The sequence below is a fragment of the Roseateles sp. AC306 genome, from assembly GCF_979253795.1.
This window is the reverse complement of the sequence record NZ_CEEDEB010000003.1, coordinates 282893-398235: the sequence shown is the minus strand read 5'-3', so window position 1 is coordinate 398235 and position 115343 is coordinate 282893. Positions and strand designations below refer to the sequence as shown.

General features: G+C 64.3%; 89 protein-coding genes and 2 pseudogenes (2 of these 91 running past the window's edge). 56 read left to right on the top strand and 35 right to left on the bottom strand.

Annotation, left to right across the window (positions count from 1 at the left end; all coding sequences use genetic code 11):
* Positions 1–1090: the 3' portion of a hypothetical protein gene (locus AC0IZJ_RS09865; protein WP_471849327.1), read on the top strand. The gene continues 176 nt to the left of window position 1, outside the view; only the last 1090 of its 1266 coding nucleotides appear in the window; the start codon falls outside the window, past its left edge; it ends in the stop codon at positions 1088–1090.
* A 333-nt stretch (positions 1091–1423) separates the two neighbouring features.
* Positions 1424–1942: a hypothetical protein gene (locus AC0IZJ_RS09860; RefSeq protein WP_471849091.1), complete on the top strand. Its 519-nt coding sequence runs from the start codon at positions 1424–1426 to the stop codon at positions 1940–1942.
* A gap of 130 nt (positions 1943–2072) precedes the next feature.
* Here the strand turns inward: AC0IZJ_RS09860 and AC0IZJ_RS09855 are convergent.
* Positions 2073–2207: pseudogene (locus AC0IZJ_RS09855) on the bottom strand (helix-turn-helix domain-containing protein); the annotation flags it as partial.
* Between the two features lie 1177 nt (positions 2208–3384).
* Here AC0IZJ_RS09855 and AC0IZJ_RS09850 point away from each other — a divergent pair.
* From AC0IZJ_RS09850 to AC0IZJ_RS09825, 6 genes are all read left to right on the top strand, one after another.
* Positions 3385–4236, top strand: a complete 852-nt coding sequence (locus tag AC0IZJ_RS09850) for a TnsA endonuclease N-terminal domain-containing protein (RefSeq protein ID WP_471849089.1) — start codon at positions 3385–3387, stop codon at positions 4234–4236.
* 85 nt (positions 4237–4321) lie between these two features.
* Complete coding sequence (locus AC0IZJ_RS09845) at positions 4322–6634, top strand: hypothetical protein (protein WP_471849087.1); 2313 nt, start codon at positions 4322–4324, stop codon at positions 6632–6634.
* A 10-nt stretch (positions 6635–6644) separates the two neighbouring features.
* Positions 6645–8267 (top strand): AAA family ATPase, encoded by a 1623-nt coding sequence (locus AC0IZJ_RS09840; protein ID WP_471849085.1) that lies wholly within the window; start codon positions 6645–6647, stop codon positions 8265–8267.
* On the top strand, positions 8264–9229 hold the full coding sequence (locus tag AC0IZJ_RS09835) for a TniQ family protein (protein ID WP_471849083.1): 966 nt from the start codon (positions 8264–8266) through the stop codon (positions 9227–9229). Before AC0IZJ_RS09840 ends, AC0IZJ_RS09835 begins: the two co-directional genes overlap by 4 nt.
* A complete protein-coding gene (locus AC0IZJ_RS09830) occupies positions 9226–10119 on the top strand; it encodes a hypothetical protein (protein ID WP_471849081.1) in 894 nt (297 codons plus the stop codon). Before AC0IZJ_RS09835 ends, AC0IZJ_RS09830 begins: the two co-directional genes overlap by 4 nt.
* 183 nt (positions 10120–10302) lie before the next feature.
* Positions 10303–10623, top strand: coding sequence for a helix-turn-helix domain-containing protein (locus AC0IZJ_RS09825; RefSeq protein ID WP_471849079.1), 321 nt, complete (start codon positions 10303–10305; stop codon positions 10621–10623).
* Positions 10624–10639: 16 nt separating this feature from the next.
* On the opposite strand, the gene AC0IZJ_RS09820 is transcribed toward AC0IZJ_RS09825, so the two are convergent.
* Complete coding sequence (locus tag AC0IZJ_RS09820) at positions 10640–11824, bottom strand: hypothetical protein (RefSeq protein ID WP_471849077.1); 1185 nt, start codon at positions 11822–11824, stop codon at positions 10640–10642.
* A 50-nt stretch (positions 11825–11874) separates the two neighbouring features.
* Between AC0IZJ_RS09820 and AC0IZJ_RS09815 the strand changes: the two genes are divergently transcribed.
* Together AC0IZJ_RS09815 and AC0IZJ_RS09810 are read left to right on the top strand one after the other, a co-directional pair.
* Positions 11875–12852 (top strand): tyrosine-type recombinase/integrase, encoded by a 978-nt coding sequence (locus tag AC0IZJ_RS09815; RefSeq protein WP_471849074.1) that lies wholly within the window; start codon positions 11875–11877, stop codon positions 12850–12852.
* A gap of 748 nt (positions 12853–13600) precedes the next feature.
* Positions 13601–14914 carry a DUF5623 domain-containing protein gene (locus AC0IZJ_RS09810; protein ID WP_471849072.1) on the top strand — a complete coding sequence of 438 codons (1314 nt, stop codon included), beginning with the start codon at positions 13601–13603 and terminating at the stop codon, positions 14912–14914.
* An 859-nt stretch (positions 14915–15773) separates the two neighbouring features.
* Here AC0IZJ_RS09810 and AC0IZJ_RS09805 read toward each other — a convergent pair.
* Positions 15774–17315 carry a hypothetical protein gene (locus AC0IZJ_RS09805; RefSeq protein WP_471849070.1) on the bottom strand — a complete coding sequence of 514 codons (1542 nt, stop codon included), beginning with the start codon at positions 17313–17315 and terminating at the stop codon, positions 15774–15776.
* A 205-nt stretch (positions 17316–17520) separates the two neighbouring features.
* Here AC0IZJ_RS09805 and AC0IZJ_RS09800 point away from each other — a divergent pair, with 205 nt between their 5' ends.
* Positions 17521–18708, top strand: a complete 1188-nt coding sequence (locus AC0IZJ_RS09800) for a hypothetical protein (RefSeq protein WP_471849068.1) — start codon at positions 17521–17523, stop codon at positions 18706–18708.
* A 481-nt stretch (positions 18709–19189) separates the two neighbouring features.
* Here the strand turns inward: AC0IZJ_RS09800 and AC0IZJ_RS09795 are convergent, their stop codons facing one another.
* Positions 19190–19480, bottom strand: a complete 291-nt coding sequence (locus tag AC0IZJ_RS09795; protein ID WP_471849066.1) for a helix-turn-helix domain-containing protein — start codon at positions 19478–19480, stop codon at positions 19190–19192.
* Positions 19481–19591: 111 nt separating this feature from the next.
* On the opposite strand from AC0IZJ_RS09795, the gene AC0IZJ_RS09790 reads away from it, so the two are divergent.
* The 8 genes from AC0IZJ_RS09790 (at position 19592) to AC0IZJ_RS09755 (ending at position 25576) form a co-directional block, all read left to right on the top strand.
* Entirely contained in the window at positions 19592–20245 is a 654-nt protein-coding gene (locus AC0IZJ_RS09790) for a hypothetical protein (protein ID WP_471849064.1), read from the top strand.
* 266 nt (positions 20246–20511) lie between these two features.
* Positions 20512–20697: a DUF3606 domain-containing protein gene (locus AC0IZJ_RS09785; RefSeq protein ID WP_471849062.1), complete on the top strand. Its 186-nt coding sequence runs from the start codon at positions 20512–20514 to the stop codon at positions 20695–20697.
* 4 nt (positions 20698–20701) lie between these two features.
* A complete protein-coding gene (gene ligD, locus AC0IZJ_RS09780; protein WP_471849060.1) occupies positions 20702–23347 on the top strand; it encodes a DNA ligase D in 2646 nt (881 codons plus the stop codon).
* An 11-nt stretch (positions 23348–23358) separates the two neighbouring features.
* A complete protein-coding gene (locus tag AC0IZJ_RS09775) occupies positions 23359–23583 on the top strand; it encodes a hypothetical protein (RefSeq protein WP_471849058.1) in 225 nt (74 codons plus the stop codon).
* A gap of 171 nt (positions 23584–23754) precedes the next feature.
* Positions 23755–24000 carry a hypothetical protein gene (locus AC0IZJ_RS09770; protein ID WP_471849057.1) on the top strand — a complete coding sequence of 82 codons (246 nt, stop codon included), beginning with the start codon at positions 23755–23757 and terminating at the stop codon, positions 23998–24000.
* A 263-nt stretch (positions 24001–24263) separates the two neighbouring features.
* Complete coding sequence (locus tag AC0IZJ_RS09765; RefSeq protein ID WP_471849055.1) at positions 24264–24641, top strand: DUF3703 domain-containing protein; 378 nt, start codon at positions 24264–24266, stop codon at positions 24639–24641.
* 23 nt (positions 24642–24664) lie between these two features.
* Positions 24665–25378: a thiol:disulfide interchange protein DsbA/DsbL gene (locus AC0IZJ_RS09760; RefSeq protein ID WP_471849053.1), complete on the top strand. Its 714-nt coding sequence runs from the start codon at positions 24665–24667 to the stop codon at positions 25376–25378.
* 6 nt (positions 25379–25384) lie between these two features.
* A complete protein-coding gene (locus AC0IZJ_RS09755) occupies positions 25385–25576 on the top strand; it encodes a hypothetical protein (protein ID WP_471849051.1) in 192 nt (63 codons plus the stop codon).
* A gap of 14 nt (positions 25577–25590) precedes the next feature.
* Here the strand turns inward: AC0IZJ_RS09755 and cadR are convergent, their stop codons facing one another.
* Complete coding sequence (cadR, locus tag AC0IZJ_RS09750; protein WP_471849049.1) at positions 25591–26040, bottom strand: Cd(II)/Pb(II)-responsive transcriptional regulator; 450 nt, start codon at positions 26038–26040, stop codon at positions 25591–25593.
* 84 nt (positions 26041–26124) lie between these two features.
* Between cadR and AC0IZJ_RS09745 the strand changes: the two genes are divergently transcribed.
* Complete coding sequence (locus AC0IZJ_RS09745) at positions 26125–28053, top strand: cytochrome c/FTR1 family iron permease (protein ID WP_471849047.1); 1929 nt, start codon at positions 26125–26127, stop codon at positions 28051–28053.
* 25 nt (positions 28054–28078) lie between these two features.
* Here AC0IZJ_RS09745 and AC0IZJ_RS09740 read toward each other — a convergent pair whose 3' ends face one another.
* The 5 genes from AC0IZJ_RS09740 to AC0IZJ_RS09720 form a co-directional block, all read right to left on the bottom strand.
* On the bottom strand, positions 28079–28660 hold the full coding sequence (locus AC0IZJ_RS09740; protein ID WP_471849045.1) for an MAPEG family protein: 582 nt from the start codon (positions 28658–28660) through the stop codon (positions 28079–28081).
* On the bottom strand, positions 28620–29288 hold the full coding sequence (locus tag AC0IZJ_RS09735) for a helix-turn-helix transcriptional regulator (protein WP_471849043.1): 669 nt from the start codon (positions 29286–29288) through the stop codon (positions 28620–28622). The genes AC0IZJ_RS09740 and AC0IZJ_RS09735 overlap by 41 nt, the downstream gene beginning before the upstream one ends.
* Positions 29289–29418: 130 nt before the next feature.
* Complete coding sequence (gene lspA, locus AC0IZJ_RS09730; protein ID WP_471849041.1) at positions 29419–29913, bottom strand: signal peptidase II; 495 nt, start codon at positions 29911–29913, stop codon at positions 29419–29421.
* Positions 29903–32959, bottom strand: a complete 3057-nt coding sequence (locus AC0IZJ_RS09725; protein WP_471849039.1) for a heavy metal translocating P-type ATPase — start codon at positions 32957–32959, stop codon at positions 29903–29905. Before AC0IZJ_RS09725 ends, lspA begins: the two co-directional genes overlap by 11 nt.
* Before the next feature lie 8 nt (positions 32960–32967).
* A complete protein-coding gene (locus AC0IZJ_RS09720) occupies positions 32968–33588 on the bottom strand; it encodes a cation efflux transmembrane domain-containing protein (protein WP_471849037.1) in 621 nt (206 codons plus the stop codon).
* Positions 33589–33725: 137 nt separating this feature from the next.
* Between AC0IZJ_RS09720 and AC0IZJ_RS09715 the strand changes: the two genes are divergently transcribed.
* The 3 genes from AC0IZJ_RS09715 to AC0IZJ_RS09705 all read left to right on the top strand — a co-directional run bounded on the left by AC0IZJ_RS09715 (position 33726) and on the right by AC0IZJ_RS09705 (position 35256).
* Positions 33726–34631 (top strand): sterol desaturase family protein, encoded by a 906-nt coding sequence (locus AC0IZJ_RS09715; RefSeq protein WP_471849035.1) that lies wholly within the window; start codon positions 33726–33728, stop codon positions 34629–34631.
* A gap of 169 nt (positions 34632–34800) precedes the next feature.
* Positions 34801–35082 carry a hypothetical protein gene (locus AC0IZJ_RS09710; protein ID WP_471849033.1) on the top strand — a complete coding sequence of 94 codons (282 nt, stop codon included), beginning with the start codon at positions 34801–34803 and terminating at the stop codon, positions 35080–35082.
* A gap of 45 nt (positions 35083–35127) precedes the next feature.
* Positions 35128–35256 carry a hypothetical protein gene (locus tag AC0IZJ_RS09705; RefSeq protein WP_471849031.1) on the top strand — a complete coding sequence of 43 codons (129 nt, stop codon included), beginning with the start codon at positions 35128–35130 and terminating at the stop codon, positions 35254–35256.
* A gap of 129 nt (positions 35257–35385) precedes the next feature.
* On the opposite strand, the gene AC0IZJ_RS09700 is transcribed toward AC0IZJ_RS09705, so the two are convergent.
* Positions 35386–36279 (bottom strand): hypothetical protein, encoded by an 894-nt coding sequence (locus tag AC0IZJ_RS09700; RefSeq protein WP_471849029.1) that lies wholly within the window; start codon positions 36277–36279, stop codon positions 35386–35388.
* Positions 36280–36379: 100 nt separating this feature from the next.
* On the opposite strand from AC0IZJ_RS09700, the gene AC0IZJ_RS09695 reads away from it, so the two are divergent.
* The 3 genes and pseudogenes from AC0IZJ_RS09695 (at position 36380) to istB (ending at position 39159) form a co-directional block, all read left to right on the top strand.
* Positions 36380–36679 carry a hypothetical protein gene (locus AC0IZJ_RS09695; RefSeq protein ID WP_471849027.1) on the top strand — a complete coding sequence of 100 codons (300 nt, stop codon included), beginning with the start codon at positions 36380–36382 and terminating at the stop codon, positions 36677–36679.
* A 193-nt stretch (positions 36680–36872) separates the two neighbouring features.
* Positions 36873–38411: an IS21 family transposase gene (istA, locus tag AC0IZJ_RS09690; protein WP_471849026.1), complete on the top strand. Its 1539-nt coding sequence runs from the start codon at positions 36873–36875 to the stop codon at positions 38409–38411.
* Positions 38408–39159 (top strand): annotated as a pseudogene (gene istB, locus AC0IZJ_RS09685) (IS21-like element helper ATPase IstB). The gene istA and the pseudogene istB overlap by 4 nt, the downstream one beginning before the upstream one ends.
* A gap of 329 nt (positions 39160–39488) precedes the next feature.
* Here istB and AC0IZJ_RS09680 read toward each other — a convergent pair.
* Positions 39489–39839, bottom strand: coding sequence for a hypothetical protein (locus tag AC0IZJ_RS09680; RefSeq protein WP_471849024.1), 351 nt, complete (start codon positions 39837–39839; stop codon positions 39489–39491).
* Positions 39840–40067: 228 nt separating this feature from the next.
* Between AC0IZJ_RS09680 and AC0IZJ_RS09675 the strand changes: the two genes are divergently transcribed.
* The 6 genes from AC0IZJ_RS09675 (at position 40068) to AC0IZJ_RS09650 (ending at position 46216) form a co-directional block, all read left to right on the top strand.
* Entirely contained in the window at positions 40068–40514 is a 447-nt protein-coding gene (locus AC0IZJ_RS09675) for a LexA family protein (protein ID WP_471849022.1), read from the top strand.
* A 4-nt stretch (positions 40515–40518) separates the two neighbouring features.
* Positions 40519–41826: a Y-family DNA polymerase gene (locus AC0IZJ_RS09670; protein ID WP_471849020.1), complete on the top strand. Its 1308-nt coding sequence runs from the start codon at positions 40519–40521 to the stop codon at positions 41824–41826.
* 56 nt (positions 41827–41882) lie between these two features.
* On the top strand, positions 41883–42362 hold the full coding sequence (locus AC0IZJ_RS09665) for a DUF2726 domain-containing protein (protein ID WP_471849018.1): 480 nt from the start codon (positions 41883–41885) through the stop codon (positions 42360–42362).
* Positions 42359–42652: a hypothetical protein gene (locus tag AC0IZJ_RS09660; RefSeq protein ID WP_471849016.1), complete on the top strand. Its 294-nt coding sequence runs from the start codon at positions 42359–42361 to the stop codon at positions 42650–42652. The genes AC0IZJ_RS09665 and AC0IZJ_RS09660 overlap by 4 nt, the downstream gene beginning before the upstream one ends.
* A 2-nt stretch (positions 42653–42654) precedes the next feature.
* Positions 42655–43632, top strand: a complete 978-nt coding sequence (locus AC0IZJ_RS09655) for a DUF72 domain-containing protein (protein WP_471849014.1) — start codon at positions 42655–42657, stop codon at positions 43630–43632.
* A 214-nt stretch (positions 43633–43846) separates the two neighbouring features.
* Entirely contained in the window at positions 43847–46216 is a 2370-nt protein-coding gene (locus AC0IZJ_RS09650; protein ID WP_471849012.1) for a sensor domain-containing diguanylate cyclase, read from the top strand.
* Between the two features lie 55 nt (positions 46217–46271).
* Here the strand turns inward: AC0IZJ_RS09650 and AC0IZJ_RS09645 are convergent, their stop codons facing one another.
* The 4 genes from AC0IZJ_RS09645 to AC0IZJ_RS09630 form a co-directional block, all read right to left on the bottom strand.
* Positions 46272–47108: a Bug family tripartite tricarboxylate transporter substrate binding protein gene (locus AC0IZJ_RS09645; RefSeq protein WP_471849010.1), complete on the bottom strand. Its 837-nt coding sequence runs from the start codon at positions 47106–47108 to the stop codon at positions 46272–46274.
* 277 nt (positions 47109–47385) lie between these two features.
* Complete coding sequence (locus AC0IZJ_RS09640) at positions 47386–48690, bottom strand: response regulator (protein ID WP_471849008.1); 1305 nt, start codon at positions 48688–48690, stop codon at positions 47386–47388.
* A 537-nt stretch (positions 48691–49227) separates the two neighbouring features.
* Positions 49228–49611 carry a hypothetical protein gene (locus AC0IZJ_RS09635; RefSeq protein WP_471849006.1) on the bottom strand — a complete coding sequence of 128 codons (384 nt, stop codon included), beginning with the start codon at positions 49609–49611 and terminating at the stop codon, positions 49228–49230.
* A 275-nt stretch (positions 49612–49886) separates the two neighbouring features.
* Complete coding sequence (locus AC0IZJ_RS09630; protein WP_471849317.1) at positions 49887–50222, bottom strand: chemotaxis protein CheB; 336 nt, start codon at positions 50220–50222, stop codon at positions 49887–49889.
* Between the two features lie 305 nt (positions 50223–50527).
* On the opposite strand from AC0IZJ_RS09630, the gene AC0IZJ_RS09625 reads away from it, so the two are divergent.
* The gene (locus AC0IZJ_RS09625; RefSeq protein ID WP_471849004.1) at positions 50528–51058 is read left to right on the top strand and encodes a hemerythrin domain-containing protein; all 531 of its coding nucleotides are present in this window, start codon (positions 50528–50530) and stop codon (positions 51056–51058) included.
* Between the two features lie 34 nt (positions 51059–51092).
* Here the strand turns inward: AC0IZJ_RS09625 and AC0IZJ_RS09620 are convergent, their stop codons facing one another.
* Positions 51093–53189 (bottom strand): ATP-binding protein, encoded by a 2097-nt coding sequence (locus tag AC0IZJ_RS09620; RefSeq protein WP_471849002.1) that lies wholly within the window; start codon positions 53187–53189, stop codon positions 51093–51095.
* Between the two features lie 193 nt (positions 53190–53382).
* Between AC0IZJ_RS09620 and AC0IZJ_RS09615 the strand changes: the two genes are divergently transcribed.
* On the top strand, positions 53383–53760 hold the full coding sequence (locus tag AC0IZJ_RS09615) for a response regulator (protein ID WP_471849000.1): 378 nt from the start codon (positions 53383–53385) through the stop codon (positions 53758–53760).
* A gap of 120 nt (positions 53761–53880) precedes the next feature.
* Positions 53881–55707: a sensor histidine kinase gene (locus AC0IZJ_RS09610; RefSeq protein ID WP_471848998.1), complete on the top strand. Its 1827-nt coding sequence runs from the start codon at positions 53881–53883 to the stop codon at positions 55705–55707.
* A gap of 103 nt (positions 55708–55810) precedes the next feature.
* On the opposite strand, the gene AC0IZJ_RS09605 is transcribed toward AC0IZJ_RS09610, so the two are convergent.
* A complete protein-coding gene (locus tag AC0IZJ_RS09605) occupies positions 55811–59038 on the bottom strand; it encodes a PAS domain S-box protein (protein ID WP_471848996.1) in 3228 nt (1075 codons plus the stop codon).
* Between the two features lie 168 nt (positions 59039–59206).
* On the opposite strand from AC0IZJ_RS09605, the gene AC0IZJ_RS09600 reads away from it, so the two are divergent.
* A complete protein-coding gene (locus AC0IZJ_RS09600) occupies positions 59207–59542 on the top strand; it encodes a PilZ domain-containing protein (RefSeq protein ID WP_471848994.1) in 336 nt (111 codons plus the stop codon).
* 44 nt (positions 59543–59586) lie between these two features.
* On the opposite strand, the gene AC0IZJ_RS09595 is transcribed toward AC0IZJ_RS09600, so the two are convergent.
* Positions 59587–61611, bottom strand: coding sequence for a PAS domain-containing hybrid sensor histidine kinase/response regulator (locus AC0IZJ_RS09595; protein WP_471848992.1), 2025 nt, complete (start codon positions 61609–61611; stop codon positions 59587–59589).
* A gap of 615 nt (positions 61612–62226) precedes the next feature.
* Between AC0IZJ_RS09595 and AC0IZJ_RS09590 the strand changes: the two genes are divergently transcribed.
* The 5 genes from AC0IZJ_RS09590 to AC0IZJ_RS09570 all read left to right on the top strand — a co-directional run bounded on the left by AC0IZJ_RS09590 (position 62227) and on the right by AC0IZJ_RS09570 (position 67879).
* Positions 62227–62847: a TOL_0243 family YfiR-like periplasmic protein gene (locus AC0IZJ_RS09590; protein ID WP_471848990.1), complete on the top strand. Its 621-nt coding sequence runs from the start codon at positions 62227–62229 to the stop codon at positions 62845–62847.
* Positions 62844–64706, top strand: coding sequence for a sensor histidine kinase, YfiR-like protein-associated (locus AC0IZJ_RS09585; protein WP_471848988.1), 1863 nt, complete (start codon positions 62844–62846; stop codon positions 64704–64706). Before AC0IZJ_RS09590 ends, AC0IZJ_RS09585 begins: the two co-directional genes overlap by 4 nt.
* The gene (locus AC0IZJ_RS09580) at positions 64703–66640 is read left to right on the top strand and encodes a TOL_0244 family TonB-dependent receptor (protein WP_471848986.1); all 1938 of its coding nucleotides are present in this window, start codon (positions 64703–64705) and stop codon (positions 66638–66640) included. The genes AC0IZJ_RS09585 and AC0IZJ_RS09580 overlap by 4 nt, the downstream gene beginning before the upstream one ends.
* Before the next feature lie 151 nt (positions 66641–66791).
* Complete coding sequence (locus tag AC0IZJ_RS09575) at positions 66792–67205, top strand: antitoxin Xre-like helix-turn-helix domain-containing protein (RefSeq protein ID WP_471848984.1); 414 nt, start codon at positions 66792–66794, stop codon at positions 67203–67205.
* Positions 67202–67879: an RES family NAD+ phosphorylase gene (locus AC0IZJ_RS09570; protein ID WP_471848982.1), complete on the top strand. Its 678-nt coding sequence runs from the start codon at positions 67202–67204 to the stop codon at positions 67877–67879. Before AC0IZJ_RS09575 ends, AC0IZJ_RS09570 begins: the two co-directional genes overlap by 4 nt.
* A 115-nt stretch (positions 67880–67994) precedes the next feature.
* Here AC0IZJ_RS09570 and AC0IZJ_RS09565 read toward each other — a convergent pair whose 3' ends face one another.
* The 6 genes from AC0IZJ_RS09565 to AC0IZJ_RS09540 all read right to left on the bottom strand — a co-directional run bounded on the left by AC0IZJ_RS09565 (position 67995) and on the right by AC0IZJ_RS09540 (position 74839).
* Positions 67995–68888 (bottom strand): nucleotidyltransferase domain-containing protein, encoded by an 894-nt coding sequence (locus tag AC0IZJ_RS09565; protein ID WP_471848980.1) that lies wholly within the window; start codon positions 68886–68888, stop codon positions 67995–67997.
* Between the two features lie 13 nt (positions 68889–68901).
* Entirely contained in the window at positions 68902–69846 is a 945-nt protein-coding gene (locus tag AC0IZJ_RS09560) for a patatin-like phospholipase family protein (protein WP_471848978.1), read from the bottom strand.
* Between the two features lie 28 nt (positions 69847–69874).
* The gene (locus tag AC0IZJ_RS09555; RefSeq protein WP_471848976.1) at positions 69875–71014 is read right to left on the bottom strand and encodes a nucleotidyltransferase-like protein; all 1140 of its coding nucleotides are present in this window, start codon (positions 71012–71014) and stop codon (positions 69875–69877) included.
* A 233-nt stretch (positions 71015–71247) separates the two neighbouring features.
* Positions 71248–72009 (bottom strand): hypothetical protein, encoded by a 762-nt coding sequence (locus tag AC0IZJ_RS09550; protein WP_471848974.1) that lies wholly within the window; start codon positions 72007–72009, stop codon positions 71248–71250.
* 5 nt (positions 72010–72014) lie between these two features.
* A complete protein-coding gene (locus tag AC0IZJ_RS09545; protein WP_471848973.1) occupies positions 72015–74381 on the bottom strand; it encodes an HsdM family class I SAM-dependent methyltransferase in 2367 nt (788 codons plus the stop codon).
* Positions 74378–74839 (bottom strand): hypothetical protein, encoded by a 462-nt coding sequence (locus AC0IZJ_RS09540; protein ID WP_471848971.1) that lies wholly within the window; start codon positions 74837–74839, stop codon positions 74378–74380. The genes AC0IZJ_RS09545 and AC0IZJ_RS09540 overlap by 4 nt, the downstream gene beginning before the upstream one ends.
* Positions 74840–75717: 878 nt before the next feature.
* On the opposite strand from AC0IZJ_RS09540, the gene fusA reads away from it, so the two are divergent.
* The gene (gene fusA, locus AC0IZJ_RS09535; protein ID WP_471848969.1) at positions 75718–77739 is read left to right on the top strand and encodes an elongation factor G; all 2022 of its coding nucleotides are present in this window, start codon (positions 75718–75720) and stop codon (positions 77737–77739) included.
* Positions 77740–77780: 41 nt separating this feature from the next.
* Here the strand turns inward: fusA and AC0IZJ_RS09530 are convergent, their stop codons facing one another.
* From AC0IZJ_RS09530 to AC0IZJ_RS09485, 10 genes are all read right to left on the bottom strand, one after another.
* A complete protein-coding gene (locus AC0IZJ_RS09530; RefSeq protein WP_471848967.1) occupies positions 77781–78254 on the bottom strand; it encodes a hypothetical protein in 474 nt (157 codons plus the stop codon).
* A 19-nt stretch (positions 78255–78273) separates the two neighbouring features.
* The gene (locus AC0IZJ_RS09525) at positions 78274–78681 is read right to left on the bottom strand and encodes a hypothetical protein (protein WP_471848965.1); all 408 of its coding nucleotides are present in this window, start codon (positions 78679–78681) and stop codon (positions 78274–78276) included.
* 342 nt (positions 78682–79023) lie between these two features.
* Positions 79024–79725: a polysaccharide deacetylase family protein gene (locus AC0IZJ_RS09520; RefSeq protein WP_471848963.1), complete on the bottom strand. Its 702-nt coding sequence runs from the start codon at positions 79723–79725 to the stop codon at positions 79024–79026.
* 11 nt (positions 79726–79736) lie between these two features.
* Positions 79737–81056 (bottom strand): MFS transporter, encoded by a 1320-nt coding sequence (locus tag AC0IZJ_RS09515; protein ID WP_471848962.1) that lies wholly within the window; start codon positions 81054–81056, stop codon positions 79737–79739.
* Positions 81053–82594 carry a hypothetical protein gene (locus tag AC0IZJ_RS09510; RefSeq protein WP_471848960.1) on the bottom strand — a complete coding sequence of 514 codons (1542 nt, stop codon included), beginning with the start codon at positions 82592–82594 and terminating at the stop codon, positions 81053–81055. The genes AC0IZJ_RS09515 and AC0IZJ_RS09510 overlap by 4 nt, the downstream gene beginning before the upstream one ends.
* 16 nt (positions 82595–82610) lie before the next feature.
* Positions 82611–84326, bottom strand: coding sequence for a glycoside hydrolase family 9 protein (locus AC0IZJ_RS09505; protein ID WP_471848958.1), 1716 nt, complete (start codon positions 84324–84326; stop codon positions 82611–82613).
* Positions 84323–86350 carry a glycoside hydrolase family 2 protein gene (locus AC0IZJ_RS09500; protein WP_471848956.1) on the bottom strand — a complete coding sequence of 676 codons (2028 nt, stop codon included), beginning with the start codon at positions 86348–86350 and terminating at the stop codon, positions 84323–84325. The genes AC0IZJ_RS09505 and AC0IZJ_RS09500 overlap by 4 nt, the downstream gene beginning before the upstream one ends.
* Positions 86347–89157 carry a beta-galactosidase GalA gene (galA, locus tag AC0IZJ_RS09495; RefSeq protein ID WP_471848954.1) on the bottom strand — a complete coding sequence of 937 codons (2811 nt, stop codon included), beginning with the start codon at positions 89155–89157 and terminating at the stop codon, positions 86347–86349. The genes AC0IZJ_RS09500 and galA overlap by 4 nt, the downstream gene beginning before the upstream one ends.
* 70 nt (positions 89158–89227) lie before the next feature.
* Entirely contained in the window at positions 89228–91498 is a 2271-nt protein-coding gene (gene yicI, locus AC0IZJ_RS09490; RefSeq protein WP_471848952.1) for an alpha-xylosidase, read from the bottom strand.
* 80 nt (positions 91499–91578) lie between these two features.
* The gene (locus AC0IZJ_RS09485) at positions 91579–93120 is read right to left on the bottom strand and encodes a tryptophan halogenase family protein (RefSeq protein ID WP_471848950.1); all 1542 of its coding nucleotides are present in this window, start codon (positions 93118–93120) and stop codon (positions 91579–91581) included.
* 166 nt (positions 93121–93286) lie between these two features.
* Between AC0IZJ_RS09485 and AC0IZJ_RS09480 the strand changes: the two genes are divergently transcribed.
* The 14 genes from AC0IZJ_RS09480 to AC0IZJ_RS09415 form a co-directional block, all read left to right on the top strand.
* Positions 93287–94513: an ROK family protein gene (locus AC0IZJ_RS09480; RefSeq protein ID WP_471848948.1), complete on the top strand. Its 1227-nt coding sequence runs from the start codon at positions 93287–93289 to the stop codon at positions 94511–94513.
* Positions 94514–94665: 152 nt separating this feature from the next.
* Positions 94666–96120: a xylulokinase gene (gene xylB, locus AC0IZJ_RS09475; RefSeq protein ID WP_471849315.1), complete on the top strand. Its 1455-nt coding sequence runs from the start codon at positions 94666–94668 to the stop codon at positions 96118–96120.
* 18 nt (positions 96121–96138) lie between these two features.
* Positions 96139–97452 carry a xylose isomerase gene (gene xylA, locus AC0IZJ_RS09470; RefSeq protein ID WP_471848946.1) on the top strand — a complete coding sequence of 438 codons (1314 nt, stop codon included), beginning with the start codon at positions 96139–96141 and terminating at the stop codon, positions 97450–97452.
* Positions 97453–97583: 131 nt separating this feature from the next.
* Positions 97584–100595: a TonB-dependent receptor gene (locus tag AC0IZJ_RS09465; RefSeq protein WP_471848943.1), complete on the top strand. Its 3012-nt coding sequence runs from the start codon at positions 97584–97586 to the stop codon at positions 100593–100595.
* 66 nt (positions 100596–100661) lie between these two features.
* A complete protein-coding gene (locus AC0IZJ_RS09460; protein ID WP_471848941.1) occupies positions 100662–102302 on the top strand; it encodes a DUF5597 domain-containing protein in 1641 nt (546 codons plus the stop codon).
* Between the two features lie 46 nt (positions 102303–102348).
* The gene (locus AC0IZJ_RS09455; protein ID WP_471848939.1) at positions 102349–104529 is read left to right on the top strand and encodes a hypothetical protein; all 2181 of its coding nucleotides are present in this window, start codon (positions 102349–102351) and stop codon (positions 104527–104529) included.
* A complete protein-coding gene (locus AC0IZJ_RS09450; RefSeq protein ID WP_471848937.1) occupies positions 104526–106811 on the top strand; it encodes a glycoside hydrolase family 95 protein in 2286 nt (761 codons plus the stop codon). Before AC0IZJ_RS09455 ends, AC0IZJ_RS09450 begins: the two co-directional genes overlap by 4 nt.
* Positions 106812–106813: 2 nt before the next feature.
* Positions 106814–107050: a hypothetical protein gene (locus AC0IZJ_RS09445; protein WP_471848935.1), complete on the top strand. Its 237-nt coding sequence runs from the start codon at positions 106814–106816 to the stop codon at positions 107048–107050.
* On the top strand, positions 107047–108405 hold the full coding sequence (locus tag AC0IZJ_RS09440) for a GH1 family beta-glucosidase (protein ID WP_471848933.1): 1359 nt from the start codon (positions 107047–107049) through the stop codon (positions 108403–108405). The genes AC0IZJ_RS09445 and AC0IZJ_RS09440 overlap by 4 nt, the downstream gene beginning before the upstream one ends.
* 87 nt (positions 108406–108492) lie before the next feature.
* A complete protein-coding gene (locus tag AC0IZJ_RS09435; RefSeq protein ID WP_471848931.1) occupies positions 108493–109968 on the top strand; it encodes a GH1 family beta-glucosidase in 1476 nt (491 codons plus the stop codon).
* A complete protein-coding gene (locus tag AC0IZJ_RS09430) occupies positions 109965–111404 on the top strand; it encodes an MFS transporter (protein ID WP_471845409.1) in 1440 nt (479 codons plus the stop codon). Before AC0IZJ_RS09435 ends, AC0IZJ_RS09430 begins: the two co-directional genes overlap by 4 nt.
* A 2-nt stretch (positions 111405–111406) precedes the next feature.
* Positions 111407–112987, top strand: a complete 1581-nt coding sequence (locus tag AC0IZJ_RS09425) for a family 43 glycosylhydrolase (protein WP_471848929.1) — start codon at positions 111407–111409, stop codon at positions 112985–112987.
* On the top strand, positions 112984–114558 hold the full coding sequence (locus AC0IZJ_RS09420) for a GH39 family glycosyl hydrolase (protein WP_471848928.1): 1575 nt from the start codon (positions 112984–112986) through the stop codon (positions 114556–114558). Before AC0IZJ_RS09425 ends, AC0IZJ_RS09420 begins: the two co-directional genes overlap by 4 nt.
* Positions 114555–115343, top strand: partial view of a glycoside hydrolase family 5 protein gene (locus AC0IZJ_RS09415; protein ID WP_471848926.1) — the 5' portion only. Its footprint extends 384 nt past the window's final position; only the first 789 of its 1173 coding nucleotides appear in the window; it begins with the start codon at positions 114555–114557; its stop codon lies off the right edge, out of view. The genes AC0IZJ_RS09420 and AC0IZJ_RS09415 overlap by 4 nt, the downstream gene beginning before the upstream one ends.

The following is a 115343-nucleotide window of genomic DNA, read 5'->3' as shown; positions in this document are numbered from 1 at the left end:
ACGGCGCCCCGATGCCCTCGGCTTCATAGCCGACGCCGCCCATGGCGTCGAGATGCGCGTGACTCATGCCGCCGATGCTGAAAAACAGGCTGCTCTCGCGCAGCTCCAGCTGCCCAGCATTGAAGTCAACCTAGCGCCTTTGGTCGGCCGCGTCTTCACCTTTGAGGCCTTGGAAGAAGCAGTTCTCGCATCCACGGAAAACAAGAAGTGGCTGTACCACCCACGGGAAGCGGAATGGAAGGCCCGTCTGCTTCAGGGCTTCGAGGCGTGGCGGCGATCCCGACTCCAGGAACTCTCATGCCGGGAGAGTTGGGAGCCGCTGCCCGGTCCACGATTCAACCCTGCTAATGACATCAGGGCGGCGAACGCCCGGTACCGCGCGCTTTCCGCTGACGAGAAGTGGCGGCGCCTGCAGAACCAGCTCGGCATCCAACGTCAGGACCTTCCGAGGCATGTACGCGTGTCGCTACGGCAAGGTACTGGCGTCGTCCTTGCCGACAACGACCTTTGGCAAACCGCAATCTTTGCTCAGTTCATCGTCAGCGCGCCAGGAGATGAGAAGTACGGGCAGCGCATGCCCCCTGAATGGAAGCTCGCTGCTTGGTTGGCGGAGCGCTTTGGCGCCAACGGCGGCGAAGAGTCTGCGCGGCCCGTCACGCGTGCCTACCTCAGCTACCTCAAGACCTGCGGCTTTCTCCGTTGGGACGCCGGAAACCTGTACGTCGCTCATGACCGCCTTTCCGCACTGCCGAAGGCACCACCGCCGAGCCCGGCTTCAAGCGCCCAAGCTTCATTGAAGGAACCCAGCGCCCACGCTATTCGCTGGCTCAACATCTGGCCAGATGAAGAGCGCCTCCGCAAATGGGCGGCCCAAGCCTGCGACGACGGCTACGGCTTCGACGCTGATTGGTTCGTTGGATGGCTCGTGCGGCGACGGGCACCGCCGACCTTCGAGCAGGTGTGCGAAGCATTCGAGCAGGCCGAAGGGCATCCGGGCGAACTCCACGCAGTGCTGCGCGGCATGGGGATAGTGGCGGAAACTAACCGGCATTTTTCCTTCGGAGAGCCAGCTCCCTGGTCGTTCCGCTGAGATTGATGCCTCAGTGGGCCGTTGTTTAAGAATCAAGCTACCGCAACTCATTACTCGGCACCGGAACCTTGTGGAGGCCTGCCCCGCGACGCTTCTTTCTTCGGCACGCACGGGAGGTTGGCTCAACTTCAGCTGGCTCGTGGTGATGCTCAGCTAGCGTGGGCGAGCGCAGACTCGGACGCACCGGGTTGACGACAGCATGCCGCCGGCACGTGGCCTTCGCGTCGTAGACCTTGTTGATGTTGACCTTCGACGTCTGGGTACGTCTCGATCTCCCCTTCGCGGAACTCGTGTCGAATACCGGCCGTGCCCATGGCGGCATAGAAGGGGCATATGAACGACCTGGATCTGCGTCTTAAAAATGCGACCGGCAGCATCGGCCAGGAATACATCCTCTTGCCGATTCAGGGTCAGCCGGCGGCTTACCGTGAGCGCGTCTACTGCTACGAGCTCTATCACCAACTGCGACGGGACTGGCCGGCAAACACACCGTTCAAGCTGAATGGTGAGGTGGATAAGGCCGGTCACCAACTTCTGCGTCTATCGAGCGCCGACCGGTGTAAGCCAGACTTTCTCATCCACACGCCTGGAAGCATGGATGGCAACTTCGCCGTCATTGAAGTCAAACCCTGCACAGCCAGCAACAAGGCAATCCGCAAGGACCTTTCGACGCTTGCGCTGTTCGTGAACGAAGTCAACTACGAGCGAGCTATTTACCTGATATACGGAGCTCAGGCGGATTTGATGGCTGCGCGCGCACTGAGCCAATTCGTCAACGTGCCTGGCTCCGATGCCATACAGATATGGGTTCATAGACACGCATTTGGCCCAGCTGAACGCTGGGAGGGCTAGGCTCGACGGCACGCCGCAATGTGCGATGGCGACATAGACAAACTCCAGCCTGCACCTTCCACCGAGTCGCGCAGGTTGCCCGGAACCGGCTTGGGCCGTCCAGTGCCTTGAAGTTGGACAGGCTGAGTCAGGACAGGGCGCGGCTGATGGTGGCAACGCTGCGGCCAACCTCGGCTGCGATACGGCGCATGGGCATGCGCCTGCGGCGTAGTTGCTCCATGCGCCGGCTCAGCTCGGCATCTAAGCTGTCGCGGGTCTTGAGGGGAGCGAGCTGCCGTCGCGCAGCGCATCTTGCCCCAACTCTTCTAGCTGTGCAGCACCGATTCAGTTGATTCGGCTCGCATCGTCTCAGGCATCGCGCAACGCATCGCGATCACGCGGCGGCCACCCCAAGCTCGACAAAACTAACACTTATTCGTACACTTGGAATGAACCCTTTAGGGTTAGTAAAGTAGCGAAGGACATCACCGGTCAGTAGACGCAAATCCTTTTGGCCAGTCATTGCACCGGGCGGAGGTCGTAGGACCATGCCGTCTGGATTTATTTGCGCCGAAACGGCGCTTCAGCCGTTTGCGCTCCGTAAATCACTGTGCCTAGAATTCCTCAAGCCGACAAACAGGCGTCTATAGGCCACCGGCGCTCAGATACCCCATCGGTGCGGACATTGATATTTGAGATGACTAAAAACCTCGTCCACGTCGCCCTGCCGGTATGAGCGTCATCGCCTCGAGCTTGGTCGACTAACGGTTTACGCCAACCGCCCGGCCTTTCCAACTTTTATTGATTTCGGCAAGTCACATTCGTGACCGGCTGGTTCGAACACGCCTCGCAAAAGCGTCAAGCCTCTCGGGCTTGTGCTAACCGATCGAAAGGGTACTGAAAGCCAGAACGAGTCGCGCGCTCGCGTCTCCCGCAACACACCAAACCGCTCATCAAACCCAGGTCCCGCAGCTTGAAAAGCAAAGGGGCGGGAACCCCGTCAGGAACCCGCCCCCTGTGACTGGAACCAGCCACCACACTCGAACCGTGCGTGGCTCCTAGTCTAGGGGCAACCTACCTTCAACGCAACGAAGGTCGGGTGGATCGACTCGTACGTAAGTCGGGAAGCAGCCTCACATCTGCGGATCTGGATCACCTTCCTCCTGAAGAGATCCACATGAATACCCCTGCCAACAAATCTACGGCGCCGTGGCCCCGCGGCGACGCTCCGTCCCCGTCCCACAACACCAGCCTGACTTCGAAAACCGCCGAGCCGATACGGCGTTTTACGTCGCCCCCGGTTGCGTTCCGCCAAACGGGCCTCGTGCGCCCGGCACAGGGACAAAGCAATTCGTATGAGCGCCTTATCCCCGCCATCGGGCGACCCGACCTCAAAGGCCCTGACCAAGTCGAGAGCCGGCCAAGCGGCAATTACCTCCCCGCCGGTACCAAGGAGGATTGACGTGCACCGCTACGAGGAAACCGAGGAGCGTAGGGAGAAGAAGATCAAGGAAGGTCGCGGGTCCGGTACGGGCGCCGACTGGCTGGCCTGGATCAAGTTTGGCGAAATCGCCAGCAAGGGCAACAAGAGCCGGCAGATCGAGGGGCGTCATCGCCGGCCTGTGCTGACCCTTTCCGACGTCGAGACCAGCGTGCTGGATGTCCTCGACTGTGACCCACGGGTCAAGGAGATCTACGACCAGTACCCGCTCAACCGAGAAGACACCCTTGCCATCGCCGAAGAGATCGGCGTTGACCACCCCCGCTGCACCGGCACGGGAACGATGCTCACCATGACTTCGGACTTTGTCGTGGACTACGAAGGTCCGACGGGTATGCAGAGGATCCCCATCCAATGCAAGCACACCAGCGACCTCCGCGACTTCAACATGGCAGAGCACATGGAGATCGAGCGGCGCTATTGGGCGCGGCAAGGCTCTCGCTTGCGCATCGTCACGGAGTCGGATCAATGCATCCCTCGGGCCGTCAGGCAGAACTGCGAGGACTTGATGCAGTTCCGATTCCTGCAGCTTCAGGCCAGCGAAGGCGCCGCCAAACTCAGTTTTAACGAGCGCGTCGAGCTGATCACCGCGCGAGTCGTCCAAGCCACAAGTCGATGCACGCTCAATGACATGGCCCACGAGCTTGCAACCTTCACGAGCTCGCCGGTTGAGAAGTTCACCTCGGTCATCTTCAACCTGCTCTACCGCCGGATCCTGCAGATCGACGTTCGAAAGACGGGGCTGCTCTCACAGGACGTCTTGGAAGTCCAGTCGCTCACCTTAGCGTCCGCTGCGGCAGGGAGTGCCACGTGACCGGCGTCATGCTCCGCGACTGGCGCAGCTGGAAGGGCGTTGCGCAAGCATGGGCCGCATCGCTCCATCTGGAAGGGCGTCAGGCATGAACGGCGGGGATGCAGACGTATTCCAGGAGCGCGACATCCTCATATCCAGCGACGAGACCGCCCGTTGGCGGGTGGTTCTCAAAGCGCCGGAGGACTGCTGCCTTTACCCAATGAACGACCGGCTGGCTTTCCCCGAATGGCGAAACACCCATGACATTCAGGCAGAAGTCGACGCTGGCGAATTGCTCATCCAGGAACCGGAAGCGGTGAAGCTCTCCCCTGCCGAAAAAGCCCGGGCAGAAGAGCGCTTCAAGAAGTTCGCGCCCATCTTTGCCGATCCAGAGAGGCCCGAGCTGCGGGACGCAGTCCTGACGACGGAAGGACGGGTCAAAGCCTTCAACATCCTCAAGGCCACGACATATCTGACGCTCACCTCAAAGGTCTTCATGAGCGCCATCCGGAAATGGTTGTCAGGCGGGCAGACGGATGACTGCCTGGATGACAACTACGGCAACTGCGGTCGTGTCGGCGTCGACACCAAGAACCTCGAGGAGGTTCCCCTCGCCGATGCGAAGCGTCACCTCGTCAAGAAGGCCTTGGAAATCGAGCGGTCTCGGCGTACCACGCGCAAGCACCTGCATGACCACACTGTCGACGGCATGCCGCGCAAGCGCCTGGCGCCTACCTCACCGCCGGGCGTCATCGTCGATCGTCTGGTCCTTCGTGTCTTCCATGAGTACTACAAATGGAGGCGGAAGGAATGCGGTCGCTCGGTGAAAGATGCCTACGACCGCATGTGCGAGGAAGTCCTTGTGGTTGACAACGCCGATGGCTCCAAACGGCCGATCGACGCACGTACGCATCCCAAATATAGAGTTTTCGAGGACTGGTACTACACGCTCGTTCCCTATTCAGAACGCCGCAAGGCCAAGGTCGGGAATACCAACTACGCCAAGAACGAGCGTGAAGAAACCGGGAACGAACGCTCGAAGGCTCGTCGCGTCGGAGTCAGGTCGTCGGGCGACGCCACGATATGGAACATCGCGATCGTCACGCGCTTTCATGGCCGTCGCATCATCGGCCCGCCCGTGGTGTTCCGGATCCGCTGCAAGCGCAGCGGCATGCTATTGGGCATTGCGGTGTCGTTGGTCAGCGCGTCGTGGACGGTCGCAGCCGCCGCCATTGCGAACTGCCTCGAGGACAAGGTGGCCTTCTGTGCGAAGTACGGCATCACGATCAAACCCGAGGATTGGCCGGTTAAGGGGCTGCCTGCGGAGATCGAGTTCGACCGTGGGGAGACCAACAACAGAAACCCCGAACCGTTCGCAGCCAAAACGGGCGTACGGCTGAGGAATCTGCAAGGCAGCAGGCCGGACATGAAGCCCGGCGTCGAGTCGGACTTCAACACGCTTCAGATCCGGCTGAACGGCAAGACGCCGGCGGCATCGGTCAAGGACTGGGAACACAAGGAACACGCGGCATGGAAGTTCGATGCCGAACTCGACGTCGACGAGTTCATGAAGATCTTGCTGATTCATGAGCTCGACAGGATGAAGAAGCGTCGCGACAACGTGGTCCTGCCGCCCAAAATGGTGGCGATGGGCATGACATCGTCACCCCTCAATTACTGGCGGTATTCCGTGCGGGAGGAGAGCGGCGGCCTGACGCGATGGTCACTCGATGAGGTGCAGTTCCTGCTCATGCGGCGCAGCCGCGGCGCCATCACCGAACACGGCGTCGAGTTCAAGGATTGCATCTACATCAATGATCAGCTAAGCGCCGACGAGGCTTTGGCCAAGACGAAACGGCATGGCCGCAAGCAAGTCACCGTCGCATATGACGAACGGCTGGTTGACAAGGTGTTCATCACCCACATTGGCGAAATCGAGCTACCTAACCCCTACGAGTGCCAGCTGAGCGACAAGCTGGAGCACCAACTCGACTACTTCGGCCGCTGCTTCGCGGAGGTCTACGAACTTCGCGATAAGCAGGCGAGGAACAACGAGGACGCCCGACAGGAAGAGTCTGACTCAACCCGCCGAACTATCACGGAGCACGATGAAACCGTCGCTGAAGCCACTGCTGATACGAACGGCGCGCCTGATCGGGGATCCAAGGCTCAGCAAAAGCGTGACTTGCCAGCACAGCGGCGTGCCGAAGCTCATCGCACGGAGGCCGAAGCCGCCTTCCGTCCGAACCTTGGTGGCGCCAGTACACCGGACGCCGTCAGCACGACACCGGGCACTGTGTTGGCGGACCAGAAAAAAACTGAGAGTTCCGTTGCGCCCCCCAAGCCAGCCCTGACCAGCCCTCGCCGCCTTGTCAACAGCTACCTCGACCGGGTCAAGTCCCTGTCCGAGCAGAACTAGCAAACCCATCATGAAAATCATCAACATCGATCAATACTACCCAGCGCACAACATCGACTACCAGGGCATTCCCCTGATCGAGGCCTGGCCACCTTTGTACGAGAGTCAGATCCATAGCGCGATGACCTCCATCCCTCGGTGCACGGCGGAAGAGCGCCAGCATCCGCCTGAACTGCGGTTGCAGTACATCGGTCGATTGTTCGACCTCTTCTTTCCGACCCCCGACCAGCTCATGCTCGGGGTGCATCTGTGGAACTCGATCTGCAGGACGTACGTGTTACACGCACGGCGCCGTACGGACTCCGCCGCGGTCTTCAACGCCATGTGCGACTCGTTCTCCAAAGACGAGGCACTACGGAGGGATTTCACCGAACTGTCCGACATGCCCAATCTCATCACGGTGGTGGGCACGCCTGGGTGCGGCAAAACGCAAGTCGGCCGCCGCATGCTGCGGCGGCTGTGCAGCGATTCGCTGCTGCGGCATCCGCATCACGACTTCCTTTACCAGCGCCTGTTCTTGTGGACCGAGGCCGGCACCACCAAAACGGACAAAGCGCTTGCCGAGGTGGTCTACGAGGAGTTGTATGCCACGCTGCTGGCCACTGGCGCAGAACGCAGCAGGGTGCGCGGCTCGGCGAGGCGCCTGGGTCACGAATGTGCAGTGATGGCGCGCATGCTCAACCTGGGCGTACTGGTCATCGACGAGATTCAGCACTGGCTGCGCAAGAAGACCGGCGTTGAGCAGGACGCCGTCGAGTTCCTCACCACGATGGTCAATGAGATCGGCTGCACAGTCATGCTCATCGGCACTTGGGAGGCGCTGCCCATCCTGAAGTCAAAGCTGCGTGGCGCACGACGTGCCACATCCATCGGCACCACCCACATCAAGAAGATCCCGCGCGGCGAAATCTGGGACGCCTTCATGACGGTGCTCTTCAAGCTGCAGTTCACGACCCATGTCGTGCCATGCGATGACGACCTCACCAGCACCTTCTGGCAGTGCACGCAGGGAGTACCGGACTTCGCTGTGCGCCTGATGGCATTTGCACAGTGCGAGGCCATCGCGACGGAATCCGAGACCATTGATGTCACTCTCGTGAAGGCCTGTGCCGCCAAGCACCTGGACTACATCCAGCCGGCCATTCGTCAGATGCGAGACGGCCACCGGGAGGACAGCCCCACGATCTGGGATGCCGAGCCGGACGACATCGATCTCTACACCACGCGCATCCTGGCCGAATACCAGCTGGCTGCGAAATTCCAGGCGGCGAAGCGAGCCGCTCGGTCGGCGGCCTCTGACGCCGCCGCTGAAGGTGCCAGCAAGGCCATGCAGGGACTCGGCATGGCTTCGCAAGAGCAGGCCGAGAACTTCGCGAACCATGCCGCCAAGCAGGATCCCGAGGCCACCGCTGCAGAGATCGTCGCCAAGGCGATCAAGGCGGCCAAGCAGCCGCGGCTGCGGCCGACCTCGAACCTCAAGCGCAAGGCGGCGATCGCAGGCCAGTTCGCTGCGCTGCCTGTGCTGGACATCCGCCGCTTGGTCTACGAGGCCAACGAGGCCAAGCGCTCGGTTGAGTCGGACATGAAGAAGCTCGGGCACCTCCTCGACATCGACAACTGGGTGGTGCAGTGAAAGTCGCAGATCTCGACCGACTGCCAGCGCCCTACCCGGGCGAACTCTGGTACAGCATCGTCGCAAGAGACCTCACCCGGGCCGGCCACTCCCAGCGCGACCTGCGTCCTCGCATGGCGCTCGGGGGGCTGTCGGCTCGCATCAACATCGCGTATCCGAACCGCGTCCACCGGCTGCTGGCACACCTGCGCGGCCGCACTGAGCTTGATGAGGTCGGCTTCGCGCGGCAGCACACCCTGTTGCCGTACATGCTTGCGTTCGATCCAGCATCTCGCCTCGGCGACCTGCTGCAGACAAGCGCTGCTGAAGACCGCCCTTTGAGCAAATCCCTTGGCGGGCTGCGGTGCGCGTCAACGCCGGCTCAGCTCCGCTACTGCCGCACCTGCAGGCATGAAGACGCTCGAACGTTTGGTGAGCCGTACTGGCACACGGCGCATCAGCTTCCCATGGTTGCGAACTGCTATCTGCACGACGACCGTCTCTTTGACAGCCTTGTTCCATACGAGCCGCAGCGCCACGACTTCTGGACCGCAAATGATCTGCTGTGCAACGGGAACCGTTTGACGCTGCCCGTCCCAGGTGTGCAGCTGTCTCACTGCATAGCGCGCGAGATGGGGAAGTTCAACCTGCACACGACGCGAGCGGCGACCAGCCTTCATCTCGACATCGAACAGTACGCCACCGTTCTGAAGCGGGTTGGCTTCCAAGGGAGGCGAGGCCAAGTTGCCACCGGCCATCTCGCCGGGGAGATGGCCGCTTTCACCGCTAGATACGGCGTCGCTCCTCAGCTGCTCGGTGTCCGTCACTGGTGGCGCGGTTTGTACACCCAGCTTTCTCTTCGAGTCCGACCGCTTCACCACGTGACGATGCGACTGTTCTTGCGCGAGCGGCTGTGGCGAGCAGCGCCCACAGACACACACGCCAGATCTTGGGACGAACGGCTGATGGGAACCATTTTATGAAGCGCCCCCACGCGCCGTATGCGCAGCATGTCAACGTGGACGCCCCGCCCAGCGTCAAGAAACGCTTCGATCACCGGCCAGGCCCCGACGAGCCGCGCATCATGTGGCGCCGCTCGCTGACCGATCGCGATGGTTTGCTCGCGCTTGACACAGTGACTGCTCAGCAAGGAACCACCACTACCGCGTTGGACTACTTCGACGTCAAGGCGCCTCCGCAAGGGTGGCGGGCCGGGCCACTCGCTTTCGAGCCTCTCCATTCGACATTTGGTTCATGGACGCGCCGGCTTGTGCGCGACGCATCAGTGAGACTCGACACGCTTCGCCCGTTTGAAGCTGATGACGTCCGTCTGAGGGGCCTGGGCCTGTCCGAGGACGTTGGGGCGAACGGGTGGGTCATGGCGCCCTTTGAGGGAAAGTGTCTGCTGATACCGTCCCTCACGCTGCTCATTGCGCTGGCCATTCCCAACCCGTTGGTGTGGCGCCGACTCAAACATCCTCTGTCCCTGGACTTGGGGTGTCTGCGCGCTCCAGAGGACGAAGAGATACTGGAGATTCAAAGGGTAGTCATGGCCGGGCGGGATCCGTACTTCGAACCCACCAGCCTTTGCATCCTCGCATTCTGGATGGAGCAACGCAGACTTCCATGCCTGTACCGCGCACTCGAGGGATTCGGGCGAACAGGTTGGACGCTGACCCTGCCGCGCAGGGAAGAGACGGTGAATCTCATTTTCGACGGATACGAAAAGGACGATCTCATCGTCGTTCAACGCATCCGCATCTCACACGCTGCGCCATTCCTGCCAAGGACCTGGCGCAAGGTCGTGTACGTGGCCAACAATGGACTAACAGGCCCCGACGTCGGTCAGAGTGACTTCGATAGATGGAAGTAGATGCCTTCCGACACAGTCGCTCGACCAAGCCTGAGGGCCATAGGCCGACGTCGCTGAGCCCACCTTGCGAGGCGGCCCCGACGGGAAGCGGTGCACCCGCCAAGTGGTGAGCTACAGGATGCCGACCTACGAGAATGCATTGCACACCTCTTAGGAAGTAGCCCCAGGCCGCATAATTGACAGATGCGATCTGACAGATCCGCGCCAGATGGCTTTGAGACCAGCGACTTTGCGAGAGCATTCCGCGCACTGCGAACGGCTCGCGGACTCCCACAAGACGTCTTTGACGCCGTTTCCGGCCGAACCTACATCAGCAAGTTGGAGCGGCGGGAGCGAACACCGACTGTCACTAAGGTCGACGAGCTGGCCAGCGTTCTGGGCGTGCATCCGTTGACGCTCCTGACGCTCTGCTACTGCGAAACAGGATCATCGGCGGAGATCGACCATCTTCTCCACCAGGTCAGAGCAGAGCTCGCCGCATCAGGTCTTGACTTGCTGCCGTAGCCGAACCCTCTGAAGCTCAGGTCGGAACCGGCATCGACATCAGCGTCGCGGCGGTGAGGCGGCCAGCGCCGAGAACTTCGGCGGCAGTACGTCTCCATGCCTTGCCCTCTTCGCCGTACATCCAGTCGAAGACGTCATTGCGCCACCTGGCCTGCACGTTCACGCGGTACACCGCGTCGGTGATGGGACAGCAGCCCCTCGCAACGTGCACGACGCGCTCGATGCAGCGCGCGCCAATGCAGGGTACGAGCGTGTGGCCTTCCTGCGCCATCTCAACGCCGTCCAACCATTGCTCATCGAAGACCACCGCACCATCGGCGACTGGAAAGTCACTGGTGTGGAAGTGAGATACACCCATCGCAACGAACTGATTCTTGGTGCGACTCCCGGGCACAACACAGGCACCCAGGTCAGCAAGCGTCGCGAACCCGGCTCGGCGAGTCAAAGCTTGCGTCATGTCGTGGAACTCGTAGTACGCCAAGTCCATTCGACGGATCGCATTGCTTGCGCCGAGAGCGCGCCACGAAGACAGCGCAAGGTCTTCGCCTTCCAGCCGCCCCAGTGTCACCCGAGCTCCCTGCGTCCGGCCGAACCGCGCCACCAGCAGGAAGGAGTGAACTTTGCCCTTTTGGCTGAAGGCGTCGGGCAGTTCGTAGCACTCGATCTCGGATGCAGATTCCACCAGCATCTTGCGAAATGCTGCCAAGGTTGGATCCTGGACGATGGGCGCAGCCACGACGAAGGCCATCTCCGCCGGTCGCTCAAGACGCGCAAGTGCTTCAAGAAGTATGTACAGGTCCAATCTCGCCCGCGACTTGATCGGCACCACCTCAGGATAGAGCGCCCTCAACCTCGATTGCGCGTCTGGAGGCATGACGCCAAGCCCTGACGGAGGGTTGCCGATAGCAACCCTGAACCGGCGCTCGCCCAAGGCGCCATGCACCGCATCGGGCTGCAGCACCTCGGCGATGTGCAACTCGCCTGCAACCGCCGCTGATGGCAGACCGCTCGAAGCTAGCTTGGAACCAAGTTCTAAGCCAATGTAGCGGTCTATTCCATGACTGGCGAGGCCCGCTTCGAAGAGCCGGCCGGTTCCGACGCCGATGTCGAGCCAGTCCCCTCCTGTCAGTCGAATTCTTTCGAAGATTCGAGCTGCAAGCCCAGTTGCCATCGGCTTTTCGTCCAGCTGCAAGGTGGTCATCCAACGCTCCGTTCTGTGTTGACCAAAATTATGTACATAATTCTGTTTTTATGGCTGCGCGCGGGTCACCCTTAATCCTTACCGATGCCGAGGTCGCTTGGCTGAAGTCGCTGACGCTGTCCGACGCGACCTCTGCTGCCTACCGCGGCGAGGTGGGTCGGCTGATCGCCTTCTGCGCGTCGTCTGGTGTCCTGGAAGTCCACCGCCTGAAGGCGAAGCACTGGACCGCCTACCTGTCCTGCCTGACAACAGACAGGACGGCGATCTCTCCGCTGGCCAAACCGTTGAAGCCAGCAAGCGCAGTTCAAGCCGTGCGCATCACACGGTCCTTCCTGCTCTACTGCGCTCGGCGCGACTGGCTCTCGTGGGATCCGGCCGATGTGGAGCCTCCGCACTTCGAACGGCCGTCCACAACGGAAACCTTGGCGATCGAACAGTTGTCAGACGGCCTGAAGAGCATCCTGCGCAGCGCCAGCATTCCCGACGACGCGCGCCAGGCGCGCAGACACCTCGCACTGGGCATCAGCTTCTGGGGCGCGTTGACCCCACGAGAGATCGCCGGCTTGCGCGTCGACGATCTGAGCCTTCCCTCTTCAAACGGGGCGTGCGAGTTGCGCTGCACAGGGCGACCGTCACCCGTAGTCCTTCCGCGGGAAATCGCAGTCTTGTGGCAGCGCTATCGACAGCTGCGCGAAGAGGATGCCAGGAAGCGCCTTCCACCCAACTCCCCGTTGATCGCGAACCTCAAGAACGGCAAATCCCTTCAGCCATGGTCAGTGTGGGCCCTGTTGCGCCGTGCTGAGGCCGACGACAGCGTCAGCGATGCGCCGAATCCGAGGCTGATGCGCAAAGCCTATCTTGCCGGAGCGACTCGTGACGCCGATCGAGCTATCAACGTTGTCCGCGCTCAATGCGGCAAGATCGTCACCAGCGAGGCCGCAACCGAGCCGGTCGCTCATCGAAGCATCATGCGCAAACTACAGAAGTCCGTCCGCGCCAAACTGCAAACTGAAGCGGCGGACGCCTAGGACGGCGCGGCGCAGCGAAAGCCAACAGGTCGCCTTGATTTCACTTTGCCGGCGGCTTGTTACCTCGGCGACCGCCCGAAGGGTTGCCACCAGCTATCTCAGCGGCAGTTCACTCCCTTGGTCAAAGCCGCCGATGACGCGGACGAAGACGGTGGCGAAGCAAGCCGACAGCGCATCTGCCAGCCTTCTAGAACCGGGCCGACCCATGCTACTCGCGCCATCTGCAGGCGCCATAGCAAGGTGGCCAGCTTGTTTGAGCGCAAGCCGCTGTGCGGCGGCTGCTCGAAGGACGCGCCTGAAACCCGCGTCGGCCCTGGCTGTTGCGCGCCCACCCCGGTGGCCGACCGGCCTACCGTTGCGGCAACGCTTGCGCACGACGCCCGCATTCAGCCCGGACATCCCCTGCATCCCTACGCCAGCCGCTGGGAGACGTTGATCGCATCACGCCGGTCCAGTACCGATTCATCGTAAGGGCGGCCTGCATCGCGAAGCGCGCGTGCAACGCGCGATGTGTCGCAGCCGTCCTGGCGGTGCAGTGGCGAGTAGGCCCTCTCGGCGTCCTGACAACCCTGGCCGCGCCACGCGAATGATGACAAAATGGCTGCCAAGGCTTCGGGCAGAAGCCGGGCACCCGTCATTGCAAAGCTGTAGACAGCACTGCCGATTACTCCTTTCTCCTTCCTGCATGCAAGCCTTGGTTCGAGAAGCGGTGGACGGGTGACGTTTCGACATGAGCCGGGAGACTTTCATGCCGATTGAATCTGTACGTCCGACCACGCTGGTCGGCATCAAGACCCTTGCGAACGACCTCAAGTCTGCGCAGGGCATCCAGCACCGAGCAGCGCTCCACCTTGCAGCTCAGGCGGCCGGCTTCCAGAACTACCAGCACGCTCTGAACGTCCTGGGCAAGGTTCCCACCCCGAGAATCGCGCGCGGCGCCCCCAGCATCTTTCTCACGTGTTACTGGAAGGACCAGAAGACCGGTGAGATCTACCGCGAAACCATGGCGCTCACCTTGTCCCGCACTTTGGATGAGCTCGCCACGCCACAGCAGCTGAAGATCCCCCGTGCGTTGGTCAACTTCCGCTCAGCTGCGCCTGACCACTTGGAGCGCGAGCACCTGACTCACTCCCAGTCCTCGGCACGCCGGGACGTTTGCGCTGCCGCCAGGACTCTCCAGTTCATGGATGCGACCAGGCTGCGGCCCTCCAAGAGCAACAACCGTATCTACCCGCGGGGCAGCGCCCGCAACGCGATCCCCGGCCAAAGCCATCACAGCGTGTGGTTCGACGCCACCAGCAAGCGCCACCTCCTGGTCGATGAGCCCTATCTTGCAAGCATCGAAGGGCTGGCGGAGGCGCGCGCGGCCTGGGCCATGGAGCATGGCTTCGAGGTCGTGCAAACGGCATGGCCAGGTATGTACGCGCCAGATGTCGGTTCACGCATGTACCTTGTCTCTCAACTCGACAAGGGTGTCCCGCCTCGATCGGTTGACGCGGGGCTAACTCGGTTGCCCGCGCCGCCGATCGTGGAGGCGACATGGACAGGTGACTCGGCGCCCTTCGCGCCGTATTTCGTCAGCCCGGGCGCCGCGACGAGGCCGACGCGAAATCCTGAGCCCAAGACGCGAACGTCCCTTGGTCCACGGCAGACAGAGGGGTACGTGATGACCTTCGTCGGGCCGCAAAGGCGGCCGAAGGCACGCATGCCGCTCGAGGCCCACGAGCGGGCAGGTCACCTGCTTAAATCTGTCGTGGCCGCCACCTACTACCGCAAGGGCGTCTACAACCGAGTCGATTCGATACGCAGTGAACTTGAAGAGTGGGTGGGGAGGGAGTACAGCCGCAGCGAGCTGCCCGGGGACAAGTTCTTCGATCTGTACTACCACGAGGCCAGCCGAACCTTCGAGCGCAGGATGGCCGAGGCGGATCGGATCCGACATGAACGTGACCTGGACGAGGTGCGTTCAACGCTGGTGCGGCACTATCCGGACTGCGCGCCTCTGCGAACGATGCTGAAGAAGCTCGAAGCCGCCCAGGCTTCCTTGCGAACGTGGAGTTGATCACCATCGCTGGATTTCCAGCGTGGCGCTGCCATGCTTCGTAGGCTGTCGCAACGTATGCGTCCGGCAAAGTCATCTTGAACTGATTGACGTCCGAAGCTTTTGCCTTGGCTGCTTCCTCGAAAAGGGCCTTCAACGGCGGGCCGATCTCGTGCTGCTGCTGGGTGTTCTGCGCCAAGGCTGATTTGTCGAAGGCCTTGGCGATCGAGGCCGCAGCCGGCGCCTTGTGCTGCACTGACAGCAGAAGGCGGACGCTGCTGATGACTGGCCAAAAAGTTAGGCGATTATCATAACTTTCTCTAAACCGGCTGACCCAGGGCCCGTCCGCGGGCCCTACGCGCCAGAGCTGATTCCCAGGGAGGGCCTGATCTGATGCCGCTGTCCTTGGCGCTGGCCCCGCGAGCCCGACCAGCTCTTCCCGCCCAATTATCGAGAATTACCAGCAATTACCAGTGCCGGCCAGGTCCTCCGGGGCAGACCTTCCTATGGGAAGCGCTGAGGCGATAGCGCCACCTCCGGATGACCATCTGTTAAGTGCGGGCGCAAAGGGACGGACCCGGACACCGTAGCGAGTTCAACGTCAACCTGCCGCTGGCGGAAGCCGACGCGGCGCGGGTCGAGCAGCAGGCACGAACGCCGCGACCCGCCGTGTCGCTGCCTGTCCTAGTGGTGGATGACAACGTCGATGAAGCCGAATAGCCGAATAGATCGTCTAGTTGGTGCGCATCATGGGCGTCGAGGTAAGCGTCGCACACGACGGCGCGCAGGCTCTTCAGCTCGCCGCGAACGGCAAATCGCCCGATCAGTCTTTCTCGACATCGGGTTCGTACTTGCGTGGCAGCCACGGCCCCTTCTTGCGTCAAGCCGCGCCGCTGGGGCGGGGTGTGTCGCATTGGAAGATAAAGACCACGATTGACGTTGGCAGCTCAGCACCTGGAAGCTGCCGCTCCACCACCTTGACGCAAGCCGACAAGTTTGTATTCGACGGGGACTCTGTCGGCACATCAAGCACCATGACACAACCCAGACCAGTGCCCGCCGCGTATGCAGCGGCTTGGCCAGTGGGCTTGTAGGTCTCATCGACGACTGTGTCGACCAGCGCCGGCCGCTGGTTCTTGCGAACTTTGAGTTCGACAGGCAGATCGCCGAACAGGATGTCGACGTTGCCCCCGAAGCGCTCCGGCTTCTTGTAGACCACGTCGCCGAACTGCTCCCGAAGGCGCTCGTAGAGGATGGGCAGGAAGAAGTCATCCTCCATCTTTTGGTAACCGCTGGCCTCGTGCTGTTCAAGCCACTGCCGGGCAGGCACCTTCAAAAAGCTCGGCTCTTCCAGGCAGTAAGAAACGCGTCGCACCGCCCAACTCGCGAAAAGGGCGAACTCCTTCTCCAACTTCGGCTTGCCCAGAAAGCTGAGGTTGGCCTGGAGCTTTCGGACCACGTCCTCGTACAGCTTGAGCTGCACCTCCGTCATTTGCGCGCGCGTCTGGGGTGGCAGCGCGCAATAGGCGGCGCCAAATATGTTGCTGACCGCTGGACGTCGTACAGAAAACTGGATGTCGACCTGGTCGACGTGATCTACCGGACTGATGATCTTGACTTGCTCAATGTCGAGCTCGCCCTGGACGGCCAGCAGGAATGGCAAGACCGCCTTTTCGCCTGCATCACCCGAAAGCGGCGTCGGCATGACGCCCTGGCCGCCGACGCCTTCGAAGCGCTGGATGACCCGCCTGAAATTGAACTCGCTAAGCAGAAAGCTCAAGCGCGTCTCCCCGGTCAATCCGCTGCGGTAGTCGAGGCGCTTGCGCAGATAACCCAACTGTTTGTCGATGGCGACCCAGGGCGCCGACAAATCGGTGACGCCCACCATCCTGCCGTAGAGCACTTCCGATAGCCGCAAGAAGTTCAGGACGTTGACCTTGAAGGCGTCAACGAACTTCTGACGACTCACCCACACGTTGAATATCGGCACACCCAGGCTGTCTTGCCCCGCCTGTGCGAACGATTCGATGGCCGGCGCCAGATCCGCACCGTCGCCATCGCGCAAGAATCCCAGCACGGTCTGCATCCTCAAGCCGAAAAAGCTTCCCAGATCGACCGAGTGCTTTGCTTGTGATTGCTGCAAGGCGTCCTCGAAGAGACTGCCAAACAACACCGAGAGTCCGGCCGCCATGTCGCGCTCGACCGGGTTCTGGCGGTGGACTTGTACTTCAGGCGTGGAGACAGCAGCTTTTATTGAGCCGGATACGAACATGTCCGCCAAACCGAACTCCAACACGACAGGGTCCGGGCCGCTGGTGTCAGCCAGTTTGGTCAAGAGCAGGCCGCTGAAAAACACCTCGCTCAGCTCCAAGAAGGGGAGCTTGAGCAGTTCAGCTGAGTTTTCGGCGCGCGCGATGGTCATCGAGGGGCTTCGAGGCTTGTCGAGCCCGTCATCCTAGTCCGCCCGCAGGCTGCCTTGCGAGTAGAAACGCCAGCGGACCGCCCAGCGAATGCATGGCGCGCCGACAGCCGCCAGGGATGAGAAGGTGATCTTTCACCATACGCAATTTCAAATGTTGCCAGGCACGCAGCTACCCTCGGCCCCCGTTCGACGAGCAGGTCATTCCATGACGAAGTTCTCCGCTAAGCGTTTTCTACTGGGCTGCATCGGCGCGGTGCCCAAGGCGGACTACACAACAAAACAGCAAGCGCTGGACACTGCGCAGCAAGCTCTGACGTCGGAATCCAATCAGTCAGCCAGCCTGGGGAACCAAGTCCAGCAGCTAAAGGCCATGCTGAGCGCCGCCCACTCAACCACCAACCAGGCCAACGCACAAATCAAGCTGCTGGACTGGACGCATCCCTATCGCGTTGAGTTCCTCGGACTGAGGAACTCGTTCAAGGAACTTGTTCGGAACACGATCAGAGTTTGGATGCTGTTCGGCAACGGGGTTCAGCTGGGCGTGCCGAGTCAGTTCAACGGCGGCATCAACCCCGCCGGCTTGTACTGGGCTCTGACCCACGCCTCGACCACTGCGAGTGAGGCCGTCAAGAGTCTCAAGAACGAGGATGCCATGACGGCCGACTTCGTGGCCGCACTGAAAAATCAGTTGGGCATTGCGGCCGACCTGATGGGTTCGCAGCTCGACGTCTATGCAAACTCGATCCAGGCAAACCTGAAGCCGGCGCTGAAAGAGATCTCTGTTGGCGCCGACCTGCTGCTCGTGGTCTCAGGGGAGGGACTGGTGCCGAACAAGGGAGTTCGGCTGCTTTGGGTGCAGTTCAAGCAGACCATGGATACCAACAGGCCGCTGGTTCTCGATGCATACCGCAAGCCCAACGCCGCGCAAACGACTCAGCTCGATGCGTTGCGCAAGACGCACGCACCTGACAGCGGCTCCTTCGGCATCTACGCCCTGGCTTCAATCGGGCACGAGTTCTTCGCATCGATATCCGTTGACGCGCTGAGCCACGTCGTACCGAAGACCGCCTCGACCTGCCAGATCGATCTTTCGCAGCAGGGGGTCCGCTTCCAGGAACTGGCCCTGGCTGTGACCAGCCAGCCTGGATACGGTGAGTTCTCGACCAGCGACGCGGTCATCAAGTATGTTGACGCGCTTGCCTCTCAAGCGGCGATCGTGCCGCTCGCGGTGTTGAGCGTCTCTTCCGGTCAAGAGCTTGTCTCCGCCAAGGATCTGGCTCGACAGATCAAGGCGGGGTGGGACCGCCGCTTGCGCGGCTACATCGCGACACTGACGCGGGACCAAAAGCAGCAACTGCAAATCGAAAACGACGGTCCTTCTCTGGGAATGTGACAGCAGCGGCACGATACGCTACGACGTGAGACGCGCAGATGGGGTTGCAGGTAACTACGTGCGCTGCCGCAGTCGGGCGGGGCCAGATCCACCCGCCAGTCGGCGCTGACCGGCGACTGGGCGGCAGGTGGTTGTGATTACGGTCGAACGGTTCAGCTTTCGAGCGAAGCGCCAGTTGTGGGAGGGGCGCGCAGCGGGCGCTCCACCCATACATGCAGTGCCTTGAATGCAGCGGGCGCGGGAGCGGCACGGCTGTAGTGGGTCGTATGCCAGCCCATGGCATCGAACGTGACCGACGCCGAGCATCGCCTCGCCGCGTCGCTTGTCGCCTTGGAAAAGTAGCCGTTGAGCAACGTCGGAGCGTCGTTGAACCCTGGCACGCAGTACCCCAGCATCATGCCGAAGGTGACCTGGGACCCGTATAAGCCAGTGACGAACCGGTTCAGGCCGTTGAGGCGGTACAGAGGGACCAGGGCGCTCTTCAGCGGACCCGACCACGAGACGGACGAGGTTGCTTATCCGCTCGCCCAGCCTTCTCGGGCAACTGGCCCGCAGGCTCAAACAACGCCCCAGGTGTCACTGCTAGGCTGGCAGCCAACGCATGAATCATGGTCAACGTCGGGTTGGCCAGGCCGGTCTCGATGCGGCTCATGTAGGTCCTGAACAAGCCGCAGCGCTCGGCCAGATCTTCTTGCGTCATGCCGGCGAGCAGGCGCATCTCCCTAATACGGGAGCCAAAAGCTTTCTGGGGGGAGTCCGCACGTGATGGCACGGACGGACTTTCCGGAAAGTACACTCATTCATACACACACTAATTCGCACATTTCAGCAGATGCTGACGGAGCCAGGTCTGCTCGTTCAGGTCAACACTCAAGGAGGATTCATGACCGCTTCTCGTTTTGCTTCAACGTCCAACGCTCCATGCGGCGGCCCGCGGGTCCGATACGGCGCGCTTGGGCTCGCGGTTCTCGGTCTCGTCGGGTGTGCGAACACCACGCCGACGCGTGAAACCAGCCAAGCCTACGTGATCTACGACGTGAAGGTCATCGATGTCCCGGCGTCCCGCATAACGGAGGCGGTGAAGGTTGGCCTGCAGAAGAACATGAGCGCCGTGCAGGTGAACAACGGCATCCCGCCTTCCCCGCTCCCGGCGAAGCCGCCCCGCTTCCAGTTGGCTTCACCCCTGAAGGGAACTGGCTTGGCCGCGCTTGCGGCGGCTTCGGGTCAGTCGCTGCAGGTTCCGACCTGCGAAGGTGCGATCATGACGGCCAACGGACGCGACACCTCGCTGTCGCAGTACGGTGAAGGGACAACGTTTTTCGCTTGCGTGATGCCCTACCAAGGCGGCTACTCGGTCAACATCTATTCAACGTTCACCAAGGCCTCGGGTGGTTTCAGCGCGGCATCCCTAGGAGCAGCGCTCGCGCGCACGGTGACGGGCGACTCCAGCCAATTCATCCCGCGTACGATCAACGACGTCGTCAGTGGCCTGAAGGCGACCGGCGCCACGGTCACACAAGTCGAGGCGTACCCTTGAGCAGCTGCTGTTGATGCGAACGCGTTCTCGCAAACCTACGTCCCGCCAAGCAAGATGTTAATAGTCCGGTTTCAGCCCTGCTCGAAGTTCTAGACGGCGCTGACATAGCGGCGACGGTGTTGTCACGGTCCGCAGCCAGGGGCACGTCTTCGGCCGAGCCTTGTTTGATGCGTCGGCGAACAGGTAAATACTGTCGCGTCGTTGTCCGACAGCCAGTCCGAGACCCCCGTCTTACCGTGCAGATCTCTTCGCTGAAGGAGCACTTCATGGCAGACGACAAATCTCAGGCAGGCGGCCAGGATCGAAAGCGCATCAACCTCAATGAAGACTACGAGGTCCGCGATTGGTCGAAGAAGTTCGGCGTAACTGCGGAGCAGCTGCGCCAAGCCGTGGCGCAGGTCGGCAGCCAAGCCGATGATGTGGAGCGCCATCTGAAGGGCAGCAAGGGCTGAAGCCATGGGCACGGCCCAACGCGCGCCGTCGCGAACGGCAAAAGCTGCGGCACCTGCGAAATCGGCAGGTAAGACGGCAGCCAGCGCTGGCCGGGAACGCGCCAAACAGGCGCCAGCCGATGTGCCTCTGGCGCGCTACAACGCCAAGCGGGACTTCAGCGGCACGGCAGAGCCCGAAGGACGTGTGGCGCGCAAGGCGAAGGACGCCGCCCTGCGCTTCGTCATCCAGAAGCACTGGGCGTCCCGGCTCCACTACGACTTCCGCCTCGAACTTGACGGGGTCATGGTCAGTTGGGCAGTCCCCAAGGGTCCGAGCTACGACCCGGCCAGCAAGCAGATGGCCATCCACGTCGAAGACCACCCGATCAGCTACAACACCTTCGAGGGCGAGATTCCCAAGGGCCACTACGGCGCGGGCACGGTGATCGTCTGGGACCGGGGCACCTGGACACCGGTGGGCGACCCGCGTGAAGGGTTGGCCAAGGGCAAGCTGGTGTTCGAGATGCATGGCGAGAAGCTCGCAGGCCTGTGGGAGCTGGTGCGTATTTCCAAGCCAGGCGAGAAAAAGCAGGATCAGTGGATCCTCTTCAAAAAGCGGGGGGACGCCTGGGCGCGCCCCATCGCTGATTACGACGTCATCACCGCGCTGCCCGACAGCGTCGTCGAGAAGCCGCTGGGCCTGATCGAGGAACGTGAGCCGCGCGTGACGGCCGGGGCGCCTTCAGCCCCAACATCCGGCCCCGACTTGAGCAAGGCGGTGAAAGCGCGCTTCCCGGACAAGCTCGACCCGCAGCTGGCCACGCTCACTGCGGCCGCACCGGCAGGCGGCTCATGGGTCATCGAAAACAAGTTCGATGGCTACCGCGCCATGATCAAGATCGTCGAAAGCAAGGCCCGCATCCTCACGCGCGCCGGCAACGACTGGACATCCAAGCTCGCATCCCTTGCCGAAGCCATCGAGTCCATCGGCATCGAGCAGGCCTGGCTCGATGGAGAGATGGTGGTCCTCAACGACGCAGGCGTGCCGGACTTCAACCGTCTTCAGAACGCCTTCGACAACACACGCACCAAAGACATCGTTCTCTACCTCTTCGACGTGCCATTCCTTGGCGACACCGACCTGCGCGCCGTCCCCCTCCGCAGCCGGCGCCTTGTCCTGAAGGAACTGTTCAAGGAACCCGCCACGGATCGCGTCCGCTTCAGCGAGGAGCTGCCATCCTCACCGATGGCGGTGCTCAGCGCGGCCTGCCAACTCGGGCTCGAGGGCGTGATGCTGAAGGCTGCCGAGTCGCCCTATGTGTCCAGTCGCAGCGACACCTGGCTGAAGCTCAAGTGCCAGCGACGCCAAGAATTCGTAGTCGTCGGCTTCACAGACCGTACCAACTCAGCCCGTGAAGTGGGCGCGCTGCTGCTGGGCTACTACGACGACGACGGCAAACTCAGGTATGCGGGGTCCGTTGGGACCGGCTGGTCGTCGACGCAAGGACGGGAACTCCACGATCAGGTGGTCAAGCTCGAGTCCAAGACCCCGTCTGTAGAGCCTGAGGAGACCAAGCCGGGCAGGTGGTCCAAGCGCGCCAAAGGCACTGAGCGGTGGGTCCGCCCAGAAATGGTGGTCGAAGTGGCGTTTGGCGAGTGGACACCCGACGGCAGCGTGCGCCATGCGACGTTCCGCGGTGTGCGCACCGACAAGGATCCGCGGTTGATCCGTCGTGAGCAGGCTGCGGCGCCGCCGGCAGTCCAGCCGGCAAGCAAGCCAGCCAGCCAGCCGCGCACTGCCGTCAAGATCACGAACCCCGACCGCGTCATCGATCCGTCGACTGGCCTGCGCAAGATGGACTTGATTCACTTCTACGAGGGAATCGCCGACCGGATCCTGCCGCATCTGAAGCACCGGCCGGTTTCGCTGGTGAGAGCGCCTCAGGGCATCGCGGGGCAGCTCTTTTTCCAGAAGCATTCCGATGCCAAGATTCCCGGCATCACGGACCTGGACCCCGCGCTGTGGCCAGGGCATGAAGCTCTCATGTCGGTCGACACCGTCGACGGCCTGATCAACGCGGCGCAGCTCAACGTCGTCGAGTTCCACACCTGGAATTCCACCTCCAGGCGGATCGATCAGCCCGACCGCGTCGTCTTCGACCTGGACCCAGGTGAAGGTGTGAGCTGGGCTCACGTGCAGGAGGCGGCTGTGCTGACCCGGACCATGCTGGAGCAACTCGGCCTCGCCGCCTGGCTCAAGACGAGCGGCGGCAAGGGGTTGCATGTCGTCGTGCCGCTGGCGCCGAAGCTCGACTATGAAGCGGTCAAGGATTTCTCCCGCGCAGTGGTGGCCCACATGGCCAAGACGATCCCACAGCGTTTCGTTGCCAAAAGCGGCGGCGGCAACCGCATCGGCAAGATCTTCATCGACTACCTGCGCAACGGTCACGGACAGACGACGGCCGCAGCGTTCTCCGCGAGAGCGCGTCCTGGGCTGGGTGTCTCCGTACCGATCAGTTGGGAGCAGCTTGGGTCGCTGAAGAGCGGCGCCCAGTGGACGATCACGACGGCCCGCGAATACCTTTCCTTCGAGAAGGAGGACCCGTGGCGCGAGTACTGGAAGAGCCGGCAGACGCTAACTGCGGCGAGGAAGCTACTGAAACCGACCTGACAGGCGACGAGATGGATCAACAGCACCCCTATCGCGGCAAGATGATCCTGGCGCAGGCGCGACCAGAAGGTCCCGATTTGTACCGGCCGGCGTACGCGGTCGCAGAGACAGCCGACGCGCAGCCCGAGCACAGTGAACTGGTCGACCAGTTGTGCGAAACAGCGACGATGGCCTTTGCGCGAGCTCGAGAGGCCGGCGAGGCCTGGGTGGATGCGCATGCAGACCCAGCCGCCTGAGGCCGGTCCATCGGCGGGTGTTCAATACGCCATGGCCGATGAAACAACCGCCCGAGAGGCTTGGCTCTGGCAGACCGAGGAGCGAGCGCGACGTCCCTTCGCGCTGCTGCACCTGAGTTCTCACGGCTTGCTGCTTCAAGTCGACGTCCGGCGCGCGTTCCTGGCTGGCGCGTGGCTTCAGTGATCGTCATGGCTCAAGCGGTCATCGAGGCCACGCTGCGCGACCTGCATTTCAAGGAATACGGTGCCAAGGCCAAGGAGCTGTTCTTCGGGCAGGAAGACCTCGAGCGGCTGAGGACGCTGCGCAATCACCTCTTGCATCCCAATGAGCCGGGCACGCCATCGGTGCGTATTCCAGCAGTGTTGAGCAGTGTGTTCGACACACTGAGCAGCGTGTCCACTGGTCATGACCAGTGAGCGATTGCTGTGGCGCTGAACCCGTAGGCCCGAACGTTCGGTTTGACCAGTATTTGCAGGTCGGTAGCGCATGGCCTTGTCGACGCCCCGCCGGGCGCGCAGCGCCCGGGCCCTTTCGATGCAGGCCTAACGCACGGTGCCAGGCGATCGTGAACGGCCCGAGGGGCGCCCCCTTCACCGTGAAACTGCTTGACTCTGGAGCGGCTACAGGGATTTCAATCCAGTCATGAACTGGCGACCGTCGCCGCCTGAAAGGATCTCCTGTGACCCACTTCTCTCAGCGCATTGCGCCACACGTTGATCGCGAAATCGCCGCGGCCCGGCGGCTTGATGCTGCAGGCGAGGCCGGCGCCAGCTTCGCCCATCTTGAGCGCGCCCATGTGCTCGGGCAGGCGTCGACGTTCCACCACGTCAGGGTGCATGTGCTGATGCTTGTCTGGGCGATGAAGCACCGCGTCTGGAAAGAGGCTCGAGGACAGGTGCTCCGCATCGTCGGTGCAGCAACGAAGACGGTCTTCGGTTGGGTTCCGACCGGCAACACGGGTGGCGCCAACATCAGTCCGTTCAAGCCGCTGCCAATCGCGCCTGATCTGGCTCGCACCATTGAGGCTTCAGGTGGCTCAAGCCGTCGCTCGGTCTGATTCGGCAGCCGTGCCGGACAAGCATGCAGCTTTTCCTTGACTCTGTAGTCGCTTCATGGTCGACGATCGGCCAGTTGGAACTCTCGAAGTTGAATATGGACCGCCGCAAATTCTCCAAGGTTGCGATTGCCACCTCGCTCGCCTCACCGTTCGTTGCCCACGCGCAAGAGCGACCCGTTGCGGGGAAACACTATTCAAGCGTTTCTCCGCGCCAGCCGACGCGAGACCCCAAGCAGATCGAGGTAGTGGAGTTCTTCGCCTACAGCTGCGAACACTGCTTCATGTTCGAACCGGCGCTGGAGGCGTGGCACAAGCGCCTGCCCGCTGGCGTCGTGCTCCGCCGCGTTCCCATCGCCTTCCGAGAATCGTTTGCGACGCACCAGAAGCTGTTCTTTGCCATCGAGCAGCTCGGCCTCGTCGACCAGCTTCACGGCAAGGTCTTCACAGCGATCCACATGGGCAAGCAACGGCTCGACAAGCCCGAAGGCATTGCCGAGTTCGCGAAGAAGAACGGGGTCGAGCCTTCACGCTTGGTGGACGCCGCCAACTCGTTCGCCGTTGCGGCGAAAGCCAAGCAGGCCAACGCGCTTGCCACGGGGTATGGCGTGCAGGGCACGCCGTCGCTGGGTGTCGATGGACGATGGCTCACCTCTGGCTCCATGACCGGCTCGAACGAGCAGGCATTGGCCGTGGCGGAATTCCTGATTGGCGAGGCAAGGCGCGCAGTCAAGACCTGAGTGCCCATGCGCTGGCTCGAGCGGCTGCCCGAGGCCAACCCGGTTCTATGGAAGTACATCCTCGTCACTTCGGCTGCGTTCATGGTTGCTGCCGTGGTTCTGCTCGCGTACTACTTCCACCAAGACAGCGTTAAGCGGCGCCGTCGGCGGGAGGAACGGCGTGAACAGCGACGCCGCAGCCGGCATCGCAAGCGGTAGCGATCCCCGCCAACTCAACGGCCATGAACTGACTTCAAATGCCCCCGCCGGTTCAGCGCGGAAGACTTCTTGGCCTCTTCTGCGAGGCCGGAGAGCACGCCGCATTGCTCGGCGGGACGATCAGAACCGCAGCGCTGCCTCAAGGCCTTGAGCTGCTGTTCGAGCGACTTCAGCTCCTTGATGCGTTTGGAGACGTGCTCGATGTGCTCCTCAAGCAGCGCGTTGACGTCATTGCAAGCCTCCTCGGGCTCGTCCTTGAACCGCAGAAGCACGCGGATCTCGTCGAGCGACATGTCGAGGCTGCGGCAGTGACGAATGAACTGCAGGCGGTCGAGATGTGCTGGCTCGTACAGCCTGAAATTGCCGCCCGACCGCGCGGCCGCCCGCAGTAGACCTTCCCGCTCGTAGAAGCGGATGGTCTCGATAGCGGTATCCGTGGCCGCGGCAAGCTCGCCGATCTTCATGAAAAGTCGTGTGAAGTCGATGGGAGACTTGACTCTAAATCTACTTCAGGCATTCAAATTGCGGCTGAACAAGAATCATTTTCAATGAAGCACCTTCGTCCTGTACTTTTTCGCCTCGTCACCTTCGGACTCTTTTTGCTGACCGTGGTGTCCAGCCACGCTGACGCGCCTGAGCCCGCCGTACGCCAGTTGTGGCAGCTGATCGACTACGTGGGGGTCGACTACAGCGGCGCCGTCAGTAATGGCACCGTGGTCAGCGCGGCCGAGTACGCCGAGATGGATGAATTCGCCACCCGCGCGCTGGAGCAAGCCAGGCAGTTGCCCGACGCCGCCGGCAAAGCCGAACTGCTCACAGCAGCGCAGCGGTTGCGCGAGGCGGTGACCCGCAAGGAGGAGCCCAAGTTGGTCGCAGAGCTGGCTCGGCGCGCAGCCGGCCTCCTGCTGGCGGCCTATCCGGTGCCCGTGGCGCCCAGAAAGTTGCCGGAGATAAGGCTGGGCCAAACGCTGTACCAGGCGCAGTGCGCAAGCTGCCATGGAGCCTCAGGCAACGGTGACGGGCCCCTTGCGCCGAGCCTTGACCCCAAGCCAATCGCCTTTACCGATCGCGAGCGGGCCGCCACACGAAGCCTGATGGCGCTGTATCAGGTGGTCAGCCAAGGCGTGCCCGGGACCTCGATGCCGGCGTTCACCGCGTTGTCTGACGATGATCGTTGGGCGCTGGCGTGGTACGTCGGGACGATGGCGAACGGTGACGCTGCCCGCCAGCGCGGTGCGGCGCTTTGGCAGAGAGATGCGCGCGCCAAGACCGCGATGGCGAATCTCGCGGAGCTCACGACCCAGACCGAGGAAAGCCTGACGGCTTCTATGGGCGCCAACGATGCGCGGGACCTGATGGCCTACCTGCGAAGTGACAGCGCTGCGCTGGCAACTGCGAACGGCGGCGTGGCCCTGGCTCGCGCGAAGCTTCAGGAAAGCCTTGCAGCTGCCCGCGCCGGCAACACGCCTGAGGCAACCCGGCTCGGCTTGTCGGCCTATCTCGACGGGTTCGAACCCTTGGAGCCCAAGCTGTCAGCGCGCAACAAAGCATTGATGACGCAGATCGAGTCGGGCATGTTGGCCTACCGTGCGGCACTCGGCAACGGCCGGCTGGCCGATGCAGAAACCGCCGCAACGCGACTTGACGGTCTCTTCAGCCAAGCGGAAAAGGAGCTGGAAGCCGGCGCATCGGACGCTTCGACGACGTTCGCCGGCGCGCTGACGATCTTGCTTCGCGAGGGGGTCGAGGCGCTACTGATCGTCGTCGGCATGATTGCGTTCCTGCGCAAGGCCGGCCGAACGGACGTGCTCCCCCATGTGCATGCGGGATGGGTATCGGCGCTGGGGGCTGGCGGCCTGACCTGGGCCATCGCCACCTACGTCGTCGGCATCTCCGGCGCCAGCCGCGAAGTCACGGAAGGCTTGTCATCGCTTTTCGCTGCGGTGGTGCTGTTGGCGGTCGGTCTGTGGATGCATCAGAAGAGCAGCGCAGGGCGCTGGCAGGCCTACCTTAAGGAGAAGATGTCGTCGGCGATGTCGCGCAGCTCGGCCTGGGCGTTGTTTGGCCTGTCGTTCATCGCGGTGTACCGCGAGGTGTTCGAGACGGTGCTGTTCTTCTCGGCACTCGCAGTAGACGGCCACGAGGGCGCTTTGCTGGGCGGCCTGGCGTGCGGGGTCGCTGCGCTGGCAGTGATCGCCTGGCTGCTGCTGCGCACCAGCGCTCGCATGCCCATCGGCAAGTTCTTCGCGGTCAGCTCCATCGCCGTGGCTGTCATCGCCGTGATCCTGGCCGGCAAGGGCATGAGTGGCTTGCAGGAGGCGGGCTGGGTGTCAGCCAACCCCATCCCCTGGCCCCACGTTCAGGTGTTGGGGATCTACCCCACTGCCGAGACCGCAATCGCTCAGGTGGTCGTGTTGCTCATCGCCCTCGCCGGGTTCAGCATCAACGCGGTGCAAGCCCGACGGTCTGCTGCTTGAACTGGGACGCATGCGGCGCGCCCCTTCAGCTCAGCAAGTCACGCCCGATCAGGTAGATCGCCCAAGCGAAGGCGGCCACTGTCGGGAGGGCGGTCGTCGCCATGCCGAAGCTCCGTGCACCCGCGCCCTTCGGATATCCCTGCAAGAAGGCAATGCGGCCAATGCCAAACAGCAACACCGCCGCCGGAATAAAAAACAGTGAGGCACCGGACACCAGGGTGGCAAGCGCCAGGTGTGCTCCTACGGCAAGGACGACCTGCTCCAGGGTGTTCTGGAGAAACGCCACCTTGATGGCGAGCGCAGGACTGGGAGCTGAGAAGGCCGAACCCCGATTGTCGTCAGGTGAACGGTACCGTCCCGACGACACCATGCGGACGGCGACCAGCAGCCAGACCAACACCAAAAGGTCGGCTTGGACTGCGAAGGCGATGCGTTCGGCCAGCGCCTCGGGCGGCTGGAAGAACCGTGGCAGCAACCAGCAGGACGCTGTGACCACCGCCGCGCACAGCAAGGCAGACCATGCGGCACTCCGCAGGATGCGTCGCTGCTCGGCGACCAGGTCGACCTCACCCGACAGCGTCACCCTGTTGCGAACGGTCTTTGACATCGAGGGCTCCTGACCAGTAGCTTATCGGTGGGCGGGCGGTGTCAGTGCACACGATGTGGGCGCTGCGCAGCGGTGCCGGGGGTACCCCGAACGTGGCGACGAACGTGCGACTGAGGTGGGCGCTGTCCGCGAAGCCGGCGAGATGCGCTGCCTCGGTGAGCGTGGCGCCGGTTGCAAGGGTGCGCACGGCACGCTGCAGGCGCAGCCACCGGACGAACGCCCGGAACGAAAGACCTGACGCCTCACGAAACCAATGCATGAAGTGCGAGCGCGAGAGCCCAGCGGCGGCAGCCGCGTCCTCGACACGTACCGGGGCCTCCAGCGCCTGCTCAAGCCACTCAAATACCGCCGGCCAGCGCCCGGACTGCCTTGGGAGGGGTCGTTCGTCTGGCGCTCCTGATGGAGGCTTCTCAAGCCAGTCCGTCAATTCGCCTTCCAGGGCGGTCGCCTGGGTGGCGGTCAAGGCTCGCACATGAGGCTTCGAACACAACGACGCGTCGCCGGTCAGCAGGCTTGTGTCGACGAACAGCATGCGAACGGGCTGAGCGGCCAGGATGCGGTGCGGCACGCCGGCGGGCAGAACATGGCCAGGCGCATCCAGCGTGCCCCAGGCACCTTCGACTTTCACGGTCCCCGTCGGGCACCACGCCAACTGGGAAGCCTGGTGCCGATGGGGGCGCCCAGGCAAGACGGGCCCCACGTAGACACCCCATCCCCGGCCGATGCTCAACAGCGGGCGGTCGACAAGCGCCCCAGCATCAGGCATCCGTCTGTCGAGCTGGCTTCCTGCGGAAAAGCTCGAGCGCCACTAGGAGAACCGCGCCTGCCGTGATGCCGATGTCCGCGATGTTGAAAGCCGGCCAGTGATGCGGACCCCAATGCAGGTCGATCCAATCGACGACGGCGCCCCGGCCGATACGGTCGAACATGTTGGCCAACGCGCCTCCCAGGATCAAGCCAAAGCTGATCCGCTCAGCGTTCGAGGTTGACGCACGGCGGAGCATCACGATGAGAAACGCCGAGGCTGCCAGCGCAATCGCGATAAAGAAGTAGCGTTGCCAGCCGCCCTCGTTGTGCAAGAAGCTGAAGGCGGCGCCACGGTTCAGCACATGCACGATGTTCAGCACGGGCGCCAGTTGATGTGTCGCCCCGAAGTCCACCGTCGCGACGATGGCCGCCTTGGTCGCCAGATCCGCGCCGAGAACCGTGGCAGCAAGCACAAAGCCCCGCCGAGCGCCGCGGTCAGTCTGCATGGCTTCGACCTTCTGGCTTGGAACCGCCAAGGAGCCGCAGCCCATTGAACACGACCACCAGGCTTGCGCCCATGTCGGCAAGGATGGCCAACCAGAGGCTCGCGTGGCCGGTGAAGGCAAGCACCATGAAAATGACCTTGGTCCCGATCGCGAAGGCGATGTTGGCCTTGAGCACGCCGCCCACGCGGCGCGACAAGGCGATGAACTCCGGCAGCTTGCGCAAGTCGTCCTGCATCAGCGCCACGTCGGCCGTCTCGATGGCGGTGTCGGTGCCGGCCGCGCCCATCGCAAAGCCGATGTTCGACTTCGCCAGGGCCGGTGCGTCGTTGACACCGTCTCCCACCATGCCGACGGGACCTTGGGCTGCAAGCTTCTCGATCGCTTCGAGTTTGTCCTGAGGAAGCAGGTCGCCGCGCGCGTCGGTGATGCCCACCAGCGCAGCCACGGCCGCGGCGGTCTTGGCGTTGTCACCCGTCAACATCACCGGCTCCACGCCAAGTCGTTTGAGCGAGGCGATCGCCTCCTTGCTGCTGTCCCGCACGGTGTCCGCCACTGCCAGCACGGCGAGTGCGACCTGGTCAGTCGACAGCACTACGGCAGTTTTTGCCTGCGCTTCCAGCTGTTCAAGTTGAGCCTTGACTGCCTCTGAAGCGACGCCCAACTCCGTGGCCAGGCGCTGGTTGCCGATGTAGTAAGTCTGACCAGCAATATCGCCTTTGACGCCGCGGCCTGCCAACGCCTCGAAGTTCTGGACATCGGCGTGCGGCTGATCTCCATAGGCTCGCACGATGGCCGTGGCCACGGGGTGCTCAGACAAGGCGTCGATGCTGGCGGCAATGTGGAGCGCCTGCGCGGGCGACAGGTCGCCGATGGGCAAGTTGTCCGTCAACGCGGGGCGGCCATGCGTCAGCGTGCCGGTCTTGTCCAGCGCCACCGCGCGCAGCAGGCGCCCCTGCTCAAGGTACAGGCCACCCTTGACCAGGATGCCTCTGCGAGCCGCTGCAGCGAGGCCGCTCACGACCGTGACCGGCGTTGAGATCACCAAGGCGCACGGGCATGCGATGACCAGCATGACCAGCGCCTTGTAGGCCCAGTCGAACCAGACGCCGCCAAAGAACAAGGGCGGAATCACGGCGATGCCCACAGCCAGCGCAAACACCACCGGCGTGTAGATGCTCGCGAACTGGTCCACGAAACGCTGGGTGGGCGCGCGTTGGCCCTGCGCCTCCTGCACGGACCGCGCAATGCGATCCAGCGTGGTGTTGCCCTTGCGTGAGCGCACTTCGAACTCGAGCGTGCCACGTTCGTTGATCGTGCCTGCGAAGACGGTGTCGCCGACCTGCTTGGCCACCGGCATGCTCTCGCCCGTGATCGGAGCCTGGTTGACGGCGGACGATCCGGATTGGACGACGCCGTCCAGCGCGATGCGCTCGCCCGGGCGCACCCGCACCAGGGCGCCCAACTCGACGGTCTCGGCCTTCACCTCTTCCCAGCGGCCATCCGGCTGCTTGACCAGGGCCGTTTCTGGCGCCAGTTCCATCAAGCTGCGGATCGCATTGCGAGCGCGATCAAGGCTGAGCGCTTCAATCATCTCGGCGATGGCGAACAACCAGATCACGACGGCGGCTTCCGGCCACTGTCCGATGAGCGCTGCGCCGATCACGGCGATCGTCATCAGCAAGTTCATGTTCAGGGACAGCGTCCGCAGCGCGATCCACCCTTTCTTAAGGGTGTCGACGCCCCCCAGTGCTATGGCCGCCAAGGAGGCGCCGATCACGGGCAAGGAGGACTCACCGAGGCCGGCGAATGCCATGGCCTCAGCGCCAAGCGCAAGGACGCCGGCGGCCCCCATCTTCAGCCACTGTCTCTTCGAGATGCCAGAACCGAACTCGCGGGTGACCGATGGCGCCGGCTGGCTGCTGTCCTGCAGGACGGGCGACATGCCCAACCGTCCGATGGCTGCCGTGACTGGCGCCAGGTCGCCCAGCGTATGGGCGACGGTCAGCTTGCGGCTCAGGAGGTCGAACTGCAGGGCAGTCACGCCTGGCAGCCCTTCCAAGGCCTTGCGAAGCAGTGCCTCCTCGGTGGGGCAGTCCATCTTTTCGATTAGGTAGATGGCCTGGCCCTTGGGACTCGCGCCCGCCTCGCGCTCGACGGTGGCTTTCATGCCGATGTCGCGCAGTGCGTCCAGCACCGGCGCGGGGTCGCCCAGGCGGTGCTGAACGGCCAGCCGGCGGTTGATGAGGTCGAAGTCGAGTTGGTCGACGCCCTCCACGCGGCCCAAGCGCTTGCGGATCAACGCTTCCTCGGTGGGGCAGTCCATGTTCGTGATGACGAACTGGGTCGTGTTCCCGGTGGCGGCCGGAGATGGCGTCGTTGTCGATGTGCCACATGGGCGACAAGCTGATATCGCGTTGTCAGGAGGCGGCACTTCGGCGACCGGCTTTGCGGCAGGCGCATCCACCGCCTCGGCCGGGCGGGCATCCATGCCGATCTCGCGAAGGCGCGTGAGGATCGGCTCAGACGAAGGCAGGGTGTGAGCCACCTCAAGCCGCCGTGCTGGCAGGTCGAAGGACAACCCTTTCACGCCGTCGAGCCCTTCGAGCCCGGCCCGGATTGCCTTTTCCTCGTTGCGGCAATCCATGTTCGCAACGGTGAACGCCGCCGTTGATGTGGCGACACGAACGGCGCCGCAACTGGATGCGCATGAAGTACCGCAAGACGATGAGGTATCCGCGTCGGGACTGACCTCCAAAGTCGCTTTCATGCCGATGCCTGTCAAGGCGTCGAGCAGCGGCTGAACCGTGGCGAGGGTGTGCACGACAGTGAGGCGACGCTGCGGCAGATCGAACGCCAAGGACTCGACGCCGGGGATCTCGGCGAGCCGTGCACGGATCGCAGCCTCCTCGTTGCGGCAATCCATGTTCGGAATCTTGAAGGAGGTGGCGCTGCCGGCCGAGCTGGCGCCAGGGGGGTGTTCTTGAGCGGTCATGTTGCGTCCGTTGATCTGCCGTGATTGCACACCCTGTAGCGAGTAGAGAGTCAAGGCTTGTGTTAGTCGTCGTGATCCGCAGCTCCTGAGGCTTCCGACAGGATCTCCCTACCGCCGTTGGCGGCGATGCCGCAGACAACCAGTCCGAGCACCAGGTCGGGCACGTTCGAGCCCCACCACATGACCATGGCGCCGGACAGGACGATGGCGAGATTCACGATCGAATCGTTGCTGGTGAAGATGGCCGACGCCTTGAAGTTCACATCCTCGCCCCGGTGCCGTTTGAGGAGGCGCAGGCACACGAGGTTGAGCGCTGCGTTGATGGCGGCCATGACCATCATGGCCGGGCCGAGCGGTGGTTCGCCACCAAAGAACCGGCGCAACACCTCGACGAGCAGGAGCACCGCCAAGCCGATCAACAGCCAGCCCGACAGCCGGGCCGCACGAACCTTGATCGTTGCCGAGCGACCAACGGCGTACAGGCTGACGCCATAGACGCTGGCATCGGCAAGGTTGTCGAGCGCCGCGGCGATGACAGCCGTGGAGGACGCCACCAAGCCGACCGCGACGCCAGCGATGCACTGGCCAAGATTGATGAGCAGCACCTTCCACAAGATGCTGCGGTCCGTCGCCTTGTTCGCATCCAGACCTGATCCTTCGTCGTCGGCTTGTTTCTCGGTCATCGCAGTCCTTTCCGTGCTGCAGGCGATTTCACAACCTGTAGTCGGTGGAGTGTCAAGCGCAACGCAACAGCCCGTTTGTTCAAGCCGGACGCAGACCGCGTGACGAGACTGCTCGCAACCGATAGCCGGAGATGAAAATGAAGCGACTCGTCAGGTTTGGCGCCTATCCCCTGACCATGGCACTGGTGATTGCGGGTCTCGCGTGGGCCGGCCGGCAGAACTACACGTTGGCGTGGCTGGCTGTGTTCGCGGCGTCGGGCATGGCCGCCGTCGCAATCTTCGAGCGGCTGTTGCCGTTCGAACTGCATTGGCAGAGCGCGGACCGTGACTTTCCGGCCGACGTTGCCCATGCGATCGTCAACTTGCTGGTCATGCATGGAGCGATCCTGGGCTTCGCCGTGATGCGCGGCCAGCTCGGGTGGAGCAGGCTGTGGTGGCCGTCGGACTGGCCGTTCCTGGGACAGGTGTTTCTGGCGAGCCTGCCACTCGATCTGTCCCTCTACGCCGTCCACCGCCTGAGCCACCGATACGGCTTCCTGTGGCGCATGCACAGCATCCATCATTCGTCGCGCCGCCTGTACTGGCTCAACGGTGAACGTCGGCACCCGCTGCATGCCGCGCTCATGGCTGGTCCAGGGCTGCTCGTTCTTGGAATCTTGGGTGCGCCGGCTGCGGTCGTCGGCGGGTGGTTTGTCATCCTTGCCGTCCACTTGGCGTTCCAGCACGCGAATCTTGACTATCGCGTCGGAGCGCTGCGCTACCTTTTCGCGGTGGCGGAGGTTCATCGCTGGCATCACCGCGAGCGCTTCGAGGATGCGCAGGTCAATTTCGGCGAGTTCTGGCTGGTCTGGGATCACCTGTTTGGCTCCTTTCACCGACCCTCGCCACCGCTTGGTCCGGTTGGCATCGAGGGCGATCCTGTGCCGGCGAGCTATACCGCCCAGTTGGCGTTCCCGTTCAGGAAAACTGGACCAAAGCCGTCGGATTCATGGAACCAAGCATCTGGAGCGGGGGCTATTCATCCGCTCCCGCCGAGGGCATGACGAGGGGCTGCGCCAGCATGCGGCGCAGCCATGGCTGATCCGTGCTGCACCCTTGCCGGCCCGTCGAAGGTTGCGCAGAACGTGCACCCATGCCGAAAACACTCGGCCACCCAAAATCAGTCATAACCCCTGACCCCCAGCGAAGTCAGCCCGGGAATATCATCGAAAAATGCGCAAGCTGTTTGCCGTCTTTCTGGTGCTCTTCGGTTGCCTGACCTTCGTTGGGCAAGCGGTCGCGAGCACGTCGGCCGGCTACAGCGATTGCTGCCTTCAGGGCTGCAAGGGTATGGTGCATTGCGCCAGCGCCGCCTGCCAAGCGTGCGCGGCGCCACAGCCCGCACCCGCACCGCGGGCGATGGTCGCGCATCAGCCGGACGCGCCGCATTGGCCGTTGGCCAACACGTCCTTCGACGCTGGCCCGCGTCGCCAGCCGTGGAACCCTCCCGATTAGGTTGACGTCTGCATCGCACGTACATCAACCATCGAAAGGACATCCATGAAATCCAAGTTCATCAAGATCGCCGCTGCGGTCGCTCTGATCGGCGGCTCTGCCGCAGCCTTCGCCGCTCAAGCTTGCTGCGACGACATCGCCTGCTGCATCCAGCAGTTGCTGTGCTGCCTGTAAGGTCTCATTGAAGTGAGTCTGGGCCGGCTTCATCGCCGGCCTTTTTGATTCGCGAGCATCAGTGCCTGCAAAGACCCCAAGGCTCGCCTGTACGGCGAGAGCGGGCTCGTGACATGTCATCAGCCCATGTCACCTGAACTTCGAGCGGGTCTTGATACGGTCGATCAGCCGCATGGGTTGCGACGGCGCCAGTGCAGGGCCTGGGGGAGCTGGTGGCTCCACGTCTGAGTCTGAGCGTTCGATCATCCGCTTCAACAACGCCTCCACCTCCCGAACCCGCCCGATCTCCACATGCCCGTGCTTGGCGCGCAACTCGTTCGTGAAGAACACCATCTCCTGACGACGGTCAGGCCGCAGGTACACCCAGCGCTTGAGCGTCGTGTCGATGAGCATGAACAGCTCGTCAGCCAGTGGCGCGACGATGGGCAGTTCCGCCACCGCCGGCTGCATGCAGACATAGGCCTGCCAAGCCAGGTCGCGCAACTCAGGCGAGGCGATCAACTGGGCCTTCGTCATGAGCAGCGTGGTCGCCTGCAGCCCATCAAAGCCGGCCACCTCCACGAGCCGGTTCGCACATGCTGCGTCGAAAGCGCGCGAGCGCAGGTGGCCCGTCGAAGACCGCACCGGTTCGAACAGGAGTGAAGCAACTTCCGGGGCGAGGCTTGCCATGGCTTCATCCACCCACCGGGCATCCACCTCATCCTGGCGCAGCAGTGCCTTCATCGGCGCGTCGAAATAGGCGGCTGTGCCCGGATACCTCGCCTCCGCCAAGTCCACCGAACACGGCTGGTCGGGCTGACGCTGCGGCACGCGCTCTCCCGACTCGTAGAGATGCCACTTGCGAGACCGCTTCACGCCATCGGAGCCTTGACCCATCGGGCGCGCTTCGAGTTCCTGCTCAATGGCATGCGGCGACAACCCGGAATGAACCTTGACCGCAGAGACCCAAAGGCGGGTGAACAAGGCATCGACGGGATGCCGCTTCGGCCGCCCAGGGCGCGGCGGGAGGATGAACTGAGGCATGGGCCGAGCGTACAGAAATCCGTAATAACTGTCGGGTGGGCAAAAGCGTGACAGGCGGGAACACTGCGGTGCTGGCGGCATGTGTCGCCAACATCACCCGATGGACGCCGCCGACATTCCAGACCTCGAAACACTGAAGAAGCAACTCCGCCAGGACCTGGAGCGCATCCACGGGCCGCTCCTGGGCGGCCCGAAGCTGGTCGCCGCGCTGGGGCACAGCAGCGCTGCGTCGTTGCGCCAGGCGCGCCGGCGCGGTCGCGTGGCGGTACCGCTCTTCACACTGCCGAAGCGGCGCGGGTTCTTCGCGCTGACGCTCGACGTGGCGAACTGGCTGGCTGAGGCGCGGCTCACGGCCAAGGTCACGCACCCACCTTCACCCACCGCAGGAGAGTCCAGCTAGATCGACACCTGACACCACCATCCCGCCCAGAAACGCAAAAGCCCAGGGCGGCAACCCCGGGCTTCAGCGTCGGCTCAAGAGCCAATCGAACTTCAAAACGTCGATGGCAGTATGAGCTGCATGCCCCTCAGGCGTCAAGCCTGAGCGGGCGGCTGGGTGAACTCATCTGTTCATCAACAGCAAAGGAAAACCCATGAGGGTTCCCGTCCACCTGCAGCGCGAAGCTGCACGTCTTCACTTCTACGACTCCTCTCAGTCCAGCCGCGCCATCGCGCGCATCAGCGGTCTCTCGGCCAATACCGTCAACGACCTGCGCGCCAAGCTGCGCGGATGCGGGAAGGCTTGGCCCGAACTCCAGGTTCTCGACGACGACACCTGGTGCGCCACGCTCGGCACGCAGGACCGCAGCAGGGTCCCCGTCAAGCCAGTGCCCGACTGGTCATGGGTTCACGAGCAGATGCAACTGCCTGACGCCACGATGGAGCGCATCTGGCGCGAGTGGCGAGAGAGCTGCCCCGATGGCGTCGCGTACTCACAGTTCACGGCGCTGTATCGCGACTGGGCCAAACGCCAGCATGTCGTGATGCGACGCTCCCACCGCCCCGGCGACAAGCTGTTCGTGGACTTCGCCGGCCGCACCGTTGAAATCCGCGATCCCGAAGGCGGGCCGTCCACCTTCGCGCAAATCTTCGTGGCGGTCCTCGGCTACTCGAACTACACCTACATCGAGGCGCTGGCCAGCCAGACCACGCCGGACTGGGTGTTGTGCCATGTGCATGCCTTCCAGGCGCTGGGCGGCGTACCTCAGTGGGTGGTCAGCGACAACTTGAAGGCGGCCGTCTGGCGGCGAGAGCGCGAGCGCATCGTGCTGAACCCGGCCTACACCGACTGCCTCCGTCACTACGACACAGCGCCGCTGCCTACGGGCTCCCGCAAGCCGAAGCACAAGGCCAAGGCTGAAGTAGGGGTGCAGATCGCGCAACGCTGGGTGCTCTTCGCGCTGCGCGAGCGCGTGTTCTTCAGCCTGGCCGAGTTGAACGTGGAGCTGGTGCGGTTGACGGCGCAGCTCAATGACCATCCCTTCAAGCGCCTGCCCGGCTGCCGGCGCGAGCGCTTCGAGGCACAGGACCGGCCGGCGCTCAAGCCGCTGCCGGCCGTGCACTTCGAGCTGAGGGACTGGCGGTACGGCGTGCGCGTGCAAGATGACCACCACGTCGAACACGGCAGGCGCTACTACTCGGTACCGCATCACCTCGCCCGCGAGCGGGTGGACCTGTGCGTTGCGGGCCAAGCTCTGGAGGTCTTCCACAAGGGGCGGCGCGTCGCGATGCATCCGCTGCTGGCTACCGCCGGCGAAGCGGCCACGCTGCCCGAGCACCGGCCGCTGGCCCACAGGCGGGTCTTGGAGGGCGAGCCCAAGCTGTTGCTGGCCTGGGCGACAGAGGTCGGCGCCAGCGCGGCGCGGATGATCGAGCACCACCTGCAGCAGCGCCACGACGCGGCCAACGGCCTGAAAGCGGCACAGCGCCTGCGCGATCTGGCGCGGCACTACGGGGACGAACGCTTCGAGCAGGTCTGCGCCTATGCGCTGCCGCTGAACATCACGACGTTGCGCGGGGTCACGTCGATCCTGAAGGAAGAGGCGGACTTGCGTGCGAGTCGGCCGCCACCCAGGCCGCCTGCCGTGATTGGTGAGGTTCGCGGTGCCGACTACTTCAAGGAGCCGGCATGAGCAGCACACAACAGACGCTGGCGCGGATGCGCGAGCTGCGCCTGGGCGCAATGGCAGAGGCCTACGAGCATCAGCTCCAGCAGCCTCGGCTCCACGAGATGAGCTTCGAAGATCGCCTGGCGTTGCTGGTGGAGCATGAGGCATCGCAACGGCACGACCGCAAGCTCAAGCGGTTGTTCCGCGCAGCGGCGCTACCTGAGCCGGCGGCGCTGGAGGACCTCGATCCAAGGACCCAGCGCGGCATGGACCGAGCGCAGATCGCCAGCCTCGGGAGCTGTGACTGGATTCGCCGGCAGCAGAACCTCATCATCCAGGGCGCCACCGGTGTCGGAAAACGTGGCTGGCCTGTGCGCTCGCCGGTCAGGCGTGTCGGCTGGACATCCCGGTCATGTTCTTCCGAGCCAGCGATCTATGCAGCACCATCAGGGACCGGGCGCATGAGGGCGCGCTGCCCAAGCTGAAGATCGCCCTGGCCAAGCCGAGTCTGCTGGTGCTGGATGACCTGGGGCTGGGTGAAATTGACACGCTGGCGGGGCAGTTCCTTCTCGAACTGGTGGACCGGCGCCAGCGCACAGGGTCACTGCTCATCACGAGCCAGTACCCGACAGAGAAGTGGCACGCCTTCTTCCCGGACCCGACTGTGGCCGACGCGGTGCTCGACCGCATCGTGCACAAGGCGCACCGCATCACGCTCAAGGGCGAATCGATGCGCAAGGTGATGGCCAAGAAGTCGTTCCAGGCTGTCTAGAAGCGCCAGCACGCTGCGCAGGACTTCCAGCGGACTGCGCAGCCCGTCGGAACTGGTGCTCATGTTGCCGGAATTGCTGATGAAGTCGGGCCTGACGCTCAGGACGCAAAGGCGCCGCTGACTGCCAGCGCCGGACCCGGTGCTCAAGACACGTCGTGCAAGGTGCTCAGCAAAGACTGGACCGGGTGCTCAGGCAGCGCCGGAATATGCAATCGGAAATCTGGGTGCTTCCGGACGGCGACTACGAGGGCTGCCACGCAGAACTGGAAACCCACGCCCGCTGGGCATACGAGCTCATGCTAGAGGCGGTGTACTCAGGCCGCGAGGGTTCAGCGGACTAGCCGGAAGTCGCCGTGTCCCATCTCTTGCCAGAGGATCCGGGCCTGACGCCCCAGCAGTATGGAGAACGCGTTGAACGGCTCCTCTCCCATCTCGCTTTGGAGTTCGAACAGGCGGCTCTGCGAGATGTCGTCGTCATAGATCAGCCAAGCCCAGCTGCCCTGCTCATCGACTTGTTCGAACTCGAAGAAAAAGCACAGCCCGCTCCGGTGCCATGCCCTCGCGGCCGCACCGCCGTCGTTTTTGATCTCCCAGTCACCGCGCCACTCGGCCGGCCACGTGGTTGCGTCGAACCCAACGGCGGTCTCCGTGGTCGATGTGGATGAGTTGCGATCGGTCACGTCAGCGTACCTCTGCGCCTGAAGGCCGGCGAGCCCGCCCTGTTCTTTGCCGGGTCTTGAGGATGGTCCGGGTACCGCTGGGGCGGCAGCAGGCCTGCTTCGCGCCGAGCACGACGGGGTTGATGGCCCATTCCTCATGCGACGGGGTCGTGCTGCTTTGCATGTTTCAACCTTCGCTTGCGGGGACGCGCCGATAAAGGCGACACCTATACTGTACAAAACAACAGTATGCAGCGCATCAGCCTTTCCTCCGACATCTGCTTGGTACGCGTTCAAGCGGTGCCCCTGCACGTCCGCGACCTTGGCGTCGCGGTTCACGCCGGCTTTCCAAGCCCGGCCGAAGACATCGGCGCCAAGCGCATCGACCTCACCGCGGAGCTGGTCAAGCACCCCCAGGCCACATTCCTCCTCCGCGCGCGCGGCGACTCTATGCGCGACGCCGGCATCTTCGATGGAGACGTGCTAGTGGTCGACAAGGCGGTGACCGCAAAGAACGGCCATGTGGTCATCGCCGTCATTGATGGCGAGTTCGTTTGCAAGCACCTTCAGCTTCGCGCCGGCCGCGTCAAGCTCAAATCTGCCAACCCGAGCTACCCCGACATCGTGCCCAAGGAGGGCCAGGTGGTGGAGGTCTGGGGCGTCGTGACGGCAGCGATCAAGACCATGCCCGTGTGACGCCATGCTGGCGCTTCTGGACATCAACAACGCCTACGTTTCGATGGAGCGGGTCTTCCGCCCATGCTTGAACGGCCTGCCAGTTGTCGTGCTGTCGAACAACGACGGGTGCGCGGTGGCCAGAAGCGATGAAGCACGAGCGCTCGGCATCAAGATGGGCCAGCCGTTCTTCCAGTTCCGGCATCTGCAAGAGGATGCTGGCCTCGTGGCGCTCTCCGCCAACTTCGGCCTGTACGGAGATATGAGCGACCGTTTTATGAGTCTTGCGGCTGGACTCGGCCCCGAGCAAGAGGTCTACAGCATCGACGAGACCTTCATCTCGCTCGACGGCGTGCGCGGTGACTTGGTGGCGCGCGCTCGGACGATGCGCGCCAGGGTACTGCAGTGGCTGAGCCTGCCCTGTAGCGTAGGCATTGGCCCGACCAAGACCCTGGCCAAGTTCGCCAACCACGTTGCTAAGTCGGCTGAGCGTAAACCAGGGAGCTACCCGGCCGAGCATGCGCAGGTGTGCCACGTTGGCCGCTTGTCCGCGGCGGCGCTCGACCAGTTGCTCGTTGCAACGCCCGTCGGAGACATTTGGGGCGTAGGGCCACGCATTGGCGGGCAGTTGCGGGCAGCCGGCATCACGAACGCCAGCCAATTGGCCAAGCTGGATGCGAGCACTGTGCGCTTGAACTGGTCGGTCGTGCTGGAGCGAACGGTGCGAGAGCTTCAAGGCACGCCCTGCCTGGAATTCCAGGATGAGCCGGAGCCGCGACAGCAGATCGCGTCGACGCGTTCGTTCGGACAGCCCGTGCAGGAGCTGGGACAGCTAGTCCAAGCGGTGACCGAGTTCTGCACCCGTGCGTCGGAGAAGTTGCGCTGGCAGCAAAGCCATGCCAGCAAGGTCATGGTCTTCGTTCGGACCAGCCCCTTCCGTAAGAAGGATGCGCAGTACTCCCGCTCCGTCGTGATGCCGCTGCGCCGCCCGTGCGCCGACACCGCCGCGATCGTTCACGCAGCGATCGATGGGCTGCGGGGTATCTACAAGCCGGGCATCAATTACGCCAAGGCGGGGGTGATGCTGATGGGCCTTCAACCTGCAGAAGCCGGGCAGACCGAGCTCGACCTCGAGGACGATGAACCCGCCGGTGACCGTAACCGGCTCATGGAGGCTGTAGACGTCGTCAACGACCGCTTTGGCAAGGGCACGATTCGCGTGGGATCGGCCAAACCCCGCCGGGCCCCTCAAGGCTCGTGGGAAACGAAGCTGGAGCGGCGCACGCCGGCATACACCACCGACTGGACGGCGATGCCAGTCGTCAAGTGCTGAAGCGCTTCAAAATCAGACGCCGCCGGCGTGAGGACCGGTGAGCTCAAGGGGAGACGATGAGCAAAGAGATGCTGTTTGTGCTGGTTTTGGCCGTCGTGGTGTCAATCGCGGCTGCTGTACTCAAGGGCGCGGGTCGCCGCAAAGCGTCGGGAGAAGTGCGGCCGAAGAAGTTGCTCACCGATCGGGAACAGCCCATGTTCCACCGGCTACAGCAGGCTTTTCCAAACGACATCGTCTTGAGCCAGGTCGCCTTTTCCGCTCTGATCACCGCCAAGGACATGCCGACCCGCGCCACCTTCAATCGGAAGGTCGCCGACTTCGTCCTGGCCACCAAAGCGTTCGAGGTGCTTGCTGTGATCGAGCTCGACGACGCAAGCCACAAGGGCCGCGAGGTCCATGACAGCAAGCGCGACACGCTCCTGGAGCGCGCGGGCTATCGCGTGCTGCGCTTCAAACACGTCCCTGACGTCGACGCTGTCCAGCGCGCTGTGCGCCCGCCAATTGCCCTGGAACCCAATCTCACGCCACAACGATGAACCAACCGATCGTTCGGCGAGCGCTTGAGCTCGCCAAGAGACACCCGGACTGGACAGGCCAGCAGGTGCTGGACGTGGCCATGGATGGGCATGTGGAGACGCATCCAGATTTCGAGGTGCCGCCCAACATCGATGGTTACGTCGACTGGCTAAACCCCCCGTCTCCCTTTGCGCATGTGCTGAAGAGCGCCTTCGGCCCGCAGCTGACCGTCGATGAGTTCGACGCGCGGTCCGCACAGTGGCATGAGGTGATCGACGGCTTCGCGGCGCGATACCGCCTCTGGAGGTAGTCATGGACGACCTGTTCGGCGACACCGACCCCAACGCCATCGCCGCGCCTGGGCCGGTCGGCCCTCGCAAGAACGTGGTTGTCGGCATGGCGTCGTGGGCCGATCCGTCGCTGGTCAAGAAGAAGACGTTCTATCCGCGCGGCCACTCCACGTCGGAAAAAATGCTGCGCTTCTATGCCAGCCAGTTCCCGATGGTGGAGGTCGACAGCAGCTTCTTCGCTCTGCCGACGCCAAGCAATTCAGCGCTTTGGGCCGAACGGACACCGCCTGACTTCAAGTTCAACATCAAAGCGTTCCGGTTGCTCACCGGGCACCAGACGCCGCCGAAGGTTTTCCCACCCGACATCCAGCAGGCTCTGCCGCCGCTGACCGGCAGGAGGAAGAACTGGTACTACGCGGACGTGCCGCGCGAAATCGTCGATGAGATCTGGCTGCGCTACAAGGCGGCCATCGAGCCGCTCAGGGCTGCGGGCAAGCTGCGGGCGGTGCACTTCCAGTTCGCGCCGTGGGTCACCGGCGCCCCGGAATGGAAGGCCCATGTCGAGGAATGCGTCGCGCGGATGGGCGACCACCGACTGGCGGTCGAGTTTCGCAACAAGTCCTGGTTCGGTGACGGCAAGGCCGAGACGACACTGGCCTGGGAACAAGCGTTGGGCGTGACGCACGTCATCGTCGACGAGCCGCAGGGCGTGGGCAACTACGCCCACGGCGTGTGGGCGGTGACGACCCCGGATCTGGCTCTGGTCCGTCTACATGGCAACAATGCCCAGACTTGGGATGCCAAGGGCTTGGCGGCCGCATCCGAGCGCTTCAACTACGAATACAACGACCAAGAGTTGCAGGAGATCGCCCGCCGGACTGCCGCGGTCGCGGAATTGGCGCTTGACGTGCAGGTGGTCGTGAACGTCAATTTTGAGGACCAGGGCATCCGTGCGGGGCGTCGCCTGGCGCAGTTGTTGGCTCGGACTCAGATCGCATAGGTCCTGTCGCCGCCGCCGATCGCTACGCAACTTGGCCATCCTTCGCGAAGCTTGCAAGTCGGCGGCCTATTCAGCGTAGCCCTCGTCGGGTGAGTGCTCGCGGGCCGCTACGATCCCGGCAGCCAGGGGAGAAAGAGGGTCAGAAGGCCCCACCAGCCAAAGCCGGACCACCGGATGGAAGACCGTCTTGCCGTTCAGAAGAAAAGCCAGATCGTTGAGCCTACGCCTGCGGCTCAGCATGGGGGTCATCGCCATCGTGCTGGCGACGACGCTCGGCCTCGCCACCTCCGCGCTGTTCTTCGTCAAGCGGCACATGCAAGATTCGATTGCGCAGGAGCAGTTCGCGCGGATATCTGCGCTTGCTGACGCGGTTGATCAAAAGTTCATCAGTCGCCGCAGTTTGCTGCGCAACTTCAGCGCCAGCTTGCAGTACCAGCGCTTTTTGGAAAGCGCTCCCCTTCAAGCGTTCCTCGCGGCCCACGAGAAGTCCCTTCGGGAAAACTTCGACAACGTAGCCATCTTGAACCTGAAGGGCGACTTGGTGGCCAACCTCAACGGCGCTGATCGCATCGGGAAGATCAACGTCGCTGATCGGCCCTACTTCGCCGATACCGTGACTCAGCGGTCGGGTGTCATTTCCCAGCCCTACCTCAATCGGCTAAGCGGCCAAGCCCAGATCGCAATCACTCAGCCGGTTCTCGATGAGCAAGGCGCGGTGCGGTGGGTCATCTCTGGCTCCATCAATCTGAAGGAAGAGAATTTCCTCGGTGAGCTGTCGCGGATCAAGTTCGGCAAGACTGGCTACATGTTCATCACGAACACAGAAGGGATCGTCATCGATTCCCCGAGAAAGAACCGCATCCTCAAGCACACGGATGCAGAGGGTGGGCGCAATGAGGCAACGGCACGCGCCATTGCTGGGTTCGAAGGAACCACCGAGGGCGTCAACCGGGTGGGCGTCCATGGCCTGTATGCGTTCAAGCAGACCAAGCAGACCAACTGGGTACTCGGGGCGATCTACCCCAAGAATGAGGCGTTCCTGGAGATCGACCGGATCGAACGGCTTGCCATCGGTGGGGCCATCGTGCTGACGATGCTGGCCGGCGCGCTCACGCTGACCGTGCTGAACTGGCAGCTCTCACCCTTGACGCGGCTGCACGATCACATGCAGCGAGCGCGCGGCCTCACAACATACACACCGTACGAGGCGAACCCGTCCCAACCTGAAATTCGCAACATGGCGCGAACGTTTGACTCGCTGATGCTGGAGCGAGAGAGTGTGCAGGCGGAGTTGCAGGCGCGCGCGGCACGGGTCAGCGCCTTTCTGGCTCATGCGCCTGACGCCTTTGTCAGCATTGACGAAAGCGGCAACATCAAGGAGTGGAACCGCCAGGCCGAGGCCACCTTCGGATGGACGAAGGCGGAGGTCCTTGGCAAGCGCTTGAGCCAGGTCTTGATTCCTGCAGGGATGAGGGCGGCCCACGAGGCAGGGTTCGCTCAGTTCATCCATACCGGAACAGGGCCCGTGGTGGATCGACGGATCGAGGTGCCGTCTTTGCATAAGGATGGTCATGAGATCCCCGTCGAGCTTTCTGTGGCCTCGATCCGGCATGGGGACGTCTACATTGCCAACGCCTTCTTGCGGGACATCACTGATCGAAAGCGAGCGCAAGCCGAACTCGCGGCCAGCGAAAAACGCGCGCGGGACATCGCGGACCACGTACCGGCATCGATCGCCTACTTCGACGCCGACTTGCGCATGCATTTCGTCAACGAGCCCGCGCGCCGGTTGTTTCAGCTTGATGTCGAAAAAGACTACGACATGCGCTCCGCCATCGGAGAAGCAACTTTCCTGCAGCACGCACCGTACCTAGACCGCGTGCTCGCGGGCGAGGAAGTGAGCTTCGAGTTTCCCTCGCTCAAGATTGAAGGCAGCCACCGCCAGGCGAACCTTGTGCCCGACCTGGGTGAGCACGGGGAGGTCAAGGGCTTCTACGTCATGACCTTCGACGTCACCGAACTCAAACGTGCCGAGAAGACACTGTTGGAGCTTGCTCGTACCGACACGTTGACCCAGTTGCCGAACCGGCGGCGGTTCCGCGAGAGGCTCGACGAAGCGCTGGCGCGCAGCCAACGCAGCGGCCGGGCGATGGCGCTGATGTACCTTGACATTGACTACTTCAAGCAGATCAACGACACCTACGGCCATGGTGTCGGCGATGAAGTGCTGATTGGTTTTGCCAGGCGCTTGCAGGCAGCGGTTCGGACGACGGACACCGTCGCACGACTGTCTGGAGACGAATTCGTCATCATCCTGGAAGGGCTTCACGAACCCGAGGAAGGTAGCCTTGTAGCCGCCAAGATCGTGGCTGCCATGCAGGAGCCCTTGGCGCTGCAGGAGCAAGAATTGAAGGTGACTTCAAGCATCGGCATCGCGGTGATCGAGGCCATCGCGCCTGACCACGAAAGCGCCTTTATGCGCCTGAACGAGCTGACCGCCACGGAGCTCATCGCCCGCGCTGATCAGGCACTCTATGAGGCCAAAGGAGCGGGACGCAATAGATTCGCTGTCTTTGACGCATAGGTGGCAGAGTTGCCCGTCGGCGAAATCGGCCAATTTCCAGTTTCAGTCGCCAACTTCACAGCGCGCCTGGCAAAACATTCAGCTCCTTGAGGAGCGGTTCCCACCGCCTTGCCTCACTGCGAACGAACCGAGAAAACTCTGCTGCCGTCATATCAAGCGGCTGGAACCCAAAGTCGGCGAACCGCTTGACGACTTGAGGCTGCTTCATGGCTTGGGAAATCTCGTCAGTCAACAATCGGATTGCAGCGGGCGGAGTCCCCGATCTGACAACCATCCCGAACCAGACGGTCAGCGCCACACTTGCGACACCGGCCTCCGCTGTGGTGGGTACGTCAGGCAGCTGCGGAACGCGACGCGGTCCTGCTGTTGCGAGAGCCCGCAGCTTGCCACTGGAAAGATATGGAAGACCAGGTCCCAACCCGTCGAACAGAAGATCGACTTCATCTCCCAGCAGCGCAGTTATGGCGGGCGCTGAGCCTTTGTATGGGATGTGGTTGAAGTTTCCGCCGGTAGCCACCCGCAGCATTTCGGCCAACAGATGGCCAATAGTGCCATTGCCCTGGGACGCAAAGTTCAGCGTCTTTTTCCGCGAGGCCTCCACCAGCTTTGAAACCGTGAAATAGGGGCTGTGCTGCGAGGTCCACATGACCATGGGCATTTGCAGCAAAGGCGCGACTGGCTCCAAATCTATGAGCGGATCATGGTTGAAGTCTTTGTACAGATACTTGTTTACACCTAAGGTCGAGGTATCACCAAGAAGCAAGGAATACCCATCTCCTTTTGACCTTAGTACCGCTCCCGCTGCGAGCTGACCTCCAGCACCTGGCTTGTTTTCCACTACAACCGGATGTCCGAGGCGTTCCGACAGAATTGCACCGACTGTTCGGGCCATGAGGTCTGCAGGCCCTCCGGCTGGATACGCGACGTAGATAGTGATCGGCTTGTCGGCCAAGGATTGCGAAATCGACTGCCGCGAGATCAATAGGCCCGATACCAGTGCTAAGACTTTCCTTCGATCCGTCATTTCGTTGCCAATAGTGATTCTTCCTGGAAAGTGATTGATTTTTGTTCAATGTCGGCGTAAATCCAGGAATGCGCGCCAATTGTTCAGCATTAATTCACGTATGCTTGTTTGTTGACGAGTTTAAGCGTGCCGCCAACAAGCTGAATCAGCCAAAATCTTCCAACGGGCTTATTGGACGCATTGGCAACACGCGATGTAATTCGTCCGACAGGAGCTTCTGGTCGACCGGCTTTAAAAGAAACCCGTCCATGCCGGCCTCGATACACGCTTGTCGATAGTCCGGGATGCTTGTTGAGGCGACTATTGGGAAGGGCGCCATAGATCCGATCTGCTGCAAGCCACGAATGCGACGAGTGGCCTCCAGACCGTCGACCACGGGCATCTCGACATCCATGAGGACAACGTCGGGCGCGCGATCCAGGCATGCGTGAATCGCCGCCTCCCCGTCGCGTGCCTCGCCCACTTCATAGCCCAGCACCTCCAACTGCGCGCGTGCCAGCATCTGGTTCACCTCGCTGTCATCGACTACCAGCACCCGCTTGGCGTCATGGGCGTACAAGGGCATCGGCGATGTCTCGCGTGCCACGTCGCTCGAGAGCCGACGATCGACGCGAATGGTGAAGCGTTCCAATTCAGCCGGGCTTAGCGGCAGGACGCGCACGTCGACCTGACTGCGTTCGCGGGCCGTGAGGGAGTACGAACCAGCGAGCACCGCCAGCACGGTACTCAGGCCGGGGTGGGTTGTGGCGACCCTTTCCATCGCCGACAGCTCCGAGCCGCTGACTTCCGTGACGATGAGCAACATGGGTGCTTCATCGCGCGGCATCTTGGCGCCGAGCAACAGCGACTGCACTTCCTCCAGCGAGCCAAAGCTTTTAGTTCGCCAGCCCAGACGCCGCAAGCGACGATCGACGGAATCGAGCCGGCCGTGGCTGGGGCTCACCAGCCAGGCCACGGCGCCATCAGCTTTGGCATGCCGCCCGACGTGATCGGGCATTTGCACCGCTTGGACGTGCGTTTCGACGGAAAGCACCAAGCCGTTCGCACCTGCATCGACGAATTGGACTCGACCACCCGTGGCCGGGCAGACGCCGTACGCCTCCGAAGGGCGATCCAAACCATGGCCTGAATCCGGCGTGGCCCGCATCTGCAACCGGTCAAGCACCTTGTGCAGGTCCGCCGCAATGTCGCCGCTACCTGCTGCATGGATGGCCACACGGCTCATCCCGTCCACTGGGGCATGAGCCTCCGCTGTGAACATGAGAAACCCTCCGTCGAGGCAGTCCGTCATACCAAGAAGGATTCGGTGGATCGCCGCTTTCAGACTGGCGTCCGACACCAGTAGCTCTATGTTGGGCCCCGTGTAGTCAAAGTAGGAAGTGAGGCCCTTCCTCCATGCCACGGGGAGCACCAGCCTGGCGCCTTGGGTGAAGAGCTCAGAAAACTCCATCGATGGCTGCCTCTGGCGATCAGACTACCCGAAGTTCCTGCCAGATTTGCTTGCGGTTCTAGGGGAAGCGTCGTGCGCTTTGCAGCGGCGTTGCGACTTCTGCGCCGATGTTTCTTCCTGCTCAAGCGTTGCAAGGTCAGCCCTGGGATAGCCGGACGCATACAAACGCAGCCTTACCCGGCTGCTGGAGTGGCTGGCAGGAGAGCCAAGGGTCCGCAAAGTAGAGACAGTCGTCATCGCCGTCGTACCCGAATATCGCCTGGTCTTGGTTGGCGACACTGAAGGGAGGCATCACGCGCTGACGCGCAGGACGCAAGGCATGGATCTGGCTGCCCTCCGGGTGGGGCAGCGCGTCTACTGCGCGGTGGCAGCGCGACTGGCCATCGTCCTGTTAGCGACCGCCTTCTTTTAGCCGGACAGCGAAAGCAACGACAAGCGGTGGAAGGTCTCGAGTCGCCTTCTGTGCTTCGCCGTGCGCGTCGCGGTTGCACAAGCCGGCGGGAGGCCGCGACGCATTACGAGTTTTGCCCAGTTTTGTTACCCATGGATTGGGCCCTCCGCCCAGTGCTGGGCGGCCATCACAACCGCCGCGCCGTCCTGCAACAGCACCTCCCGCGGGCGCTTGCCAGCTAGGAAGCTGCTTGTAGATTCGAACCATGCCGCTATCTGAAAAGGAGACCTGCCCTGCATCACTTTGAGCACCTCACGAAGGCTGGGCACTGGTTCTAGGGCGGAATTAAACGCATAGCGAGGGAAGATCTGAAGCCCATCCCGCTCCAACGCGAAAAGTTGCCCGTGCGCTAGCCAGCGGGCCAGCATGGCGTCGCCATCCAAAGGATTCGTCTGCAGTTCAGAGTACAGATCCGTCGGTGCAAGCCATGCGGTACCGCTCATCACCCGCCGTTCCGTGTCAGCGAGCATGCGCGACTTGATCTCCTGGGCCTCCTCATAGGCAATAGCAGCGTTTGATGTCGACTCCGCAACCATAGTGGGTGATACCTCCATCCTTGCCAAGCTGCTTGCTGACGCGGTAAGTATCGATGCAGCGAGCGTGCGGTCTGTAGTCGTCCAGCCACCCTGGAAATTGGTACCACTCAGCAGCCCGGACGCAAGGCGTACCGCCTCGCCGTCATCACTATGTTGGGGCCACGCAGGCCGTGACATCCGACGGTGGCTCGGAGCACCATAGTGCCGGGTCAAGATGCCTTCGCCGGACGGTTACTCTGCGGCGGCGTATGCGCGCCTCGATCCGTAACCCAGCCGACGAGTCGGACTTTGCTAACCAACACGCGTCCGGCGGGAGCTCCTTGCGACGCGTGTCGCGAAGTAACTTCTCTTTCAAGGAAGAAATCACTAGCTTTCGCTGAGCCGCTGAAGCCTCCGCAAGCGCTGCTAGATGAGACGAACGGCTCGGCCTTAATCTTGTGAGCGCCGGTGTGCAAGACCACGCAAACTGGAGCCTTGAAGTCGCTTGGCAGGCCGCTGCAGATTTGCCGAAGGGCAGCAACCCCACCCAGAGATGCGCCGATCACGATGAGCCGTGTGTCGAGGTTGGAAGCCGAGGTCGTGGATATCTCTGTTGTGCCCAAGCGCTGGTCCCCTCGCCATCAGTTGGGCCGTAGCCTGTGGGCTGCGACCGTTCAGGGCGTGTCGTTGAAAACAGAACGGGCGAGCAACGTTCCCGCAACCTCGCAGATTGGCTCGGGGAAGCGCCAACGGCCCGCAGCCCCCGCTGTTTGGGCGGCGTCCTACGTCTGTGGTCCCCTGTGCACGGCATCCTTTGGGCTCCTCGCGCGGCCTCGCCTGCGTGCATTTGCCACTAGCCATAGGAACAACCATGCCGACCTCAGCCAAGGCCACCAAAAGCTCGACACGGAAACCTGCCGCCCGAAGGACCGCCGCCCGCAACCCTGACGCAATTGATCTGCTGACGGCAGACCACAAGGAGGTCAAGAAGTTGTTCAAGGCGTACGACAAGCTCGCAGAAGCCGATGGTGACGCTGCGGATAAGCAAGAACTTGCAGCGCAGATCTGCGCAATGCTGACAGCGCACGCTACCGCCGAAGAGGAGATCTTCTACCCGGCCGCCCGTGAGGTGCTCGGCGAGGATGAGGACCTCATCGACGAAGCCGACGTTGAGCATGCCAGTGCGAAGGATCTCATCGCGCAGATTGAAGCTGGTACGCCGGACGATCCGCTATATGACGCCAAAGTCAAGGTACTGGGCGAGTACATCGATCACCACGTCAAGGAGGAAGAAGGGGAGATGTTCCCCAAGGTGCGCAAATCTGATCTGGATCTCGACGCACTGGGTGAAGAGATCGCGGCACGCAAGGCCGAACTGCTGGGCGAAGCCCAAGCAGCCTGAGGCTAACGCGTCGTTTGCCACGAACGACGCGGATCTATGCCGGCAGGACGGCCCAGACGGAATCGTTACTGTCGGGTTGATGAGGCAAGCACAGGGTGAACGTCGTGCCGACATTCACCGTGCTTTGAACGGACAGCTGTCCGCTCATCAGTTCGGCAAGCCGGCTGGAGATCGCGAGTCCGAGACCCGTGCCAGGGACGCCGGTGTTTTCCGCACCGAGCCGTTGAAAGGGTTGGAAGAGAAGTGGTAGCTTTTCCTCTGGGATGCCCTTGCCGGTGTCCTCCACGGATAGACGCACCACGCCATCTTCGACGCCTGCCTCCACGGTCACCGTGCCGCCGCGTTGGTTGTATTTGATGGCGTTCGACAGGAGGTTGATGACGATCTCCTTGCACCGGGTAGCGTCGCCCCATGCATGGAGGCCCCCGTCTTGTTCCATCCGAACGTCGAGGCGGACGTCCATCTCCCGAGCCGACTCGCCGACCAGCTCGATGCAGGTCCGAACCAAGGGGCCAAGCTCAATCTTCTTGATGTGAAGCTCGACGACGCCGGCTTCGACCTTTGCGAGGTTCAGCGTTTCGTTGACCAGGGCTAGGAGCCACTCGCCAGCGCGAACGATCTGCCCGATGCGTTCGCCGGACCTGGGATCGCTCGCGGAGTTCTCGATTTGCATCAGTTGCGCGAAGCCGAGAACGGCATTCAAGGGCGTCCGGAACTCATGGCTCATGTGGGCAAGGAACTGGCTCTTGGCCTTGTTGGCCTGCTCAGCGGCGGCGCGCGCGAGGCGGTGCTGTTCGACCTGACGCGATGCGGTCACGTCGACCAGGGTGATCACGAACGCCGCCTGATCGACACCCGCCTCCAACAGCGGCCTGCATTCTGCAAGCACATAGATCTCGCTGCCATCCAGATGCACGAAACGAAACTCTGCCTGACGCGGTTCCTCATCGGCGATTCCTACGGCCCACCCTGCGACGACCCCCTCTCGGTCGTCGGGGTGCAAGGTGCGCTGCCAGCCATGGCCTAAGCAGTCGGCCATGTCCAGGCCGACGATGTCGCTCCCGCGTTCGTTGATGTATTTGAGCAGCCCAGATGCATCTGCGGTCGCGATGCCGACCGCCGAGGACTCCGCCAGGGCACGCAGCCGCTGCTCGCTAGCCCGGTTATTGAGTTCGGCCTGCTTGATCGCAGTGATGTCGGTAGCGGTGCCCACGATGCTGTGCACAGTGCCGTCGGGGCGTCTTTGCAGAACAGCGTCACAGCCCTGAAACCATCGCCAGGTGCCGTCCGAGTGCTGCATCCGGTAAATCAGCTCTGCAGTCTCATCCCCCTGAAAGCCAACCACCCGTGACATGTGCTCGACGAAGCGCTTCTGGTCCTCCGGATGCATGAAACGGCTGATGGGGTCTGCATCCGACGTGACATCGCCGACGTCGTGGCCGAGCGCACGCGCGACGGCGCGGTTCGTGAAGACGCAGCGTCGCTCGACGAGGTCGTACACGTAGACGACGCTTGGCATGATTTGGGTGACTTGGTCGCTGAAGCGCTTGGCCTCGCGAAGGTCCTCGATGACCTGCTCATAGGCTTGCCGGAGTCGTCCTTCGCTTTCCTCTCGCTCGCGGACTTCCAGGCACAGCCGATGCGCTGACCGGCGCAGCTCCAGCTGGACGGTGACTTGCTTGGCCAGCACCGTCAATGCCCGCCGGTCCAGATCCGACAGCTTGCGCGGAACCGTATCAATGACATTCAGGGTACCAAGCGCCTGGCCATCCGCTGTGATGAGGGGCGCGCCGGCGTAGAAGCGAATATGCGGCTCTCCCGTCACCATGGGGTTGTCCTTGAAGCGCTGATCGCTCAACGCGTCGGTGATCTCAAACACCCCGGGCTGCATGATCGCGTGGGCGCAGAACGAGATGGCTCTGGGCGTCTGTTCAAGGTCCAGCCCGTGACGGGACTTGAACCACTGACGCGTCTCGTCGATGAGTGACACCAGCGAGACCGGCATGCGAAGGAGCGCCGCAGCCAAGCTGGTGATGTCATCGAACGTCGCTTCTGACGGCGTGTCCAAGATCTGGCACTGGTGCAGCGCTTCGAGGCGCTCGACCTCTTTCGTCGGGACCGGTGCTTCCATGGCGCCACCTTGGAGGGATGCGCGGCAGGCGCAGAATCAAATGACTATACGGCGCCCCCGGTGACGCGCGCGGACGTTAGGCCCGGCGTTTGCCGCGTGGGCCGAGCTATCCTTCAACCGGACGGGCGGGTAGCTTGCCGTGTGAGACGTCGCAAGCGCATCGGCGACGTTCGCAGCCTGACGATCGAGAGCCATGATTGCCAAGAAGTTTTTCGAAACCCTGTTTTCTACGCATCCAGACGACCCGCTGGCGGCCTTCCATGTGCTCATCGTCGACGCCGACAGGGAGTCCTCGATAACGCTCTCCCAGCGCTTTCAGGGAGGAAGCCGAACTGTGGCTTGCGCTTCCACGGCTACTGAGGCGTTGGTTTCTGCAGCCGAGCATCAGCCCGCTCTTGTCCTCATCGACGTCAACGCAACCGGCTTTGATGGTTTTGACTTGGCATCGGCGCTCAGGGGGAAACTCGCCGAGGCCGCCGTCCTGGTCGCTGTATCCGGATCGGCTGAACCGGCAACGCTCGGGCCCTTTGATCTTCAGATGTGCAGGCCGACTGCTTCGGGGCGCTGGTAGAACGTGTTCGCCTTGTCTTAGGTACGGCGGGCGACGAGTAGCGGTCTACGGCGGGGCACGCCATGTGGACGGCCCAGGACGGGTCGCTGCCAATGGGGGCATGATTCGGCATGACGCGCGATGCTGCGCACCTACAAGAGGGACAGGGTGGACTTGATTTTTAAGGCGCTGAGCGCGATCGAACACCCAGCCTTTGCTTGCGACAGTACTGGCCGTGTTGTCGGCTTGAACGCGGCGTTCGTCAAGTTGCTGCCCAGCCAAGGCGAGGAACGCGGCGGAGCTTGGCTTCAGCGCCTTGGCGACAACGCCAGAAGCCGCTGGCTTGCAGGACTTGCCCGGGGCGCACCGTTCAGCGACCTCATCCACTTGGCCCAGGCAGAGGGAGGATGGCAATACCAAGCCGTACCCATGACGACTGGCTCGGATGGCGTCCATTGGCTTGTAGCTATCGCGCCGGAAGCTCCGAGCGACCCACTTGCTTCTGGACTGGTTGAGCTCAGCCTCCATGCGGCGGTGCGCGCCGGCCGCATGGCGCTTTGGGAATGGGACCCGCAAAGCGGGGTCGCACAGTGGAGCCCGCAAATCTACGACCTGCTCCGGCTGCCAAGAGGTTCTGGCCAGGAAGCGGGCGAGCGCTTTTTGCAGATGGTGCACCCCGAGGACGCGCCCAAGCTGGAGGCGTTGGTAGAACGAGCCGGCGCAACCGGAGGGATCGATCCGTTTGTCTTTCGGGTTTGTGCCGGTGATGGCACCGTGCGGTGGGTCATGTCATGCGCCCAGGCCGCGCAGGTACCGGGCCAGCCGATCGCTCGGCTGGTGGGCGTCAACATCGATGTGACGGATACCGTCGAAGCCGAGCAGCGGCTGGACAGTGCGCGTACAGCACGGGAGCGTCAAGAGCGCATCGTCGGCGCGGTCATGGAGCATGCCCCGGTTGGAATCGCCGTTGCGCTCAATGGCGAGGATCAACTGGCACATGTCAGTCGGTTTGGCATGGAGATGCTCAAGCATGCCCCGGCCGATGAGCACACCTGGGACGCGTGGCAGGTCTATCACGCGGACGGTGAGACACCCGCGCGCAAGGAGGAAATGGCTCTCTGGCGAGCGACGCGAGGCGAAGTGATTCGCAACGAGGAATGGTTGATCAGGGCCTACGACGGCAGCCTTCTTCCCGTCAGTTGCAATGCTGGGCCGATACGGTCCGTCGATGACAACATCATTGGAGCGACGGTGGTCTGGTACGACGTGACGCCGTTCAAGGAGGCGCAGAAACAGCGGGAGTTATTCCTCGGGGCGGTATCGCACGAACTGCGGACTCCCTTGAGCGCCATCCTTGGGTGGACCGAGGTTCTGCGAGCTTCGCGGGAGCCGGCGATGCTGGACCGAGGGATTGCTGCCATCAAGCGCAACGTGGAGACACAGGCCCGACTGGTTGACGACCTGCTCGATTTCACTCGCATGACGGCCGGAAAGCTGGAACTACAGCAAGCCGATGACGACTTGGCGCGCATCGTGGCCGCTGCGATCGACACCGTGGCTCCCATTGCATTGGGTAGCCAAGTCACCCTTTCATGCAACGCTCCCTCTGTGTCGCTGCCTATCCTTGCCGACGAACTGCGGCTGCAGCAAGCCATCTGGAACCTGCTGACCAATGCCGTCAAGTTCTCTGGTCCCGGCGGACTTGTGGAGGTCCATCTCGACCTCGTAGACGAGTTTGCGCGGCTGAGCGTCACCGACCATGGGATTGGGATCGCAGCGCAGCACCTGGATCGCGTGTTCGATCACTTCTGGCAATCGGGCGCCAGCAAGTCTGGGCGCACCGGTGGTCTTGGGCTTGGCCTGGCCATCGCAAAACACATCGTGCATGCGCATGGAGGTCGCCTGGACGCCAGCAGCCCAGGGGAAGGACTTGGCGCGACTTTCACACTGACGTTGCCCCTTCGATAGCGCCGCACCTTTGTCCGGCTGACTCCGACCGTGTACCGATGTTCTCACTTGGGCGTTGGGCCGCCGCGGGCGAAACCTCTACATACGCATCGGCTGCGCCCCTTCAACTACTGAAGCCGCGCGCGCCTGCACTGATTGCTTGGTGCCTATCGCGTTGCAACTTTGCCACCAAGCCGGTCAATATCTCTGCTTCCACAGGCTTGACGAGGTGGTGATCAAAACCTGCATCCGCGCTTTGTTGCAAGTCCTTTTCCTGGCTCCATCCGGTCAATGCGATGAGAACCGTGTCCTCGCTCCAGGCCTCGGATCGAATCCGGCGGGCAGTGTCATAGCCGTTCATCGTCGGCATACCGATGTCGCACAGCACGACGGACGGCCTGAACACTCTGGCCACTTCGACACCGGCCGCTCCATCGTAAGCAGTACGGACTTCATGCCCCCCGATTTCCAGAATCAGGCTGAGCGAGTCCGCAGCATCAGCGTTGTCATCGATAACGAGGATGCGGCGAGGTCCAGAGGGCTCCGCCCGTTCTGATGACGCACGTGGTGCCGCGTCGGCTGACGTTGGAGCAGCGATGGGTAGGTGCACCCTGAACTCACTTCCCTTGCCTTCTCCGTCGCTGCGCGCCTCGATAGCACCGCCGTGCAGTTCGACCAGCGCTTTGGAAAGCGACAACCCGATGCCAAGTCCCCCGGTCGACTTCTCGAGCGTGCGATCCACTTGGCTGAACATGCCGAACACCGCATCAAGCATGTTCTCCGGGATGCCGATGCCGTCATCAGCGACGGTCACCTGCACCGCGCCTTCGTGGTCGGGCACAACTGAAACCCGGATGTGGCCTCTCGCCGGCGTGTACTTGGCCGAATTGGTCAGCAGGTTCGACACCACCTGTGCCAGCCGGATCGGATCGCCATCCACGTGGATCGGAACTTCCGGCACAGCGACCGAAAGTTCGTGACCCTCTTGCTCGATCAGGGGCAGGCTGGTTTCCAACGCGGCCGAAATGATCGCGCGCAGTTCCACGCGCTCACGCCGGAGTTGTAGCTTGCCTGTGGTCACCCGGCTCACGTCGAGCAGATCGTCAACCAATCGGGTCATCTGTGTGAGCTGGCGCTCCATCATCGAGCGGGCTTGCGCGACAGTGCCTTCTGCTCCCGCGAGCTGGATGATCTGAAGGCCATTGCGGATCGGCGCCAACGGGTTTCGCAGCTCGTGAGCCAAAGTCGCCAGGAACTCATCTTTGTGCTGGTCCTGCTGGCGAAGCTGTCCAACAAGCCGCTCCCGCTCTTCCTCGACGTGCTTACGGTCCGTGATGTCGGCGACCGTTCCGTCAAGGCTGACGAGCCTGCGCATTCCTTCGAGCGTGTAGTTCGCGCGCCCCTTGGCGAAGACCCAGCGAACTGACCCGTCTGGGTGGATGACGCGGTGTTCCTCGGCATAGAGATCGGAACCCTCGGGTCGAGCCGCCGCGGCCACCGCGGTTGCGATGTGCTCTCGGTCGGCAGGATGAATCGCCGCGAGCACCTGGTCGTAGTCCATCGCCTCGGTGGAGCCGGTGAAGATGCGGCGAAACCGGTCGTCCGTCGTCAAAGTGTTCGTCACAAGGTCAAGGTGCCAGGAACCCAACTCTGCGGATTCAAGAGCCAGACGCCGGCGCTCCTCGCTTAGCCTCAGGCTCGCTTCAGCCCGCTTCTGCTCGCTCACGTCCAGCGTCACCCCATCAAAGCGGGTTGGGGTGCCATCCGGCGCGTAGAACGTTCTACCAATGGCCCGCACCCACCTCGTTGCCCCGGACGTCGGATCCACTGTGCGGTAGTCGACGTCATAGTTGGTCTTGCCCGAGATGCTTTGGTCAATGGCCAAGCGGGTGGGCTCACGATCGGCCGGGTGAATGCGTTCGTAGAACGTCTGAATCGTGACGAGAGCGTCCGGCGGGAGGTAGAAGTGAGCCCTGACGAGATCGTCCCACTGGAGCACATCAAAAGGAAGATCGCAGTACCAGAATCCGACACCACTGGCACGGCGCACGAAAGCTGCTCGCTCCTCGCTCTGACGCAAGGCGGCTTCGCTCCGAGCCCGTTCGACTGCCGCCCACGTCCGCTCGGCCGTCTCCTCGATGACGGCGATTTCGTGCTCGGTCCATTCGCGCCGGTCACGAACGTGCACGGTCAGGCCAGCCACGAAGCGCCCTCCCTTGACAAGGGGTACGTCGACGTGGCCACGCACCTCGATTGACGCAAATGCCGCTTGCTCGTCATTTGGCCTCCCTGGTTCGGTCGTGGCGTCGGCTTCGACAACCGTCTGGCCCGCAAGCAGCGAAGCCAGCAGGGTCGGGCCGAACGAACTGACCGGGTACCTGCCGGCAAGCGGCCGAACGCCAGCGACGTGATCTCGCTCGATGACGTAGTCGTCCCCGCGGATCTCGAAATACACCACTCGATTCGCACCGAGCTTCTCGCCGAGCAAGCGGCTTGCCTCGGCCTGTATGGTCACCGGGTCATGCAATGGGCGGATCGCGTCCGCCAGCGTGACCAAAAAACGCTGCCTTGCCTCGTTCGCCTTGAGCTGCTCCTCTGTAGCCAGACGATCGCTGATGTCGCGAAAAACCAGCACGCTGCCGGTGATCTCGCCATCCGTGCGGCGGATCGGGGCAGCGCTGTCGTCAACCGGCCGTTCTGTGCCGTCTTTCGCGATCAGCAAGGTATGGTTTGCAAGGCCAGCGACATGGCCTTGCTTCATGGCTCGAAGTGCGGGGTTATCGGTCGGCAACCGGGAAGATTCGTTGACGATGTTGAAGACACGCGTCAGCGGCCGCCCCTCCGCCTCAACGTTTGTCCATCCAGTCAGCGATTCCGCGACGGCGTTGAGGTAAGTGACGCGACCGGTCACGTCGGTCGTGATGACCGCGTCCCCGATGCTGGCCAGGGTCGTACGCAGTTGCTCCCGTCGCTCGGCGGCTGCAACGAGAAACTCCGCCGTCTCGCTGCGCGCTCGCCTCATCGCATGCCCCATGGCCACCACCACGAACGCCGCGATGCTGTAGAACCCGACTCGGACTATCACGCTGCCTTCGCCCGGGTCAAAAATGAGCATTGAGAACAGGGCTCCTGCAACGAGCGTGAGTACGGACGACGACGTTCGCCCGAACCAAGCGACAGCTGCCACGGCCAAAAAGTAGGTGACGAACGGGTAGTTTTGCCCCAGCACCACCCCGAGAGCAAACGAAATAGCCGTAGCCATCGCTACCACCATGACGGCAGCAGCATGGTCACGCCACGCCGCGCGGATATTGCTTACCGGTTTAGATGTGTCAGCGGGCATGCGGGTCATAGCACCAAGCTTGCAGAGCGGCGGGTTGGCATCCGGTGCAGGTCAAGCGTCTTCGGCTCCAGGCACATCCCGGATGCGTTCGCCGTAAATCCTACTTTGTCGCAACCCTCGAGCAAGAAACCTCGCAACCGCCCACCCCCCGTGTCGCGGCTCGGTAGGATCAGAGCGATGAGCAGGTTAGATCAGGATCGGCGGACCGCGCCACGGCGGGTTCTTCGCACACGTGCAAAGCTGCTGTTGAAGGGTGGGCTGCACCTGGATGTTCGCACTCTGGATCTCAGTTCGGCAGGCATGGGCATCTTGAGCGATGGGCCGCTGGCGCCAGGGTCGACTTTCATGCTGCGTTGCCTCGTGCCAACTGGCGGCGAACGGAAGGAATTGGTAGTTTCCGCACGCGTCATCCACAGTGTTTTCAGCGCTGCTGAGGGCGGCTTTATTGTCGGCCTCGCCTTTGTCGCTCCATCGTCGGAGGTCGCCGAACTCGTTGCCCGCGTGCTTCGTTGAGAAGCAGCCACCGGCGTGTTGACATCCAGAGTTGCGGCCATGAGCTAGCGGCCCACCAAATCCGAGACCATCAGCATCAGTTCAGCGATGTCGAAGGGCTTGGCAATGTGGCTCTGAAAGCCAGCCAGAAGGGCTCTCTTTCGGTCCTCCGCACGCGCGAAAGCCGTCAGCGCCACCGCTGGAATTCTTGTGCCGGGCGTTTCCTTCGCCCGAAGCGTTCGCATCAAGTGGTAGCCGTCCATGCCAGGCATCCCCACATCACTGATGATCACCGCCGGACGCCGCGTCTCTAGCGCCTCAAGCAGCTCAGCTCCAGAACCGAAGGTAGTCACTACGGCACCTTGCTCTTCGAAGACTCGGTGCAGCAACTCGCGAGCGTCCGGCTCATCGTCGACGACGAAGAGATGCACGTCGCTCAACCTCGGCAAGGATAGAAGTTCTCCTGGACTGGTCTCAACGGTTGGGTGTTCCCGCTCCCGCTCGTCTTCCACCTGGATGAGTGATAGTGGGAATTCGACGAAAAACGTCGTACCCAGCCCTTCGCCTGGGCTATGTACTCGTATAGACCCTCCATGAAGCTCTACCAGTTGCTTGGAGATGGCCAAACCCAGCCCTAAGCCGCCGAACTGGCGTGTGGTCGACGCGTCCCGCTGGGCGAACCGTTCGAACACCTGGGGGATGAAGCTCGCGGGAATGCCGATGCCGGTGTCCGTCACGCTGAGCTCGACATGCGAATTCACGCGCTGCAACAGCACTTCGACACGCCCGCCTTTGGGTGTGAACTTCACCGCGTTGCTCAGCAGATTCCAGATCACCTGCTGGAGACGAGCCGCATCGCCGTTGACCAGGATGCGGCTGGAGTCAATCACGTTGACCAGGCGGATGCCCTTTGCGTCGGCGCCAGGGACCGCTGAATCGACGGCGGCCATCACCACGTCTTGCAGCGCCACCTGCTGCAGATTGAGTCTGACCTTGCCCGTGACGATTCTGCTGATGTCGAGAAGGTCGTCGATGAGCTGGACTTGTGCCTTGGCATTGCGATCAATGACCTCGTAGGCCCTTTGACGACGCTCGGGTGTCAGGTCGGGGGTTCGCAGCAGGATCTGCGTCCAGCCCAGGATGGCGCTGAGCGGGGTACGCATCTCGTGAGAAAGAGTGGCGAGAAATTCGTCCTTCACACGAGTCATTCGCTGGGCGGCCATTCGAGCGCTGCGCTCTGCATCGAGCAGGGCTTCGCGCTCCGCCGTCGCAGCCTCGATCGCCTCGAAGCGCTTGCTTTGCGTCAGATCGCGCGTGAGCTTCGCAAAGCCGACCAGGCGGCCATCGTCATCGCGCAGTGCCGTGATGGTCACGTTGGCCCAGATCCGGGTGCCGTCCTTGCGTACGCGCCAGCCTGTGTCGACGAAGCTGCCCTTCTCAGTCGCTTCGCGCAGCTCGTGCTCGGGCCAGCCACTTTCCACCACCTCCCTGGGGTAGAAGACGGAAAAGTGCTTGCCAATGATGTCTTCGGCCGCGTAGCCCTTGATCCGCTCGGCGCCGACATTCCAGGTCTCGACGTGGCCATTGACATCGAGCATGAAGATGGCGTACTCGGACACCCCTTCTACGAGCAGCCGGAAGCGTTCCTCGCTGCGGCGCAGAGCTTCTTCATGATTGCGTCGCTGTGTCAGGTCCCGGGTGACCTTCGAGAAGCCCACCAGCGCACCGGTTTGTGGTTCCCGCATGGCGGTGATAACCACGTTGGCCCAGAAAAAGCTGCCGTCCTTGCGAACACGCCAGCCCTCATCTTCAAAAGAACCAACCCGGCTGGCCATTTGCAACTCGAACTGCGGAAGGCCGCGCTGAAGGGCTTCTTGCGGGTAGAAGACCGAGAAGTGCTGACCCAAGATCTCTTCTCGGGTGTAACCCTTAAACCGCTCGGCGCCAGCATTCCACGTCAGTACATGCCCCGTCGGGTCAAGCATGAAGATTGCATAGTCGCGGACGCCCTCGACGAGTAGCTTGAAACGTTCCTCACTTTGGCGGAGGTGCTCCCTGCCTTCCGAGACGCGGTGATCTTGTGTCGTCATCAAGTTAGCGCAAGCGCGTCAGTTCAAGGGCAAGCGAACATGGTCCGAAGCGGAATCGACACGCTACGCCCCGAGCGCTCGTTTTGATGTCAGACAAGTCCCTATCGCGCTCGAACCAGCGAAATTGCGCTGGCAACGGCCTCGGCCCCAGCAGTACCCTCCTGCCAACATGACGATCGACCAGTCACCAATCGAAGCAGTCGACTTCTGAAAGGTCAGTGAGGTGGGACTTGGCCGCGCTGGGGCGCCCATGACTCTGATCGCGAAGCACCAACTGGCTTAGAAGCAGCCTTGTCCGGTGTTCCCGCTGAGCGAGGCTTGACAGTCGTCCGGAGGTCCGGTCTTGGCCGGGCAGCTGGCTCTCGGCAGCTCCAGGAGCGACGGAACGGTCCGAGGTATCTACGTTGGTCATACCCAGGTGGGAGCAGGAGCGAAGAAGGCATCGACGGAGCAAACGGCGTGCCCTACATTGGTGCCAGGAAGAAGAGCCGCCCTTGCGCTGCAGCAGAAGGAGGCGGCACGGGTACGTGCCTTACTCGCCTGTGGCTAGAGCACGCCTCTCGCAGAAGCGTTGCATATATGAGGTAACGTGCCGGCCCTGGCACAGGGGCAGCGATGAGTGAATTTTTCGCCCGCCTCTGCGGTCGTCCAAGGTCGGGCGCTTGGGCGACGCTGATGTGGGCCGGTTCCGCAAAACGGGGCGCTGCTTGTCTGGCAGCGGCCCTGCTGCTGCTTGGCGAACTCGCCAATGCGCAGGCGGTCGTTGCATCGGATGCTCAGGTAAAAGCGGCCTACCTTCAAAAATTGCCTGGATTTGTCGAGTGGCCGGCAGAAGCCTTTCCCACACCGGACTCACCGATCCTGATCGGCGTCGCCGAGGCGGACGCCGTCTACGAGGAACTGAGCCGACAAGCCGCTGGTCGGCGTGTTCTGGGGCACGTGATCGAGATCCATCGTCTTGCAAACGGTTCGCCGCTACCGAAGCTGCACGTGCTCTACGTCGGAAGCGGGACGGTAAGGGACGTTCAACGCACGCTGGCGCAGGCTGCCGCACAACCTGTGCTGACCATCACCAATTCTGCGAACGGCCTCGCAGGGGGCGCAGTGTTGAACTTGGCCGAACTGGATGGCCGCATCCGTGTTGAAGCTTCATTGCCTTCTGCGGCCAGGAACGGTCTGAAGCTCAGTTCCCGCCTGCTGAGCGTCGCCAGCAAGGTTGTAGAGGCCTTGCCATGACGGTCCGGTCACTTCGTTCCCAGCTCATGAGAGCCGCCATGCTGACCACGGCGACGGCGCTTCTGCTCAGCGCCGGTGGAATGCTTGGCTACGAGTACTTCAGCTTTCGAGCTGAACGTGAAAAGGATCTGCGCGCGCAGGCCGAGCTGCTGGCACGTGCCGTAGCGCCGGCGCTCATGTTCAGCGACGCGAAAAGCGCAGAGCTGCAGTTAGGTTCTCTTCGCCAGAAGCCGGGATTGCTTCGAGCGACTGTGCACGACATCAACGGTGCGCGGTTCGCCATTTATGAAGCACAGGGGTCAGCTGCAGGTCGGGCAGCAGTTGCATTGCCCTGGGATGTTCCAGCCGTTCGGCATGAAGGCTCGTTGCTGGAAATCGTGTACGCGATCGACCATGACGGAGAACGCGTCGGCACCCTGGATCTGGTCGCAGAACACGACATCGGTTCACGACTCGTCAACTACGCGGCGATCCTTGGATTGGTGGTGCTCGCCAGCCTCGCATTGGCTCGGTTCGTTTTCGGCCGTCTGCAGCGCGCGGTGACGGAACCGCTGCTTGCCGTCACGAAGGTCGCCAAGCAGGTCATGGATGAGCGTGATTGGCGGCTGCGTGCGGACAGCAGTCCAACGAGCGAGGAAATCGAGGTCCTGGTCAAGTCGTTCAACGGGATGCTGGCCGAGGTGGAAGCCGCACAGGACCAGTTGCTCGCCGCTGATCGCAAGAAGGATGTATTCCTTGCCACGCTGGCGCACGAACTGCGGAACCCGCTGGCACCGATGGTCAACGCGGTCCAACTGCTGCAACGGGACAACCTTCCACCTGCGGTGCGAGGGAAAAGCCATGAAATTCTTGCTCGACAACTCCGCCACATCGTTCGGATGATCGACGATCTGCTCGACGTGTCGCGGATCACGACCGGCAAACTTGCCCTTCAGAACGAGCAGGTCGACCTCATCCCAATCATCCGGTCGGCCGTGGAACTCATCGAGCCCGTGGCGCGCGGCCGTGAGCAGGAGATCCGAAGCGATCTTCCCGACGCGCCAGCAATGGTGACAGGCGACAGCACGCGGCTGCAGCAGGTGTTCTCGAACCTGCTGACGAATGCTTCTCGCTACACGCCAGAGGGTGGGCGCATTGAGGTGTCCCTGCACACCCAAGATGGGGAGGTTCTCGTCTCGGTGCGCGACAACGGTATCGGGATCGACCCTGCGATGCACGAAGCCGTGTTTGAGATGTTCACGCAGGTAGACAAGCGGTTGGAACGTGGTAACACCGGCCTGGGGATCGGGCTCACGCTGGCTCGCCAACTCGTGCTGCTTCACGGCGGAGCGCTCACGCTGTCGAGCGGGGGTGCTGGTAAAGGCTCCTGCTTCACGGTGAAGTTGCCAAGAATTGCAAGGGTTCAGGTCGAGACACCTGCTGCGCCGCCGCCCATCGAGCCGACTGCGACCACTTCATCGCGCTTGTCAATGCTGATTGCCGACGACAACGTCGACTTTGCCGAAAGCATCCAGACCATGTTGCAGCTCGCAGGTTACGCGGCCGACATCGTCCATGACGGCGAGGCCGCGTTGCAGGCGTGCTTGGCGCAGCGCCGGGACGTTGCAATTCTGGACATTGGTATGCCAGCGCTCAATGGATACGACGTGGCGAGAAGACTGAACGATGGGCAGATGCGTCCGCATCTTCTCGTCGCCATCAGCGGCTGGGGACGAGCTGAGGACAAGAGCAAAGCAGTGGAGGCTGGTTTCGATTACCACTTCACCAAGCCGCTTGACCTCGAGGAGTTGTTCCCGATTCTTGAAAGCCTAAAAACCAAATCGGCGACAAGCGTCTCACCCGACGCCACACTTCAATGAGCTTGAGAAGAAAAATGGCTGGCCGGCAAAGCTGCCAGCGGCCTAAGGAGCTACTCGGTCTGTGGGCAGCGTGCTGCGTCTTCAGCGCGCACGCCGCCGCCGACGGTGGCGGCGAGCTGGTGGCGTCCTACAAGGGACGGGACTTGGTAGACCTCAGCCTCGAGGAACTGGCGAACGTGCAAGTGACGTCGGTGACCGGGCGTCCGGTATCGGCGCACGAGGCCGCGGCTTCCTTGTTTGTGATCACTGCGGATGACATCCGTAGATCAACCGCTCGCAGTTTCCCCGAAGCCCTCAGGCTTGCCCCGAACCTTCAGGTGGCGCGCCTGAGTGCCAACCAGTGGGCAATCAGCGCCCGCGGTTTCAACAACACCATCGGCAACAAGCTGCTGGTGCTGGTCGACGGTCGAACGATCTACTCACCGCTCTTTTCTGGCGTCTTCTGGGACAGCCAGGAATTGCTGCTTCAGGATATCGAGCGGATTGAAGTCATCAGTGGGCCCGGTGCAACGCTGTGGGGCGCCAACGCGGTGACCGGTGTGATCAACGTCATCACCCGGTCGTCGTTCGACACCAGCGGAACACTGCTGCTTGCCGAGGCGGGCGAAGGTGGCCATCAGGTTGCTGCACGGCAAGGCGGGAAGCTGGGTGACAACGGCGCCTGGCGGGCATACGCGATGCAGATCTCCCGAGACCGCACGGAGCTCGATGACGGCGTACCTCGCAGCGACCACATGGTCAAGAAGCAGCTCGGGGGGCGAATGGACTGGAAGACGGTCAATCACACGGCCACCCTGCAGGCGGATCTGTACGACGGACGGGGAGACGCGGGAAGCAACCTGGGTCCAGACGTTTCAGGCGGCAATGTCCTCGGCCGGTGGCAGCAGTTCAGCGACGACGGTTCAAATTGGCAGCTGCAAGCCTATCTGGATGTGGCCCGCAGGAATGACGACGTCATCTTCCGCGACCGCACGCGCACACTAGACGTGCAGTTCAACCACGTGCCGGTGGTGAGCCCGCATCACAAACTCATCTGGGGGCTCGGCTACCGGACAGCCGAGAGCCGTACGAGACCGACGGCGGTGGTTCGTTTCACCCCCGAAGAAAAGTCCCTGCGCTGGAGCAACGTGTTCGTCCAGAACGAGTGGGCGGCCACGCCGCAGTTGAGTTTGACTGCCGGAGTCAAGGCAGAGCGCAACGTCTATACAGGCACCGAATGGCTTCCCACGCTAAGGGCCAGTTACCGTTTGCACGAAAGCAGCATGCTTTGGGCGTCGGCCTCCCGTGCCGTACGGGCGCCGGCCAGGCTGGATCGCGAGTTTTTCTTCCCCGCCAACCCCCCGTACATCATCACGGGCGGCCCCGATTTCCAATCAGAGGTGGCCACGGTGACGGAGCTCGGATACAGAGGCCAGCAGCTCCCTGGCGTGAGCTACTCGGCGACGCTGTTTCACAGCAAGTACGAGCGCCTCCGGGCTGGACGCCAGGCGCCCACGTCCGTTGAGAACAGGGCTCGTGGCAGTGTGTCCGGTTTGGAGACGTGGACAAGCATCGACTTGCATCCGCGATGGCGCATGAGCGTTGGTTGGGTCCATCTGGCCAAATCGCTCACTGCAGATCAAGAATCCCCTCCATCTTCGGTTCCCAACCTTGGCAATGATCCAAAGAACCAATTAACGCTGCGATCGACTGCCACGTTGTTCGACAACGTTGAACTTGATCTCGCCGTGCGGCATGCGTCTGCATTGCCAGAGCCGGTCGTGCCGGCATACACCGTGGCCGATGTCCGGCTGGGCTGGCACGCCTCGCAATCGCTCGAGGTAAGCCTGGCCGTCAACAACATCGGTGACCGCAAGTACTCGGAGTTCTCGCCTGCTGAAGCAAGTCGATTTGGGCGGTCGGCGCAGTTGAGGCTCGTGTGGCAGATCCAGTAGGCACCGTCCGACCCGTCCTCATTCCGCCTCCCTTCGAGAGCGGCGCGCACGATCCTGACCCGCATCCTTCGAGGAGCATTCCTGAGAATACTTTCGTTGCGCGGAGATTCTATAGAATGCATAATGGTGCACGGGAAACCGGAGCAGCCCTATGCCAGCAGTACAGACGAAAACTCTCCACAAGGACCTGGGCACCGTAGACGCGGCCCGCGCTGTCCTGCGGGCGTTCTTCAACATCGCAAAGGCCTGGGGCCTGTCTCCGAGCGAACAGGAAGTCCTCTTGGGCGTCAGCCAGCCTACTTGCTATCGGTGGCGCAACGACCAAGTGGCCTCGGCGTTGTCGCCAGACACGCTGGAGCGGCTGGGATACATCCTGAACATCTACGCCGCTCTGCAGATTCTGCTGCCGATTCAGGAGCGAGCCGACGGTTGGGTGCGTGAGCTCAACACAGCGCCATTGTTCGGAGGCGCGCCAGCGCTCAAGCGCATGCTGGGCGGCCAGGTTGGCGACTTGAAAGTGGTTGCCGACTACCTCGATGCCATGCGAGGCGGCGAGTTCTCATGACGTCGACAACGATTCAGCTGCCATGGAACCCGACCTACCGCCTCATCCCCAGTCGATTCCCGCCTGTCTCGATTTTTGAAAAGGTCGCGTCCGTCCAGGACTTCGACACCCTGTATGCGGTCCAGGCTTTGGTGAACCCACGCATCCGCCAGGAACTTGGGCAGATCGACCTGGTGCCGAAGGATGACCGCGTTTTCGGCAACGGGAGCTCGCCCGTCATGGCGGCGTTCTGCCACCTGAACCCGGAAGGTTCGCGTTTCAGTGACGGCACCTGGGGCGTCTACTATGGAGCGCAGACGTTGGAGACGGCGGTGGCCGAGGTGAGCTACCACCGCTCAAAATTCCTCTCAGCGACTTCGCAGCTGCCCATCGATGTCGACCTGCGTTGCTACGTCGCCAACGTGCAAACACCTCTGGTCGACGTGCGTCAGTTGGACGCCATCCACGATCCGAACAGCTATGCCGCCTCCAGAGAACTGGCGAAGGTGCAACGAGCCAACGGTGCGACTGGCTTGCTGTATCGCTCCGTCCGCGATCCGGATCGCGAATGCGTTGCGGTGTTCCGTCCGCCGGCCATCAAGGTACCCGTGACCCAGGGGCCACACGTGACTCTGTGTTGGGACGGTCAGCGGATCAGGGCGTGGTACCGCAAGTCCGACGTGCACTCCCTGTAGCAAGCTGAGTTAACGCCTGACGGATCACTTCGAATCTCTCATGCACGACGGTGACCCGGTTCGATTGATAGGGGCCATAGAACCAACCGACAGCATCCGGGAAGTTTCTACGGCGTCACCAGGCGTTCCACAGATCCACGGCCGCGTCGACGAAGGCGTCACAGTTGGCCTGGTTCCAGCAAACGTGGTGGCCATCCCGCAGCAAGTAGTACTGCTCGTTAGCGCAGACCAGGTCTTTCTTGACAGCCTCACTTCGGTACCAATTGATCGCATTGGCGACACAAGTCTGGTAGTCCGAGTGAAATTTCTCGCTCGGCACGTTGTAGAGCAGCCCTTCGAGGTAATAGGACGGGGCGCTTCCCTTGGCGATCAAGCCATCTTCGACCAGCCGGCTCCTCATGTTCTTAAACACCCGCGCAACCGGTTTGAACCACTTGGACGTGTCCTTGTGCTTCTGCGTCAGGTTGGCGGAGTGCTGTCGTGGGTAGTTGGCGATGGGGTCGCCCTTGGCATTGTGAAAGCAGATGCCCTCGGTGAACTCCGAGTCGCTGACCGATTTGAACTTGGTGTACCGGCGGAACTGGATGGCCGCGATCACATCGGCTTTGCGCCGGGATCCGTTGGCGTCGATGGCGATGGCCTTGTCGCCAACTCGGGCCGCATGGCCGTACTGGTCGACCAGCACTTTGACCACGTCGGCCTTGAACTCGACGTGTGTGTAAGCGGCGTCGGTAAAGGCTGTCTTGTAGGCCGCCTTTTCTTCCTCGGAGAGACGATCGATATCCCTCTGAAAACAGTCGGTGAGGCAAATGACGATGTCCACGTCGCTCTCGGCGTAGATGTTCGTGTCGTTGCCGTAAGAGCCTTGCAGGAAGACCTTGAAGTTCTTGCCGGCGTACGGCGTATCGCTGCCCTCCAAGATGCCTTTGATGCTGTTGTATGTGGTCGACGACTGCGTGATAGACCCTTGGTGCGACCACGTATCGAGTTGAGATTCAGGGATGGCCATGGTTCGACAACCTTCAGAGCAGAAATGCGGCTAGTTGCTTTTCGTGCGCCGAGAAGGACTCGCGGCCGCGTGTGAATAGGACGTTCAATTTGCTAACGTCGTGCTCCAGCAGGTCGGTGGCCATGGCCGGCTGGGTAAAGGCGTCGCTGATCCGGACGGTGGGCACGTCGTGGAACAGCACCTGACGCAGCTGGTCCATGGACTGGGTATTGATTTCCAATGTCTTCTGCAGCAGTTCGACACCGTAGAGGAAGTTCTTGGCGAACCACATACTGAGCTTCTTAGGCTCTGGATAGATCCCACAGCCGAGGCTGACGATCCGGATGTCCTCGCGCGCCCGCTTGAGCGCTTGCACAGCGTCAGCGATTGCATACAAGGTCGGGTTGTTGGCGCAGTACCCACCGTCGATCAATTCGATCTGCTCGCCCGTCGACGTCGTGACCGTGGTCCGCTCGAAGAACGGGTAGGCAGAACACGACGCCTGCACAGCATCTGCGATTCGCACGCCGAAACCTGGCACGAACGTCGCGGCACGCCCATGCGCCTGCTCGACGCTGCCCTTGAAAATCATGGGGCGCTCGCTCAACCACTTTGCGGCGACGATGCCGACGCGGGTTTTGACATCGGTGAACGCGGCGTCGCGGAACACCTCGTTGGCCAGTTGGTTGAGTGCCCTCGTACGGGTTGCCCGCCGGCGGTTGGACATCACCTTAGGAACATGCTCGCGATAGAGCGCCAGGATCTCGTCGACCGATTTGCCCAGTGCGATCAGCGCCGCGATGATGGATCCGGTGCTGGTTCCGAAGATCAGGTCGAACTTCTCATGTAGCGGGCAACCGCTCATGGCCTCGATCTCTTTGAGCACTCCCAAAGTGTAGAAGCCTTTGGCGCCTCCACCGTCCAGCGTCAGGACGCGCAGCGGCGTTGCTGGCGCGTCCACGGTATGCAGGTTAGTCATCACTTCCTCACTCAGTGACCCGGCGGTGTCAGGCGGTTGCAGTCACGGATCGCAGCGTGGACCTCAGCCCGTCCATCGTCAGCTTGGACGGGTCAGCGACGCCATGCTCTCTCGCGACCTGACGGACCAAGTCGTCCATCTCGACTGACAGGCTTGTGAGCCCTTCGAACTTTTTGTCGGTGTCCAGAATGGCGCGAAGTCCATCCGGTGTCTTGAGCTTTTGGGCCTCTGTGCGATGCACCGCCAGGTAGTCGAGGTGGCGCTGTGCCTCTCCAAGGATCGACAGCTCGGAGACGATGCCGTAGCGGAGCCACAGCTCGTTGGCGTGGTACATCAAGGCCGCGATGTCAAAGCTGGGCAGCGCAACGGTGCGGCCGTCGGCTTCCATGTCGGCCTTCAGCTGCTTGCACAGGCGTATGGCCTTGCGCAAGCCGCCGTAGGTGGCGTTGCACTGCTCCGTGATGCGATGGATATGCAGGAACGGCAGGTTCTCGATCGTCTTGCCGTCGCTGGCATCAAGGATGGTGACGCCACGGTCTCGCTCGAGCTGCGACAGCTGGTACTCGCCGGTGTCATGCCAGTGTGATGGAACGACGTCGACAACGCGCCGAAGTGATCCCCCCGAAACGCTGACCGCCTTCGAGCCGGGCTCCACCTTCGCCCGCGGAAACGCGTCCTCCAGGCTGGTGATGATGCCGTGACGAAGATTTGTCAGCACCATGAACGACATCCTGGCAGGCTGCCCAAGGTATATGCCGCGACCGGCCATGACGCCGTGGCGTTCGTAGGTGAGATGACTTCTATCCAGCGCCAAGAGGTCGACGTCACTGACGCGTCGGATATGGACATCGAGTGCGACGGAGCCCTGGATGCGGTACTCGGTCGGAATTCCTCGTGCAGACAATCTCGGCTTGAGTTGATCCTCAACCCGCTTGGCCTCCTCACGGCTCACCCGCGTGTACTGTGCGTCGACGGGCTGCATGGCCCCGATCGCATAGGCAGTAAACGGCTTGTTCTGGCGCTTCTCTTCCCACGACTCGTTAGATGGAGTCAGCGACTTGATCAACGCGTCGCGAGTCTCCGCCGCGTCCAGCAGCGTCCGCGTCGGACGGTCATCACCCACGCGGCGGGCGCGCAGCTGGATCAACCGCTTCTGTATGTCGGCCATGCGTCCTCCCTGGACTTGCTCGTTCTAGTCATTCCCCTGAGTGTTCTTGCGCACTAGGGGTTGCTCGGCATGATTCGCAATGTTAGCCGCGGTCAGGGACCAGTGGCCGTTTGTGCGCTGCGTCGTGCTCAGCGTTCATAAGACCGTGGCGATGATGGCGCCGTGACGCCGATGGCCGTGCCACGTTGCGCCTGATAGCTGGGTGTCTGAAAAGGACTGCTGCTGGCCTGCGTTCAAGCACCCATCACAAAAGCGAACTGACCCTTGATGTAGTGCGCGCACGAGCTGATCCACGAGACAACCTCCTGGGTCGTGCTGATCCTCGGCCCGGCCCGGCCGTCGGTCACATGCCAGTTCGCGGCCATGGCAAAGTGGAACTTGTGCATTTGCTCTATGGACAGGCCATATGCCGGTGTTCCGATTTGAGGCGCCACAGCTGTGGTTACTGCCTCGGCTATTGCGAAGTCTGCGAACGTGGAGACCTCGGCAGCTTTCTCTCGTCCCGAGAAAGTCTGGAAATCGATTTCCTCGGATAGTCCCACATCCATGCCTCGGGGTGCATGCACGTTCCAGTGCGGCTGCGCGTGGGCGAGCTCTGCGTCGCGCACGTCCCATTCCGCACGGAAGCACAGGTGAGCTGCGTCGGCGGTCGTGCCCTGCAAAAGCTTGAGGCTTATGTGCTTGAGCATAAGAGGCGTCCCGTACTCCGACTCGAGTTCGACAACCAACCACGCAGATTGCCTGTCGTCGACGTAAATCGGTAGAGCCGGCAGAGGACCCTTGCGCCCTTGAACAGTGGGTGAGCTGGGCTGTCGAATATAGACAAACTGCCGTTGCCCTGACTGCTTGTTCGTTTGGTCGAGGAATCCAAGGCCAAGGGCATTCGTCAATGCCGTACAAACGTCCCTATAGAACTTTTTGTCATCACCGATCTGCAGCCCTTCCGGAACTGAGACGAGTTTGTTCTGCCTCTTCTTTCCCCTGCCGCTTGCCATGATGCTCAGCCCGCCTTAGAACCGAATCCCAACGCTTTGCGTGCAAGGCGGTCTAGAGCCTTTTTGTCCCACTCCTCACCCTGGGCCATCCTCTCGCCGATGTAGCACAACGGCTCAAGCAGTGAGTCAGGTAGTCGCTGCGCATCGATCAGCGGCATCCTCTCGACAAAGCGCTTCGACAAGTTCCATTGGCCACCAGAAAGGTTGTTCGAGACGCCGGCGAGCAGGGTGTTCGTGATCGGCGCATTCAACGTGGCAACTATCGCTACCAGATGCTGTTCGGTCAGCCCTTCTCGCTTGGGTTGCCAGCCGTAGCCCTGAACGACGACTAAGTCGCCGACCCTGTCCAGTGCAAAAGATCCTGCCAACCCGAAGTAGGTAGAGATGATCTTTGGGCGCCGCGCCACTTGCCAGCTGCGGTACTCTGACAGACGCCACCAGTTCGCCTCCGTGATGCGCGCGCGCTGAATCAGAGCCTCGCGATACGGATAGAGCTTCGCCTGAAAGTAGTGCGGCAGCTTCTTCTTGAGGTCGGCCTCGGACGTGATCGTCGGCACACCCTCACCGTAGGGGTAGAAGACCCATGTTCCGGGGAAAATCTGCCCGTTGCGAATCGTCTCGTTCACGACGCCGGGACGGAAGAACTGCTGCTCGTTCTTCGGCAGCGCACGGTATGCGTCGTTGTCCAGCAAAAAGGCAGCGTTCAGCCCGGTGATAGCGCCCTGCTGGACCGAGAACCGATCTCCAACGAGCAGACTGTCCGACATGGCAGACAGCACGTTTGCCGACTCGTATGGCCGCGGCGCCCAGTCCTTGGCAGACTGAAGCGATGGGACGCTATAGATGCTGAAGTTCTTATGGTCTTCAAGGCACTCTGGAGCATGCGGCATGTCATGACGTCGGAGAGCGCGCAAAGCGTGATCGGAAGAACCGCTGGCATGGTCTGCCCAAACTAGCAGCGTAGGCTCGATCACTGGCTGCATAGCTCTCCGCTTCAGGATGAGCAGCGCGGGGTCGACGGTGACGTCCGAGAAGACCGCTTGATTGCCAAGTCGTGCAGACAACTCAACGGTATTCTCGGCCAGCAGAAATTCCCTCAGAGGCGCCGACGACGTGCCGTCAAGGAACGAGGCGGGCAGTACCGCTCCGAGCACTGCCGACGGAGACAACGACTCCGCTGCAAGCCGCACAAAAGCGGACGCCATATCCGGGCGCTTGGAGTGAGTCTCGTCGAGCACACGGCTGACCGTCTTTTGCTGCGACGGCTCCATGTCGAGCCAGGACACGAACGGTGGATTCATGAGGCAGACGTCGACGTCCGTCACCCAGGCCTCTCCATCCAGGGCATCACGATGAACGATGTTGATCGACAGCGAGCCGCTGAACGTGGCCGCTTCCGCCGCCAACCCGAACCGAGCCATCAGGCACGCGGGCGCCGAGATGTCGTAGCCGGTGATCGTGACCGTCCCTTTGAAGCCCCCTAGTGCCAGTTGACGAACCGCTTCTCGCAGGAATTCGCCGCTGCCACATGCCGGGTCGAACACGTGGATATGCTTTGACTTCAAATCGACTCGGGTCAACGTCTGTTCCGCCAGCGTACGCACCAGCGGTGTAGGCGTGAAGAAGGCCCCTAGAGCCTTTGAGGCGGGGCCTGCGACCTTAACCTGTCCCCCGAAGAACATGTCCTCCTGAATAGGTGCCAGCGCGAGGTAGTGGGCTTCTTGAAAGATTCGCCCGGAAGCGTGCCTAACCATCAACGAGATCGACGGAGGCTTGCGGTTGCTCAAATCAGGCCGCAGCAACTGATCAACAACCATGTCGATGCCGACTGCTGTGAGCAGCGATCGAGCCGCTTCGGAAGCCTCGACAGCTTCCGGCCAGTGCGCGGCAAGTGACGACCTGCCATCCTGGCTCTTCAAGGCTGCATTCAGAACCGCCATAAACGCCAGCATCGCCTCGCGGTCGCCATCTTTGCGACCACGTGCTCTTACAGCACGGTAGACCGATACGGCGCGCGACACCACTGAGCGTTCACGTGGCGCCTGCTTTGATTCGATGTATCGCTGGAAAACGTCCAACTTGGACGCCACGTCAGACACGTTGTACTGCTCGGCCCATCCCACAGCTGGTTGGTCCCAGCGCAGGAGGCTCAGCTTGTCGCCTCGAACGGAAAGGTAGTGGTCAACGTCAGCGGACCATGCAAGTTGTGCCCCGACGGACGGGTCCGGACTGGCCTCGTCAACGTCAAGGCAGAAGTTGCCCTTGCCGCCGTTGAGCATCACATAGGAACGCTCCTTCGAGACACCGAACAGCGGCACCGGGAGATACCCAAGTTGTCTGCGCCAAACATCTGCCTGTGAAAGATCGTTCACAGCGCTCTCCTCATTTTTGTCTTAACTGACACAGGCGGCAGTCCTACGAGTTCCATCTGAGTCCCTGCTTCCTGCTCGTTGAGGCGGTCTTCGAGTTCCTGGATCGCGGTGTCCAACGGAAACACGATGACCGCCTCGGCCAAGTGTTCAGCGCTAAGCGCCTCGTGTGCGGTGACCCGCCCATCGCATGTGACTCTCAACAGCCGGCGGCTCGGCAACGCCCACTGCGCCGCGCACAAGCCGAACAGCGTTTCGGACTGCGGCGCTAGTGCACTCACGTCCATCCGGAATTCCCGAACCAGCCGTCGCACGACGATGAGCCCGACGATTTCTGCCCTCGTATAGGACGGTGAATGCCCCCGCTTGCCCGCCAACGAAGGCATCAATTTCTTCCAATACCGCAGCGTCTCTCCGGTGATACCGACGAGATCCAATGCTTGAGCTGGCGTGAAGCGCACGGGGCAATTGTACTTACTGACCTGTTGTTAACAACGAGTTGTTTTGGCGCTAGCCCACATAACCGCGTCCACCCATGGTCTCAAGCCGCTGGCTCAGCACGTGAGCCACCAAACGTCAGCCACAAAATGCATCACTGCAAACCAACCGGTCCGAGATGTCGAGGAGGCGTGGCGGAGGAATTCCCTTGCTTTCCACCTTTCGCCAGGAACGGGTTTCCAACTTCCGGCGGATCTGGCTTCCAACTTTTGGAGGGGTGCCCACGTTGGCGCCCTCAGCGCAGGCCGGAAACCAAAGCTTGGATCACGACGGTTTCTCTGAACTCGACAGCGGCCGGCCGACGTGGAGTCCCTTGAAACCGACAGCCGCGTCACCAGATTTCCCCACCAATCCCAGGCCTGTTCAGGCGGACAGACAATCGCACCCATCATGAAGATCAACCACACGACCCAAGCCCGCCTCAGCACCTGAGACGCCCTTCGACCGTGTTCGGAAGGCGCCCCGCCTTCCGGTTCAAACAAACCCCGGCAGGCTCGCACCTCCCGGGGTTTTGTTTTTCTCAACCTAGATCCGGTAGTTGGGCGGGCCCGAGGGGCTGGAGAGGCAGGACGCTGGCAAGGCGCGCCGACGACGTGGGCTGATGCCCGCTAGGAGAAGCAACGCAGCCAGCGACCTGAAGCGCCAGACCAGCGGGCTCGCCTGACTGCCGGGTTTAGGTTCAAACACCATGCGCACACGCACTTTCGACAAGCTGATCGCCACGATTCCCGAGCGCCGGAGCGCGGCTTTGTCGCGTCTGCGCTTCGGCGTCCTGCCTTTGCGCTAGTGCCCTCGGCGATTCCGTCTGAGGGGCTGGCCCCTCACTCATTCAGGAATCGCCATGAACTCGAGCACCAACACCTCCTTCCGCAAGCTGCGCAACATCGGCGTCATCGCCCACGTCGACGCGGGCAAGACCACGACCACCGAACGCATCCTGTTCTACACGGGCGAAAACCATCGCATCGGCGAAGTGCACAACGGCGCCACGACGATGGACTTCGACCCGCAGGAACGGGCACGCGGCATCACCATCCACAGCGCGGCCACGACCGTGCACTGGCAGGGCACGCAGATCAACCTGATCGACACACCCGGACACATCGACTTCAACCTCGAGGTGCGCCGCTCGCTGCGCGTGCTGGACGGTGCCGTCGTCGTCTTCGACGGCGTGGCCGGCGTGGAGCCGCAGACCGAGACCAACTGGCGCCTCGCGGACGAGTACCGCGTGCCGCGCATCGCTTTCGTCAACAAGCTGGACCGTGTGGGCGCGGATTTCGGCCGCGTCGTCGCGTCCCTGCAGGACCGCCTGGGCGTGCGCGCGCTGCCGCTGCAGCTGCCCATCGGCGCGGAAGGCGAGTTCCGCGGCGTGGTGGACCTGCTGACGATGCAGGCCCTCGTCTGGGACCGCGACGACGCTTCTGAGCCGCCGCGTGTGAGCGACATCCCGGCCGAGCTGCTGCCGGCTGCCGAGGCCGCGCGTGCGCGTCTCATGGAAGCCGCTGCCGAACAGGACGACGCACTGCTGGACGCCTGGCTGCGCGGCGCCGAGTTGCCTGTGGACGACGTGCGTGCGGCGCTGCGCCGCGGCACCCTCGCGGGCGCCTTCGTGCCCGTGCTGGCCGGCTCGGCCTTCCGCAACCGCGGCGTGGAGCCGCTGCTGGATGCCGTCGTGGCCTACCTGCCCAGTCCTGGTGAAGCACCGGGCTCCGCAACGACCGACGGCCCGCTGTCTGCCCTCGCCTTCAAGCTGACCGCCGACGACCACGGCGCGATGGTGTTCGTGCGCGTCTACAGCGGCCGGCTCAGGCGCGGCGACACGGTGTTCAACGCCAGCACCGGCAAGCCCGAACGCGTGTCTCGCCTGTACGAGATCCACGCCGACCGGCGCGTCGAACGCGACGAACTCGTCGCGGGCGACATCGCGGGCGTCGTCGGCCTGAAGGACGTATTGACCGGCCACACGCTGGCGTCCGCCAAGGACGCGGCCGTGCTGGAAAGCATCGCCGTGCCTGCGGCCGTCATCGACGTCGCCATCGAGCCGCGCAAGCAGGCCGATGCCGCAGCCCTTGCCAAGGGCCTGGGCGTGCTCGTCCGTGAAGACCCGTCTCTGCGGCTGCGGCAGGACGCCGACTCGGGCCAGACGCTGCTGTCCGGCATGGGCGAGCTGCAGCTGGAAGTGGCGGTGGAGAAGCTGCGCTCACGCTTCGGCGTGGACGTGGCCACGGGCCGCCCGCAGGTCGCCTACCGCGAGACCATCAAGGCCGCGGCTGAGCTGCGCCATGTGCACAAGAAGCAGAGCGGCGGCCCCGGCCAGTTCGCCGAGCTGACGCTGCGCATCGCGCCGCTGCCGCGTGGCGATGGCTTCCGCTTCGAGAGCCAGGTCATGGGCGGCGCGATCCCGCGCGAGTTCATCCCGGCGGTCGAGGCGGGCATTCGCAAGGCGGCGCAGGCGGGTCCGTTCGCCGGCCATCCGCTGGTGGACTTCGAGGCCGTTCTGCTGGACGGCAGCGCGCATGTGCGTGACTCGTCGGCGCTGGCCTTCGAGTTGGCGGCGGCGGCGGCGCTGCGCGAGGCCGTGTTGAAGGCGGCGCCTGCGGTGCTGGAGCCGGTCATGGCCGTCGAGGTCATCACGCCGGCCGAATCGCTCGGCGATGTCATCGGCGACCTGCTGCGCCGGCGCGGCCAGGTGCAGGGCCAGGCGGCACGCGGCAACGCGGTTGCCGTGGCGGCCGATGTGCCACTGGAGCGCATGTTCGGCTACATCGGGCAGTTGCGCGCGCTCAGCTCGGGGCGGGCGCTGTTCACCATGCAGTTGAGCCATTACGCGGAAGTGCCGGTGCGGGCCGCGCTGGCGGCTTGAGCGAGGGCGGTGGTTGGCCGGAATTGGCCAGCCTCTGCTTATCAACCGCGATTCCGCCCCACCACGAACGCCACGATGGCCAAACCCGCGGCGACCACGAGGGCGTCTTCGATCAAGCCGCTGCGGGTCTGGCCGATACGGGCCATCGCGCGCTTGCGGGCGGCCAGCGTGGCGTAGGCGAGCGGCACGGCGGTCGCGACAGCCGCCGTGGCACCGGCTCGCTCCTTGCCATGCGGCGCCAGCGCGGCGCCGGCAATTCCTGCGCTCGCGACGCGCGCCATCAGCCCCAGGGCCACGGTGCGGTCGGGCGCCGTCTTCATCTTGTCGCCGAACAGTTCGCCCACACCCATCACCAGGGCGCCGAACTTGAACAGCGGCCGGTCCAGCAGGAAAAGTTCCCCTGGCGTGCGACGGCCTGCGAGCCGGGCCAAGGCGATGGACGCCATGGGCGTCATCGAGCGGGCGCTGGCGACGGCGCCGATCAGGACGGATGAGAGAAGGCTGCGGACGGTCATCTTGGTTTCTCCAGCAGGGTCAGCGCTGCGGCTTCACCGGCGCCGACGACGCCAGCCCGCGCTCACAGGCTGCCTTGGCCGTTGCGCTACTGGCGGCCATGCAACGCGCCGCGCCGTCGTCCACGCCACCGGGCACATTGCCGGCAGGCGCCGAGGCAGTGATTGCGGCGGCGGTGCTGTTCCTCGGCTTGAGCGGTATCGAGATCTGCGGAATCACCCGTTCCTCCGGCCGCTGATTGCCGGGCTCCTTGGCGTTCTCGGCGGCCGTGATGGCGGCGTTTCGCGTCGGGACCTGCTTGGACGCAGCAGTCATCGGCTCGGCTGCGGAGGCGGGTGACGAAGCCGGCATGGCTGCTTGAGCCCACGCACCGCTCGTGAAGGCCGCTGCGAGGATGCTGCCAAGGATGACGTGGAGAACGACTTTCATGAGGCACCGCGCTTGCAGCTGTGATGCGATGAATGTCACCTTGCACGTGGCGAACGTGTGTAGGAGGGCGGCTTGCAATGTGTGGTGCAGCCGCTGATACCCGTCGAAGTGTGGCGCGTGTGTCTAAGCTGACGCCACCATGCTCGCCGCTTTTGCGGTTGTCCGTGCTGCTCGTTGCATTGCCGGGGGTCCGTCCCGGCAATGCATCGAGCAGACGCACGGCTCTCAAAGACGATCGACTACCAGCACGATGCGACGCGCTAGAAAGCGCCATCGCCACATAGGCTCACCCCCTCAATCGCTAGAACCGGCCGATTGGGGTATGCACAAAATTCCTGGTCATCACTCCCAGCGCAGATGCACCACCCGGTACCCCTTCCCCTTCAACGCCTGCAGCAAAAACGGCATCGCCCTCGCCGTCTGATCTTGCGCGTCATGCAGCAGCACGATGCCACCGCCACTCTTGCCCAACCCATCCAGCAGCTTGTCCGCCAGCATCTGCGGCGTCTGCTCGGGCAGCCAGTCCTCAGCACCCGCGTCGATGGACATGACGGTGATGGCCCGGTCAGCAAGCGCCTTCATCAGCGGGGGCGTTTCCTCCAGGAAGGGGAAGCGGTAGGCCGCCGGCTCGCTGCCCAGTACGGCGCGGTAGGAGGCCACCACGGCGTCGAGGTCGGCGAGCTGGGCAGGCGCGGGCATTTGCGAGAAGTGCGGGTGCTGGTCGCCATGCATGCCCACCGTATGGCCGGCGTCGCGCACCTGTCGGGCCAGCGCCGGATGCTGGCGCATCGGCTCGCCATTCATGAAGAAGCTGGCCTTCACGCATTGCTCGGCCAGCGCCTTCAGGATGACCGGCGTGGACTCGGGTCGCGGGCCGTCGTCAAAGGTCAGCACGACCTCGCCCGGCGCCAGCGTCGGCAGCGCCGCATGTTGGGCGGTGCCCCAGGCCGCGCCCTCGCGCTTGAGCATCAGCGTGCGTGACGTGCCCAGCACATCAGGGCCGCAGGCGGGCGCGGAGGCGGCCGTGGCCAGCAAGACGCTCATCAGCAGCCCCATCAGTGGCCACCCGCCGGCGCAGCCTGGCCGCCGAACTCATCCGCTTCTTCGTGGTCATGCGGGAAGGGCGCCAGCCAGGCCAGGATCACCGGCGGGACCGAGAAGACCAGCACCCAGCCGAAGAAGCTCAGGTAGTTGTGGTCGACCGCGTTCCACATGAAGCCGCTGACCGTCCCCGTGCCCCACTTGGTGAGCGCCATGACGCCGGTGGCCATCGCGTAGTGGGCCATGCGGAAGGGCCCCGGGGCGATCTGCTGCATCATGTAAAGCATGTGGCCCACCGAGCCCATGCCGAAGCCGAACTTCTCGATCGAGACGATGACGGCAATGGTCAGCGTGTCGGTCGGCATCGTCTGCGCGAGGTAGAAGTAGGTCAGGTGCGGGATGTTGAGCACGAGGGCCAGCGTGAAGAAGCTGCGGGGCAGCGTGCGCTTCGCGACCAGAAAGCCGCCCAGGAAGGCGCCGGCGATAAAGGTCAGCGTGCCGACGGTGCCGTTGATGTGGCCCAGGGATTCGTTGTCCATGCCCAGGCCGCCGGCGGCGCGCGCGTCCAGCAGGAACAGCGGGCCGAACTTCTCGATGAAGCCTTCGCCGAAGCGGTAGAAGAAGATGACGGCCAGCATCATCCAGATCTGCGGCTTCTTGAAGAAGGTGATCCAGGCCTCGGCCGTGGCCTTCAGGCCGACGCCCAGGCCCTGGCCGTGCAGCGCCGAGGGCGAGCCCGGCGGCAGCACGCGCACGTGATAGATGCCGAACAGCGCCATCGCGGCCGCCGCCATGGACACGACGATGACCCAGCACTGCACCCAGCTCATGCCGACGTGGTTGTGCAGATAGCCGGTCAGGGACACGAACAGGCCCGAGCCGATGACGGCGCCCATGTTCCAGCACATGCCCTGCAGGCCCGAGTAGCGCGCCTGGTCGGTCTTGGAGACGGTCGTCATGAAGACGCCGTCGGCGCAGGTGTCCTGCGTGGCGGAGGCAAAACCGACGAGCCAGAAGAAGGCCAGCGACAGCCTGAAGAAGCCCTCCAGCGGCAGGCACAACGCCACCAGGCCGAGGCCGGCGGCCATCGTGAACTCCATGCTGATGACCCAGAAGCGCTTGCTGCGGTAGGCCTCCAGCAGCGGCGCCCACAGGGGCTTGAGCACCCAGGGCAGGTACATCTGCGAGGTGTAGAGGGCGATGTCCTCGTTGGACACACCCAGGTTCTTGTAGATGATGGCGGCGACGACGCCGACCATCACATTGGGCAACCCCATGGCCAGGTAGAGCGAGGGCACCCAGGTGAGCGGATGGCGGTAGGTCTGCTGAGTCATGGTGGGGTGGGCTTCTTGCTGCCGTTCAGGAGGGCGAGGACGTCGGAGACCTCTTGGTTGGATTGCAGGGCTTGCAGCGCGGCGCGGGCTCGCTCGGTGGACTCGCCGCCGTGCGGGTTGTTCGCCAATGACTCCAGGCCGCGCCGGGCCTTGTCGCGGTTGCCGTCCTGCAGGTGCACCCAGATCGCCAGGTAGGCATATTCGCCCACCTGCGGTTCGAGCACGTTGGCAGCTTCCGCCGAGTTGCTCAGGCTGGGGCTCAGTCCCTTCTGGCTCAGCACCTGGGCCAGCTGGTAAAGGGTGGGCGCGTCGTTGCGGCGCTGCTTGTAGGCCCCCACCAGGAAGGCACGCGCCTGGTCCAGCGCCTGCGTGCGGTCGGCACCTGTGGCGTGCGCGGCCCGGGTCTGCCAGGCCCAGCCAAGCAGCCGGTTGGCCTCGAAGGGCGGCGCGTCCTGCTGCGCCCAGGGGCCGAGGATCTCCAGCGCCTTCTCGGATTCACCGTAGCGGATCTCGGCATAGGCCAGGGCCCAGCGCATGGCATCGGGCGCACGCTCGCCGCCGGCCTTCTTCACGCGTTCGCGCAGGCGCTGCAGCACCAGCTTGCCATGCTCGGCCTCGGGGCGAGTCGTGATGATCATCGCGTCGAGTTCGGCCTCCGCCTCGTCGGTGGCCACCTCGCTGACACGCACGGCCACGGTCTGAAGCGCTGCGTTGGGAATGCGTGCGGAGTAGGTGTTCTCAAGGTGCCGGCGCAGTTCGCCGTTGAGCCTGAGCGGCGCGATGCCGGTGGCGGGCTCCAGCGTGGCGACCGGGTCCTCGCCCGCGGCGACACGGCGGAAGTACTCGTTGAAGCGCTGCGTGCGTTCCGACTTGGAGAGCACGTAATGCGTCAGCAGCCAGGACTGGGCGTAGAAGACCTGGAAGTAGCTGTCGTCAATGTCCTGCTGACCGGTGGACTGGATTTTCGGATTCAGCAGGCGCGCCGCGTCCAGCCAGGGTCGGCGCGCCAGGATCTCGGCACTCGGGTTGCCGGCGCCGATCACCACGGCGTCGCTCTCGATGACGGTCGAACCGAAATATTCGGCAAAGCCTTCCACGTACCAGACGGGGTAGCTGATGCGCGCGTACTGGGCCATGACCCGGTGCGCATACTCGTGGAAGATCACCTTGCCGGTGAACTCAGTGTCGGCGCCCCGGTTATTGAAGACGAAGGCCTGCGAGCCGTCGGCCCGCGGGACGAACAGGCCCGCGAGCTGGCGGTTGCGCAGGTGCGGCACGACCCGGCCGATCATCTCGGGGTCGTCGCTCATGAGGATGGGAAACGGCGACCGCACCAGGTTTGCGCCAACCCCCAGTGTCAGCAGCATGGCCTGGTGCAGGCGTTCGAGGTCCTGCAGCTTTTCCTGCGTCATCGAGCGAGACGCCCGCGCCAACAGCCGGAAATTCGGGCTCTCGGCGCGATGCCAGTCGGCCGCCTCAGCCGTCCCGGCGAACCCGCTCGAAAGGCCGAGCAGCAGACAGGCGATCCACTTGAACATCGTCTCGCCCGCCTTCTCAGGGCGCCTTCGGCGTCAGCGCCTGCAGCGCCGCCGACACGTAGACCAACGGCGCGTTCCAGTTGATCGCCACTTCGTTGGCGGCGTAGCTGCAGCCGTGGTCGATGTACGACAGCGCTGGCAGCTTGGACGGATAGGCCGGGCAGTTCTTCTGGTCCTGCTGGCCGGGGTTGGGGCCGCCGACGATGAAGCCGGGCACGGGCGCGTCGATGCCGTCGGCCTCGGACGGCCGGTGGTGCGGGTGCATCGGCGGCTTGGTGCCGAAGCCGGTCACGTAGCTCTGGCCCAGCGGGTTGCGGCCCAGCACGTAGTCCAGCACGGACTGCGCCGCGTCCAGTTGCACGCGGTCATTGCTGATGCGATAGGACTGGATCAGCATCAACGCCTGGTTCAGCGCGTGGGAGTTGCTGCCCCAGACGAAGTCGGCCTTGCTCTCCATCGTCACGCGGTAGGCAGAAGCCTTCCAGCTGGCAGCGAGTTCATCGCCGAAGCCGCGCACGCGCTGGGCCACCAGGTCGGCATCGGCCTTCGTGAGCTTGTCGCGGTTCTGGGCCAGGCTTGTCCAGGCCAGACCTGCCACGTCGCCCCAGCCGGGCACACGGATGGCCAGCCCGTCCAGTTTCAGCGCGTCGCGGTAGGCGGCCTCGCCGGTCGTCAGGTAGAGCTCGGCGGCGGCCCAGGCGAATTCGTCGTCGAGCTTGGCGTCGCCGTACTCGCCGGTGCGCACGTCGGACGGGTTCTTGAAGGCCAGGCTGGGATTGGCGCGAGCCCACTTCCACGCGGCCACCGAAGCCTCGCGCAGGCGCGCCGACAGCCCCGGCCGCTGCGCCTCGAAAGGCTTGAAGACGCGGCTGGCATGCGCCATCACGGCGGCGAAGTCCAGCGCGGCGGCCGTGCCCTTGGCCACGACGTAGCGCTCACCCTTGGTCTCGTGCGGCATCTGGTTGCCGTCGAAGCTCTTGTTGGTGAGCTTGTGATAGACGCCGCCGTCGGCGGGGTCCTGCATCGTCAGCATCCATTCGAGGTTCCACAGCACCTCGTCGAGCAGATCGGGCAGTCCCCCGCCGCTTTCGGGGATGTTGAGGTTCTGCGCCTTGAACAGCTCCGGGAACTGCTCCCACGCGGCCAGCAGCGTATAGACGGTGATGCCGGAATTGACGATGTACTTGTTGTAGTCGCCTGCGTCGTACCAGCCCTTGGGCGAGCTGATGACGGTGCCCTCGGGGCGGCCGGCGCTGGCCGCCGACGCATGCACGATCACCTTGTCGTCGGCATGCCCGGCGGCGCGCGCCCACTTGCCGGCGTGCTGCGGCAGCAGCGGCGTGCTGGCGCGGTTGAAGTAGAAGGCCTTGATGGACGCGGCGTTGACGGCGGCGTAGGCGTCGACGGCGACGACGAAGGGCGGCGAGTCGGGCAGGCCCTTGACCTGCAGGCGGTAGCGGCCCGGTGCCTTCAGCGCGGAAAAATCCGCCAGCCGCACATCCTGGCCGGCCGGCGCCCAGCGCGCGGCGGCGCCGAGGCTGCCGCGCAGCACGGTGCGGCCGTTGTCGGCGTCGATGACCGTGAAGTCCGCGGCGTCGACCGCCGGCATGGCGGCCAGCTTGGCCGCGCCGGGCAGGTAGCCGATCTGGTTGACGGCAATCTCGCCGGTTTGAGCCTGAGCTTGAGTCAGGCCTGCGGCCAGCAGGGCGGCGCAAAGAATCTGTCGGTTCATGGAGTGACGACCCAGTTGATGTTGTCGACCGCGCCGTTGTCCCCACGGGCTTGCAGGCGGTTTCGGCCGGGGCTCAGGATAACGCTGTCCCAACGCGCGATACCGCCTTGCACGGCCTGTGCGGGCAGGTCGACGCCGTTGAGGTTCAGCACCGCGCTGCGGCCGTTGGCGTAGACCTTGATGTCGACCCGGCCGGCAGCGCGCGGCGTGGCCCGGCGGCTGGCGATGTGGATGACGGGCTGGCGGCTCCATTGCGCCTGGTAGTAGAGGAAGGCGTCCTTGCGCGTCTGCCGGTCATAGCTCGCCAGGCCCTTGTCGTTGATGCCGGGCCGGTCACCCTCGTTGCGGCCGGCCGAGGCGAGGTCGAAGCCGACCCAGACGAAGCTGCCCCAGAGCCAGGGCCGCGCGGCGATCTGCGGCCAGTAGGCCTCGTGGAACAAGGCCTGGTATTGCTCGGGGTGCCAGCGGTCCGTGGGCTTGGGGCGCACGGGCGGGTCCTGCTGGTGCAGCGCGCTGGCGCCGGCGCCGTACTCGGCCAGCGACAGCGCGCGGTCGGGCTGGCCGGCGTGCACGCGGTCGGCCCAGGGGCCGATGTCGCTGAACTGGCCGTCGTACCAGCCGTAGTAGCGGTTGAAGCCGATGACATCGGTCTGCCGCGCCATCGCATGATCGTCGGCGGCGCAGCAGTGGGCGTAGGCCGTCGCCCGCGTCGGGTCGAGCTCGTGGGCCAGGCGGCTCATGTCGGCCAGCAGCTTGACGATCGGCTCATCGGAGCGGTAGACCTCGTTGCCCACGCCCCAGATGACGACGGACGGGTGGTGCTGGTTCTGCTTGACCAGCTCACGCATCTGCTGCGCGAGGTTGGCGCGGAAGTCGTCGCCCTCGTCCATCGCCGAGTTCAGCGGAATCTCGGTCCAGGTCAGCAGGCCGGCGCGGTCGGCGTTGTCATAGGCACGCTGCGGATGCTGGAAGTGGACGAAGCGCAGGCCGGTCACGCCCAGCTCGCCCAGGATGCGGAAGTCCTCGTCGATCTGCGCGTCGCTGACGGCCAGGCCCTGGCCCGGGCGGCCGCTGTGGAAGAGGTTGACGCCATGCACCGCGTGCGGCCGGCCGTTCAGCAGCAGGCCGCGTTGCGGGTCGATCTGCACATGGCGCAGGCCGACCGGCAGCGTCAGCGTGTCAAGCACGTCGGCGCCGTCGCGCAGTTCGGCGATGAGCGTGTAGAGGTGCGGGTCCGTGGGGCCTTGCCAGAGGCGGGGCTGGGTCAGCGTCCAGGGCTGCTCGGCGACGACGGTGGTGCCGGGCGCCGCCTGCAATGCCTGCTGGCCTTGCGCCACGACCCGGCCGGTCGCGTCGCGCAGGTTGAGTTTGAGCGACAGGCGCCGGGCCGCGTCGCCGTCGTTGCGCACGCGGGCGCGCAAAGCCAGCTGGGCACGCTCGGCGCTGACCTCGGTGGCTGACACATAGACGCCCGGCCCGCCATCGTCGAGCAGGTCGAAGTGGGCGGCTGGCACGGCCAGCAACCTGACGCCGCGATAGAGGCCGCCGAAGACGGTGAAGTCGCCGCCCAGCGGCGCGACGTGTTTCGCCGTGGCGTTGTCCACGCGCACGGCGATCTGGTTGCGGCCGGCGCGCAGCCAGGGCGTGATGTCGATGCGGAAGGCCGCGTAGCCGCCGTCGTGGTGGCCGGCGCGCTCGCCGTTGACCCAGACCTCGGCACGCAGCGCGGCGCCATCGAACTGCAGGAAGTGGCGCAGTGCCGAAGCCGGCAGCTGCAGCTCGCGGCGGTACCAGCCGGGGCCGCGGTAGTAGGCGCCGCCCGCCTCACCGTCGACACCGTTCCAGGTGTGCGGCAGGCGCACCGCGGCCCAGGCGGAGTCGTCGAAGTGGGTGCCGCTCGCGCCGGCCGCGTCGGCGCGCAGGAAGCGCCAGCCGTCGTCCAGCACGATGACCTGCCGAGACGCCGAGGCGTGGCCGCCGACGAACAGCAGCAGCGCAAGAAGGAGGGGCTTGATGAGGCTCATGGCTTCACCACGACGACTTTGCCGCGCAGACCCGAGGGCTGCGCGGGGTCGGACTGGATCATCACCGTCAGCTGGCGCGTCGTCGCGCCCTGCGGCAGCGGCACCGAGAACTCGCCCGGCGCATCCGTGGTCTTCTCGCCCAGCTTGGCGCCGGCCAGCCACACCTGGGCCTTGCCGGCCAGCTCGCGGAACACCAGCCGCGCACGGCCGTCGTTGAGGTCGGCGCGCAGGCGCAGATCGGTGCGGTACAGGCGCCAAGCCGGCGCCTCGGCGGCCTGCTTGATCGGCACCTCGCCCCAGCCCCAGGTGTTCATGTCGTTGTCGGCGAGCTGGACGTTGGGGTCGGGCTGTGCGCCGTGCGCGGGCGAGATGCGCCAGTACAGCAACTGCGTGACGGGTTCGGCTGCGGCCACGGCTGGCGGCGTGGGCACGGGCTGCACGGCGAGGGTGATCTCGGCAGTCTGCAGGCCGTCAGCCAGCGCACGCAGCTTGACCTCGCCACCGCCGCCTCGATGGCTCTGCACGAGGACCTGCGCCAGCCCGTTGTAGAGGCTGCGCTCGTGCGCCTTCTCGGACTCGTGCGAGTTCGGGTCGCCATTGCCCACGCCGATGATGGCGGCCGCGCCGCTCAGCTCGAAGCGCACTTTGACGTTGGCGGTGGGCACCGGCCGGCCTTGCACGTCGAGGGCGCTGACGGTGACAGGCATCGCGTCCAGGCCGTCGCCGGCCAGCGCCTTGCGGTCGGGCGTCAACAGCAGGCGGGTCGCCGCGCCGCTGGTTTCGACCACGTCGCGAGCGATCTCGGCACCACCCTTCAGCGCGACGGCCTCCAGCTTGCCGGGCGCGTAGGCCACGTCGAAAGTGACCATCTCGAAGGGGTCGACATCGGCCTCACCCACGGACTGGCCATTGAGCAGCAGGCGCACACGCGGCGCGTTGCTCAGCACCATGACGCGCTGCCTGCGCCCCTCCTGCCCGGTCCAGTTCCAGTGCGGCGCGATCTTGACGACGGGCGCGTCCTCCAGCTTCACCCACTGCGCGCGATGCAACCAAAAGGCCGTCTTGGCAAAGCCACACAGGTCCATCGCGCCGAAGAAGGAGCCGGCGCTGGGCCACTCGAAGGGCGTGGGCTCGCCGCGGTAGTCGAAGCCGGTCCAGAGGAAGCCCCCGGCAATGAAGGGCCGCTCGGCAATCGCCTTCCAGGCCTGGCGATGCGTGTTGCCCCAGTAGGCGGCCTCGGTGTCGTCGGAGGCCATGATGTTGCGGGCGCGGTCGGTCTTGAATTCACCGCGCGACATGAAGGCGGAGGTGTCTTCCGAACTGGTCAGCGGCAGCTTGGGGTTGGCTTTGTGGAAGCGGTCGTAGTCGTTGATCTGGTAGTTGAAGCCGACCACGTCGACGGCCTGCGACACGTTGATGTCGGCGAACAGGCCGCCGTTCATCGCGGCCGTCACGGGTCGGGTCGGGTCCAGCGCCTTCACCGCGGCCACCATGCGGCGCACCATCTCGTAGCCCACCTCGGTGCCCTGCATGGGCTCCTCGTTGAAGACCGACCAGAGGATGACGCTCGGGTGGTTGCGGTCGCGCTTTACCAGCCAGGTCAGCTGCTGCATGTAGTCGGGCGACGGGTTGAAGTTGCGGTTCTCGTCCATGACGAGCAGGCCCATGCGGTCGGCCATGTCCAGCACCTCGGCGGCCGGCGCGTTGTGCGAGAAGCGGATGGCGTTGACGCCCATGTCCTTGAGGCGGCGTAGCCGGAATTCCCAGATGGCCTCGGGCACGGCAACGCCCACGCCGGCGTGGTCCTGGTGGATGCAGACGCCTTGCAGCTTGACGTGCTGGCCGTTCAGGAAGAAGCCCTGGTCGGCGTCGAAGCGGATCGTGCGGAAGCCGGTCTGGATCTCTGATTCATCCACGGTCTGCCCCGCCGTCAGCCGGGCGCGCACCCGGTACAGGCGCGGGTCCTTCAGTGTCCAAAGCTGCGGCTGCGCAATCGACAGTTGCAACCTGGCCGTGCTGGTGCCCAGCGGCTGCACACGCACCTTGCTGCGCGAGCGCGCGACCGTCTTGCCGGCGGGGTCGATCAGCATCACCTGGACCTCGGCGTCCTGCGCCGCTTTGCCGCTGCTGTTCACCTCGATCTCTACCGGCAGCGACCAGCGCTTGCCGTCCGTGCTGACCGGGTTGGCATGGAGGCCATCGGTGGCGATGTGCACGGCGTTGCGCTTGACCAGCCAGGTGTGGCGGTAGATGCCGGCGCCCTCGTACCACCAGCCTTCCATCGCATCGGCGTCCACGCGCACGGCGATGTTGTTCACGTCATCGCCGTAGCGCAGATAGGGCGTGATGTCGATGTTGCGGCCGTTGTAGCCGGACCAGTTGCGGTTGACAACATTGCCGTTGACCCAGACGGTGCTGTGCGTGGCGATGGCGTCGAATTGCAGCTCGATGTGGCGGCCGCGGTCGGTGACCGGCAGCTTGAAATAGCGCCGATACCAGCCGACGCCGCGTTCGCGGTAGCCCTGCGAGAGGTTCTCGTTGGGGTTGAAGCCGCCCTCGACGGCCCAGTCGTGCGGCAGGTCCAGGCGGCGCCAACCGGAGTCGTCGAAGCCGGTCGACGCAGCGCCGGTGACGCCGCCCGCCTTGGCTGCGTTGTATGAAGCGCCATGGCCCTTGATGGGCGGCGTGGGCACGTCGCCCTTGTGGAAGAGCCAGCCCTGGTCGAGCGACAGGCGCTCGCGTGGGCTTGCCTGAGCCAGGCTGGTCAGGGCAAGCAACAACATCAACAGAACGCGACGCCAGGCCATGGTGACTCCATCAAAAGCAGTGAGCCGGCGGACGACTGAGCGTCCACCGGCTTGCGGGCCGATCAGCCGGTCAGGCCGTCCAGCTCAGCGAGGCGCCTTCGGCCTTCACGGCGCTGCGTTGACCGTCCACCTCGAGTGCCCAGTTGCGCAGCGCGCCTTCGGTCACCTGCGCCGTGTACTGCCCACCGCTGCGGCCGACCGTGCCGCGTGCCGCGACGCTGCCGTCCAGGCCCACGACCGTGAAGGCCGCGCTCTTGCCGTCGGCCAGCTCGAACACGCGCAGCACGGTGCCGCTGGCGTAGTCGTAGTCCGGCTTCTCGGTCTCGGCGCCCCAGGGGATGACGCTGTTCGGCGCTGCGTACAGCGGCATGCTGAGGAAGTCGTGCGTCTCCTTGTGCCAGCGGCCACCCTGCTTCTTCTCGCCGCTGAGCAGGTGGGTCCACGTCCCTTCGGGCAGATAGAAGTCCACCTCGCCGCTCTCCGTGAACACGGGCGCCACGAGCAGGCTTTCGCCGAGCTGGTACTGACGGTCCAGCGGCGCGCAGGCCGGGTCGCTCGGATGCTCCAGCAGCATCGCGCGCATCAGCGGCACGCCGGTCTCCGTCGCCTCGTGGGCCTTGGCGTACAGATACGGCATGAGCTGATGCTTGAGCCGCGTGAAGGCGCGCAGCACGTCGCAGCTCTCTTCGTCCACGAGCCAGGGCACGCGGTAGAAGCTGCTGCCGTGCAGGCGGCTGTGCGAGGACATCAGGCCGAACTGGATCCAGCGCTTGTAGACGGCCGGCGGCGGGTTGCCCTCGAAGCCGCCGATGTCGTGGCTCCAGAAGGCGAAGCCGCAGCTCGTCAGCGACAGGCCGCCTCTGAGGCTCTCGGCCATCGATTCGAAGGTGCTCCAGCAGTCGCCGCCCCAGTGCACGGGGAAGCGCTGGCCGCTGGCATACGTCGAGCGCGCGAAGACGATGGCGTCCTTGCCCTGCACTTCTTCCAGGAGCTCGAAGACGGCCTGGTTGTAATGCAGCGCGTAGAGGTTGTGCATCTCGACGGGGTCGGAGCCGTCGAAGTAGGTCACGCCCTCGCTCGGGATGCGCTCGCCGAAGTCGGTCTTGAAGCAGTCCGCACCTTGCGCCAGCAGGCGACGCAGGTGGCTCTGGTACCAGGTCTTGGCGGCGGGGTTCGTGAAGTCCACGATGGCCATGCCGGGCTGCCACTGGTCGGTCTGGAACGTCGTGCCGTTCGTCCGTTTGATGAAGTAGCCGTTCTTGGCGCCTTCAGCGAACAGCGGCGACTTCTGCGCCACATACGGGTTGATCCAGAGGCTGATCTTCAGGCCCTTGTCATGCAGCCGCTTGAGCATGGCCTCGGGCTCGGGGAAGCCGCGCGGGTCCCAGGCGAAGTCGCACCACTGGAACTCGCGCATCCAGAAGCAGTCGAAGTGGAAGACGGCCAGCGGCAGGTCGCGCCGCTTCATCTCGTCGATGAAGTGGGTGGCGGTGGCCTCGTCGTATTGCGTGGTGAACGAGGTCGTCAGCCACAGGCCGAAGCTCCAGGCCGGCGGCAGCGGGGCGCGGCCTGTCAGCGCTGTCAGCCGGGTCAGGACGGCCTTGGGATTGGGGCCGGCAATGACGCAGTAGTCCAGGCTCTCGCCTTCGCGGCTGAACTGCACGCGGGCGACCTTCTCCGAGCCGACCTCGAAGGACACCGGGCCGGCTTCGTTGACGAGCACGCCGTAGCCGCGGTTGGTCAGGTAGAAGGGGACGCTCTTGTAGACCTGCTCGCAGGCGGTGCCACCGTCCTTGTTGGTGTTCTCGACGATCTGGCCGTTCTTGACCCAGGGCGTGAAGCGCTCGCCCAGGCCGTAGACGTTCTCGCCGACGGCCAGGTTGAGTTGGTCGTGGACGAAATTGCCCTTGCCTGCGTACTGGATGTAGCCGAGGCCACGCCAGTCGCTCTTGGTCAGGATGCGCTCGCCTTCGCGGAAGGTGAGGCTCCAGCCGTCGCCCTTCTTGACGTCGACCGAGATGGGGCCGGAGGTGAGCGTGGCCTTGGTTTCGCCGTCGACGATCTGCACGGGGCATTTGCCGGCGCCGACCATCGGGATGTGCAGGCGCGGCGCGCTGGACGCGGTGTAGTGCTCCACGCTGACGCGGATCACGCCGGGCAGCGGTGAGCTGAGTGTCACGGTCAGCGTGGGGCCTTGCAGCGTGTCGCCACGGTGCTTGATGGGGCGCGTCGTGGCGAGCACGACGAGGCGGTCTTCGTGGACTTCGATCGCGTAGGCCTCGGCCGCGTAGTGCGCGGCGACGCCCGGCTGAAGCATCCACTGTCCGTCAGTGAACTTCATGGGGTGGGTTCCTTGTTGTCTCCAAACGACCGGCAGCGTTGCCGGTCTCTCACTTCTTTTGATGTGGGTCGCCTAACTCCTCAAGCTGGTGCTGCCTTCGTGTGGCGGGCAATGTAATCACCGTGGTCGGGCATGCCGGCCGCGGTCTGTTGGATGGCCTGGCGCACGCGGGAAAAATGCTGCACCAAGGCGCCTTCGTCGACATGGTCGACGAAGGGGTCGTAGGCCTCGGGCCGCAGCCCGAGACCCATCAGGAGGGACACCCAGGATGGCTCCTGGAAGCTGTCGCGGTCCAGGATGGCGACGCGGCCGGTCGTGCGGAACAGGTCGATCTGATGCGCCAGCGTGTCCGGTATCGGCATGGCTGCGCAGTAGCGCCACAGCTCGCTGTCGCGCCGGTCGGTGAGCTTGTAGTGCAGCGCGATGAAGTCGCGCGTGGACTCGTACTGCTGGGCCATCAGGCGGTTGAACTCGGCGGCGAGGTGCGGCTTGCAGCGGCGGTCCGGGAAGAACTGGATCAGGCGGCCGACACCGTCCATGATGAGCTGGATGCTGGTGGATTCCAGCGGCTCCAGGAAGCCGCTGGCCAGGCCGATGGCGACGACATTCTTCACCCAGCCTTGTTTGCGCCGCCCGGTGGTGAAGCGCAGCTGGCGCGGCGTGTCGAGCGCCTTGCTGTCCAGGCCGGCGAGCAGCGTGCTGGCGGCCTCGTCGTCGCTGATGAAGCCGTTGCAGTAGACATGGCCGTTGCCGGTGCGGTGCTGCAAGGGGATGCGCCACTGCCAGCCGGCGGCTTTGGCGGTGGAGGTGGTGTAGGGCGTCAATGGCGCAACGCGCTCACTCGGAACGGCTTGAGCGCTGTTGCAGGGCAGCAGCGCGCTCCAGTCCTCGTACGGCGACTGCATGGCGCCGCCGATGAGCAGCGCGCGAAAGCCCGAGCAGTCGATGAAAAGGTCGCCGTCAATGCGACGGCCGTCGGCCAGCTTGACGGCGGCAACGAAGCCGTCCCCGGGTCGCAGCTCGACATCGACGATCAGCCCTTCGATGCGCTGCGTGCCGCGTGCCATCGCGTATTCGCGCAGGTAGGCGGCGTAGAGGCCGGCGTCGAAGTGATAGGCAAAAGAGAAGGCGTTGGCAGCCGAAGGCGCGCCGGCTTCCGGCGGCGTGAAGCGGTTGCGATGCGCCATGACGGTCGACATCGACCAATCCTCATAGCTCGGCAGGTCAGCCACCTTGCGATGCAGGCGCAGCCAGTGCTGCCAGGGTGAGCGGCCGTCGATGGGCGGGCCGAAATCGCCAAAGCCGTGGAAGAAGCGGTGGCCGACCTGGCCCCAGTCGCGGAACTCGATGCCGAGCTTGAAGCTGCCCTGGGTCTTCTTGACGAAGTCGGCGCCGTCCAGGCCGAGGGTCTTGTTGTAGGCGCGGATGGGCGGCAGCGTTGCTTCACCCACACCAATGCTGCCGATGTCGGGCGATTCGACCAGCACGATCTCCGGCCGCGCCGTTTCGGTACGCGCGAACAGCTGCGCCATTGGGGCGGCCGCCATCCAACCCGCAGTTCCACCGCCAACGATGACGATCTTGCGGATGGGGAGATCAGAAGGGTCTGAAGGGGCTGACATCGTGAAGCTGGCGAGCGTTGGCCTTACCAGTTGAGGCCACAAGCGGCGCCATCTTCGACGCGCTGTTGCATTTCGCGCTAGGGGCTTTCACCCAATTTACTTCGTGCGACGGTCGAACTAATATGCTCCAAAACCTGATCAACAGGGCATAACTAGGAGACGACGCTTGCAGGCCGAAGCCGCTGGAAGCCAACAACTGCTGAAGGTCATCAACCGAATGGCCCTGGTCAGGCACCTTTGTGCCAACCCCGGGCTGTCGCGAGCAGACCTTGCTGGCGCCGTTGGCCTGACCAAATCCACCGTCAGCCTGCTCGTGCGCGAGCTGGTGAACGAGGGCTGGCTGGCCGAGCGCGAAGTGGTCGCCACCGGCGATCTGGGCCGCCGCCCTACGCCGCTGTTCATCGACCCGGCCCGCCTGCTGCTGCTGGGCGCCGAGGTGGGCATCGAATCGGTGCGCGTCGTTGCCACCTCGCTGACCGGTGAGGTCAAGGCCTGCGCGGTGGCCAATTACGGCGCCAGCCGCACGGCCAAGGCCTGCATCGGCACGCTGGCCACGGCGCTGCTGAAAGTGCGCAGGCAGCTGGACGCCAACCAGCAGATCCTCGGCATCGGCGTGGGCCTGCCGGGCGGCGTCAACGAGGTGCGCGGTGTGCTGCATTTCGCGCCCAACCTCGGCTGGCGCGACGTTCCCTTCGGCGCCTTGCTCGGCGAGAAGCTGCAGGACACGTCGCTGGACGGCGTGCCCCTCTTCATCCAGAACGAAGCCGATGTGGCGGCCCTGGGCGAGCTGGAGTTCAACCCCTCGCCGGCGTCGGACCCACTGCTCTATGTGTCCATCAACCAGGGCCTGGGCGCGGGCGTCATCGTCGGCGACCGCCTGCTGACCGGCAGCCGCGGCTTTGCCGGCGAGGTGGGGCACATGGTGCTGCAGCTGAACGGCCCGCGTTGCTCCTGCGGCCGACGCGGCTGCGCCGAGGCGCTGATCGCCACGCGGGCGCTGCTCGGCGACTGCGAAGACTCGACCGCGCTGCGCTCCCTGGCCGAGGTGCGTGCCCATCTGGTGGACGAAGACGCCGAAACGCTGAAAGCCGTCAATTCCGCCGGCCGCAACCTGGGTGTGCTGCTGCAGAACCTGGCCACGGCCTACGACCCGGGCTGCATCGTGCTGGGCGGCGCCGTGGTCGAGCTGGGCCAGCCCTTCCTGCAGCCGGCGCTGGACGCCTTGGTGGACTACGCCACCGCCGCCAACCTGCCGCCGCCCAGCGTGCGCACCTCGCGCTTCGGCGCCAACGCCGTCGCCGTGGGCGCTGCCGCGCTGGCGCGCTACCGACTCACCCGCCCTGCGCTGCCGCTGGCAGACACAGGCGTCACCCTGGCCGAGGAGGCCGCTTGAAATGAAGCCCCTCGTCCAACGAGTACGTCGGCCGGTCCCCCGAGGGGACGGCGATACGCGCGGCATTGAGCCGCACGCACATCGCCATACCGGGCCGGCTTGGGAGCGGCCCGGCGCTCGGCCCGCAAGTTCCGATGCGGGAGGTCACTGACATGTACCTCGGCCTCGATCTCGGCACCTCGGAAGTCAAAGCGCTGCTGCTCGACGGTGCCGGCCGCATCGTCGGCACGGCCGGCAGCACGCTGACGCTGTCGAGCCCGCAGCCGCTGTGGTCCGAGCAGAACCCGGCCGATTGGTGGACGGCCACTGAGGCCGCCATCGCCCAGTTGCGCGCCGCCCACCCGGACGAGTTCGCCCAGGTGCGCGGCATCGGCCTGTCGGGGCAGATGCACGGCGCGGTCCTGCTCGATGACAGCGATGCCATTCTTCGCCCGGCCATCTTGTGGAACGACGGCCGCTGCCATGCCGAATGCCCGGAGCTGGAAGCCGCCGCACCGCGCCTGCACGAGATCGCCGGGAATCTGGCGATGCCTGGATTCACGGCGCCCAAGCTGCTGTGGGTGCGCAAGCACGAGCCCACTGTCTTCGAACGCGTGCAGACCGTGCTGTTGCCCAAGGACTGGCTGCGCCTGCGGCTGACGGGTGACAAGGTCTCCGACCCGTCCGATGCCGCCGGCACGCTGTGGCTGGACGTGGCGCGCCGTGACTGGTCCGACGAACTGCTGGCCGCCACCGGCCTGACACGTGCCCACATGCCCCGCCTCGTCGAGGCCAGCGAGCCCAGTGGCGTGCTCAGGCCGGAACTGGCCAGCGCCTGGGGCCTGGGCGCGGAAGTCATCGTCGCCGGCGGTGCGGGCGACAACGCCGCCAGCGCCATCGGCATCGGCGCCACGCAGCCGGGCGACGGCTTCATCTCGCTGGGCACGTCAGGTGTGCTCTTCGTCGTCAACGACCGCTACCGGCCCAACCCGGCCTCGGCCGTGCACGCCTTCTGCCATGCGCTGCCACAGCGCTGGCACCAGATGAGCGTGATGCTGTCTGCGGCCAGCTGCTTCCGGTGGTTCTGCAATCTCGTGGGCCAGCACGAGAGCGCCTTGCTCGCCGAGCTAACGTCGAATGACAGCGCAGTCGCCGAGCGCGCGCCGACCTTTCTGCCCTACCTGGCCGGTGAGCGCACGCCGCACAACGACCCCTTCGCCCCCGGCGTCTTCCACGGCCTGAAGGCTCAGACCACCCGTGCCGACTGCACCTACGCCGTGCTCGAAGGCGTGGCCTTCGGCCTGGCAGACGGCCTTGCCGCACTGCGCGCCGCCGGCACCGAGGTGACGCAACTCTCCCTCGTCGGCGGCGGCTCACGCAGCCCCTACTGGGCGCAGTTGATTGCCGACGCGTTGCACGTCGAGATCGTCGTCCACACCGGCAGCGAAGCCGGCGGCGCCCTCGGTGCGGCCCGCCTCGGCTGGCTGGCCACAGGCGGCCAAGTCGACACCGTCTGCACCCGCCCCGAGATCGCCGCGCGCTTTGCACCCGACCCCGAACGCCATGCCCGCCTGGCCCCACGCCTGGCGCGCTTCCGTGACCTCTACAGCCGCCTGCGCGGCGCATAGATCTTTTTGACGCAACACATGAGCTACTTCGAACACATCGAGCCCATCCGTTTCGAGGGCGCCGACAGCCCCAACGACCTGGCCTTCAAGCACTACGACAAGGACCGCATCGTCCTGGGCAAGCGCATGGAAGACCACCTGCGCTTCGCCGTCTGCTACTGGCACAACTTCGTCTGGACCGGCCTGGACCCGTTCGGCGGTGCCACGTTCGAGCGCCCCTGGTTCCAGGGCGGCAGCCCGATGGAACTCGCGAAGCTGAAGGCCGATGCCGCCTTCGAGTTCTTTGCCAAGCTGGGCGCGCCCTACTACTGCTTCCATGACCGCGACGTCGCTCCCGAAGGCGCCACGCCGCGTGAGAGCCAGGAGAACTTCCAGCGCATGGTCGAGGTGCTCGGCGAGAAGCAGCAGGCCACCGGGCTGAAGCTGCTGTGGGGCACGGCCAACCTGTTCAGCCACCGCCGCTTTATGTCGGGCGCGGCCAGCAACCCCGACCCCGAGATCTTCAAGCTCGCCGCCGTGCAGGTGCGCGACGCGCTGGAAGCGACGCTCAAGCTGGGCGGCGAGAACTACGTGCTGTGGGGCGGCCGCGAGGGCTACGAGACGCTGCTGAACACGCGCCTGGGCCAGGAGATGGACCAGCTCGGCCGCTTCCTGAACATGGTCGTCGAGCACAAGCACAAGATCGGCTTCAAGGGCGCCATCCTCATCGAGCCCAAGCCGCGCGAGCCGTCCAAGCACCAGTACGACTTCGACACCGCCACCGTCTACGGCTTCCTCGTGCGCTACGGCCTCGAGAAGGAAGTGAAGGTCAACATCGAGGCCAACCACGCCACGCTGTCGGGCCACAGCTTCGAGCACGAGATCGCCACCGCCGGCGCCCTGGGCATCCTGGGCAGCCTGGACATGAACCGCGGCGACCCGCAGCTGGGCTGGGACACCGACCAGTTCCCCAACAACGTGCCCGAGACGGCGCTGGCGCTGTACCACGTGCTGCAAGCCGGCGGCCTGGGTTCGGGCGGCCTGAACTTCGATTCAAAAGTCCGCCGCCAGTCCATCGACGCTGAAGACCTCTTCCACGGCCACATCGGCGGCATGGACGTCTGCGCGCAGGCCCTGCTGATTGCCGAAAAGATGATCGTCGACGGCCGACTCAAGAGCGCTGTCGACGCCCGCTACGCCGGCTGGGACACCCCCGCCGGCCAGGACATCCTGCAAGGCCGCCGCACGCTGGCCGAACTGGCCGACGGCGTGCTCGCGCGCAACACCGACGTGGCGCCTGTGTCCGGCCGCCAGGAAGTCTTCGAGAACCTCGTCAACCGCTTCTGCGCCTGACCTGGCATGACCCCATTCACCCAACCCGTCCACACCGCCCGTTCTGCCGGGCGATGTTGACTGCTTTCCGTCGAACCAGCAGCAAGACCAGCAAACCATCCCTGCCCTAGAGGCCAACGAGAGGAGACACAGTGAACAAACCCCAGAGAACCGCCATTTCCCTAGCCGCCGCCCATGCCGCCCTGCTTTGCAGCGGCATGGCCATGGCCCAGACGCCCGCGGCCCCCGCGGCCCCCGCCGCAGCAGCGTCGGCCCCCATCCAGAAGGTCGAGACCGTCGTCGTCAGCGGACGCCGCGCAGCGCTGGAATCCGCGCAGCGGATCAAGCAGAACTCCGACGAGATCGTCGACTCCATCGTTGCCGACGACATCGGCAAGCTGCCCGACCAGTCCGTCACCGAAGTGCTGCAGCGCATCGTCGGCGTGACCATCGACCGCACCATGTCGAAGGGCGACCCCGAGCACTACTCGGTGGAAGGCTCCAGCGTCAACATCCGCGGCCTGAGCTACGTACGTTCAGAGGTGAACGGCCGTGACACCTTCTCGGCCAACGGTGGCCGGGCGCTGAACTTCGAGGACGTGCCGCCCGAACTGCTGGCCGCGGTGGATGTCTTCAAGAACCCGTCGGCGTCGCAGATCGAAGGCTCCATCGGCGGCCTGGTGAACCTGCGCACGGCCATGCCGTTCGACAACCCCGGCTTCAAGGGCCACGTCACCGCCGTCGGCAAGTACAACGAGTTGCAGGGCAAGTTCAGTCCTTCGGCATCGGGCCTGCTGTCCAACCGCTGGAGGACCGACCTCGGCGACGTCGGCATGCTGTTGAGCCTGGCCCACAGCAAGAGCTCGACGCGCACCGACCTGTGGCAGGTCGAGCCCTACTACAACATCGACGGCACGCACTGGGTGCCGAAGGGCGCGCAATGGCGCGACTCCAACTTCGAGCGCGCGCGCAACGGTCTCTACGGCGCGCTGCAGTGGAAAAAGGGCGACGTCAGCAGCTCGCTGACCTACTTCCAGTCCAAGTACAAGATGCAGTGGGACGAGAACGCGCTGTTCGCGCAGACCACGCCCTGGAACCTCGTCATCGGCAGCGACGCCAAGTACAACGCCAACAACGTCTTCGTCAGCGGCACGCTGACCTCGCCGGCTGACGGCGGCGTGAACTTCGGCGCCGACACGCGCTACATGACGCGCAACTCCAAGACCCGCGACCTGGGCTGGAACCTGGCCTGGAAGGCCAGCGACCGCTGGAGCTTCAGCACCGACCTGCAGTTGGTCAAGTCCGACACCAACGCGTTCGACTCCACCGTCGCGACCGGCCTGCTGATGCCCAAGGAAACGCTGGACCTGACCGGCTCGACGCCGCGCGTCGTCTTCGACGCCAGCGACCTGGCCTCGCTGCAGAACAAGGCCAACTACTACTGGGCGTTCACGATGGAACACCTGGACCGCAGCCGCGCCGAGCAGAAGGCCTGGCGCGCGGACGCCAAGTTCAACTTCGACCACCCCGTGCTGCAGGACCTGAGCTTCGGCATCCGCCTGACCGACCGCGACGCGACCACCACCAAGACGGTGCCGGACTACAACTGGTCGGCCATCACGCAGACCTGGCAACGCGGCTGGGACATCAGCGGCCTGGCCTACCTGAGCGACCCGCGCTTCAACGCCCCCACTCGCCTGCACGAGTTCAAGAACTTCTTCGGCGGCCAGAGCGTGCCCCCGATCTACGTGCCCGCCGTGTCGCTCGCCAAGGACTACCCGAACAGCTACACCGCACTGCACAAGTACCACGACATCCTGTGCGCGGAGCAGACGGCCGCGCAAGGCTGGGGCAGCGGCTGCGCGGCGTGGTCGCCGGCCAGCTTCGGCACCAACCCGGCGGGCACCAACGAGCAGCATGAGCGCACGCAGGCCGCCTATGCCCAGCTGCGCTTCGACTTCGCCGACTCCGGCACACCGATCGACGGCAACCTCGGCCTGCGCGCCGTGCGCACGGACATGAAGGCCAGTGGCTACACGGTCTTCAACTACAACCCGGGCATCACGCCGACACCGGGCCAGACCGTGACCGGTGTGCCGGTGCCGGTTCTCGCCAGCTTCAACACCCCGATCACCGCCGCGCAGAGCTACGTCAACGTGCTGCCGAGCCTGAACCTGCGCTTCAAGGCCAGCGACAAGCTGCAGTTCCGAGCCGCAGTGGCCAAGGGCGTCTCGCGCCCGGACTTCTCGGACATGCAGGCCTACACCTCCATGGAGCTGACGACGACCAAGCACACGGAGAACAACGACACCGTCCTGGTCATCGACTCCGTCAACCTGAGCGGCTCGGCCAGCGGCAACCCGCTGCTCAAGCCGGTCAAGTCCACGCAGTTCGACCTGACCGCCGAGTGGTACTTCGCCAAGAACGGCTCGCTGACCCTGGCGGTGTTCAACAAGCAGCTGTCGGACATCATCGTCAGGCAGTCGGCCACGGTGCAGCTGCGCGATGCCGCCAACCAGCCGCTGAACCTCACGCTGACCTCGCCGGTCAACGGCAGCAAGGGCCACGCACGCGGCTTCGAAATCGCCTTCCAGCGCTACCTCGACATGCTGCCGGGCTGGATGTCGGGCATCGGCGTGCAGGCGAACTACACCTTCGTCGCGAGCAAGACCAAGCCCTACGACCCGGTCACCACGCCGTTCTGCGCCGGCACCAGCACCGACGCGGCCAATCTGAACCTGAACATCAACGGTTGTGACACCGACGGCCGCACCTTCGGCAACCTGCCGCTGACCAACCTGTCCAAGAACGCCTACAACCTGGCGCTGCTGTATGACTACGGCCCGTTCTCGGCGCGCGTGGCCTACAGCTGGCGTTCCAAGTACCTGCAGGGCGTCAACGTGAACGGCACGCGCAGCGGCGACGGCCGGCTGACCAACGGCACGGCTGTGGCCTATGCGCTGCCCACGTGGAGCGACTCCTACGGCCAGGTCGACGCCGGCGTCAACTACCGCTTCAGCGACAAGTTCAGCGTCAGCGTGGAAGCGCAGAACCTGAACGACGCGCTGGCCCGCCAGTTGATGCAGCAGAACATCGGCCTGATGACCCGCGCTGTCAACTACACCGGCCGCCGCTACTCGGTGCAAGCCAGCTACTCGTTCTAATACGAGCACGTCTCCGGCGGCCTTTGACCGGGCCGCCGGATTTTTCTCTGCCCATCCGAACACCCGATGAAGACCAAGCTTCTCCTCGCAGCGGCCCTGGCCTGCCTGTTCACCGTGCAGGGCGCTGGCGCTGCCGAACTGCCCCGCCTCGTCGCCAAGGACGGCCGCCACGCGCTGCTGGTGGATGGCAAGCCCTTCCTCATCCTCGGCGCGCAGGCGCACAACTCCAGCAACTACCCTGCCGGGCTCAAGCCCGTCTGGGATGCCGCACTGGACATCAAGGCCAACACCGTGCTGATGCCGGTGGCCTGGGAGCAGGTCGAGCCGGTTGAGGGCAAATTCGACTTCAGCTTCGTCGACACCCTCGTCGCCGAAGCCCGCAAACAGAACCAGCGCCTGGTCATCCTGTGGTTCGCCACCTGGAAGAACACCAGCGCCCAGTACACACCCGAGTGGGTCAAGCTCGACCCGAAGCGCTTCCCCGCCAACCTGGACCGCGAAGGCAAGCCCAATTACAGCCTCAGCCCCTTCGGCACCGAGACGCTCAAGGCCGACAAGAAGGCGTTCGTCGCCTTCATGACGCATCTGAAGAAGATCGACTCGACCCAACGCACCGTGCTGATGGTGCAGGTCGAGAACGAGGTCGGCACTTACGGCCTGGTGCGCGACTTCGGCAAGGACGCGCAGGCCGCCTTCGAGCAGCCTGTGCCCGCTGCCGTGCTGGCCCGCCAGAAGCCCAAGGCCGCGGCATCGGGCACCTGGCGCGAGGTCTACGGCGACTATGCCGACGAGTACTTCCACGCCTGGGCCATCGCCCGCTACATCGGCGAGATCGCGGCCGCCGGCAAGGCCGTGTACGAGCTGCCGATGTACGTCAACAACGCGCTGCGCAACCCGCTGGACCAGCCGCCCAAGCCCTGGAACAAGGATTTCGCCAGCGGCGGCCCGACCTGGGATGTCATCGACATCTACAAGGCCGCAGCGCCCGCGCTCGACATCGTCAGCCCGGACATCTACAACGTCGAATCCGAGCAGGTGAACGCCAACCTGCGGCTGTTCCAGCGCCCGGACAACGCGCTGTTCGTGCCCGAGATCGGCACCAAACCGGCCTACGGCCGTTTCCTTTACGCGATGCTGGGCCGTGGCGCCATCGGCGTGTCGCCCTTCGGCATCGACTACTTCAACTACACCAACTACCCGCTGGGCACGACAGCCACCGACAAGACGCTGGTGGAGCCCTTCGAGCGCGTCTACCGCATGTTCGCGCCCATCCAGCGGCAGTGGGCGCAGTGGGCCTTCGACGGCAAGACGCGAGGCATCGGCGAAGGCGACGACCGCAAGCCCCAGCAGTTGGACTTTCCCGGCTGGACGGCCAAGCTGACCTACCGCCTCGGCCGCTTCGGCGAGTCCGCCTGGGGCGGCGAATTCGCCAAGCCCGCAGCCGGCACCGAGCAGCCGGACGGCGGCGCCGCCATCGCGCAGATCGGCCCGGACGAGTTCCTCGTCATCGGCCAGCGCGTGCGCGTGCGCATGGAGCCGGCCGAGGGCACGAGCGGCATGATGCTGCGCGCCGAACAGGGCCGCTTCGACGACAAGGGCCGCTGGGTGATGGAGCGCGTGTGGAATGGCGACCAGGTCGACTACGGCCTGAACCTGCCCGCCGAGCCCATGATGCTCAAGGTCAAGATGGGCAGACCTGCGCAATGAAGCCCCTCTTGGGAACGGCACGGCGCTCGGTCCGCAGGAACAAGTGATGCAGCGCCGCCAACTGCTTCGGGCCGCCGGCCTGCTCGCCACCGTCCCTGCCTGGGCTGCCGATGCGCCGGCCCCCGCCTACGACTGGCGCAGCCTGACCTATGGCGCCGGCGGCTTCATCGACGGCTTCGTCTTCCACCCGCGCGAGAAGGGCCTGCTCTACGCCCGCACGGACATCGGCGGCGCCTACCGCTTCGACCCCGCAGGCAAGCGCTGGCTGCCCTTGATGGACCACCTCGCCAAGGCCGACGCCGACCTGATGGGCGTGCTCAGCATGGCCGTGGACCCGAGCGACGCCAATCGCGTCTACGCCGCCTGTGGCCTGTACACCGGCGAGTGGGCGCGCAATGCCGCGCTGCTCGCCTCCAGCGACCGCGGCGCGACCTGGCAGACCTTTGAACTCGGGCTGAAGCTCAACGGCAACGGCCCCGGCCGGGGCACCGGCGAGCGCCTGCAGGTGGACCCGCACCGCCCCGAGCGCCTGCTGCTCGGCACCACGCAGGACGGCCTGCTGCTGAGCAGCAATCGCGGCCAGAGCTTCAGCAGGCTGGACGGCTTTCCGGCCAAGCATGTGTCCCTCGTGCTGTTCGCACCGGGCGCCAGGACTGTCTACGCGGGCAGCCACGACCAGCCTGGCCTGTTCGTCTCCAGCGATGACGGCGCCAGCTTCACGCGCATTGCCGAGTTGCCGGCGCAGGCACCGCAGCGGGCCGCGTTCGCGCCGGACGGCTCGCTCTACGTGAGCTTCGCTGCCGGCGATGCAGGCACCGTCAGTAACCCCGGCAATGCCAAGACCGGCAGCGTTTGGCGGCGCACGCCGGAAGGCCGCTGGTGCGACGTCACGCCGGTCAAGCCCGACAAGGCTGGCAATGGCCAGAGCTTTGGCTATTCCGGCCTGGACGTCGATGCAAAGCGTCCCGGCCGCGTCGTCGTCACCACCATCGAGCGCTGGAGCAGCGGCGACGAGATCTTTGTCTCCGACGACCATGGCGCCAACTGGGCACCGCTGAGCCCGCGCTCCAACTTTGATTCAAGCAGCCACCCCTGGCTGCAGGCCTACCAGGGCAAGACGCAGCACAAGCAGGGCCACTGGCTGGCCGACTTCAAGATCGACCCGCACGACGGCGACCACGCCGTCTACGGCACGGGCTACGGCCTGTGGATGACCGGCAACCTGGGCGCCGCAAAGGTGGACTGGACCTTCACGGTCGACAACCTCGAAGAGACCGCCGTGCTCAGCCTGGAGAGCCCGTCCGGCGGTGCCTCCCTGCTGGCGGCCATGGGCGACGTCTCCGGTGCGGCCTGGGACGATTTGAACCAAGGCCCGAGGAACGGCCTCTTCCTGCCGGCCGGCGAGACCTGCCGCTCGGTGGCCTACGCCGAGCTGAACCCGGGCATCGTCGCCCGCACGTCGGACGGCGCGGCCAACGGCGGCTACTGGTCGCCCGACGGCGGTGCAAGCTGGCGGCCCTTCGGCCCCTCCACGCGCAATGCCAAGACACCCGAGGGCTGGACGGCCTCGAGCGGCCAGGTGGCCGTATCGGCCAAGGGCGGCTTCTTCCTGTGGGCGCCCGACAAGCAGGCGGCCCTGTTCTCGCGCGACCGTGGCCGGACCTGGGCACCCGCCCAAGGCTGGCCGGCGGAGCGCGACGTCACCCTGGTGCCCGTGGCCGACCGTGCCGTCGAGGGCGTGTTCTACGTTTTCGACCGCGCCAATGGCCGCATCCTCGTCAGCGCGGACGGCGGCGCCAGCTTCCAGCCCGGCATCACCGGCCTGCCCAAGCTGCAGGGCTGGCAGGGCGCCCAGCTCATCTGCGCGCCGGGCAAGCTGCGCGACCTGTGGCTGGCCCTGCCCGAAGGCCTGCTGCACTTTGCCGGCGCCGACAGCAACGCCCAAAGCATTCGCCCTGTCGTCGAACCGTGGCGCGTGGCCGTGGGCAAGGCGGCCGAAGGCGCGGCCTATCACGCGGTCTACGTCTGGGGCCGGGTGAAGGTCGGCAGCCAGGACACCGAAGGCTTGTTCCGCTCCGTCGATGCCGGCGCCACATGGCAGCGCATCAACGACGACAGCCACCGCTTCGGCCGGCTGAACGCGCTGGCGGCCGACCCGCTGGAGTTCGGCGTCGTCTACCTCGCGCCCGAGGGCCGGGGCGTCGTCATCGGCAAGCCGCGCGCATGAAGAAGCTGCTGTCCGCGCTGTGCCTTGTCGCGGCCATGCTGCCGGTGCATGCCGCCGATCTGACGTTGCATTACGCCGCGCCCGCGCCGGACACGCCACAGGGCTGGGAGCAGCAGGCATTGCCCATCGGCAACGGCCGGCTGGGCGCCATGCTGTTCGGCCAGGTCGCACGCGACCGGCTTCAGTTCAACGACATCACGCTGTGGACCGGCGACACGAAGGCGATGGGCGCCTACCAGCCGTTTGGCGACGTGGTGCTGGAGCTGGACGGCGCTGCGGGCCCGGTCAGCGACTACCGCCGCGAGCTGGACATCGCCCGCGCCGAGCACCGCCTGGGCTACACACAGGACGGCGTGCGCTTTGCGCGCGACACGCTGGCCAGCCACCCGGCCCAGGTGCTGGTCTGGCATCTGCATGCCAGCGCCCCCGGTCGCTACAACGGCCGCATCGCGCTGACCGACCGCCACGGCGCGGCCCTGTCGGCGGCCGGCACCACGCTGACCGCCATCGGCCAGTTGCCCAACGGCCTGGCCTACGCCAGCCAGCTGCGCGTGCTGCACGAGGGCGGCAGCGTGGCCCTCGACGGCAACACGCTGACTTTTCGCGGCTGCAACACGCTGACGTTGATCCTCGGCGCCGGCACAAGCTTTGCGGATGGGCACAAGCCGCTGGCGCGCGTGCAGGCCCAGGTCGCCACTGCCGCCGCCAAACCCTGGAAGCAGCTGCGCGCCGAACACCGCGACGACGTCGATGCGCTGCTGGGCCGCGTGCAGCTGAACCTCGGCACCAGCCCCGCCGAGCGCCGCGCGCTGACCACCGACGCCCGCCTGGCCGCCTACACGCGAGAAGGCGGCGACCCCGAGCTGGAAGCCCTCTACTTCCACTACGGCCGCTACCTGCTCGTCAGCAGTTCTCGTGACTCGCTGCCCGCCAACCTGCAGGGCCTGTGGAACGACCATCTGCAGCCGCCGTGGAACGCGGACTACCACTCCAACATCAACCTGCAGATGAACTACTGGCCGGCCGAGCCGACCAACCTCGCCGAGGCCGCGCGGCCGCTGCACCGCTTCGTCGAAAGGCTGATCCCCGAATGGCGGCGGCCCATTGCCGAACGTGCCGCCCAGGCGCTGAAGGACCCGAAGTCCCTGCCCCCCGAGACGCCGCCGTGGGACAACTCAGTCACGCCGCCGATCGAGACCTTCCTGACCGCCGACGGCAAGCCCGTGCGCGGCTGGACGGTGCGCACCGAGACCAATCCCTTCGGCGCCCAGAGCTATCTGTGGAACATGACCGGCAACGCCTGGTATGCCCGCCACTTCTGGGAGCACTACGCCTTCACGCAGGACAAGGCCTTCCTGCGCAACGTTGCCTGGCCGGTGCTGAAGGAAGTGGGCGAGTTCTGGGAAGACCGGCTCAAGGCCACGCCCGACGGCAGGCTGGTGGCGCGCAACGGCTGGTCGCCCGAGCACGGCCCCATCCAGGACGGCGTGGCCTACGACCAGCAGATCCTCTGGGACCATTTCGACAACATGGCGCAGGCGGCAGATGCCCTCGGCGACCGCGCTGCGCGTGACCGCGCCGCCTCGATCCGCGACCGCCTCGCCGGCCCGCAGGTGGGCAGCTGGGGCCAGTTGCTCGAATGGCCGACCGAGCTGAAGGACGCCGTGCTGGACACACCGCAGGACACCCACCGCCACGTCTCCCACCTGTTCGCGCTGTTCCCCGGCCGGCAGATCTCGCCCGCCCGCACGCCCGAGCTGGCCGCGGCTGCCCGCAAGACACTGGTGGCGCGCGGTGATGTGAGCACCGGCTGGTCCATGGCCTGGAAGATGGCCTATTGGGCGCGACTGCGCGACGGCGACCATGCCCACAGCCTGCTGCGCGGCCTGCTCGCCCAGCCCGGCGCCAAGGTGGCCCGGCAAGGCGGCGAAGTCCATCAGGGCGGTACCTATCCCAACCTGTTCGACACCCATCCGCCCTTCCAGATCGACGGCAACTTCGGCGCCACCGCAGCCATCGCCGAAATGCTGCTGCAATCGCAGGATGGCGTCATCGACCTGCTGCCCGCGCTGCCCGCAACCTGGCCCGAGGGCTCGGTCAAGGGGCTGCGCGCGCGCGGCGGCTTCGAGGTCGACATCGCCTGGGCGCACGGCCGCGTCACCAGCGCCACCGTGCGCTCGGTGGCTGGCGCCGGCGGCGGGCGTGTTCGCGCGGGCGAACGTGTCGTTGAGCTAAGGCTCAAACCCGGCCAGTCGCGCACGCTGTCGCCCAAGGATTTCTGACGATGAATCGCTTGCAGATCGCCGTCACCGATTTCGAGGGCGAGGCCAAGCTCGGCGGCGACCGCGTCACCGTGCCCAAGCCGCCTCATCTGCGCGTTCCCGAGACGTCGTGGACCCGGCCACATCCTGCCCTGCGGGCTGCACCTCAGCCCGCAGGGCTACGACATCCGGGCCCGCAGCCTGAACACCCCCTTGACCCCCTGGCTCGCGCCCTGACGGCAACGGCACTGACCCCATGACCGCACTGACCTACTCCAGCCCCTTCCCCGCCGACTTCATCTTCGGCGTTGCCGCCGCCGCGCCGCAGATCGAGGGCGCCGCCTTCACCGACGGCAAGGGCGAATCCATCTGGGACCGCTTCTGCCGCACGCCGGGCAAGGTGCATGACGACGACACCCTCGACGTCGCCTGCGACCACTACAACCGCTTCGACGACGACTTCGCGCTGATGGCCTCGCTCGGCCTGAAGTACTACCGCCTGTCGCTCGCCTGGCCGCGCATCTACCCCAACGGCGACGGCGAACCCAACCAGGCCGGGCTGGACTTCTATCACCGCCTGTTTGCCAGCATGAAGGAGCACGGCATCGAGCCCTGGGTGACGATGTTCCATTGGGATCTGCCGCAGGCGCTGGAGGACCGCGGTGGCTGGACCTCGCGCGTGACCGTCGATGCCTTCGCGACCTACGCCGACACCATCGTCAAGGCCTTCGGCGGCGAGGTGAAGCACTGGATCACGATGAACGAGATCCGCTGCTTCACGGAGCTGGCCTACGGCTGGGGCACCAAGGCGCCGGGCCGCAAGGAGAGTGCTGCGGTCGTCAACCAGACATTTCACCATGCGCTGCTCTGCCACGGCCATGGCGTTCGCGCGGTGCGCGAGTTCGGCGGCGCCGGTGCGGTCGTCGGCCTGACCGACAACCTCGATGTCTGCATCCCCGTCACCGAGACCCCGGCCGACATCGCCGCCGCCAAGGCCTGGTTCCTGGAGAAGAACGCCCATGTGCTGGGTGCCATGCATGCCGGCCGCTATCCCGCCGATTACCTCGAACGCGTCGGCCCGGATGCGCCCGATGTGCGGGCCGGTGACTTCGACCTCATCAGCCTGCCAACCGACCACCTCGGCCTGAACATCTACACCGGCACGTATGTGCGCGCCGGCCGGAACGGTGCTGCGTTCGAGGCCCTGGCCCACCCCGTGAACTACCCGCGCGCCGACAGCCCCTGGCTGCGCCTGGTGCCGCAATCCATCTACTGGGCCACGCGCCTTGCCGCCGAGTGCTACGGCCACGAAGCGCTCTACATCACCGAGAACGGCTGTGGCTACAACGATGAGCCGGTGGTGAACGGCGAGGTGCTGGACCTGCACCGCCGCGACTTCCTGCGCAACCATCTGCGCGAAGCCCACCGCGCCATCGGCGACGGCGTGCCGCTCAAGGGCTACTTCCTGTGGAGCTTCATCGACAACTACGAATGGGAAGACGGCTACCAGCGCCGCTTCGGCATCGTGCACTGTGACTACGCCACGCAGGTGCGCACGCCCAAGCTGTCCGCACGCTACTACGCCGACGTCATCGCCGAACGCCGCATCCTCTGACATGAAGCGGGTCGAGCCAAGCCGCCTATATTCCCTCGCGCCGCAGCGGGCCTCCGCCCCACACGCGGTCTAACGAGGACTATCCAGATGACTGCCTTCCGCCCCCTGCGCCGCCGCCAACTCTTCGCCGCCGCCGCATTGCCCGCACTGCCCGCGCTGACCACCGCTTCGCTGGCCGCCACGCCGCAGCGCCTTGCCGCACCCGCGATGACAGCGCTGACTTACGAAAGCCCCTTCCCCGCCGACTTCGTCTTCGGCGTCGCTGCGGCCTCCGCGCAGCTCGAGGGCGCCGCCTTCGAGGACGGCAAGGGCGAATCCGTCTGGGACCGTTTCAGCCGCATGCCCGGCAAGGTCCACAACGGCGACACGCCCGACGTGGCCTGCGACCACTACCACCGCTTCGACGAGGACTTCGCCTTGATGGCCTCGCTGGGTTTCAAGACCTACCGCCTGTCCATCGCCTGGCCACGCATCTACCCGAACGGCGACGGCGCGGTGAACCAGAAGGGGCTGGACTTCTATCACCGCCTCTTCGCCAGCATGAAGAAGCACGGCATCGAGCCGTGGGTGACGCTCTTCCACTGGGACCTGCCGCAATCGCTGGAAGACCGCGGCGGCTGGACGTCGCGCGTCACCGTCGATGCCTTCGCGCAATATGCCGACACCGTCGTCAAGGCCTTCGCCAAGGACGTGAAGCACTGGATCACGCTCAACGAGATCGTCTGCTTCACGCTGCTGGGCTACGGCACCGGCACCAAGGCGCCCGGCCGCAAGGAGAACGCCAAGGTCGTCAACCAGACCTATCACCACGCGCTGCTCTGCCACGGTCATGGCGTGCGTGCGGTGCGCAAGTTTGGCGGCGCCGGCGCGGTCGTGGGCCTGACCGACAACTGCGGCGTGTCCGTGCCCGTGACGGAAACGCCGGCTGACATCGCCGCCGCGAAGGCCTGGTTCGTCGACCGGAACGCCCAGGTGCTGGGCGCCATCCACGCCGGCAAGTACACCGCCAACTTCCTGTCGCGGGTGGGCGCCGATGCGCCCGACGTGCAGCCCGGCGACTTCGCCCTCATCAGCCTGCCGACCGATTTCCTCGGGTTGAACATCTACAGCGGCACCTTCGTGCGCGCCGGCAAAACGGGCGCTCCTGAGGCCTTGCCCCACCCGGTCAACTACCCGCGTGCCGACAGCCCCTGGCTGCGCCTGGTGCCTCAGTCCATCTACTGGGCGACGCGCTTCTGCCACGAGGTCTACGGTCACCCGGCGATCTACATCACCGAGAACGGCTGCGGCTACGACGACGAGCCGGTCGTCAACGGCGAGGTGCTCGACCTGCACCGCCGCGACTACCTGCGCAGCTATCTGCGCGAGGCCCACCGCGCGATTGCCAACGGCATCCCGCTGAAGGGCTACTTCCTGTGGTCCTTCATCGACAACTACGAATGGGAAGACGGCTATCAGCGCCGCTTCGGCATCGTGCATTGCGACTTCAAGACGCAGGTGCGCACGCCCAAGTTGTCGGCCCGCTATTACGCCGACGTCGTCAAGACAAGAAAGATTTTGTGAACGCCAGCACTCTTCATCTCGACCGCGTCGTGCCGCCGGCGGCCGACCGCCTGCCGATGCGCCAGAAGGTCGGCTTCGGCCTGGGCGCCTTCCTCGACATGTGGGGCCACTGGCTCTACCCGTCGCTGGCCTTCCAGGTCTTCAACATCTTCCTGGGCGTCGCACCCGGCCTGATCTCCACGGTGCAGATGGTGAAGATCTTCATCGACGCCGGCTCGGACGCGGTGTTCGGCTGGATCTCGGACAACACGCGCACGCGCTTCGGCCGGCGCAGGCCGTTCATCCTGGTGGGCGGCGTGCTGGCCGGCATCGGCCTGCCGTTGATGTTTGCCGTGGGCCGTGACTGGACGCAGACGCAGTACTTCATCTTCATGCTGGTGAGCATGGTGATCTACGTGCCGATCATGAGCTGCTTCAACATGCCCTGGGTCAGCCTGGGCTCGGAGATGACGCCGGACTATCACGAGCGCACCACCGTGATGGCGATCCGCAACGCGATCCAGAAGCTGCCGGAGCTGGCAATGTTCTTCGCCGCGCAGTTCACGACGCTGGCGATCTTCAACGACGCCTCGGGCAAGCCGGACATCCTGCGCGGCGCGCAGACCTACTGCGCCATCCTGGGCGCCATCATGGTGGCGGTGTCGATTGCCATCTTCCTGCTGGTGCGCGAGCGCTATTACGAGAAGCTGGTGTCGCGCACGCAGACGCACATTCCGTTTGCCGACACGCTGTGGCGCACGCTGCGCTGCAAGCCTTTCCGCCATGTGCTGTTGATGGCGCTGGCCTACGGCATCGGCACGGCGATGGTGGGCGCGCTGGGCTATTACGCGACGATCTACTACGTCTGCCAGGGCGATGTCGTGCAGGGCGCGAAGTGGAACACCGCGATGGGCCTGGCCGGCATGGCCTTCGGCTTTGCGGGCATTCCGTTCTTCACGTGGATCGCGCGCAGCTGGGGCAAGCGGGCGGGCCTGGCCGCGGTGCTGGTGCTGGCGATCTGCGCCTTCATCGGCGACTGGTGGCTGTACGACCCGGCGCGGCCGTATCTGCAACTCTTCGCCTGCGGCTTCGTGGCCTTCACCGGCGCGGGTTTCTGGACGCTGTACGGCGCCACCATCGGCGACGTGGTGGACTACGACGAGTCCCAGACCGGCCAGCGCCGCGAGGGTTCGTTCTCGGCCTGCCAGTCGTGGATCACCAAGGTGGGCATTGCTTTGGGCGTGGGCGCCTCGGGGTGGATCCTGCAATTCACCGGCTTCGACGCCAAGCAGGCCATCCAGACGCCGGAAGCGATCTTCTGGATCCGCATCCTGCTGTCGGGCATCCCGGTCATCGGCCTGGTGCTGGCGCTGATCGCCATCCTGCGCTTCCCGCTGACCGAGGCGCGGATGCTGGCGATTCGCGGGCAGCTTGAATCGACGCGGGGGACGGTATGAGCATGTCGCGCCGCACGGCTCTGCAAGCCGCGCTCGCCGGTACAGCGGTGAGCCCTGCATGGGCCGCGCCGCGCTTTGCCGCCGGCATTGAAGGCCAGCGCAAGGCCGACCTGGGCAACGGCACGTACTTGAACCCCATCGTCGCGGGCGACCACGCCGACCCGACCATCCTGAAGGACGGGGCCGACTACTACATGACCTTCTCGTCCTTCCAGTCCTACCCGGGCGCCGTCATCTGGCACTCGCAGGACCTGGTGAACTGGACGCCGATCACCGCCGCGTTGACCCAGCCCATCGGCACGGTGTGGGCCATGGACCTGATCAAGCATCAAGGCCGCTTCTTCATCTACATCCCGGTCTTGCAGGACAACGGCACCGGCATCTTCGTCATCCACGCCGACGGCATCCGCGGCCCATGGAGCGCGCCTGTCGACCTGAAGGTGCCGGGCTGCATCGACCCGGGACATGTGGTCGGCGAGGACGGCAAGCGCTACCTCTTCGTCAACGGCGGCCGCCGCGTGCGGCTCAAGGATGACGGCCTTGCCACCGACGGCGAGCTGGAGAACAACGCCTGGAAGCCCTGGCAGTACCCCAAGGATTGGGTCGTCGAGATGTTCGCGCCCGAGGGGCCGAAGCTGTTCCGCCGCGGCGAGTGGTTCTACCTGATCTCGGCCGTCGGCGGCACGGCCGGGCCGCCCACCAGCCACATGGTCACCGTCGCCCGCTCACGCTCGGTGCACGGGCCGTGGGAAGACGCGCCCAACAACCCCATCGTGCGCACGCAGAACGCCAGCGAGCCCTGGTGGTCGCGCGGCCATGCCAGCGTCGTCGAGGGGCCGGCGGGAGATTGGTGGATGGTTTATCACGGCTATGAGAACGGCTTTCGCACCCTCGGTCGCCAGGCGCTGCTGGAGCCGGTCGAATGGACGAAGGACGGCTGGCTGCGCGCCAAGGGTGGCACGCTGGACCGGCCCCTGCCCAAGCCGCGCGGTGGCAAGCCGAGCAAGGCCGGTTTCGCGCTGTCCGACGACTTCTCGAGCGGCAAGCTGGGCCTGCAATGGGCCTTCCATGCGCCCGGGCCGGAGGAGGCGAAACGCCTGCGCTTCGAAGACAAGGCGCTGGTCCTCCGCGGCAAGGGCAAGTCGCTGCCCGACTCTTCGCCGCTGACCTGCCAGGCCGGCGACCGCAGCTACGAGGTCTCGGTCGAACTGGAGATCAGCGGAAACGACCCCAACAGCCACGGCGGCCTGGCGCTGTTCTACGAGGAGCGCGGCCATGTGGGCCTCGGCTTCAGCACGACGCAGATGCTGACCTATGGCTACGGGCAGGAGCATTCGTGGATGCGCGAGAACATGGCCACCCGCCATGTGCACATCCGCCTCGTCAACCGCGAGAACGTCGTCACCTGGCACTACTCGCACGACGGCGGCAAGACCTGGAAACAGCATTCCTGGCAGATGGAGGTCTCCGGCCTGCATCACAACGTGTTCGGCGGCTTCGTCAGCCTGCGGCCCGCGCTGTTCAGCGCCGGCAATGGGGAAGTCCGCGCCCGCAACTTTGTCTACCGAGGACTGACCGCATGACATCCCAACGCCGCCGCCACCTGCTTGCTGCCGCCGCTTCCCTCCCCCTCGTGCCCACCGCCATGGCCGCTGCCCAACCCCGCCGCATCGTGCTCGACGTGGCGCAGGCCAAGGAGCCGCTGGACCGCTTCTTCGACCACTGCGTCGGTGCCGACTACCCCGGCACGACCTACCGCCCGGATGCGCTCGCGCAGCTGAAGACGGCGGTGAATGAACTGGGCTTTCGCTACCTGCGCTTTCACGCCATCTTTCACGACGTGTTCAAGACGGTCACGCGTGACGCCGCCGGCAAGCTGGTGTTCGATTTCACCGGCATCGACAAGCTCTATGACGAGATGCTGGCCCGGCGCATCAAGCCCTTCGTCGAGCTGGGCTTCACGCCGCTGGCGCTGAAGACCTCGGACAACAAGATCTTCTATTGGGAAGGCAACACCTCCCACCCCGAGCCCACCGGCTGGGTCGCGCTGATCGACGCCTTCATCCGCCATCTGCTGGACCGCTACGGCGCGGCCGAGGTGCACGACTGGTACTTCGAGGTCTGGAACGAACCCAACCTCGACGGCTTCTGGGAGAAGGCCGACAGACAAGCCTACTTCGACCTCTACACGCGCACGGCCAAGGCGATCAAGGCCGTCAGCCCGCTGCTGCGTGTCGGCGGCCCGTCCACCGCCGGCGCGGCCTGGGTGCCGGAGTTCCTGGCCCACGCCAAGGTCACCGCCACGCCGGTGGACTTCATCACGACCCACACCTACGGCGTCGATGAAGGCTTCCTCGACGAGTTCGGCAAGGAAGACCGCAAGCTGTCCAAGTCGCCCGACGCCATCGTGGGCGACGTCCGGCGCGTGCGCAAGGAGATCGAGGCCTCGCACCTGGCGGGCATCCCGCTCTTCTTCACCGAATGGAGCAGCAGCTACAACCCGCGCGACCTGGTGCACGACAGCTACATGAGCGCGCCCTATGTGCTGACCAAGCTGAAGCAGACGCAGGGCCTGGCCCAGCACATGAGCTACTGGGTCTACAGCGACCTGTTCGAGGAGCCCGGCCCGCCGGACGCGCCCTTCCACGGCGGCTTTGGCCTGATGACGCGCGAGGGCATCCGCAAGCCTGTGTGGTTTGCGTACAAGTACCTCGCGGCGCTGAAGGGCAAGGAGGTGCCGACCAGCGACGCTTCGACCTGGGCGGCCGTCGACGGCGACCAGGTGCAGGCGATCGTGTGGGACTGGCGCCAGCCCGACCAGACGGCCAGCAACCGCAGCTTCTTCGGCAAGCCGCAGCCGGCGCGGGATGCGGGCACCGCCACCGTCGAGTTGCGCCATTTGCCGCCCGGCCGCTACACGCTGACGCAGCGCCGCACCGGCTATGAGATCAACGACGCGCACACCGCCTACCTGAAGATGGGCTCGCCCAAGAACCTGGATGCGAAGCAACTGGCCCAGCTGCAGGCGCTGACGACCGACAAGCCCGAGGTGCAGCGCGAGCTGGTTGTCGGCGCAAACGGCGCGGCCAGCGTGAACGTGAAACTGCGCAGCCACGACGTCGTGCTGCTGAGCGTGAAGAAGGTCGTCGCGTGAAGCGGCGCGAGGCTCTCATCGGGCTGCTGCCGCTGGCGGGCTGCGGCGGCGGTGGCGGCTCGGCGGTGGCTGCCACGCCGACCGCAGCACCGACCGCACCGACGGCACCCACCGCGCCCACCACCACCGGCATGCGCGACCTGAGCAGCCTGCAACTCAGCAAACTGATGGGCTCGGGCTGGAACCTCGGCAACGCGCTGGAGGCCATCGGCGGCGAGACCGCCTGGGGCAACCCCGCCACCACGCAGGCGTTGATGACCGCCGTCAAGGCGGCCGGCTTCAAGACCGTGCGCCTGCCGGTGTCCTGGAAGCAATACGCCGACGCCAGCGACAACATCAGTGCCACCTGGCTGACCCGCGTGGCGCAGGTCGTCGGCTACGCGCAGTCGGCGGGTCTGCACGTCATGTTGAACATCCACTGGGACGGCGGCTGGATGCAGCCGACCTTCGCCGCCCAGGCGCTGGCCAATGCGCGCATCACCAAGTTCTGGACGCAGATCGCCAACCACTTCAAGACCTACGACGACACGCTGCTCTTCGCCGGTACGAACGAGGTCATGGTGGAGGGCGACTACGGCACGCCCAAGGCCGAGTACGTCACCGTGCAGAACGGCTTCAACCAGCAGTTCGTGAACGCCGTGCGGGCCACAGGCGGCAACAACGCGGTGCGCCATCTTGTCGTGCAGGGTTTCAACACCAACATCGACCACACCATCGCCTTCGCCGTCATGCCGACCGACACGGCCAAGGACCGGCTGATGATGGAAGTGCACTACTACGACCCC

What these genes read in the sequence shown, in the direction of transcription:
- AC0IZJ_RS09860 (WP_471849091.1), top strand. Translation starts at nt 1,424, where the DNA reads ATGAACGACCTGGATCTGCGTCTTAAAAATGCGACCGGCAGCATCGGC.
- AC0IZJ_RS09845 (WP_471849087.1), top strand. Translation starts at nt 4,322, where the DNA reads ATGAACGGCGGGGATGCAGACGTATTCCAGGAGCGCGACATCCTCATA.
- AC0IZJ_RS09840 (WP_471849085.1), top strand. Translation starts at nt 6,645, where the DNA reads ATGAAAATCATCAACATCGATCAATACTACCCAGCGCACAACATCGAC.
- AC0IZJ_RS09830 (WP_471849081.1), top strand. Translation starts at nt 9,226, where the DNA reads ATGAAGCGCCCCCACGCGCCGTATGCGCAGCATGTCAACGTGGACGCC.
- AC0IZJ_RS09825 (WP_471849079.1), top strand. Translation starts at nt 10,303, where the DNA reads ATGCGATCTGACAGATCCGCGCCAGATGGCTTTGAGACCAGCGACTTT.
- AC0IZJ_RS09820 (WP_471849077.1), bottom strand. Translation starts at nt 11,824, where the DNA reads ATGACCACCTTGCAGCTGGACGAAAAGCCGATGGCAACTGGGCTTGCA.
- AC0IZJ_RS09815 (WP_471849074.1), top strand. Translation starts at nt 11,875, where the DNA reads ATGGCTGCGCGCGGGTCACCCTTAATCCTTACCGATGCCGAGGTCGCT.
- AC0IZJ_RS09810 (WP_471849072.1), top strand. Translation starts at nt 13,601, where the DNA reads ATGCCGATTGAATCTGTACGTCCGACCACGCTGGTCGGCATCAAGACC.
- AC0IZJ_RS09805 (WP_471849070.1), bottom strand. Translation starts at nt 17,315, where the DNA reads ATGACCATCGCGCGCGCCGAAAACTCAGCTGAACTGCTCAAGCTCCCC.
- AC0IZJ_RS09800 (WP_471849068.1), top strand. Translation starts at nt 17,521, where the DNA reads ATGACGAAGTTCTCCGCTAAGCGTTTTCTACTGGGCTGCATCGGCGCG.
- AC0IZJ_RS09790 (WP_471849064.1), top strand. Translation starts at nt 19,592, where the DNA reads ATGACCGCTTCTCGTTTTGCTTCAACGTCCAACGCTCCATGCGGCGGC.
- AC0IZJ_RS09785 (WP_471849062.1), top strand. Translation starts at nt 20,512, where the DNA reads ATGGCAGACGACAAATCTCAGGCAGGCGGCCAGGATCGAAAGCGCATC.
- ligD (WP_471849060.1), top strand. Translation starts at nt 20,702, where the DNA reads ATGGGCACGGCCCAACGCGCGCCGTCGCGAACGGCAAAAGCTGCGGCA.
- AC0IZJ_RS09775 (WP_471849058.1), top strand. Translation starts at nt 23,359, where the DNA reads ATGGATCAACAGCACCCCTATCGCGGCAAGATGATCCTGGCGCAGGCG.
- AC0IZJ_RS09760 (WP_471849053.1), top strand. Translation starts at nt 24,665, where the DNA reads ATGCAGCTTTTCCTTGACTCTGTAGTCGCTTCATGGTCGACGATCGGC.
- AC0IZJ_RS09755 (WP_471849051.1), top strand. Translation starts at nt 25,385, where the DNA reads ATGCGCTGGCTCGAGCGGCTGCCCGAGGCCAACCCGGTTCTATGGAAG.
- cadR (WP_471849049.1), bottom strand. Translation starts at nt 26,040, where the DNA reads ATGAAGATCGGCGAGCTTGCCGCGGCCACGGATACCGCTATCGAGACC.
- AC0IZJ_RS09745 (WP_471849047.1), top strand. Translation starts at nt 26,125, where the DNA reads ATGAAGCACCTTCGTCCTGTACTTTTTCGCCTCGTCACCTTCGGACTC.
- AC0IZJ_RS09740 (WP_471849045.1), bottom strand. Translation starts at nt 28,660, where the DNA reads ATGTCAAAGACCGTTCGCAACAGGGTGACGCTGTCGGGTGAGGTCGAC.
- lspA (WP_471849041.1), bottom strand. Translation starts at nt 29,913, where the DNA reads ATGCAGACTGACCGCGGCGCTCGGCGGGGCTTTGTGCTTGCTGCCACG.
- AC0IZJ_RS09720 (WP_471849037.1), bottom strand. Translation starts at nt 33,588, where the DNA reads ATGACCGAGAAACAAGCCGACGACGAAGGATCAGGTCTGGATGCGAAC.
- AC0IZJ_RS09715 (WP_471849035.1), top strand. Translation starts at nt 33,726, where the DNA reads ATGAAGCGACTCGTCAGGTTTGGCGCCTATCCCCTGACCATGGCACTG.
- AC0IZJ_RS09710 (WP_471849033.1), top strand. Translation starts at nt 34,801, where the DNA reads ATGCGCAAGCTGTTTGCCGTCTTTCTGGTGCTCTTCGGTTGCCTGACC.
- AC0IZJ_RS09705 (WP_471849031.1), top strand. Translation starts at nt 35,128, where the DNA reads ATGAAATCCAAGTTCATCAAGATCGCCGCTGCGGTCGCTCTGATCGGC.
- AC0IZJ_RS09700 (WP_471849029.1), bottom strand. Translation starts at nt 36,279, where the DNA reads ATGCCTCAGTTCATCCTCCCGCCGCGCCCTGGGCGGCCGAAGCGGCAT.
- AC0IZJ_RS09695 (WP_471849027.1), top strand. Translation starts at nt 36,380, where the DNA reads ATGGACGCCGCCGACATTCCAGACCTCGAAACACTGAAGAAGCAACTC.
- istA (WP_471849026.1), top strand. Translation starts at nt 36,873, where the DNA reads ATGAGGGTTCCCGTCCACCTGCAGCGCGAAGCTGCACGTCTTCACTTC.
- AC0IZJ_RS09675 (WP_471849022.1), top strand. Translation starts at nt 40,068, where the DNA reads ATGCAGCGCATCAGCCTTTCCTCCGACATCTGCTTGGTACGCGTTCAA.
- AC0IZJ_RS09670 (WP_471849020.1), top strand. Translation starts at nt 40,519, where the DNA reads ATGCTGGCGCTTCTGGACATCAACAACGCCTACGTTTCGATGGAGCGG.
- AC0IZJ_RS09665 (WP_471849018.1), top strand. Translation starts at nt 41,883, where the DNA reads ATGAGCAAAGAGATGCTGTTTGTGCTGGTTTTGGCCGTCGTGGTGTCA.
- AC0IZJ_RS09660 (WP_471849016.1), top strand. Translation starts at nt 42,359, where the DNA reads ATGAACCAACCGATCGTTCGGCGAGCGCTTGAGCTCGCCAAGAGACAC.
- AC0IZJ_RS09655 (WP_471849014.1), top strand. Translation starts at nt 42,655, where the DNA reads ATGGACGACCTGTTCGGCGACACCGACCCCAACGCCATCGCCGCGCCT.
- AC0IZJ_RS09645 (WP_471849010.1), bottom strand. Translation starts at nt 47,108, where the DNA reads ATGGCCCGAACAGTCGGTGCAATTCTGTCGGAACGCCTCGGACATCCG.
- AC0IZJ_RS09640 (WP_471849008.1), bottom strand. Translation starts at nt 48,690, where the DNA reads ATGGAGTTTTCTGAGCTCTTCACCCAAGGCGCCAGGCTGGTGCTCCCC.
- AC0IZJ_RS09635 (WP_471849006.1), bottom strand. Translation starts at nt 49,611, where the DNA reads ATGCTCGCTGACACGGAACGGCGGGTGATGAGCGGTACCGCATGGCTT.
- AC0IZJ_RS09625 (WP_471849004.1), top strand. Translation starts at nt 50,528, where the DNA reads ATGCCGACCTCAGCCAAGGCCACCAAAAGCTCGACACGGAAACCTGCC.
- AC0IZJ_RS09620 (WP_471849002.1), bottom strand. Translation starts at nt 53,189, where the DNA reads ATGGAAGCACCGGTCCCGACGAAAGAGGTCGAGCGCCTCGAAGCGCTG.
- AC0IZJ_RS09615 (WP_471849000.1), top strand. Translation starts at nt 53,383, where the DNA reads ATGATTGCCAAGAAGTTTTTCGAAACCCTGTTTTCTACGCATCCAGAC.
- AC0IZJ_RS09610 (WP_471848998.1), top strand. Translation starts at nt 53,881, where the DNA reads ATGCTGCGCACCTACAAGAGGGACAGGGTGGACTTGATTTTTAAGGCG.
- AC0IZJ_RS09605 (WP_471848996.1), bottom strand. Translation starts at nt 59,038, where the DNA reads ATGACCCGCATGCCCGCTGACACATCTAAACCGGTAAGCAATATCCGC.
- AC0IZJ_RS09600 (WP_471848994.1), top strand. Translation starts at nt 59,207, where the DNA reads ATGAGCAGGTTAGATCAGGATCGGCGGACCGCGCCACGGCGGGTTCTT.
- AC0IZJ_RS09595 (WP_471848992.1), bottom strand. Translation starts at nt 61,611, where the DNA reads ATGACGACACAAGATCACCGCGTCTCGGAAGGCAGGGAGCACCTCCGC.
- AC0IZJ_RS09590 (WP_471848990.1), top strand. Translation starts at nt 62,227, where the DNA reads ATGAGTGAATTTTTCGCCCGCCTCTGCGGTCGTCCAAGGTCGGGCGCT.
- AC0IZJ_RS09585 (WP_471848988.1), top strand. Translation starts at nt 62,844, where the DNA reads ATGACGGTCCGGTCACTTCGTTCCCAGCTCATGAGAGCCGCCATGCTG.
- AC0IZJ_RS09580 (WP_471848986.1), top strand. Translation starts at nt 64,703, where the DNA reads ATGAGCTTGAGAAGAAAAATGGCTGGCCGGCAAAGCTGCCAGCGGCCT.
- AC0IZJ_RS09575 (WP_471848984.1), top strand. Translation starts at nt 66,792, where the DNA reads ATGCCAGCAGTACAGACGAAAACTCTCCACAAGGACCTGGGCACCGTA.
- AC0IZJ_RS09570 (WP_471848982.1), top strand. Translation starts at nt 67,202, where the DNA reads ATGACGTCGACAACGATTCAGCTGCCATGGAACCCGACCTACCGCCTC.
- AC0IZJ_RS09565 (WP_471848980.1), bottom strand. Translation starts at nt 68,888, where the DNA reads ATGGCCATCCCTGAATCTCAACTCGATACGTGGTCGCACCAAGGGTCT.
- AC0IZJ_RS09560 (WP_471848978.1), bottom strand. Translation starts at nt 69,846, where the DNA reads ATGACTAACCTGCATACCGTGGACGCGCCAGCAACGCCGCTGCGCGTC.
- AC0IZJ_RS09555 (WP_471848976.1), bottom strand. Translation starts at nt 71,014, where the DNA reads ATGGCCGACATACAGAAGCGGTTGATCCAGCTGCGCGCCCGCCGCGTG.
- AC0IZJ_RS09550 (WP_471848974.1), bottom strand. Translation starts at nt 72,009, where the DNA reads ATGGCAAGCGGCAGGGGAAAGAAGAGGCAGAACAAACTCGTCTCAGTT.
- fusA (WP_471848969.1), top strand. Translation starts at nt 75,718, where the DNA reads ATGAACTCGAGCACCAACACCTCCTTCCGCAAGCTGCGCAACATCGGC.
- AC0IZJ_RS09530 (WP_471848967.1), bottom strand. Translation starts at nt 78,254, where the DNA reads ATGACCGTCCGCAGCCTTCTCTCATCCGTCCTGATCGGCGCCGTCGCC.
- AC0IZJ_RS09525 (WP_471848965.1), bottom strand. Translation starts at nt 78,681, where the DNA reads ATGAAAGTCGTTCTCCACGTCATCCTTGGCAGCATCCTCGCAGCGGCC.
- AC0IZJ_RS09520 (WP_471848963.1), bottom strand. Translation starts at nt 79,725, where the DNA reads ATGAGCGTCTTGCTGGCCACGGCCGCCTCCGCGCCCGCCTGCGGCCCT.
- AC0IZJ_RS09515 (WP_471848962.1), bottom strand. Translation starts at nt 81,056, where the DNA reads ATGACTCAGCAGACCTACCGCCATCCGCTCACCTGGGTGCCCTCGCTC.
- AC0IZJ_RS09510 (WP_471848960.1), bottom strand. Translation starts at nt 82,594, where the DNA reads ATGTTCAAGTGGATCGCCTGTCTGCTGCTCGGCCTTTCGAGCGGGTTC.
- AC0IZJ_RS09505 (WP_471848958.1), bottom strand. Translation starts at nt 84,326, where the DNA reads ATGAACCGACAGATTCTTTGCGCCGCCCTGCTGGCCGCAGGCCTGACT.
- AC0IZJ_RS09500 (WP_471848956.1), bottom strand. Translation starts at nt 86,350, where the DNA reads ATGAGCCTCATCAAGCCCCTCCTTCTTGCGCTGCTGCTGTTCGTCGGC.
- galA (WP_471848954.1), bottom strand. Translation starts at nt 89,157, where the DNA reads ATGGCCTGGCGTCGCGTTCTGTTGATGTTGTTGCTTGCCCTGACCAGC.
- yicI (WP_471848952.1), bottom strand. Translation starts at nt 91,498, where the DNA reads ATGAAGTTCACTGACGGACAGTGGATGCTTCAGCCGGGCGTCGCCGCG.
- AC0IZJ_RS09485 (WP_471848950.1), bottom strand. Translation starts at nt 93,120, where the DNA reads ATGTCAGCCCCTTCAGACCCTTCTGATCTCCCCATCCGCAAGATCGTC.
- xylB (WP_471849315.1), top strand. Translation starts at nt 94,666, where the DNA reads ATGTACCTCGGCCTCGATCTCGGCACCTCGGAAGTCAAAGCGCTGCTG.
- xylA (WP_471848946.1), top strand. Translation starts at nt 96,139, where the DNA reads ATGAGCTACTTCGAACACATCGAGCCCATCCGTTTCGAGGGCGCCGAC.
- AC0IZJ_RS09460 (WP_471848941.1), top strand. Translation starts at nt 100,662, where the DNA reads ATGAAGACCAAGCTTCTCCTCGCAGCGGCCCTGGCCTGCCTGTTCACC.
- AC0IZJ_RS09455 (WP_471848939.1), top strand. Translation starts at nt 102,349, where the DNA reads ATGCAGCGCCGCCAACTGCTTCGGGCCGCCGGCCTGCTCGCCACCGTC.
- AC0IZJ_RS09450 (WP_471848937.1), top strand. Translation starts at nt 104,526, where the DNA reads ATGAAGAAGCTGCTGTCCGCGCTGTGCCTTGTCGCGGCCATGCTGCCG.
- AC0IZJ_RS09445 (WP_471848935.1), top strand. Translation starts at nt 106,814, where the DNA reads ATGAATCGCTTGCAGATCGCCGTCACCGATTTCGAGGGCGAGGCCAAG.
- AC0IZJ_RS09440 (WP_471848933.1), top strand. Translation starts at nt 107,047, where the DNA reads ATGACCGCACTGACCTACTCCAGCCCCTTCCCCGCCGACTTCATCTTC.
- AC0IZJ_RS09435 (WP_471848931.1), top strand. Translation starts at nt 108,493, where the DNA reads ATGACTGCCTTCCGCCCCCTGCGCCGCCGCCAACTCTTCGCCGCCGCC.
- AC0IZJ_RS09425 (WP_471848929.1), top strand. Translation starts at nt 111,407, where the DNA reads ATGTCGCGCCGCACGGCTCTGCAAGCCGCGCTCGCCGGTACAGCGGTG.
- AC0IZJ_RS09420 (WP_471848928.1), top strand. Translation starts at nt 112,984, where the DNA reads ATGACATCCCAACGCCGCCGCCACCTGCTTGCTGCCGCCGCTTCCCTC.